Origin of the sequence: Synechococcus sp. WH 7805, from assembly GCF_000153285.1 — a bacterium.
In the GTDB taxonomy this organism is placed as follows: Bacteria; Cyanobacteriota; Cyanobacteriia; order PCC-6307; family Cyanobiaceae; genus Synechococcus_C.
Genome location: NZ_CH724168.1, coordinates 169,823 through 276,709, shown reverse-complemented (window position 1 = coordinate 276,709; position 106,887 = coordinate 169,823). Strand labels below are relative to the sequence as shown.

Genomic DNA, 106,887 nt, shown 5'->3' with positions numbered 1-106,887 from the left:
CTGCAGAGAAGCCTCCGAACACCACTGAATGGGGAGCACCGACTCGGGCGCAGGCCAGCATGGCGATGGCCGCTTCCGGAACCATCGGCATGTAGAGGGCCACCAGATCCCCCTTGCCAATGCCCATGGACTTCAGCGCATTGGCTGCCTTGCACACCTCGGCATGCAGTTCTCTGTAAGTGAAACGGCGGACATCGCCGGGTTCCCCTTCCCAGATCAGAGCCGTCTTGTCGGCCGTTTCACCGTGAAGATGCCGGTCAAGACAATTGTGGGAGAGGTTGGTGGTGCCTCCCTGGAACCAGCGAGCGAAGGGAGGGTTGGTCCAGTCGAGCACCTGCTCAAACGGTGTAAACCAATCAAGTTCCTGGCGAGCCGCATTGCCCCAGAACGTTTCCGGATCGTTCCTGGCTGCATCGGCCATGGCTTGATAGGCATCCATGCCACCAATCCGTGCTGACTGAGTGAGCTCAATGGGCGGAGCAAAAACGCGCTGTTCCTTGAGCACGCTTTCGATCGTGGAACCTTCGCTCATCGCCAGCAGCCGCTTGCAGTGTCACCGCAAGGTTATCCAGCGTGCAGCTCCAGAGACAGCGGGTCGTTGCCAAGCGTTGCCAGGTTCCTCTTTCCGTCACTGAATCCCGGAGGCATGGCCTGCAGAATGCTTTGAGGGGGTAGGTGGCACCATGCCAGAGCCGGGGTCCACTCGCGTTCGAACAGTCAGACCTGAGGCATTTCTCTTCGATCTGGACGGCGTCCTCTTGGACACCGAACCTCTGCATGCCATCGCCTGGCGCCAGGCGGCGACGCACTTCGGAACCGATCTCACTGATGGGCAGCTTGCGCAACTGCAGGGCAAGCGCCGGCTGGAGAATTCCCGGCAGGTCTGTTCATGGATCAGTCAACCCATCACTCCAGAGGAGTTGCTCGCGGTGCGTCAACCGATTGCCGCCGACCTGATGGCCTCAGCCCCGGCGATGCCGGGAGCCGAATCCCTCGTGCGGTACATCCACTCCTTGAATCTGCCGATGGCCCTGGTCACCAGCAGTGAGCGAACTTCGATGCAACACAAAATCGGTCACCATTCCTGGGTGAATCTGTTGCAGGTCCAAGTGTGTGGAGACGACAGCGCCCTGAAGGCTGGAAAACCAGCTCCTGATCCTTACAAGCTGGGAGCCTCAAAACTGAATGTGAACCCTCAGGATTGCTGGGCAATCGAAGATTCCGATGCCGGATGCCAATCAGCGGCAGAAGCCGGTTGCAACGTCTGGCGACTCATGCAACCCGTTGAATTCGCGAGGCCGTACAGCCATCAAGCAGTGATCACTATCAAGGCACTCTCCGAATTGGAAACCCAATTACGACGATCCGTTCAGTAGAGACGACTCAACACGAAATCTGGCAGCTCCAGCAATGCCGAACGGGAAGGTGATTCAGGAAGCCAGCTCAGAGCCTCACGGGACTCCTGAGCGAAGCGTTCAGCAAGCTGACGGGTTCGAGCGATCGCATCGGATTGGCGCACAATCCGAAGGGCTTCATCGAGATCACCTTCGTTGCTGAATTCCCTTTCAATCAGCACACCTAAGGAAGGATTCTCTTCAAGCGCATACAGCGCTGGAGCGGTGAGATAACCGCTGGACAAATCACTGGCAGCAGGCTTGCCGAGCTGTTGATCACTTCCTGTGAAATCAAGAATGTCGTCAACCACCTGGAAGGCCAAGCCCAGTTGCCTGCCGTAGTGATACAAGGATTCCAACTGAGGCTCGGTACACCCACTGAGAACTCCGGCCGCCCTGGCACTGTTGGCAATCAGGGAGGCTGTTTTGCAGTAGCTCTTTTCGAGATAGGTCTCAAAGGTCTGACCCGTGTCGTAGCGGAACAGCCCCTGCTTCACCTCTCCATCAGCCAGATCCATGATCACTCGGCTGAGAAGTTTCACCACATCGAGGTTGTCCAGATTGGCCAAGTGCCAGCTGGCCTGTGCGAACAGAAAGTCGCCAGCAAGGACAGCGACGCGATGGTTGAAACGGCTATGGACCGTTTCCACACCTCGGCGAGTCCCAGCCTCATCCACCACATCATCGTGAACCAAGGATGCGGTGTGGATCATTTCAGTGATCTCTGCCAGACGCCGATGCCTGGGGGAGAGCTCACCTTCTGGAGATAAGCCTCGTGACACAAGCAGAACAATTCCTGGCCTCAGCCGTTTGCCACCGGCACTGAACAGATGCTCGGCAGCTGCCTGCAAAATCGGGTGCCCTGCACCGATCAGGCTGCGAAGATCGCTGAGCAGGATCTCAAGATCCGCCTCGACCGGCTGCAACAACTCGGTGACGGTGGCCATGGGTCCTCTCGGTGCCGGGATCCTAGAAGGCATCGACCGGCGACTGCAGAGCAATTTGTTCGACCCGGGGGCGTTGCCCTAGCCAGGGAGTCGCACGGTCGGCGAATCCCTGCGGATCGGACGTCACATAGATATGGGTAGCCCCCAGAGCTAGCGGCTGATCGAGTCCACCCGGCAGCGGCTGCCCAAGGAGAACGTCAAGCTGGCTGGCAACACCGAGAGCCGGATCGATCAGCCGGATCGACTCCGGCAAGAGGTTTGAGAGGAGAGGAAGAAGCAGCGGGTAATGGGTGCAACCGAGCACGATCGATTGCACGGATGCCTCCAGGAGAGGCTGGAGGTAGCGGATCGCTGCTCTGTACAGCTCGTCGCAGTTCAGGTCCCCTGCCTCAATGAGGGGCACAAAGTCCGGACAAGCCTGCTGCACCACAAGCGTTCCAGGGTGAAGAGCTTCGATGCTGTCTCGATAGGCCCCGGATGCAACGGTCGCTGGAGTGGCCAGCACACCCACCCGCGACTCCCGCACCATGGCGGCAGCGGCTCCGATCAGGCCGACCACTGGAACCCCAGCCTTACCCTCAGCCACATCACGGGCAAGAGCATTGGTGGTATTGCAAGCCATCACCACTGTGGTCACCTTCTGGTGACGAAGCCAAGCGACCACTTCGGAGGCAATGACTCGGATCTCGGATGGAGAACGGCTGCCGTAGGGCACCCGGGCCGTGTCTCCGAGATAAATCGTGGGGACTGCGCCATGACGCTCAAGCACACGCCGCAGCACCGTCAGCCCCCCCAGGCCGCTGTCGAACAAACCGAGACGGATGGTCAACGAACCCCTTGCAGATACTCAAGAATGCCTGCTGCGATGGCAAGCGCCAGCCTGCGGCGATGCGATGCCGTAGCCAGACGGGGTGAGTCGATGTTTCCGGTCACGAATCCCGTTTCCACAAGCGCCGCGGGCATGGTGGTTCGTCGGATCACGAAGAACCGGCCGCGACGGACACCTCGGTTTGGGCTGCCTGGCGACACATTGAGCACCTGCTGCTGGATATGAGCCGCAAGACGCGCCGATCGGGGATCAGAGAAGTAGAAAGTCTCGATGCCATTCACATCCGGGCGCGACATGCTGATGGCGTTGGCATGAATGCTGACGAACGCCGTGGCGCCGATGCGATTCGCGAGTGAGACGCGTGGTGGCAGGTCCACATCCACTTCAGCCGTGCGCGTCAGGGTCACTTGGACACCTTTGGCTTCCAGAAGGCGGGCAACCTGCAAGGAGATATCGAGAACGATCTCAGCCTCACGAATTCCGTTGATACCGACCGCACCGGGATCAGGCCCTCCATGCCCTGGATCCACCACAACCCTGTACCGGCCTCTGGCTACTTCAGGCAGGCCTGCAGCATTGACCGGAGTCTGCGTCGGCCGGATACGTACGCCTCCCCATCGCCCAGTGCTGGCGCGGTTGAGATCTCCCTCACCGATCGCGCGCAGACCTTGGGTGGGAAGTCCCTCGAACATCAGCTTCCATCGGTCCGGCGCCGTCCCCACCAACCGCAGATTTCCCGGGTCGAGCGTCACCCCCTGCTGAAACTCGATCACCAACCTGGTAGCGCCAGGCGTTGGCTTGCCAAGGCGGATTTCACGCACAGGCCCCGAACCAAGAATCCGCCTGGGACGACTGAGCTCACCAGGAAAATCAATCCAAACCCGAGGGCCCTGACGGCGATCACCAGCCTCAAAGAACGCGTCCAGACGCGCCCCGGTGGCCGTGCGCAGCTGCAGGACACCATCTCTGCCAAGGGACCATGCCGCTAGGGCACTGGCCGCCCTTGCGGGTAATCCCATCAACCATCCTGTCGACTGCAAAGCAGCGGCGATCAGCAAGGCACTGAAACGGAGAGGCAGCCGTGGCATGAGCAAGCTCAGAACACCGTGGATCGGCGGTGTTGCAGACAGGGCATCTGACTGCGAATACGGGCGAGGTGATCCAGATCGACAGGAGCGACGGCAGCCCCCTGGGACACCCCGGCATCTGCCAGAACGGTTCCCCAAGGATCGATCACCATGGAATGACCATGACTGAAACGACGTCCGACATCGCTCCCCGTCTGAGCCGGAGCCAACACGTAAGCCGTGTTCTCGATCGCGCGGGCCTGAAGCAGCACCTGCCAGTGATCTTTACCCGTGAAAGCCGTAAAGGCAGCTGGAATCATCAGCAACTCGGCGCCAGCGCCGACGAGATGGCGATACAGCTCAGGGAAGCGCACGTCGTAGCAGATGGACACCCCCACCCGACACAGTCCAGGAACATCCACGACTGGAGGCGGTGAGGAACCCGGCATGAAACTGCTGGATTCCCGGTAGGAACTCCCGTCAGGAAGATCCACATCAAACAGGTGGATTTTGTCGTAACTGGCCAGGACCTGACCATCCCGTCCCACCAGCTGAGCTCTCTGCCAGGTGTGAGCACCATCTCCCACCGGAACAGGAAATCCCCCGCCGAGAATCACCACCTGGTAGCGACGCGCCATGGTGATCAGAAACTGGGACGCCTGATCGGCGAGTGCCGGTGCGATCGCCAGACGCTGTTCGGGTTCACCGATGAAGGCGAAATTCTCAGGAAGTCCGATCAGTTCGGCGCCCCGACGGGCCGCCAGATCAATCTGTTCCTCAGCAGCACTGAAGTTGGTCTCTGGATCGGAAGTGCTGGTGAGTTGCACGGCAGCCGCCAGAAAATCACTCACAGATAGGGATGCGATCGAAGCAAATGGTATGGCTGTTCAGACCCGGATGGCCTTCAAGACCCCAGGTTCGGTCTGGGTTGGCACAACATTCAGCTGATCCAGAGCGGCGCAGCAACTGAAATCGGCGTCGTGATTTCCCAGCCGCGTCAGGCGCTGCCCATGGGACGCGATACGCAGACAGGCCTCAGGGTCGTGCTTCCACTGCAACCAGAGGGCGAGGGCGGCCTGCATTTCATCGTTGGATATCTGGGCACCAGAAGCCGCCAACTGCTCGGCCAGCGCTCCTGCCGCCAGGGAATCCTCAAGGGAATACGTGCCCTCCCAACCACTGCCCACCATCCACACCCGCTCCGACTTGTCCCGAAGGAGTCGCTGAGCCACAGCGTCTCGGTTGGGGAGAGCCACCGTCATCACTACAGAAACCTCGCGCACGCGTTGCAGAGCACGCGTGCCATTGGTGGTGCTCATGAACAGACGTTTTCCCTGCACCACCTCAGGAGTCACGGCCACAGGAGAATTACCGAGATCAAATCCCTCGAGCATGCGACCACCCCGCTCTCCAAGAAGCAAGCGGGATTGCTCCGGCCAGTTTTGTGACTGAAGGCGCAGCTGATCCAGATCAGCGAAGGCCTGAACCGCCTCGGCCCCGTTGTGAAGAGCCCAGGCGATGGTGGTGGTGGCGCGCAGCACATCGATCACCACAGCTGCATCGGGCCCATCCGGTGTGCCGATGGCATCGGGAACATCAGCAGCCACTTGGAAATAGGAAACCTGCATGGCCACGCTCTTGATCCGCGTGCGTCACAGTACCGAGACCACCCACCGATGAGGTGTCGTCTTCATGGCTCTGTTCCGCCCAGGCCCCGGCACCCGGGATCTGCGTTCCTTCATTCAACTCTTGGAGGAGCGTGGACAACTGAAGCGGATCCAGGCCCCCGTTGATCCCGATCTTGAACTGGCCGCCATCGCCGATCGCGTTCTGGCCAGTGGCGGACCAGCACTTCTTTTCGAGAACGTCATCGGCTCCTCCATGCCGGTGGCCGTGAATTTGCTCGGAACGGTGGAACGGGTGGTGTGGAGCATGGGCCTGGAGCGGCCGGAGCAACTGGAAGACCTTGGAGAACGGCTGGCCCTGCTGCAACAGCCGCGTCCCCCCAAAGGTCTCGGGGAAACCAAGAAGTTCGCGAGGGTGTTCTGGGATCTGGTGAAGGCGCGCCCCGATCGGGATCTGCTGCCTCCCTGCCGGCAGGAAATCTTCAAGGGTGATGAGGTGGATCTGGGCCAGATCCCACTGATCAGGCCCTGGCCAGGTGACGCCGGTGGCGTGATCACCCTTGGACTTGTGATCACTAAGGACCCGGAAACCGGGGTTCCGAATGTGGGGGTCTATCGACTGCAAAGACAGTCGGTGAACACCATGACGGTGCACTGGCTGAGCGTGCGCGGTGGTGCGCGCCACCTGCGCAAGGCAGCGGCCATGGGCAAAAAACTCGAGGTAGCCGTGGCCATCGGCGTCCATCCTCTGCTGGTGATGGCAGCAGCCACGCCGATTCCCGTGCAACTGAGCGAGTGGCTGTTTGCGGGGATTTACGCCGGCGAAGGGGTGCGGCTCTCACCCTGCAAGACCCTGGATCTGCAGGTCCCAAGCCACAGCGAAGTGGTGCTGGAGGGAACGATCACCCCCGGAGAGGTGCTGCCCGATGGCCCCTTCGGCGATCACATGGGGTTCTATGGCGGCGTCGAAGACTCACCACTGGTGCGCTTCCACTGCATGACCCAGCGCCGCGATCCGATCTTCCTCACAACGTTCAGTGGCCGTCCACCGAAGGAAGAAGCGATGTTGGCGATCGCTCTGAACAGGATCTACACACCGATCCTGAGACAGCAGATTCCAGAGATCAAGGATTTCTTCCTTCCCATGGAAGCCCTCAGCTACAAGCTGGCGGTGATCTCGATTGACAAGGCGTATCCAGGGCAAGCGAAGCGGGCGGCCATGGCCTTCTGGAGTGCGCTGCCCCAGTTCACCTACACCAAATTCGTTGTGGTGATCGACAGCCATTTGAACGTGCGTGATCCCAGGCAGGTTGTGTGGGCCATCGCTGCTCAGGTGGATCCCCAACGCGATCTGTTCGTGCTCGAGAACACGCCATTCGACACCCTTGACTTCGCCAGCGAGCAACTGGGATTAGGTGGACGGATGGCAATCGATGCCACCACCAAGATCGGCCCTGAGAAAAACCATGAGTGGGGGAAGCCCCTGAGCAGACCCGACGATCTCGAACAACGGGTGACAGAAAGGTTGGAAGAACTCGGTTTGGACGACATCGGTAACGAGGACCCGAATCCTGAGTTATTCGGCTATTTGTTGGATCAACTTATTTCCAACCGGACTGAGTCATAAGCTGTATTGCCAGTGGAATGAAAGCACTCAGTTGAGAAATGCTAACGCTATCGGGCGTAAAGTTAGTCATGCCCTTCAGATAAACCGAAGATCCGATTCCTCGGAGAGGAAATTCATACGTCGGCCCGGCGAATTTGGCACTGCCGTTCGGAGATGTTAGGAATTCAATTAGCTGAATCGCTTCCATTCTATTTTTAGCGAAACGCGAAACTGCAGCCGCGCTGATGTTCACGTGGGCAGGCTTGGGCATCACGATCGACACCTTGCGAGCCAGCTGCTGATCTTTGGATCCATTCACTCCCGATAACATGCGGGCCAGATAATAATGATTGACAACACCCACACCACACTTACCTTGAGCAACAGCACGAATAAGGCCAATATCACCAGTAAAGTAGGGCTGTGTGACGTTCGCTGTCACCCCACTCAACCAAACCTTGGTTGAAACCTCACCCTTCAGGGCAAGTTGGTCGGCAACCAAAGATTGATTGTAAACATTTCTGCGATTCCTGAGGCAAAGCTTACCCTTCAAATCTGGGGATGCCAGCTGCGCATAGGTCTGCACCCTGGCCGGATTGACCAACTGTGGATTAACGAGAATCGCACGAACTCTTCGAGTCAAGCCGAACCAGCGATTAGCTGGATCTCGATAACGGGAAGGAACATTTGATTTGAGTACGGTCGATGATATGGGCTGAAATAAACCAGCTGTTGCAGCATTGTTGATGCGAGCAGCGTCCACAAGGATGATCACGTCTGCATTTGTATTGGACTTTTCACGCTTGAGCCGTTCAACAAGCGAGATCCCCGATGCCTCAATCAAACGAACATTAATACCCGTTTGCTCAGAAAAGTCCTTATAACTCTGCCTGTCTGCATTGTAATGACGCCCAGAATAAACACGAACTTCCCGAGCATGAACCGAGAACTGCGTAAAAGTGATTGATGCAAAAAGAGCGGCAGCAATACACTTCATAGAACAAAAAAAACCTGCACTATCGTGACATCGTCACAACCATACATCGCACACAGAAGATACGCACCAAATGATCATTTGATACCAATCCTTGCTGGACAATGAACCATCTCAAACTTACACTTCTTTCACGGAAGCAATGCGGATCAATCATCAGCCTTCTCAATCAAGCAGAATGGGTCGATGGTCGTACAACGGCGGGGGCTCAAGCAAGCAGGGGAAAGATCAATCAACAAGTTGAGCAAAGATCCCCTCAGCTCATCGAAATACAAAAAATCGTCCAAGCAGCAATGTGGAATCAACCAGCCATTAAAAGCTTCTGCTTGCCTCGAAAACTTCATCGTTTTCAAATCAGCAAAACAAGCAAAGGTGGAGGTTACGAAAGCCATGTCGATAACGCCTACATGAGCAACGGAAGAAGCGATCTCTCCTTCACGGTCTGTCTTTCCGATCCCAAGAGCTTCGAAGGAGGAAGCCTGGAAATTGACAGCATCAGCGATTCAACCGAATGGAAGCTGCTGCAGGGTGAGATCGTGATTTACCCCAGCACGACATTACATCGGGTCAATACGGTCACCAGCGGCGAAAGAATTGTTTGCGTTGGCTGGATCGAAAGTTACATTAAAAGCGAGACTGATCGAGTTACGTTGTTTCAACTCGACAGTGGTGCTCGTGGGCTGCTAGCCAAACACGGACGAAGTGATGAGTTAGATCAAGTTTTTCTCGCATATACCAATTTACTGAGGTCACTAGGAACATAAGAAGTCACCTCCAACCCTAGAATAATTAATTCAAACCAAAGTTGAAACATGAACCGCTCCACAACACTATCCATTTTCCTAGCGAGTACCGCCGTACTCAGCAGTACATTGACAACTCCTACCAGTCTTGCTGACGCCGGGGCCATTGGTGGAGGCCTCACAGAATGGAACACCGATCAGAATCTTGATGCCGAGGCAGTGAAGGATGCTGATGCTCAACGGGCAGCAGACAAAGCAGATGAAGAGGATATTTGCATTCCGATCGGAGAAGGCGAGAATTGCTGGTAATTCGATGAACCACGCTCAATCAAGAGCAATGGAGTTCAACTACTTTTTGCAAACGAGAAACCCCCTTTAAACAAAGGGGGTATGAAAACAAATGCAAGAACCTAGCGATCAGAACTTAAAGGAGGTCTTCACCAGATAGCCAAAGGTTCCAAAAGACTCAACACCAGTGCCACCATAGGTGTCATTGGTACCTGTCAGTTCACCAAAGGGACGTGAAACATAAAAGACAGCCGGAGTCACAGAGATGTTGTCTGTCACCTGGAACTGATAGAACAGTTCCATCGCGTAGTTGCCATCATCGGGAGTGCCGCTGACGCGAGCCGTTTCAAACTGAGGCTGGCCAATAGCAAAGCCGAGCAAGTTGCCTTTTACGAAGGCATCCTTCCAACCGAGACCCACCATCCAATCTTGTGATGTCTCTTTTTTAGGAATTTCAAATTCCGTCAGGTCGTAGTCGTTGCTGTTGAAAGAAGTCAGGCCCCAACCGGCACTGATGCTGGGAATCCAGCCCGATGTCTCAGGTTGCCACCAAGCACGCAAAGCAACTGCACTAGCATCTTTGAAACCGCGGGAGAATGAGGAATCACCACCACCAACAACGGTGGTCGAAGCACCAAGAGGAGTACCGAAGCCAACCGTTGCTCCGTTCTGGATGTATGCGTAGGCTGCCGAAAGAGACCACTGTGGCCCCCCATAACCAACCTGAGCCAAAAACTTTCCTCTAGAATTATCTGTACCAATACCCCCCTCTTGTGGGTCCGAATTATTGCCGCCTTTCGCTGTGTAGTTCAGTGAAATACTGAACTTAGGATCTAGAGGATTAACTTTGCTGTTTGGTTTCCAGACAACACCAGCACCAGGAGCTGTCGAAGCACCATAAACACCGTAATAACCACCGAGCTTGAACTGTTTGAGAATTTGGCGATACACACTCGGAGCAGCACCAAGCATGTAATAGTTCTCAATCAGAGGACCAGCAAAAACCTTCAGATCGTCACCAACCGGGAATTGATACCAGAGCTTGTCGACCGTGAGATTGTTGGCAGTTTCTTTGGCGACATCCAACTGAGTTTGGTTGCCTGTGTATCCCTTGCCGGAGAAGGCACCCCTGCCAAAATTACCTGCGCGTAGACGTGTGTAGAGCAGGTCCTTACCAGTAAAGCTGGTGTTGAGATTTAGGGTTGTTCGGTAGTTGAACGTGAACGAATCCTGCCCCTGATAGGCAGGGCCTTGCCCCAAATCGTAACCCTCGCCGGTATAGCTAACACCTCCAGTTACGAAGTCCACTTTCCCCCTCAGTTTTGTGGTGGTGGAGAACTGAGTTGCTTCCAGTTTGCCCACGCGAGCTTCCAGACCGTCAACACGGCCCTTGAGGATGGCGAGTTCCTTCTCGAACTCCTTCATCAGGCGCTTGAGCTCGTCGGTCACTTCGGTGACGCGGTCGAGACAGGCGTTCAGCAGGGCAGCCGCTTCAAAGCGGGTCATCGCCCGGTTGCCGCGGTAGGTGCCGTTGGGGTAGCCAGCGACGCAGCCGTAGCGCTCGATCAGGTTGCTCAGTGCCTGATATGCCCAGTCGGTGGGGACCACATCAGAGAACTGAGTGATGCTGGTGACCTGCTCACCGGAAGCGGCGTAATCAGACACACCGTCGATGTTGAGCTCAGTGGCGTTGGCCGCCATGGGAGCCAGCAGGCCCATGGCGGCAGGAGCCACCAGAAGCATCTGGAAAAGATTCATGAATTCCTCACAAAAAAGGAGCGATACCCCGACAAAAAATTAACCGCTTTAAAAACAAAAACCTGTATAAAGTCACAACGCGATCCGACAATTGAGCGAATCAAACGAATCAAAAGATTAGACAGAAGCGATCAATTGATACGAAACAAAGAACATGCTTATCCACACTGAACTAATCGTTGCGTGTCAGCCAACACAAACCAATGATCAGACTCTTGCAAATCAGTCTTACAGGTCTTGTCTTCACAGGCTTCGTAGCAGCCAAAGGGGGATTGGAACAAAACGATCAAGGAGAAACCATCCGCGATCCCAGGAGCGCAGCAGCCCTCCCAGGGATCAGTCAAAAGCCTCCAGACACAGACTAACTACTCTCAATAGATTAACGCTAATGAGAATCGTTTACAAAAGGGCCTCGTTGCAGGTATATTAAAAATGATTCTCATTATCTATTGAGTGCTTGGATTTCCGATTTCTCCCCGATGAACCCAACGGATCAATCCGGGTCCCTCCTGGCCAAACTGTGTTGATCAACAGCCGCGACCACTCCGAATGCCTGAAACTGAACGTTCTTGAAGGAATTGCACGCGTGTATTGCCCATGTGAAGAGACCCAAGGAATGACCCTTGCCTTCTTGCAAGACGGTGATCAACTGCGCACCGATTGCCTCTGCAGTGACGGAGTATGCGTTGAAGCACTAACAAGTCTGCGACTCGAAACCAAAGCAGAAGAAACTGCAGAATATGGCTACGACTCAGTCAACGAGTGGACGCTTCAGCTACTCCGCATTCGCCATCTTGGCCAAGCCGAGCAACGACTTCACGCATTACTTAGCCTGCTGGTGAACCGACTTGGAAAGCGTTACGGAGAATGGTGCAACCTGCCTTTCCGACTGACCCATGAACGGATCGGAGAATTAATCGGCTCAACACGAGTTACTTCGACTCGCTTGATGTCGAAATTAAGGAATGGAAAAATGCTCAAGACGGCGTCGGGAGATGCAGAAATGCGACTTTCACCGGAACTTATCAATACTAGTCCTCTAACATTTTATTCTAAATTAAGCTAATGAGCATTTATAGGCTTATTCAAAAGAAACAGAAAATCAACGAAAGACTTTCTCGAAGTATCAGCTCAAAGCTGAGAATAAGCCTCAACAAGAAGCTTCACTTGGTATCAGAAATTATAGAGAATGTTATTTGCACCTCAAAAAATGCTTCAAAGATTGAGGTTTAATTTACTTTAGAAGCCTTATCCAGGACTGTACATCTTAACGGTTTATCTGGCCTGAACGAACCTCGCCATCAATAACAAACAAAGCTGTCGGATCATTGCCTGCAGATTTAGTTCTTCCATACAGATAAGCATACTGGTCCTCAGATGCAATTTGCTGCTCCAAAATTGGATCTAGAAAAACCGTTGTTCTAACATCATTCTCGCGCTCGGAGGTTGAATACAAGTTTTGAATAGAGCTTGTAGTATCTGCCTCTAACCTAAAAGCATTGTATAAAAGGTCGTCCAATTGTTTCCAGGCCTGGCAAGGTGCTTGAAGAGATTGAAGGTCATTACATTGTGCACGCGCGATTAGGTAGTCAGAGAACTGAATGGCATGACCACGCTCCTCGGCAGATTCATCTCTAAAAAACTTATAATATCCAGCGAGTTCTTTTTCAGCACACCAAATCGACATCGACAAATAAGACATCGATGCTTCTAGCTCCAGATTGATGTGTTGTTGTATGGCAACAACAAGCTCCTGAGACATTGACTCAGCAATCACCCGACCTGAGGGACCATGGGTGGCAATCTCAGAAATGGATGCGGAAGGGACACCAGACACTATTTAATATTTTTTATTTCGTTTAGCATGAGTACTGTTTGAGCTATTGTCAAGTATCAAATGATGCGCATGTGCAGAATATGAATAGGCTATATTTCAACTTGATCTAAAAAAACTAATTGGGGTTTTTGACGTGTGCACTGGGCCCTGCTCAAGACCTAACAGGAGCCTATCTATTAAAAAGCAAAATCGCAGTCATGACACAAAAGTCCAGAAAAAAGGGATGCAAAAAATTAAAATGTTCAAAATGGAAGGGTGAAAAATGCAAATGCGGACGAGATTAACATCATCAGAATTACTTAATTACACACTTTTAATATTCTTACTTTCAATTTTTTATCAATGTCACAAGCATATCGACCAAAGCCCCTGGATGGCCTGTAAAAAGTAAACCTTCATTCTTTTGAATTTCTATCGAGAATTTTTTTAAAAGACAAAAAGCCATATATTCACTCTTTTATTTAGCACTTCAGCGCTAGCAAGCGAAAAGATTATCAATTAATTTACAAATAATCGACTGGCGCCCAAGGGAATGGATAATAAAACCATTTAGCACTGGCAACTGCCAGATTAACCTTCCACGATTATCGATTAAGCTAAAGGCCAATACTTCTTGCCTGCAGTTTGCAAATTGATCTTTAAATAGCCAATTAAACAATAAGATGGCTCACTCCTGAGAGTGAAAGGTTGTGCCCAAGTAAAAATTACAACTTTACTGCTGGATAAGTGTCTCTTACCCCAAGTGAGCCAAAATGAATAATCAGTGCATTTTTCTAAACACTTCGCGTAAAACTGCTTTAAAATTAATCACATTTCACTCCATTGATAACTCGATTAACAGTAACAATTTGATCGTCATATCAATCATTCGATAATCATTCAATTAACCAAAAATCTTAAAAATGTGACTGCAACTATATATTCGGCAACTGGGCAAAGCCGACCAATAGGATCGATGGGTCGAGTCCATCTCCCCACCTAGTGACGTCAACGCCAAAGCCCCCTCGTGATCTCAAGGCAGGAGGTGGACTCAGTGGACGTGTACGTGTGCCCGGTGACAAGTCGATTTCGCATCGTGCACTGTTGTTTGGTGCCATCGCTGAGGGCGTTACAACCATCGAGGGCCTTCTCCCTGCAGAGGACCCGATCAGCACCGCCGCCTGCCTGAGAGCGATGGGGGCAGAGATCAGCCCCATCGCCGAAGGATCCCTGATCCATGTTCAGGGCGTCGGGCTTGATGGCCTGCAGGAGCCGGACACCGTGCTCGATTGCGGCAATTCAGGTACCACCATGCGACTGATGCTCGGGCTGCTTGCTGGCCGCCACGACCGTCATTTCGTCCTCACTGGTGATGCCTCGCTGCGTCGACGCCCGATGCAGCGTGTCGGCCATCCCCTGGCGATCCTCGGCGCCGAAGTCCGGGGACGCGGCAATGGCAACTACGCCCCTCTGGCCGTGCAGGGTCGCCGGCTTCGGGGGGCTGTGGTGGGAACTCCTGTGGCCAGTGCCCAGGTGAAATCAGCCTTGTTGCTGGCGGCACTCACCGCCGAAGGAACTACCACGGTGATCGAGCCGGCACCGTCCCGCGACCACAGCGAACGGATGCTCAAAGCTTTTGGAGCCGATCTCACCGTGGGAGGGGAAATGGGGCGTCACATCAGCGTGCAACCAGGGGCACAACTCAAAGGACAGCATGTGGTGGTGCCTGGGGATATCAGTTCAGCAGCCTTCTGGCTGGTGGCCGGTGCTCTGGTACCCGGCGCCGACCTCACCGTGGAAAACGTGGGGTTGAACCCCACCCGGACGGGCGTTCTGGATGTGCTTGAGCAGATGGGCGCAAAGATCGACGTGCTCAACCGCCGTGATGTGGCCGGAGAACCCGTGGGCGATCTGCGGGTGACCTGCGGCCCGCTGCAACCCTTCCGCTTCGGAGAGGAGATCATGCCGAGGCTGGTGGATGAGGTGCCGATCCTCACGGTGGCGGCCTGTTTTTGCGACGGCGAAAGCCACATCAGCGGAGCCGCCGAGCTGCGGGTGAAGGAAACGGATCGCCTGGCCGTGATGGCCCGTCAACTGAAAGCGATGGGCGCTGATCTCGATGAGACACCCGACGGTCTGGTGATCCGCGGAGGCCGTCCGTTGCGAGGAGCGGTGTTGGACAGTGAAACGGACCACCGCGTCGCCATGAGTCTGGCGGTGGCATCGCTGATGGCGAAAGGTGATTCCACGCTGGAGCGAAGCGAAGCAGCAGCGGTGTCTTACCCATCGTTCTGGGATGACCTTGCCCGACTGCGAACCTGACCACTGGGAACCTGAGCTCGGAGCGCTGCACGCCTACCCGACTGCAGACGGGAGTTTCAGCCTGCACAGCGATCACTTCGGGGAGGCCTTTCACAACTCGGCGGGGGCCCTGAATGAGGCCCGGGCCAAGTTCGTCCAACCCGCAGAACTGGAGCGCTTCAGCACCGGCTCTGGCTTGAAGATCCTCGATGTCTGCCTGGGGCTCGGTTACAACACGGCCGCTGTTCTGGAGGCCTTGCCGTCGGCTGGGACGACGGTGCAGTGGTGGGGACTTGAGCTGGACCGCCGCCCCCTGGAACAAGCCTTGGACCAGGCGAGTTTCCAATCCCTCTGGCCAGCCCCTGTGCTGGCGAAGCTTGAAGCGATCCGCGACCACGGCGGATGGCAGGAGCCCAACAGCCAGGGGATCCAGCTCTGGGGGGATGCCCGATCCATGCTTCAGGAGATTCCTGAGCCCGTTCGCTTCGATCTGGTTCTGTTGGACGCCTTCTCACCCCAGCGCTGCCCGGAACTATGGAGTGAGGAATTCCTGGGAGCTCTGGCGCACCGCCTGACATCGCAGGGGAGACTCCTGACCTACAGCCGTTCCGCCGCCGTGAGAGCGACCCTGCAACGGAACGGTCTGAAGCTGCTCTCACTCCTGCCGGCTCCCGGTGAACGACCAGGCTGGAGCAGCGGCACGCTGGCCGTTCGTCCTGAGGCAGTGATCGCCGATGCAGGACCGGGCTGGAGAGCGCTCTCAACCATGGAGGAAGAGCACCTCCAAACCCGCGCCGCCGTGCCTTTCCGTGACCCCCTCAGCACGGACGACAGCGCTGCGATCCTGCAGCGACGGAGTGTGGAGCAGGCGAGCTGCAACCTGGAACCGACCAATGCGTGGCAACGGCGCTGGCGGCAAGACTCCACTGGCTGATCCCGGTAGATTCCCTCGGGTTCGTTCTGCAGACCATGCTCGCCGTTGCCGTTCTGGCCGCAGGGAAAGGCACCCGCATGAAAAGTGCTCTGCCCAAGGTGTTGCAGCCCCTGGCAGGGGCAACACTCGTGGAACGCGTCCTGGCGAGCGCCCGCAACCTTGAGCCAGAGCGTCGGGTCTTGATCGTGGGCCACCAGGCAGAGCGGGTCGAACAGCAGCTGAGCCACGTGGAAGGGCTCGAATTCGTGTTGCAGCAACCGCAAAACGGCACCGGACACGCTGTTCAGCAGTTGATCGCTCCCCTTCAGAGCTTTACCGGGGAATTGCTGGTTCTCAATGGAGACGTTCCCTTGCTTCGGGCCGCAACCATTGAGCAGCTGGTGGAAACGCACCGCAACAGCGGTGCTGATGTGACATTGCTCACCGCCCGCCTTGAGGATCCAACCGGTTACGGCCGCGTCTTCGCCGATGACGACGGTCGCGTGAGCGCCATTGTTGAGCACCGTGATTGCACCGAAGAGCAGCGACGCAATTCCCTCACCAACGCTGGGATCTACTGCTTCAACTGGAGCAAGCTCCTGGCCGTACTGCCCAACCTCAGCACCGACAACGATCAGGGTGAGCTGTATCTCACCGATACCGTCTCCATGCTGGAGCGCGCCATGCATGTGGAGGTGGCCGACGCCGATGAAGTGAACGGAATCAACAACCGTCGTCAGCTGGCCCAGTGCGAAACCCTCCTCCAGCAGCGTCTTCGCGACCATTGGATGGATCAGGGCGTGACCTTCGTGGATCCATCCAGCTGCACCCTGAGTGAGTCATGCCGGTTTGGACGCGACGTTGTGATCGAACCCCAGACCCATCTGCGTGGTGTATGCAGCATTGGCGACAACTGCCGCCTCGGGCCTGGAAGCCTGCTGGAGGATTCCGAGCTGGCCGAGAATGTGAGCGTGCTGCATTCAGTGGTCCGCGGCGCCAAGGTGGCTCGGGATGTGGCCATTGGCCCCTTTGCCCATCTCAGGCCAGCGGCTGACATCGGCGAAGGGTGCCGCATCGGCAACTTCGTTGAAGTGAAGAAGAGCACCCTGGCCGCAGGCAGCAAGGTGAATCACCTGAGTTACATCGGTGATGCTGAGCTTGGAGCGGATGTGAATGTGGGTGCGGGTACCATCACGGCGAATTACGACGGTGTCAACAAGCACCGCACCGTGATTGGAGACCGAAGCAAAACCGGAGCCAACTCCGTCATGGTCGCCCCTATCACCATCGGCAACGATGTGACGATCGGTGCTGGTTCCACCATCACCAAGGATGTCCCTGATGGTTCCCTCGCCCTGGGCCGTGCCAAACAATGGGTGAAAGAGGGCTGGAACTCCTGAAAGAAACAGGATTGTTCTGATGCAGTGGTCAGCGAATCACCATCAAATTGCGTCCTTGAGAAGGAAAGATCAAGGAAGAATTAACCCCCAAGAAACTTATTCAAATCACCAGATTCTCTTCACTTCGCGATGATGGCAAAAGGCCATTCATGCGTGAGGTTGGTGGTATCAATCCTCTGGATTCATGCACGACCAAAAGCGTTACACCGTGCGCTACCGCGATGCCAACAGCAATCGCGTTGAAGGTTGCTACTACGCCGGCGATGCCTTTGAGGCTCGAGTCCTGGCCATGGAGATGATCAAGTACATCAAAGACCATCCCAATGCCATCGATCTGATCCGCTGCGAAGAAGGCCACTCCAGCCTGGTTGCCGCCTGATCAGCCGATCAGTGCGTTCTGCAGGGAAGGAATCAGGCGCTCCAGCGCCACACCACGGCTGGCCTTGAGAAGCACTGTGTCTCCAGGCTTCAGCCATTCCGCCAGAGGAAGGGCCGCCTGTTCAGGGGTCTCAACCCGTTCAAATCGACTGAGGGAGCCTGCAGCGACCTCCATCGCTTCGCCTTCCTCACCGCCCGCGACGACCACCAATCCATCAAGCTGAAGATCGACGGCCTTCTGAGCCACCCTCCGGTGCAGATCAACGCTGCGACTGCCAAGTTCCAGCATGGTTCCTAAAACCGCATAACGACGTCCCGGTTGATGAGCAAGTAATTGCAAAGCGGCAAACACCGCTTCCGGTGATGCGTTGTAGGTCTCATCGAGCAGGGCGATTCCCCCAAGGGACAGTCGCCGGTTCCGACCTCCTGGCACCTGCACATCCAAGGCCTGAATGGTTTGCAGAGAGACCTTGAGTTCTTGGGCGACCGCCAGAGCCAACATGAAGTTGCGGGCATTGTGTCGTCCCTCGAGAGGACAGTGAAAGCGCAGGCCGTTGAATGCCAGCGACTGATCCTCCGGCAGAAAATGACCCACAAGATCGGGGGTAGGAAGGTCTCCTGAGGTCAGCCCACTGACCTCAGGGCCATTCTCAGGCTCATCCCCATCGAGAGCCACACGCAGGATGCGTCCTGTCCAGCACCGCGACAGAGCATCCTCAAGAAGAGCATCACCAGCTGGGATCACCACAATCCCGAGGGGCGATAAAGCCGCAGTGATCTCGCATTTGGCTGAGGCGATGGCCGCCCGACTCCCCAACCGGCCGATATGAGCGGTGCCGATGTTCGTGATCACTGCAATCTGCGGTTCAGCACAGCGCGAGAGACGCTCAATCTCACCGGCTCCACGCATTCCCATCTCCACAACCACGGCCGCATGCTCGCGATGAGCACCCAGAAGGGTGAGGGGAACGCCGATGTCGTTGTTGTTGTTGCTGTCGCTGGCTTGAACATCGCCCAGGGGAGCCAACGCTGAGCGGATCAATTCGCGGGTGGTGGTCTTTCCGGCTGATCCAGTCACCGCCACCACGGCAGCGCTCAGCTGCCGGCGATGGAGGGTGGCGAGCTGCTGATAGGCCAAAAGCGTGTCCTCCACTCGCCAGTGCAGCAAACCGTCGGGCACAGCATGGGCACAATCCCTGGCCACGAAAGCGGCCTGGGCTCCCCTCTCCACAGCATTCGCGAGAAAGCGATGCCCATCAAAACGTTCCCCTCGCAGCGGAATGAAGAAGGACCCAGGCTCCAGGGTCCGGCTATCGGTGCAGACCGGTCCGAGGGCCTCGGAAAGGTCTGGTCGAGGACCACCTGCCCAGAGGGGCTGCCCCCAGAGCTGCACCAGCTGGGAAAGCTGCAGCGTCACGGTGTTGTCTGCGGATCGAACATGATCATGCCGTTTCCGACGCGGGATGGCCGTGCCAGCAGATGGTGGTCGGTATCTTCCAGGGTGAGATCGTCGTAACCCTCCTCCTGAAGCTGTTCCCACCAGGCTTCCGTGCGATTGAGGCGTTGGGACGGCGGCAGTTCCCTCCACTGTTTCGCATCCAGCGTCAGCACAGCCCCATTGCGCTCCGGAAGCGGTTGAGCCGTGAGCAGCAGACCCTCCGGGATAGCGGAATCACGATCCACCTCAGCGAGAAGTTTCAGGAGGGGGGTGACCTGCAACAGCGGGAGCTCCGGCTCGGCGGCCACCGGTTCAGCAGCAATCGGTTCAGCAGCAACAGGCTCAGACGGTACGGGCTCCGGAATCGCTGCCAGAGGTCTGGCCTCGGGCAGCGGAGTGGTGACGATGCGCTCGACGCCTTGTGGCTCTGGTTCCGCCACGGGCGCGAGCGCTCCCCTGAGTTGGATCACACCAAGAAGCAACACTGCGGTGCCAAGGGCAAGAAGCAGCGGCCAGAACAGCGGTGCCAGATCCTGGGGCCAGAACCCCGGGGTGGAGAGATCTCCCTCACGGTTGCGCCGCCAGAGTTCCTGAAACCGAAGACGGAGGTCGGCCAGCGCAGCGGGAACATCACGGCGCAAGGCCTCCCAAGGACTCTGGTAAGGAGCTGGAAGCGAACGTTTGTCCTGGGGTTCCGCCTGAGGATCAGCCATCCACACTCAGCGTCGCTGTTTACCGAGCAGCCTGGCGAGGGGGTTGCGGCTGGAGCGCACCGGCCTTGAAGAACCGGACGACTCGCTGTTCTCGATCGGGCCATCGTCGGAGGAGGAGAGAGCCGGAGGGGCTGCACCGTGACGGGAGGGATCGGCCTCCTGACCCTGGGAGAACTGCTCCACCGCAGCGGCATCAGGACTGGGCTCCTTGAGACCGCAGACGTCGCGGTACATGAGGTCGTACTCCAGTGCTGAACGGGCCCAGCTGTAGTCCTGCTCCATCCCCCGCCGCTGAAGCTCCGTCCAACTCTCCTGATGGCGGAAGGCCTCCCAAGCCCGAACCAAAGCGGTGTAGAAATCCACAGGTTCGAACCGGTCAAAGCAGAAGCCCGTCCCGGTCTTGTGGCGGGGATCGTGGGGCGGAACGGTGTCGACCAAGCCACCCACCTTGCGCACCACAGGCACGCTGCCGTAGCGCATGGCATAGAGCTGGCTGATACCGCAGGGTTCAAAGCGGCTGGGCATCAGGAAGGCATCACTGCCTGCGTAGATCAAACGCGACAGGGCGTCGTCATAGGTGAGGAACACCGCAACGCGACCTGGATGGCGTGAAGCGAGTTGCCAAAGGCCGGACTCCAGCCCACGATCCCCGGTTCCCAAAACGACAATCTGCGTGTCGGTGTAGGCCAGAAGACGGTCGGCCACCTGAAGCAGCAGATCCACACCCTTTTGATCCACCAGACGACTCACCATGCCCAGCAGGAAGGTGTCGGGGTTCACAGCCAGACCCATCCGTTCCTGCAGCAAAAGCTTGCAGGTGGCTTTCCCAGCAAAATTGGAGGGGCTGAAGGTCGCAGGCAAAGCCTTGTCCGTTGCAGGATTCCAGGCCTCGAGATCGATGCCGTTGAGAATGCCGCGCAGCTTGCCGGAGATGTAATTGAGCAGGCCCTCAAGCTTCTCGCCGTATTCAGAGGTGCGGATTTCCTGCGCGTAGGTGGGCGACACAGCGTTCACCCGGTCGGCGTAGAGCAGTGCTGCCGCCATGGTGTGATCTCCCTGCATGTACCAGGGGCACCAGGTGATGCGATCCAGCTTCCAGCGCCAGGGACCCTGGTACTTGAGGTTGTGGATCGTGAACACCGTGCTGATCTCAGGATCCTGATGCATCCACACCGGAATCATGCCGGTGTGCCAGTCGTGGCAGTGAAGAACCTGGGGCTTCCAAACATTCCAGGCAAATTCCGCCGTCGCGCTGGCAAAGAAGGTGAACCGCCAGTCTTCGTCTTCGCCGCCATAGATCCGCTCGGGATCGAAAACGGGGTGACCCACGAGGTAGAGCGGCAAACCATTCGTCGGGTGTCGTGTCTCAAAGACAGCAAATTCCGTGCCCATGGTCTGGGCCCGCCAGATCGGTTCTGCAGGGATATCCAGAGAGCTCCAGAGCTTGCCGTAGCCGGGCAAGATCAGACGCACATCGTGACCAAGCTCCGCCAGGGCGGGCGGAAGTGAGCCGACCACATCGCCCATGCCGCCCACCTTCACCATCGGTGCACATTCAGCGGCAGCAAAGAGCACGCGCATGGTCAGTTCAACCGATTGTGAGGCGCGACTTTAAGCGCAATCAGTTGGGTTGAGTTCAGTCAGGGAAGCACTGTCACTGGAGTACCGATCCTCACCATCTCAAAGATCTCCTGAACGTTCTCCTCATAGAGACGCACACACCCATGGGATACCGCACGTCCCACCGTCCAGCGGTAAGGGGTGCCGTGAAACCCCGCCACTGTGCAGCCATCAATATCGAGGTACTGCTCACCATCCCAGCCTTTACGGCCTTTGCAATCGCGATGAAAACCAATCCATCGCGATCCCAACGGATTGTTAGCCACCTCGGGGCCCAGCAATTCGCCGCTGACAGGGTGCGTCCACACCGGCTCCTTCACCATCTGCATCACCCGGAACCGTCCGGAAGGGGTTTCCCAGCCGACCGTGCCCACGGCCGCAGGGAACCGACGCGTGAGCAAACCATCGTGGAGCACGAGTAGCTGCCGGTGCTGACGATCAAGCACGAGCTGCAGACCCACACGCTGCAGGAGCTCCGCTGGGACACGGGCCATCGAAACGGCATCGCTGACCGGTGCCGCGAGCGGAGGAATCGGATCCGGTTCCCGTTGCGTTGGAGCCTCAGCCGCCTCAGCCTTGGGAACATCCGCCGCATGCACAGGCCGCAGCCAGGGCAGCGGCGGAAGCGCAGCCAGGGCAAGCAATCCGATGGTTGCTGGAAGGATGCGCTGGAGCATCGCGGCGCCGAAACGAAGTGAACGATGCAACTTTTTTAGCTAGGGGAGCCAGGGGGAGGCTGAAAAGTCAGGGTCCCGCTTCTCAAGGAAAGCGTTACGCCCCTCCTGCCCCTCCTCCGTTCGGTAGAAGAGATGGGTGGCCTGACCCGCCAATTCCTGAATGCCCGCCAGGCCATCAGTTTCAGCATTGAAGGACGCCTTGAGGCAGCGGATCGCCGTGGGGCTGTGCTGCAGCACCTCCTGAGCCCAACGCACGCCTTCGGCTTCAAGCTTGTGCAGCGGAACGATGGCATTGACCAGTCCCATCTGCAGGGCCTGCTCCGCTCCGTAGCGACGGCAGAGAAACCAGATTTCCCTGGCCTTGCGCTGACCCACGACCCGGGCCAGATACCCCGCACCGAAACCGCCATCAAAGCTGCCGACGCGCGGGCCGGTCTGACCAAACACGGCATTCTCTGCAGCAAGGCTGAGATCACAAAGCAGATGCAGCACCTGTCCACCACCGATGGCATACCCAGCCACCAGGGCGATCACCACCTTGGGCAGGCTGCGGATGATCCGCTGCAGATCGAGCACATTCAGCCTGGGCAGCCCGTCCTCATCGAGATAGCCGCCATCACCGCGCACACTCTGGTCACCGCCGGCGCAGAAGGCGTAGCCACCGTCGTCCGCGGGACCGACACCGGTGAACAGCACCACACCGATGCTGCTGTCGTCGCGGATGCGCGTGAAGGCATCACAGAGTTCCACCACCGTGCGAGGCCGGAAGGCGTTGCGCTTGTGCGGGCGATTGATGGCCACCCGCGCAATGCCCGACTGGGCTCGATGCAGCAACACATCGCTGTAATCCCCCCAGGGCTGCCACACCACTCCCGGATCACCAGGAAGCACGGATCGGGAGGTCGGATCGGCCATGGAGGCGGTGGGGATCAGTGTTCTTTTGTACTGCCTTGATCACAGCGGAGCACCTGCTCCACCTCTCGCCGCAGCGTCTGCCGCAAGGCTGCATCAGCAATTCGGTCCGTGCAGACCCGCAGCAGCACCGGTCGCCTCTGGTCCAGTCCCCACTCCAGGGCATGGGGAAGATCCTCGAGGCAGGCCAGCTGACGGGAGGGCACGCCATGGGCCCTGGCCAACGCCAGCGGATCCACTGCCTGGGGCATGGCGAAGAGATGGTCGAACTCAGCCGCCGAACCGGCAGGAATCGGCAGCTGCCCGAAGATGCCGCCGCCGCTGTTGTCAATCAACAGCACCAGCAAGGGCGGTGCTGAGGCCGCCGCCAGCAGCCAGCCATTGCTGTCGTGCAGGAGTGCGAGATCGCCCGTGAGCAGAGCCAGGGGGCCGAGCTCCCGTGCAAGTCCAACGGCCAGAGAGAGGGTCCCATCGATGCCAGAGGCTCCGCGGAAACTGAAGCAACGGCGGTGGCCGGTATCAGCAGCTGCAAACGCCTGCCAGTCCCGAACGGGACTGCTGGCGGCCAGCATCACCGGCATCGCTGGAGGCAACAGCTGAGGCAGACACCGCATCAAGGCCGGTTCACTGACGGGGCCGACTTGGGGCAACTGCTGGGCAAGCGCACGCTCCACGGCCGCATCCAGAGCACGCCAGGCCTTGAGCAAGGCGCTGGGACGTTCTTCAGAGCACACCTGCTGGGGAGAGACGCCGTTCCACCAGCTGGAGAGCCCCTGGCTGCACTGGCTGGCCAGGCCCAGAGGGTCGAGGCCACGGCCGTCTCCCTCGCTGATGAGCCATTGGCCGGGCCCCAGCGTGCGCAACCAGGCTTCAAGCCGGCGGCTGGCCGGGAGAGGGCCAAGACGCAGCACCTGAAGCGATGCCTCCGGCTTGGGCAAACCGGCCGGCAGCATCAGGTCCCAGTGGCGGATCATGCCCGGTAGATCCCGGGGTGCGGCGGCCAGAGGATCCACCAGAACAGGCCAGCCGGTGGTGAGGGCCAGCGCCTGCAACGCCCCTTGGTAGGCCGGGAGGTCTGCCGCCAGACCACGCCAGGGTCCCGCCACCACCACGCCCGGATGCGACCAATCCAGAACTGGACCACCCCATGGTGTGGGAAGCGTCTGCAGCCTGAGCGCCTCCTCACCACTGCCAGAGCGGGGTTGCCATGCCGACCAGAACACCTGCTGCTCAGCCCCACTGGGATGGAGTGGTTCCTCGAACGGCACATTCAGGTGCACGGGCCCTGCCGATCCCATCGCCTTCTCCCAGAGCGTCGCTGCCAGGGTCTGCAGCTGAGCATCGTCCTGGAGATGCAGCCCATCGCCGGGGGTGGTCAGAAACGCGCGGCAAACAGAGCTGAGAAAATCCTCCTGATTCACGGTTTGGTTGGCGCCGCAGTCCTTCAGGCGTGACGGCCGATCGGCCGTGAGCAGCAGCAGAGGAATGCAGGAACGATCAGCCTCGACGGCGGCAGGCAACAGATTGGCGACGGCTGTGCCGGAGGTGGTGATCACCGCTGTGGCACGACCGGACGCCAGGGCAAGCCCGAGGGCATGAAAACCAGCTGAGCGCTCATCGATCGCGGTCACGAGCATCAGCCCAGCACGCCTGGCCAAGCCGCCGGCCGCCAGGGCCAGAGGGGCGGAGCGGCTGCCAGGGCAGAGAACAACCTGCTGAAGTCCCTGCTGCTGCAGATGGGCCAAGAGACTGACAGCGGCCCTGAGATTGGCGATGGCGTGGCTCAGACCGATCGGCGGCGCTGATGCGATCCTCGTGCAGCGTCTGCCCCTGGGTTTTTACCCTCGATGCCCAGCCAACCCGATCAGTCCGACTCACGCCGCAGTGGCTGGACCTCCCTACTCCTGTGGGTGGTTCTGGCACTGCTGCTGCGATGGCAAGTGCTGGAACCCCGTTGGATTCCATCGGGGTCGATGCTGCCAACCCTGCAGCTGCAAGATCGAATTCTGGTGGAGAAGCTGAGGCCGCGGTTCGATCGCGCCACGCACCAGGCGCTGCCCCTGAACAGCATCGTGGTCTTCGCCGTTCCCCCCCAGCTCGTGGCGGCGGGCTACGACCCGAATGCGGCGCTGATCAAACGGGTGGTGGGTTTGCCAGGCGATCAGCTCGAGGTCCGCGATGGACAGCTGCTGCGCAACAACAGCGTGGTGAACGAGCCCTGGCTGGATGAAGCGATCGACTACGCCATGCCGAGCGTCACCGTGCCGGATGGAGCGTTGTGGGTGATGGGTGACAACCGCAATGCCAGTCTTGATTCCCACTTGTGGGGCTCCCTGCCGGACAACCTGGTGATCGGAACGGCCGTCTGGCGGTACTGGCCGCTCACACGGTTCGGTCCGATTCGGTTCTCACAACCGGATTCAACTGTGACGCAGCACACAGCTGCGATAAGTTCAGGGTCCTGACGGAGAGCGGCGGGATGTTTAATCCTGAGTTCCTGACCACGGACAGCCAAGACGGACAACCCGTTAACGGACTGATTCAGTACCTGCAGGATCAATCACCCGATGTTCTCCAGCGCGTCGCGAAATCCGCGAGCAACGACATCCAGGATGTGATCCGTCACAACGTGCAGGGGCTTCTGGGAATGCTTCCCAGCGAACAGTTCGAGGTGAAGGTCACCGCCCATCGCGACAACCTGGCGAACATGCTCGCCTCGGCCATGATGACGGGTTACTTCCTGCGTCAGATGGAGCAACGCAAGGAGCTGGAGGACGCGATGTTCGGCGACGATGACATGGCGATCGGTCCTGACGAAGAACTCAATCTGTGAACGGATCGCGCGGCACCAGCCGGTACCGCACCAGTGTTTTGTCGATTTCAGCAAGAAAATCCCAGTTGCCCTGATCTGGAGCCCAGGGCCTCTGCACGAGTTCCTCTTTGAAAGCAGCGACCACCTCGGGTGTGAACGCGAGAGGAGCGCTGTAGTGCGCTGGCACCAGCCAACGCATGGCCTCAAGGCTGGCCAATTCATCCAACCAACGGAGCAAGGCTTGGCGGGCCCGCGGCAGCACCAACCTCTCCAAGACAGGAGCCACCTGCAGACGCGGGGCCGAATCCCCCATCAAAGCCGATGCTGCCTGATGCCAGCCGTCCTTCCAGGAGAAGGGATACAGCCCGAAGTGCCCACGGGGGGAACGCAAACCCGGACGAAAGGACTGGCGCAACACCTGAAGCAACGAAGGAACGTCCAGCGGTTCCGGCCTCAGGTAAGAGGCGAACAGCACAAGCCGGGCCCAACCGCGACGGCGTGCTTCAACTGAATCCAGAAAAGGTTCATCGCCCCGCTCGCGGGCATGGAACAACAGCGGGGTGGGGTCTGCATCGAACACCGCGGGAGGCTCAGCGCTGATCCCCACGAGTGCATCGGTCACCAGAAGGGCCCCGGAAGGACGGTGAAAACAGCTGATCTCCTGGAACCGACCCACACCGAGATCCAGTGGACCGAGCGACAACCAATCGCAGATCTCTGGGTGGGGCACCCCGTCGTCGAGCAGAACCCGGGTGCGGCGTTCCGGTACCCCCAACCAGCTAAGGGGTAATTGCACGGGGAAACTCCACTGGCCCGGACAGACCCAAACCTCCGCCCGAGGGAAAGCCCGCGCCAGAGGGCCTAGGGGAAGCTTGTGCTCCAGGCCGGACGCCGTCGGCAACACAAGCGACAACACCGGACCATGCTGCTGCTCAAGCGCAGCAATCCCCTGGCAGAGCTCCCGGGTGGGAGGAAGCGGGTTCAACAGCATCAGACCACCGGGCACCTTCACCACCGTGAGCCGGATCGGCACCGCCACGTAATACACCCCCTGAAGCTGCTCAAAGCTCCAGACCTCACCGGGAATCAGCTCTTCGGCATGCGTGGCTCGCCGGCCATAGGGGTAGAGCGGCAGCAGCGGCCAGAAACCCCAGCGCTGATCCGCAGGATTCACACCAGCTCCAGCCACCACACTCCCCATCAATGCAGTGATTCTGCAGAGGAATGGATCAGACCAGGGGACACCCTCGAACACCGGCACTCAACAGGGCTATGAGTTCCCCAACTGAATGCCCTAAACACTCGCCGCAATGGAGAAATCAATTCAAAACGAGTGGTCTTCCACCCTTTGCTGTTCACAACTGAATCAGGAAAGCCGTGTTCACGCTCAGATCGAACAATCAAACAACCTGTAAGAGGAAGAGTCCGTTTCAAAGGAAATACCCTCTTCTATATCTACTCAAAGAAAAAGCCCCTGGTTGTTTGACCAATCAGGGGCTCTATTAAAAACCGTCAAAGTCTCAAATCTGTAGAGTTGACTGCTCAGGCCCAGCCGTTGATCGATTGCGATTCAACATAGGCGGCAACATCAGCGATGTCGTCTGGACCAAGCTTCCCGCCAAACGCAGGCATGCCGTTTTTGCCATTGGTCACCTGGTAAGCGATGGCTTCTTCATGGCCTTCGTTGTAGTTAGCCAGGTAAGCCTTGAGATCGTCCTGTTGGAGCGTGCGTTGACCGTTAACAACGTTGCCTCCACCCATATGACATGCAGCGCAGTTGGCAGAGAAGATCTGCTCGCCATGCGCTGAATCAGCAGCGGATACCATGGATGGGGCAATAAGAGCGATCAAAGCCGCCAGCGCGAGAGAAAGAAAGTGACGCATGAATAGGTCTTTTGACTCATGTATTTTGCGACTGAATCTCCGCGACGTACAGAAGAGGACAATATTCTTCAACAACCTCGCATCAGGCCATAGAAGCGGCCGGAGCTAAATGGTGGCCCTGGATTAAACGAGACACGGCATCCCTTTTGCTCCGTTGCTGGAGGCACAACAACCTCTGCGGCGCACTGATGTCATCAACTGCATAGTAAGGGTTGAATCCAATCAACCGATGAAGCGCGCAGCTCTTTTGTTCAGCTCCATCTTGGTGATGTCCGCAGGTTCAGCCTTCGCCAACCCCCACGGTGGTCAGCCGAAACAGGCGATGTTCAAGACCCAGCAGGAGGCAGAGGAAGCAGCTCCAAGGTTCGGATGCAAGGGAGCACATCAAATGGGGTCCATGTGGATGGTCTGCGCCAAACACGAGGAAGCTGAGCAGCACGGACATCACTGATCAACAAGACCTGCGTGGTGGGGAACATTCGCCTCGAAACAGGCTGAAACAACCCCATCCATCGCAGAGACGTGTACATCGAGCCAGCGCTTGAGCGCTGCTCCTGCCCCCGAAGTCACGCGTTGTAGCCGTCCAGGGAGAAAAGCGGGACTGGCTGCTGGAGTTGAGGTGCGCCTTGCAAAAGCGGAAAATACATGGGTTAAGTACTGACACCCTCTCCCTCCGAATGGTCCGAACGGCGCAAGACGAGAAGAACCGGCAGGTCTCTCTGGGAATCGCCTTTGTGGCGGCAGCCTCTGCGGTCATGATCGCTTTGGTCTTGAGGCTGGGTTACTGCTGCGAGTGGTTCGGGATGCACCCGAAGCTGGGCTGATCGGCACCAAGACGGCTCAGGAGACAGCAATTCAAGATTGAACGGATGATTCAGGGCTTGCCTTCACAAAAGGCAGTAGGCAACGGACCCACGAACCAACAGAATCTGCACAGTGAATGATCGCCGCATGAAGGTGCTGCCCCAACTCCAGAACCTTCTGATCACTGCCTGTTTAGGGCTGCTGTTGTTGTGCAGCGCAGGCCGCGTGGACGCTTGCGTTGAAGGGTTGGCTTGGGGAATGCCGTTGGAGCAGGTGACCACCCATATGGGTGAAGGGAAAACCGTGAACGAAGAGCGGTCCGGTCGCTACGTGACTCGCGATGTGTTTCTGGATCGACTGCCCGTCTCTCAGGCCACCTTTGAAGTCGATCCCGATAAAGGGCTGACGAACCTGGCTTACGAGTTCGCCATCGATGACATGACTGAGGTGCTTGCAGGCCTGCGCGCTCGACACGGCCCACCCCTGAGCACAAGCCTTGAGCACGACAGCCACAACGACCAGGTCTGGGTTTGGAACACAGGTGAAGACCTGATCACAGCCGTGAAGACAGAGAGTGACAGCCAACAGGCTTTTCTGATCTCTTACCGGCCAAGCCGATTGAAGCCCGAAACGCTTTAAAGAGGTTTCCTTCTCAGTCCGTGCAAAGGACTCTGCTGCTTCCCGAGATTCACGTTTTCAATCCAGAGACATTTTCAGCTAAGGAGAAGGTTGTAGTTGCCCACAATTCAGCCCACTTGCACAAAAAACGAGGGACAACTCAGGGACAAGCCCCTCAGACCTATTCCTGTAATAAGGAGCTAAGTGGCAGCAGCGGCCACCAAGGCCAGCTTTGGTCCGCAGGATTCATATCAGCGCCAGCCACCACGCGCCCCATCGATGCAGTGACTTTGCATCAACCAGGCCACATCAGGGAAGCACTCGCAACAACGATGCAAGGGGCAGTGGTAGTGGTGCCTGGGGGCTCAACTGGGAGAGGAAAAATCACGTCGGGCTTAGGCTGACCCGCTTAGGCGCAATCAACACGTCAATTCCAGATTGAGGCGATTCAATTAAGCTAGGCAGAACAACAAAAAAATTCTACAAAGAGCCCATTGCAAGCAGAGAGATTAAATGCTGATAAAACCGAATTCAGTATTCACATTCAAACTTCAGTCAAAGGTTGCAATCAAATCTTCACTGAAGACGATTGTGTTGTTACTAACGAATGAATAGCCCCCACTTCACTATTAACTAGCCAGGTTTAAAGCATTGATCAATATTTTGTTTGTTTCATTTTAAAACATTTATTTGCCGATGCTCAAAGCTTCAGCTAGTAGTAAAAGTGCTTGCTTCATGTTCACGTGCCAGGCTTAAATTCAACCAGACGCAACTTTCTTTGGGGTGCTGCCTCGAGTGCGTCGGCGTTTGCCATTGCGTCTAGCAATTTCAAATCATCCGCAAAGAGCGTGAATCATAAAGCTTCTCCAGACGGCAGAGATGTGTCGGTGGATCATGAATGGGGAACGCTGAAGGAAGTAGTTGTTGGATTGACCAACGTTCGAGTTCCCACCAAAGTTCCGAACACAAGTAAAAATTATTTACCAGAATCATCCATAGAATTCATAGAAAAAAATAGAGGTCAGTGGTTGCAAGAATGCGAACCAGACTTAAATCAGCAATCAATCGATCAAATGAACTCAATTATATCAATACTGCGGGATCGAGGCATCATCGTACATCAGGTCGAAAAGCTTTCCGACGCTGAAACAAATTATTTGGCTGCCGATAGTGATGCAGTAATGCAAACTTTTCCGCGCGATCCAATTCTCGTGATTGGAAATAAGGTGATTGAAACTTCAATGCTTGAGCCCTATCGACGAAAAGAGCGATTTGCGATTCGAAGGACAATTGAAAAACGATTGCAAAAAAGTGGGTCTTTTCTGGTATCCATGCCACAACCTGACCCATATCAATCCAGATCAGTTGGCGACTATGGACCTGGACCATACCTTGAAGGAGGGGATGTTATGTTGGTCGGGAAAGATATTTATGTAGGACATACAGGCAATGCAACGAACCTCGCTGGAATACGCTGGCTAAGTGATTACCTGGGCCAGGAATACAGAGTTCATGCAGTACCATTAAGTCGACGTTTTCTCCATCTTGATACTACGCTTGCTTTACCAAGGCCTGGTCTAGCCATTGTATGTCAGGAAGCATTTACTGAAGGTCTTCCTAAATTCCTCAATGGATGGAAACTTATCAATGTTTCAGCAGATGATGCTGAAAAGAAATTGGGATGCAATGGTCTTGTTCTCAGCAAAGACAGCATTATTATCGGCGACAATCTACCTGGCTTGAAAAAAGAACTTGAAGCTGAAGGTCTTGAGGTGATCACGACTCCGATTGACGCCCTGAGCTGGCAAGGTGGAGGTTTTCGTTGTTGGCATCATCCCCTTATTCGATTGGGGTAAAAACTTGGAATGTCAATCGGTCACCAGTCGCCCGGAAAGGTTTGCATCACTACTTCATGACATCGGCCATCCAATGATCAATGAGCAGAGGAATTTCCTCGATCAAGACTGTGCCCATGAGGCCGTGGCAGCCCGAGCACTCTCGGTGTTCTTCCCCACGCAGGTCGTTGCCCTCGTACAGCGGCATATCTCAGCCAAACGGCTGCTGTGCTCCCTGGATGGGACGTATTCTGCGGGGTTACCGGATGCATCGAAACGCAGCTTTGCCGTCCAAGGCGGAGAGCTAAGCCATTCTGAAGCAATGCGGCTGTTGGCCTTAGAGGGGATGGACGATGCCTTGGCACTGCGGAGCTGGGACAACCGGGCCAAGGTTCATGGGGTTGAAGTGCCCGATCAGGATGCCTGCAGGCAGGTGGTCTTGGACCATCACGAGTAGAGCAAGATCCAAGGGAGGTCAGCTCCCTGTGGGAGTTGCACACCATTGATCCCAAATGCACAAAATTCCAGGAACAACTCAGGGACAAGCCCTTCAGACCGCTTCCTGTGACTGAGAGCTAAGTGGCAGCAGCGGCCAGAAACCCCAACGCTGATCCGCAGGATTCGTACCAGCTCCAGCCACCATGTTCCTCGTCAACGCAGTAATTCTGCAGAGGAGTAGATCAGAACAGAGTCAAACCACAGACCCCTGAGCAGAAGAGGGCCACCGAACAGAAACTGCTGCAGGTCAATCCAACCGTTGGGCACTAGCGATTGCTCCAGCAAAGGGAGCACCACATTCGCGACGCCAAACACAAAGGCACCCGTGCGAACGATGTGGGTCATCGATTCAGCTGGAGGGTGGAACACCCAGCGTGATCGCCGTCCAGTCCCTACGAGTGACCGACTTCTAGGACCAACACTTGATCCATTCTCTTTTCCTCGGCAGTAAGGAAATCGGCACACATCCCTATGAGAAAGCTCAGAGTGCTTAAGGCCTGTAGCTGCTCTTTCGAGCCAGGCCGGGTGTATTTGAAGTCCATGAACATGCGATCAGCGACTGACCGCTGTTCACGGCATCGGGCGTCGATAGACATCGTCAGTCTTCGACCTCAGCTATTTCGTTCGACTTGTGATGGGTCTCAACAGAGGTTGCTTCAGCTGACTTGCTGCGAGGGCAGTCACCAGCATTTGCACCGCCAACAAAGACAGCCAAAAACATAACCGCGACGATCACGCCGACACCCCAAAAGGCGAAGTTTGCTGGAACTTTTTTGATTTCACCGACACCCCCATCTTACAAAAATTCGTTACATTCCGTCACAAACTCGCTTCTGGGTCCTCATGTCCATCTCCAGCCAAGACCTGATCGTCTTCTTTTGCAGCTTCGGGGTGGCTCTCGTAGCCCTGAACCTCTACAAGCTGACGCAGCCCGCAAAAGACTGAGGCCAAGGCTTGGACCCTCGGAACGATCTGAGTCACCAGGACAAAGAAACCCCCTGGAGAGTGACGGCTCCAAAAAGTCTGCGTTCCTGAAAGAAAGCCTTGCCGCTCAGTAACAAGGCCATCCCTCAATTACCGGCAGAAGGATGACGACTCCCGCCGATGGGATCAATCAACTCCCGTTAAGTACGTGCCAACACCCCCGCATGGGGACAAAAGAAAAACCCTGAAGCGTCCAGTCCAGGGCTTGATTTCCCTTAGTCACAGCAGAAAAGCCTTGACTGCAGCACCAAGACCCTCGCTCGGCGACCGACAGAAGTAACGGTGGATTCTGCCGATGGGATCCATCAACACCTGTTTGGCGCGTGCCAACACCCCTGCATGGGGACAGTTAGGCAACACGCCAAGAACTAGTCAAGACTGCCGCAGATAAATACTCGCTCAGTTTTGTAAATAGATGCGAGCAAAACCACCAAACACCATGCCCTGACTGCCCTAGCGACTGCCTCCTAATCAGTTGTATTCCCCAGGCGTCTCCTGCTTGGACACCGTCACCCGGCCCACTTTGTTGCCGGAGAACCGCAGTAATTCGTCCCCGCTGAAGGAATAGCCCATTCCTGAGCGATTTTGGCCACATCATCAGCTGTTGAGGCCGCCAGCACCGACTGCTTCACGGCTTCGTCGTCCTGCAGAAGCAACAGAAAAGCTTTTAGTTGATCGAGAGCCATAGATCGCCTCACCTTTTGTGGGTCTTGCTTAGATCTGCATCCTGAAAAACATTGCAAGCTCCGGATTTAGCCACTTCTGGATCTGCAGAGCAAAGACGTCTCATCAGCTCATTCTGATCGTGCTCCGACAATGAGCCGTCAGCCGACCACTTCAAGCAAGTTCTACCGATACACGTTTGCTGATTGACGGACTGAGCCATAAAGCCCTCCTGCCTCGATTGTTGCAATCTCCCATCCGGCACAAGCCTTTTGATACCCCTTCATGGGGACTAAAGAAAACCCTGGAGATCGTCGGCTCCAGGGTTCCCTTCTCGAGAAAAGCCCTGTCGTCTCAGGTCCAGGGCTCTCGCTCGCTGACCAGCAGAAGAAGCCTTGACCTCCGCTGATGAGATCACTCAACTCATATTTCACACATGCCAATACCCCTTCAAGGGGACAAAAGAAAACCCTGAAGTGTGACGGCTCCAGGGTTCCCTTCTCGACGCAGAGGAAAGCCCAGGGTGAATCAGGACCAGGGCATTCACGCGATGGTCGTAAGAGCTAGCCAGCGCTCCTTCGACTTGTTCAATCTCTTCTCCTTTGGTGTGTGCCAATACCCCTAAGTGGGGATAGTTAGGCCGCCACTGGTTCGTGAATCCTGGGGACGATATGAGTCACCAGATCAGCGTTGATCCAACGGACAACACGTGTTTCCACGTCTGCTACCTGGAAAAATCTTGGAAGTTTTGGGTTTCTGACGCTGCCAATGACGAGAATCACGTCAGCCATCCACCAGTCACCGTTGTCTTCAACGATCACTGTCATTCCTGCTTTGACGTGCAGGAACAGTGGGTCGCGGTCAGGCCGTGCTGTGACGACCGAATGATCAACCGACATCCACTTCTCTCGTCGCGCCCCAACAGGTAGGCAATAGTACTAGTGAACTGCAATGAGCAAAACCGACGATTGAAGTGCGGTTGACCCTCGCTAAAGCGAGCAGCTTTACCTGTCGCAACCCGCATCGTTAAGCCACCCAAGGTTTTGTGACGAGCTGAACGTTTTGTCTCTCCTTGCTCAGGCAGGACTCGATTTATCGCCTAGCTCTTAGAGCAACAGGAAAAGATGAAATGGGACCAACCAAACTCACCAACACTCCAAGTGGCCTTGAGTACTATCGGGTCTGCGACGACGAAGGCGTATGCCGCGTAGTCAAAGGCATGTGGGAAGCCCAGCACCTCGTAGAGGACACGCCTGGCCTAACCGCAACCAAGACAAGGCTCTACCCAGCGGAGTGGGACGAATTGATTTAGGGCACGTTTTAGTGCACACCCAATTTCGGGCACCCTTGCAGCCAAAGGCATAGCTGCCAGCACAGGAGCACCACCATTGATTTCGTAGCGCTCAGTGAGCTTCTGTTTTATAGGCCGGAGCTGTGTGATTAGGCCTCAGTTGCACACCATCAAGCCCAGTTGCACAAAATTCCAGTGACAACTCAAGGACAAGCCCTTCGGAGCTCTTCCAAGAGCCAGGAACTAAGTGGCAGCAGCGGCCAGAAACCCCAGCGTTGATCAGCAGGATTCACACCAGCTCCAGCCACCACGCTCCCCATCAGTGCAGTGATTCTGCAGAGGAATTGATCAGACCAGGGGCAATCAGCGAACCCGGCGCAAAACAGAACCACACGCCACGCCGGTTGCTGCATCGGTGACATGCCTCGATCGCATTGCGCGAATGACCCATTCGATGACCACAAAGGCATTGATACATAAACCCTTGGGGTATTGAAGATTTGAATTCGACTCCGGTCTGTTCTGCGCTTCGTTTAGAAGTTGGCCTGATCTGTTGGGAGCCACCACCAAGCGCTCTCCCTCGCAACCTCAGACTTTCAGAAATATTTGTGCTGATCAAACCTGTTCTCATGCCTTAGCTCCCGACGCGGTTGCTAGAGAACTGACAGGAGAAAGCCACTTTTCACCAAAGAGGCGGGGGGGAACGCCGCAACGAAGACGCGACACCCCCCCGCAATGGTGGTGGCCCCTGTCACCGTTTCGCGAACTGAAGCAGACTCACCCAGTACACAGAAAACAAGCGCATGGAAGGAAAACAACGCGCTTCTGCACCTCAAACAAGGCTGATTCCGAAAAGGACAACAAACAGGCTCAACACACCGAGGCTGATCGCAGCCAAACGGCTCATGGCCGGGCCAAAGCGATCTTGAGGGGCAACTTGACGGCTCTGCATCACCCGCCAATTCATCCATGCCAAAACCGGTGTGGTCACAAACGACACCCACATCGCCAAGGTGACCAGAGCCCCCATCGAACCGGACCACCACAGCAGCACAGCGCAGGCCAATGCGAAATGCAGCAGCATCCAAAGACGCTGGTTGTTGGTGTTCAGCACCGCCATACCGCGATGACCTCGCAGCAAACGAACCGAGGCAGACGCCGAGCGCGGGTAGCCATCAAGGCAGGTAAGCACTGTGCTGAACATCGTCATCAGTGCAGCCAGTGCAATCAAGAGATAAGCCCAAGCTCCCAAGCTGGCGGTGTAAAGCTCGATGAGCTGCTGGGAGAAAGCTGCTCCAGCCTGGGAAAACTCCGTCCCGGTGCCATGCATCACCCAAGCTCCCAGCACCAGAAACAACACTGCCATCAATACCGTCGCGGCATAGCCGATGTTGAAATCAGCCTCCACTTCAGTGCGGCTGCTCTTGTGGCCTGAATCCTGTTCTCGGGCATAAATCCAAAGCGATGTCCAGGCGGAGAGATCCAGCGGGCATGGCATCCACCCCAACAAAGCAACCAGAAAAGGCAACGACCCCCAGGTCCAGGGACTGGGGGTGAACATCACGGCAAAACCAGCGGCTGGGCCACGGATCAATGTCGCGACAGCTGCCATGAGGGTGCACAAAACCAGTAGCGCGACGACTGCCTTACTGAGCCGATCCAGGCTGCGGTATTGCCCCAACAGCAACACCACCAGGCTGATCGCCAGTACCAGCAATCCAAGAGCCTGCGGTGATCCGGGAGCCACCGCAGTCGCCAAGCTGCCAGCCAAGGAGCTAACAGCTGCAATGTTGGCCACACCCGTACTGAGGGTGATCAGCAGGTAGAGGGGCAGAAACCATGGACTCTGGTGCTGATAGCCCTCCAGAAGACTGCGACCGGTTACTGCGGTGAAACGGCTTCCGATCAACAAAAAAGGGTATTTGAAAAGGTTGGCGAGAAGCAGCAACCCGAGCAGACCCAACCCGTAAAGAGCTCCCGCCTGGGTTGAGGCGACCAGATGGGAACCACCGATCGATGCCGCCGCCAGCAAAATTCCCGGTCCGAGGGCTTTGAGCATTCCCGAGCGCATCATCGGACTGGTCAGACTTGCCGCATGTTGGTCAAAAGTGTCGTTGCGCGCTCGTTAGCACCTGGGCGCACGACTGATCAGCCGGACTCTTCAGGAGACTTAACGCTATTGAGAATCACTTGCAAAATTACGGCAATCATGCTCTATTGAGATCCAATCTCAAGTGCGAACGCCATGCTTCGGCTATTTGGTGACCGTGACACCCTGATCGAAGCCCTCACGATGGACTGGGCTGACCACCAGCTCCAACTCCCTAGAAGAGCAAGCCAAGACCGATCCGCCCGACGCCGTCGTTTTCGAACCAGCCGTCGCGTTCGTTAATGACCGGCGGAGCACTCAAGCGATCTGCTGATCTCTCAGCTGCGTGTCATGGCTTCAGAACCAGGGCGATGCACGAGTTGAGATTGGTCGTCAACACACCGCTATGACCACAGCCAATGTCAATCCGGCATGGAACGCCGTGAGCAAGCTCACCGCTGCCATCCGGGTTGACTGATGCAGTCTGAGACATTCAACCCTTCACTCAGTTGTTGAAGAACATTGACCTGCGGCCCACACACATCACATTCAGAACTGCACAGTGAGATCAAAAAACCCTGAAACAACAACCTTGGACACCTCACCCGAACAACGTCACAACGGAAGAACACAGCATCAGCCAGCGAAGGCGAAGGATGTAGTTGCACACCATCCGGCCCAGTTGCACAAAATTTCAGGGACAACTCATGGACATGCTCATTAGACAGTTAAAACAACTGAGAACTCGGTGCCAACAGCGGCCAGAAACCCCAGGACTAATCGGCACGTCTATTCATTGGCAAACCTCCAGCGCACCCTGGATTCCACAGCACCAGGTCCAAGAATCAAGGAGCAATCCAGGCTCAAATTTTGTAAAAACGATCAACCTCTACGTCTTCAACCGGTGCTGCGTCTTGCCCTTGCCCTGATTGCAATCTCGGCTCTTCCCCCTCAAGTCGTATTCGCCCAGATGGACCATCACCACGGGCATCATGGGCACGGGATGCATCACGCACAGCCTGAACGCACAAAAGACCCAGCACCCACGCATTCCGGCACGCATCATCACCATGCTCATGGAATGGGGCCCGCAGGCAGCACCTACGACCTGCGCTTCATCGACGGCATGGTCGAGCACCACACCGGGGCGTTGCGGATGAGTGAAGACGTCTTCAACATCGGCGCCCCTGGGGTGGGGGCCCTGGCGAACAGCATTTGGGACGAGCAGGCCCGTGAGATCAAAGCGATGCGCGAATGGCGCAAGGCCTAGTATCCCGATGCTCCCGTGTACCCCGTGGCATTGCGCCCCGATGGCGACCCCAACTCCATGGCAGACCTCGTGCGCATGAGTCCTGAGGTGATTGCCGGAATGCGAATGTCGGGAACGAAGCCGACACGCGAAAACAGGGTGCAGTGGTTCCTAGAGGGAATGATTGAACACCATGGCGGGGCCCTTCAGATGGCCCATGAAGCACGCAAAAACTCAACCAACCCCACCATTCTTCGTCTTGCGCGCGAGATCATCGTCGCCCAGCGCAAAGAAATCATTGATCTCCGCAAAATGTTGCAAAGCGAAGGCATGAATAAGTCTGACTACTACAAATTTGATGGCCTCTTTGCGTTATGAAAGCCACCATGTTCATTCCTTTCACAACAAGGGTGATGGGCTGGGTCTCAATCCCATTCGCAGTCGCCGCTGCGTTCGCTCTCTATCCCATGGCAAGTCTGGGACATAGCAAAGGCATCTACCAATCCAAAGCTGACGCGCAACAACGTGCCGGCGAGATTGGTTGCATGTCGGTGCATCAGAACAACGGGAAGTGGATGCCGTGCGCGGATGAGCAGGAACTCCACCGTCAACTTCGTAAGCAATGAGCCAACGACAGCTGACAAGGCGAGCACGCAAGATTCACCGTTGGCTGGTCCCGATTGCTGCTCTCCCGTTGCTGATCACCGCCGGCACGGGATCTCTTTACAGCTTGCTCTTGGAGCAAGAAATTGATGCCTTCTGGCTGCTCAAGATCCACACCGGGAACTTTGGCGTTCTGAACCTTCAGCCTGTCTATCCAATGCTCTTGGGTGCGCTGACCGTCATCGTCACAGTGTCAGGTGCGGTGATGCTCTTGAGATCATCGCAATGAGAGAGGGTTGCTCGTAAGTCTCTCTTAACTAGTCCGTAGCCTGCTAACACGGATATTGGGCCGCTCCATCAACATCCGCTGGATCGCAGAAGCGGGCACATGCCCTTCAATCACAGATCCCTCCACAACAGCGGTGTGACAAGCAATTTTTCCGCAGGTTAGTATTTTTTCTATGGGTGAGTGCTGAGCATCCGCTTCTGCTTGAGCCCTTAAGGTGTCTGGAATTCCATCAATCGAAAACTGAACATCTGTGAATGTTCGCCGCCGGATCGATTGAACTGAGACATCTCCCGAAGCCTGGTCTCGATCGCATCCCAAAACGCAGTCCGGTCGGCAAGCACCTGCTCCCGCACGGCCTGGACCCGTTGATGCACAGCCGGGTCGGTTCCAGCGAGGGTGAACACCATTGTTTCCGCTAAAGTCCCATGGCTATCTCCGTCGAGGGCAATATGACGTTCGAGGTACCAGCGCAAGGTCGGGCAGGGAAGAGCCAGCCCGGACAAGCGATCGAGCAACGCACGAAACAGATCGGGAACTAAAAGCTCCCGGCCGTAAGCAAACGCCGCTGCCAGTGCATGGACTTCACCGGAGGCGATCAACGCTTGGGTCGTGCAAAGAAATCGCGCAGCGGGCTCAGGGATCCCAACCTGGCGAAGGGCGCGGGGCCAATCGCCGCTGGACGCCTGTTGCAGCATTGCATCAATCACCGTGGTGTCCGCACCGATCTCCTCCATCGCTTTGCGGTAAATCGCGAAATGGGACAGATACAGCGGCCCCCCAAGGCTGTTAGGAAGCAGATCGCATTCCTCCTCCGCCACCAAACTGTTGATCAGACCGGCCAACTGCGGGTGGGATGGGGGCGTCCACGGCACCCCAGAAGGGGCCAGGTGCTGCTGCAGGGCTTTGAGCAATTGCATGAAATCCCACACGGCAAAGACGTGATGTTCCATGAAGAGCCGCAGGCCAGCCATTGAGTCAATCGCCTGCGGCAGCGGGTGGCTCTGCAGCTCCATCACGTCAAAGCCCCAACTCTGTCAAGCCTGGGAAGTCATCGGGCCTCGGTCCACCGCCCCAGGTGAACAAGCGATCGCCGTCTCCAATCGGCACATCGTTGATGCTCGCCTCACGACGGCGCATCAAACCATTCTCAGCAAATTCCCAGTTCTCATTGCCATGGGCGCGAAACCACTGCCCCTCCGCGTCATGCCATTCGTACTGAAAACGAACAGCAATGCGATTGTCGCTGCAAGCCCAAACCTCTTTGATCAGTTTGTAATCCAGCTCCTTGGCCCATTTGCGCTGTAAGAAGGCCAGGATTTCAGCACGACCATGAATGAACTCACTGCGGTTTCTCCACACGCTGTCTTCGGTGTAAGCCAGGGAGACCTTCTCGGGATCCTTGCTGTTCCATGCATTTTCCGCCATGCGCGCTTTCTGGCGAGCGGTCTCGAGGGTGAATGGGGGGAAAGGAGGTTTTCCAGACATTGAAGGCGGCTAAGTAAAGGAGTGATCATTAAGACAGGGGTCCAGTAACACGAACAGTGTCATCGGAGTTGTAACGGGAGATCCACTGGCGCAGCCGGGATGCCTCTTCATCCGTACGCGTGCAGGCAAATCCATAACGTTCGCGAACGCGCTCTGATGCCGCGCGAAGGGCTTCGATGCCACGCAATTCGAGCTCAGAAACCAACAACGATTCGTCAGATTTGAAGTAATCGAGAATCACCGTTGATGGTGAATATAACGTACTGGCTTGCCCATCAGGCCACTCCAGTTGAAGTCGAACTTCAGGCATTGATCGATGCTCAATTCAAAGATCTTGCACGGCAACATCGCCCATGACTGTCTCATCGAACACAGCCAAAACCAGTGAGTGCATCAGTCCCATCCCAGAAGTGATGGATCGCACCTAAATGTTTCAAAACCACGCTGCAATCGCCCAAAGCAAAGTGTCCGATACGGCAGCAAATCAGCGTCGGATCGCGTGATACCTGCTGCGCCAAAGCTGCAGTGCGGGAGGGGTCCACAGCCAGCAGGTAGCCAAAACTCGGGAAGCAGGTCAGCCAGGCCTCCTCGTGGATGTCTTCTGGACGTTCCACGGCGTCGAGGTCAAGGAGCAATTGATGACCACAAGCCTCAGCAAACATCACGGCAGTACCGGTGATTCCTCCCATGCTGATGTCCTTGGCGGCATGCACCAGCTGCTCCGCAGCCAGCGATGGCAGCAAAGCAAGTTGTGCACGAAGGTGCTCGGGAGAAGCAAGTGTCGCGGCATCCCAGAAGGGGTAGTGGCGATAGAAGCCTCCAGCTTTGTTGACCAGCATCCAAAGCTCATCGCCGGGACGTGCTGAACGAGCGGACAGGACGGGACCATCCGCCACGCCCAGAACGGAAACAGAGAGCGCCTGATAAGAGCTCTGCTGGTTGGAGTGGCCACCCACCATGGGGACACCGAAGCGATCACACGCGAATCGCATGCCCTCCATTAAGGCGCTGATTCCCTCTGCATCGGTGCTCCAGACACTGTTCACGAGAGCCAGAGGACGTCCTCCCATTGCGGCGATATCACTGAGGTTGACCAAGACCCCACTCCAGCCGGCAAACCATGGGTCCTCTTCAACAAGACCGGGATGCATCCCCTCACAGGCCAATAACAGTTGACCGGCCTGAGCGGGAAGCACCGCAGCATCATCACCGAGCATTCCTGCCAATCCCAGCTGAGGAAAGGGCTGATGGCCAAAGGTGGCAGCGGCCGAGCGAATATCGCTCTTGGCCAACAGGCCACTGGTCGTGCGCAAGACGTTCACCAGCCCCACGTCATTCACGCCGCAACTGAAAGGTGATGCGAGACGATCGGCCGTTGTTCACGTGAGGGCATGTAGTAATCGAGATCAGCTTCCATCAGGTGGTGACGGATGCCACGGATCTCAAGCTCATCGATCGAGGTCCAGTGCAAGCGGCGAAAAAAACGCACGTTCTGAATCTGCACCGTGGCGCAGAAACGATCACATCCCCAACCATTGGCGGTGGTGACAGCTTTCCAGATCAACCCCTTCCCAATCTGGTTATGACGGCGGAAGTCGGAATGCACTCCGAGGCGACCGCCATACCAATGTCGCGGCTCCGTTTCCACAATCCGAACCACTCCCACCACATTGGTTTCATCGGCATCGTCATGCTCTGAGTCTGAGCTGTGATGCAACGCCGCAATCGGATAGGCAATCGCATCAAGTTCATCTCGATCTGAGTCTTCAAACACATGCTGCTCGCTGCAAAAGATGCTGCGCCGCAACGACCAATACCCCTGGATCAGGAAGGAATCAGCGCGAAGAAGATGAAAGGTGAAACGATCGGAACTCGCTGTCGGAGACAGGCGGAAATCATCAGCATCAATACCAATGCCGCAGCGCACAGATGGCGTGAACAAATGAGGCGCGGAACTTTTGCTGCGACCAATGCCGCGGCTGCTGGGATCAAGACAAGAAACCATGACTACGACACCGATTCAAAAAGGGAGAGCGCGGAACAAGCTCCGCATTTGGCACAGCCGGCGGACATCTGCTCTGAGCGCAGATCCCCCGCGTTCAGCATCTCGGCAACACCCTGATACACGTCGACCATGAAGGAACTATCCGGAGAAGAATGACTCTCAAGCGGAGTTCCAGAGATCGGAACAAAGGGCACCACGAAGGGGTAGACCCCGAGTTCGATCAGACGGCGACTGCAGGCCAGCAAAGCGTCTTTGCTGTCACCGAGGCCAGCCAACAGATACGTCGACACTTCACCACGACCGAACACTTCAACGGCGTCGGCGAAGGCCTCGTAATACCGTTCAAGGGTGAGCTCTGATTTCCCGGGAAGGATCCGACGGCGCACATCCGGCTCCACCACCTCAAGGTGCATGCCAAGGCTGTCGATTCCAGAGTCCTTCATGCGCTGATACCAGCGTGGATCCTCCGGCGGTTCACATTGCCCCTGGATCGGCAGATCCACTCGACGTTTCACCGCTTCAGCGGTTTCAGCCATCAGACGAGCGCCGCGGTCGTCACTGTTCGGCGTACCGGTGGTCATCACCAGTTGCTTGACCCCGTCAAGCCGGACGGCAGCCTCCGCCACCTCCGCCACCTGCTCGGGTGTTTTCCGAATCAAAGCCCCGTCGTCGATCGACTGTTCAATGGCACAGAACTGACAAGACTGGGATCGGTCCCGGAAGCGGATGCAGGTCTGCAGCAACGTGGTGGCCAAAACGTCATTGCTGTGCAGCAAGGCAATCGATCGATAGGAAATACCGTCGGCTGTGCTCAAGCCGTAAAACGTTGGCTCCCGTGGGGTTGTGATCACTGGAGCGCAGGACTGCTCTGGACCATCGATCGAAAGTGACGTGCCAGTGGATGCCAGCTTGTAAGGCGAGGCTGCAGAGGCATCGTTGTAAACGGGCACCATCACGGTGGTGCCATCGAGATCCAAGGCACGGTGGTCAGAAGGCCCAGCACCTCCTCGCCGGCCGGGGTTGCCCTTGACCGGGTCAACCCGAACGCCATGCACCTGGAGTTCTGTAACCAAGCGACCAAGCTCAGACATGGTTCAAAGCCTCCATCGATGACAGGGAGTCGGACACCGCGGCCGGCTCCAAGGAAACCGACGACGTGGACATGTCTTGAACAGGAAGCGCTGGCGAACTGTTGATCTGCAGGGACAACAGCTCAGGACGGCTGTAATGGCCGACGCTGTCCATCATTCGTTTGCGCTTGGTGATCAGTGCGAAATCCAGATCAGCAATCGCCAACCCTTCACCATCGGGGAGAGGTCCAGCCAGATAACGGCCTTCGGGGCTGATCACAGCGGTGTGACATCCACCTTGAAAGGCCTTGTGCAGAGACGTCTCTGGGGTGATCAACGCAAAGTCCTCGGGGTCCAGCCAGCCGGTGGAACAGATCACGAAACAACCGGCCTCAAGAGCGTGATGACGCATTGTCACGGCGGTCTGTTCACTGAAGATCGGTCCCACCAGCGAGCCAGGGAACTGAGCGCAGTGAATCTCCTCCCCCTGAGCCATCAAGGCGTAACGGGCCAGGGGGTTGTAGTGCTCCCAGCAGGCCAGAGCGCCGACGCGAGCCAGAGGCGTCGGCACCACCTTCAGGCCTGAGCCATCTCCTTGGCCCCAAACCATTCGCTCGTGATAAGTCGGCGTGATTTTCCGCCGTTTCAGAACCAGCTCACCGCAGCTGTTGAACAACAACTGCGTGTTGTAAAGCGTTCCCCGATCACGCTCGTTAACGCCTAACAGAACCTGCATGCCGTGCTGACGAGCAGCGGCGCCAACGGCATCGGTGACAGGCCCTGGAACGACAACGGCTTGCTCATAGAGAGCCAGATGGGATCGTCCCATCAAAACCGGAGATTCAACGAAGGAAAAGTAGGGGTAGTAGGGGAGAAATGTTTCGGGGAAAACGATCAGTTGAACCCCTTGGGCAGCTGCTTCGGCCATCGCATCCAGAACTCTCTGGAGGGATCCATCCAGACTGAACAGCACAGGACGGATCTGAGCGGCAGCAACTTTGACAGTGGTCACAGTGGAGAGCCTCCAGGCAGAATCAAAGCGTCCAGGTGTCAAGAATGAAGGCGCCCTCTTTGCGGTGCATCAAGACGATGTCGAGAACATCAAGAGGGTTCACAGGTGTAATTCCAGGCATCAGAGCTTTCTCGCCATGGCCATAAAGCGCCTGCAAAGCAAAACGACAGGCATACACTTTTCCGCCTTGATCCATAAATTTCTGAAGGCGAGCATTGAAGTTCAAATGTCCATCAAATGCCGCATCACCAAGCTTTGGGAAGCCTCGCATCACACCCAGCGTGACCCCAGGACCGTAGAGGAGAACAGAGGTCTCGAAGCCTTTATTGATCAGACGACTGGCTTGGAGGAGGTTGACCAGTCCGATGGAACCTTCAAAGGCAACGGTATGAAATGTGACAAGAGCCTTTTCACCAGGCTCGGCTTTGACGTCAGGAAATACTTTTTCCTCGTAGTCAACAAGGAAGTCACCGGGTTGATTGGCGGGACGATCAACAGCAGGCATGTAAAGTTTCCATAAGCAATTCAATCGTGACTCCTTCACTGCCTTCAGCGATGTGCTGATTGCAACAAAACCAACGACTGAGAGAGACAACTCGATTGCCTATTCAGTGCTTTTCACTACAGCTTTCTTCATTTTTCCAGAAATAGAGTTGTCAGTACATCGACGTTGCAAGTGATTTCTGAATCCAATCCATCACTTCAGCGCCGTTCAGCAGTCGTCATCGGTGCCGGCCAAGCTGGCCTTTCTGCTGCCTATGCGTTGCAGCAACAAGGGATACGACCGCTGGTTCTCGAAAAGCACCGTGTGGCGTACGCCTGGGATCAACAGCGCTGGGATTCGTTCTGCCTGGTGACACCGAACTGGCAATGTCGCCTACCCGATTTCCCTTACAACGGAGACAACCCAGGCGGCTTCATGGGCAAGTCGTCGATTGTTGATTACCTGCAGAGGTTTGCTCAGCATGTCAACGCTGATCTGCGCGAGGGTGTCGCTGTCTCACGGCTGACCCCCATTGTGAATGGGTATCGACTCGACACCAGTGAGGGAGTCATCGAAGCCGAACACGTCATCGTTGCCACTGGGGGCTATCACATTCCCCGACGTCATCCATTCTCCGAACGCCTTCCAGCTGCTGTGCAGCAACTGGATGCACGCTCCTACCGAAACCCAGAGTCACTCCCAGATGGTCCAGTCCTGGTCGTCGGCAATGGCCAATCAGGTAGCCAGATCGCTGAAGACCTCCATCTTGCGGGTCGTTCCGTCCATCTGAGTGTGGGTCGTGCACCTCGATCTCCGCGTCGCTATCGCGGCAAAGACGTTGTGGATTGGCTGGATCGCATGGGGTACTACGCCATGCCGATTAGCGATCATGCTGAGCCACGATCCGTTCGAGCAAAAACGAACCACTACCTCACGGGACGTGACGGCGGGCGTGAGATTGATCTTCGTCAACGCGCCATGGAGGGAATGCACTTGCATGGGCGACTGTCGACGATCACGAGGGAGCAGATCGGCTTCGCCGATGACTTGGCTGCCAATCTCGATCAAGCCGATGCGGTGTATTGCCGCATCCGCACCAGCATTGACAACTGGATTGAGCAAGAAGGGATCGATGCACCGATCGAACCGGCGTATTCCCCCTGTTGGCAACCCTCACCGGTGGATGACCCTGGCATTGATTTGAATACTCAGCCCCTTGCTGCGGTGATCTGGTGTACGGGATATCGCAGCGATTTCAGCTGGATTGATGCGCCCGTTTTTGATGGGAGTGGGTTGCCGGCCCATGATCGCGGCGTCACCAAAAGTGCTGGTCTGTATTTCATCGGTTTGCCATGGCTGCATACGTGGGGTTCCGGACGCTTCTGCGGGGTCAGTGACGATGCGCGCTATCTCGCCCAAGTGATCAGCCTTCGATTGCATCGGCGTGACGCTTGCCAAGAACGTCTTGAATGCACAGCGATCTTGGGGTCATAACCCTTGAGCATCACAGCAAAATATTCGCTACTTCGTATTGATACGGACCAAACAAAAAACCAATGCCGTTATTTAATTTTTTTAATGTCAAGCGTTGGATTGTAGCCCTTTTGGCCTGTTTTCACCATATCGCTAGGTCCGTAATGCCTCATGACAACGTTAAATCGACCCGTTAAATTCCCTTCACGAATAGGCACATTGTTGGGCTGGCCGTCACATCCAAACCGAACGGTATAAGTGCCATCTTGATTTTTGGCAGGGTTCATCTCACTTGAGATGTTCGCGTTATCGTTAAAGAGGTAGCCATCACCATTGTAGACAGTTGCAGACCAAAAATCTCTGGCCTGTGGGTCCAGAAAGGTCATTTCATAACAACCATCAGAGGTTAGATATTGACCAATTTGGTACACATTATCTTGAACCATCGCGCCACCCCACCCTCCTGCGGCACCAACATAATTCATGAAGGCAGTTTGCCCACTTTCCTTGTTACTGTAGGCCTTGGATTGATCATAACCCTTCGAAAAAATATTATTTCCAGCCGCAGCAACCTGTTCAAACGATTCATCATCCCAGTTTTTAACACTGAAAGGCTTAGCTGAATTGACCTCAGAGACGAGGTTACGACGTGCATTGTCATCAAGGCTTCTGACAACAACGAAAGCGTGAGTTGTCTTCGCTGTAAGCCTGTGCCTACCAGGACCGTAAATCATGGGTTGAGTTTCATGATTTTCATCCACCACCTGAATCGAGACATATTGATCAGTTTCAGGAATAGTGATGTAAATACCACCGGTCATGTCAAAAACAGAAGTAGAATAGAATGTATCTCTGTTCATTCGCACGACGAACTGCTTTGCCGGGTCGCTCGAGGCAACTGGCATTTCCAAAAATTTATTGACACCACCTGCCTGCTTGATGATCGCATCAAAGCGCAAATTGCTATACGCCTGAGGGAAATTGTCTTGGGTGACAACAATGGCACTTGACGCGCTGAGTTCGCCATCGCCTTTATTACTAGCAATGACGGCTGTCTGTTGAACTAAATCCGACTGATTGGCATCGTTGCTTGCATCGACAAAATCATGAAAGCGAACTGTTGCCGAAGCCTCAACGCACAAAGCGCTGAGAGGTGCCATCAGAACGAGGGGTAGAGCGCGAACCATCAAACAACACATCACTAGTCTGAGTTTAAGGATAAAGCTGATGATGTGTCACGGTTCATGGTCCCAATCGTGCTGATTCTCTGAAGGCCATTGGTCTCCTTGGCTATGAGAAATCGATGACGAGCAAAGCATGACAAGCTAAGAAAATGTGAATGGTATCCAGTCATTTCAATCGTGACCTCCAAATGGACTGCGAACACTCAAACCAGCAAACCGCTTGTTTCCAGATGCATTGCATTGAACTTGTCTATTGATGGATGGCTTGTTCGAACAACCCACGACAAATCCATGATCGGATCACGTCTTCCTAACCCGGCAATCTGCCTGCGTTGGCAACACAGCGAAGAACACATCAAGGTCTGGATGCACGGCGATCTTTGGGTCCTAAAACGGAGGTCGAGGTCATGAAGGAAGAAGCCAACGCCCATAGCGGGCATACAAAGCGGGAATCACCACCAGCGTGAGCAGCGTGGAGGTGATCAGCCCCCCGAGCACAACGATGGCGAGGGGTTGAAGGATTTCATTACCGGCGCCAAAAGCAAGAGCCAACGGCAACATGCCGAGGGACGAGGTCAGTGCCGTCATCAAGATCGCATTGAGCCTCTCCAGGCTGCCGTTTCGGATCAACTCCATCAGTGGCTCACCGCCTTGATGGCGCCGATTGAAGTTGTCCACCAGCAACAGGCCATTGCGAATGGCGACTCCAAACAAGGTGATGAAACCGATCAATGAAGCCACCGACAGCACCCCACCACTGATCAGAACAGCCACCAGACCACCCACCAGGGCCAGGGGCAGGTTGATCAGGATCGCCACTGTGGCTGGCCACGAGTGCAGTGCCACCAGCATCAAACCGGCGATCACCACAGCGGCCAAGAGGCTGTAGAGAACCAAGGCACGGGTTGCCCGTTGCTCTGATTCGAATTGGCCTCCGTAGCGGATGTTGTAGCCAACAGGCAGCCGGACCAACGTCGCTACCTGGCTGCGAATGTCATTCACCACCGGCCCCAAAGGGCGACCGGAAACATTGGCTGACACCACAATCCGGCGAGCCACATCCTCACGGTTGATCTCGTTCGGGCCACGGGTCGAGGTGAGCAACACAAAGTCCCCTAAGGGTTTGAGCACTCCCGAAGCGGTTCGAATCGGCACGCGACGCAACGCATCGAGATCACTACGTTGTTCCGGTCTCAGAGTCACGATCAAGGGATCACGGCCACTGGCGGGCTCAGCCGGGCTAATGAGTGCACCATGCAGAGCGACGTCGATGGCTTCTGCCAGCGTTCCAACCCCCACCCCGTCCTGAAGCGCCCGGTCACGATCAATCGTCAGTTGGATCTGGGGCACTGGCAGCAAAGGCTCAAGCTGAAGATCCACCGCACCTGGCACCTCACCCACCGCATCACGAACCTGCTCACCAAGACGGCGCAGTTCATTGAGATCAGGGCCGGAAATTTTGATGGCGATGGCACTGCGTACGCCAGAGAGCACTTCATCCATCCGATGGGAGATGAACCCACCGATGTTGGGGGCCACACCCGGTAGGGCGAGGAAGGCCTCACGGAGACGAGCGATGGCAGCGGGGCGATCAGCCATGGCCTGATCACTTAATTCCAGATCGACGTGAGCAATATTCACTCCCGCGCCATCCGCATCTCCTGGGGCACGCCCGGCGCGCACCTGAATCCAGTCGACGTCGTCGCTGGACTGGAGACGTTCGGAGAGAACTGTGCCTGCGCGGCTTGTCATCTCGAGAGACACACCGGGGTAAAGAACCATCGAATTCACCAGCGATTGCTCGCGAAACTCCGGCAAGAACACCCGTCCAAGCCCTGGAAGAATCAACACAGCCGCCACAACCGTTGCCAGGGCAAGCGCCAAGACGCGCCGTGGGGTGATCAAAGCAAGATTCAGAATGGGGCTGTAGAGCCGTACCGCAGTCCGCTCAACCCAGGAGCTTTCAGCCGGCAGTGGCGCCCGACTCAGCAACAGAGCACAGAGGGCCGGTGAAAGGGTGAATGCGACGAGCGTCGATGCCAGGATCGACATCACGTAGGCGATGCCCATCGGCATAAAAATGCGTCCTTCCACGCCCGTGAGCGTGAAGATTGGAGCAAACACCACAACGATGATCAAGGTGGAAAACAGCACCGGCTGACGCACCTCCACCGAGGTGCGAAACACCACCTCCAAGGGGTCTTGGGGCAACGGCAACTGCCGATTACGGCGCAGCCCCCGGTAGCAGTTCTCCATGTCAACGATGGCATCGTCGACCACCGATCCAATGGCCACCACCAAACCACCAAGGGTCATGGTGTTGAGCTGAAGCCCAAGCCCCCGCATCAACAACAGGCCAACCAACAACGACAACGGGATGGCACTGAGGGTGATCACAGCGGTGCGCCAGTTCATCAGAAAAAGCACAAGCACAGCCGCCACAATCACAACGCCCAGCACCAGTGATTCGCTCACATTGCGGATCGCACTATCGATGAACTGGGCCTGACGGAACGTCTGGCTCACCACCACATCCTTCGGCAGGGAGTCATTCAGCTGTTCAACCCGTTGTTCCACAGCTTTCGTCAGCTGCGGGGTGTCCACATCGGGCTGCTTGTTGATCATCAACACCACAGCGGGCTTGGCATTGAAGGAGGCTTCTCCACGCCGCAAGGCAGCACCGGGGCGAATCTCAGCGACACCGCCCAAAGCGATGATCTGATCTGTGGCTGAACGCAACGGTGTCTTTTCCAGATCATCACTGGCCGTGCTGATGGGGGGAGGAAGGATTAAACGTTCTTGCCCGCCAGCAATCTGAACACCACCGCGGCCGTTGAACTGCGATGCGCGAGCTGCCTCAACGACATCAGTGAGAGCAAGATTGCGCTGCTGCAGAGCCTCCAGATTCAGCTGCACTTGTGTCTGCGGCAGGTCACCGCCGTAGATGGTCACCTGGGCAACGCCAGGGATGGCGAGCAACGCATTCTCATACGTGGTTTGAACCAACGAGCGCAATCGCAATTGCTCATCTGCCGTCGCCGAATCAGGCAGCGTGAAGGCGTATTGGAGAACCGTGCCGAGGGGCGAAAGGGGTGGGGAAATGTCAGGCGAACCGGCCGACGCTGGCAACTGGGCGCGGAGCTGCTGCAAACGTTCCGACACCAACTGCCGGGCGTTCTGCAACTGTGATGCGTCACGAAACACCACCTGCACCATCGAAAGACCAGGTTTGGATGCGGAACGCACCACATCCACCCCAGGCAAACCATTCACAGCAGCTTCGATGGGCGCACTGATCTGGAGCTCAATCTGCTCCGGTGCAAGACCAGGAGCAGCCGTTTGAATCTCCACCTGCGGCGGCGCAAAGGGGGGGAATACATCCAGAGGCATCTGAACAACATTCAGAACGCCCCAAACACTGATCAGAATCGAGCAAACAACAACGAGACAACGGCGTGTAATCGAACCACGCAGGATGGAATTGAGCAGCTTGGTCAACATTGATGCATCCGATCAACCTTGCTTGGATCCAGAACCACGACTGCGAACTCCGACCACCACACCGAGAATGAACAACACAGCAACAACGATGCCTCCGGGGAGAATCCATGCAGGGGCAATGTTTTCTACAGGCTCAACTGCAGCCTGGCCCGATTCGGCCATTGCCGTGCTTGTTGGACTCTTTTCAACCGGAACACGATCCTGCTTCTGAGACTCGGCGTAAAGCGAAAGAGCTCCTGAAACAACCACCTGTTCATCGGCAGTCACACCCTCCAGAACAACCGTGCGGTCATTCGTTGCCGCCCCGAGACGTACGAACACCGGGTCGTACGTGCTACCGCTGCGTACAAACACCAGAGGTTTCCCAGCAGCATCAACAACAGCAACGCTCGGCACCGTCAATTGCCCATCAGGCCCGCTCTGGGGAGCATCCGTGACGATCCCAAGGAGCTGATCCTGATCAGGCGATGCCTTCACCTGATCAACCTCACCGTTCTGGACAAACTCATCGCCATGACCGGAGTGGGCCAAAGCAGCTGGGGTGAGAAGCCCCTGAGCACTCACGCAAAGAACAGCACAGCAGAGAAACAGTGCGCGCACGTTGTAAGGGCAATGTCACACCCATTGTCTTGAAAATTTCAGATTCACACGAACTGCTTAAACAAAGAAGCAAATTCAACTTTGAGAGCCGGCGAAGGGGCCTTAACAAACAGCCTCCGTTGCCCACCATTGCTCACTCCTACCCAAAATCCAGGAACAACTGAAGGACGGGCCCCTCTGACCTGTGCATGCCACAAGGAACCAAGTGACCGCAACGGTCAGCAGGGCAATCGACTCAACCCTTAAACCTAGGATTTGCAACCGGGGGAGAGTGTCTGGTCATGCCCTCCCAAGCACCCTTCATCCTTAGAGAAGACTCATCAATGGAGCCGAATTCGGCAAGTTCTAATGAAGTTGGCTGCAAAGACTTGGCCAACTCAAGAAGATCAGCTGCCAGCTGGTAATCCCCCTCAAGATAAAGCACTTTGCAAAGTGAAATCACCTCTCCATAATCAGCAGCGGAAGAGCCATTAATAAGGCCACGTGCAGTGCCTCGGGAGACAACTAATTGCAAATCGATACTCATCACCAAACCATAACCAATGCGGCCAAGCACGAATCAAGAACTACAGGATCAGTTCGGAATCAGAACATCAGACTGGCATCCGATCCAAGACAGTGATTAATGTGTATCAAGCCATATTGACCTTGGGATAATCATCAAAACACAACTTAATATCACTGGCACAGGAATAGAGCCTGCTCTGAACTCAAGTTCAGACAACCACCACCGCCATCACCGCGAATCCCAGTGCCCCTGCCAGACACTCCCGTGGTTGCAGCAGCGCCAGATCAAAGGCGTGGAGGCCCCCGTGAAGGGTTCCGAACAACAGAAAGGTGCCAACAGGCGGTCACGCTCGTGAGGCAGCAGCACTTTCAGTGCGTGGTACCCCAGTACGGTGAGATGGATCCGGGTAAAATACAGATTATTGCTCTGGGTTACCGTTTTGCTAATTATCGACCCTCTTGCACAAAGCAATATCATCAATGGGTCGCGTGGTAGCGATCAAATTTTTGGTCGAGACTTAAACGACACAATTAATGGTTTGCGAGGCGATGATCTTTTACTGGGAGAGGCAGGCGACGATCGCGTTGAAGGAGGCGCCGGGGATGATGTCATCAACGGGGGGCCGGGAAACGATATAGCCAAAGCAGGGAAGGGTAATGACACCATTATTGGAGACAGAGGAGATGACATTATTGATGGAGGGAGTGGATCTGCTGATGTAGCGGACTACAGCAGTCTGGGCGCACCTATTACACTTTTGGAAATGGGGCAAATCTTCAAGCTCGATTTCGGAACCGACATTCTTCTGTCGATCGAAACCGTGATCGGAGATGCAAGTCAATCCAATAGCATTGATGGGGTCTCCGATGGAGCATTCTTCGACAATGACAACAATGCATCATTTAATATTGATCTCAGTGCTGAAAGATTGACCGTCAATATCGCCTCATCTAACATTGGTCCGTTTGACATCCAGGTTGTTAATTTCAACAATGTTATCGGAACCAATTTAGATGATGTCATTCAAGGCAATGCCTTTGCCAACGATCTGAGTGGTGAAAGAGGAGATGATTTCCTTCAAGGAGGCAAGGGACGTGACACTTTGACCGGAGGCATGGGAAGCGATCGCCTGTTTGGGGGAAATGGAAAAGATACCCTTTGGGGGAATCGCGGATCCGACAGTCTGGTTGGAGGTAACGGTGATGATGTTCTTCAGGGTGGGCAGGGTCAAGATATTATTAATGGAACGGGGTCTAAATTAGGTGCTAGTGATTTTGATCAACTCTTTGGAGGCTCTAATGCTGACATATTCATTCTGGGAACAGCTGAAGAAAAATTCTATCAGGGTGATGGGTTTGCAACGATCTTAGATTTCGAGTCTGGAGCTGACAAAATTCAACTCAATGGCTCTGTTGAGGAGTATACATTTGTAAGCAATAAAATTATTTTACTGGGTGGAGATCTAATTGCCACTACGAGCACAGTGTTTGATATTCAGGCAGATTTGGTCTTTACAGACCCACTATCAGACACGTTTCCTGTTTGGTAAGCATTTGGATTGAATATGATCAATTCATTCTAAAAATCTGTGTCGCAATCACAGGCACAGAACCTTCTCTGAACTCAAGTCCAAACAGCCACCACCGCCATTACTGCGAATCCCAGTGCCGCTGCCAAAAACTCGCGCTGATTGCAGCAGCGCCTGATCAAAGGCATAGAGGCCAACCCGTGAAGCGTTCCGAAAAACAGAACGTTGCCAGCAGCCGCGCAGGAGCAGCTTCAACGTGTTTTCTGGTATCGAGCGTGGACAGGCGAGGCCAACGCTGCCAAAGTAAGAATGATTCTCATTTCCAGCCATCGGCGGTGGCTGGCCAACCGACTGACTGCCATGGGGCACATTTGGCTGATCACAGGGCCTCCCGGCTGCGGGAAAACCAACTGGATCCTCAACACTCTTCAAAACCATTCTGGGCCCAAGGCCTATCTGCCGCTGCACGGCCACTCATCAAACGAGCTGGAACAGGCCGATAACGTTGGCATCGACAGGGCTTGGTTGACAGATCAAATTCCTGATTTGCAACAGGCGGAAGTCAATGCTGAGCTTGTTCAAGAGCCACAGAAAGATCAACTCACCCTGATCGAATGGCCGCAGTTCCATCCACCCAAGACCGTTGGGATCGAGGGAGCTGATCCCTCACTGCTGAACACTTTGAGCGGGATGAATCTCAGCCCACAACGCGTGTTGAACTTCGGGTGTGATGCCGAACTTCCCGATCAGGACACCCTCAGATTTACCCGACTTGAATCATGGTCTCTCAACCTTCATGGCCAAGTTTGGGATCCCAACAGCCTCAGCAGTTTCTGGTTTGAGCTGGTCAATGGCGCCTATGGGGACGTCTACCGGGCAAAAGCATTGATGAATCTTCCCGATGGCCGGGCTTTTCTCTGCAACTGGATGGTGAGTCAGCCGTCATCCCAGTTTCTTCCGCTGAAGAATGTTTTACCACCCCTGGGTCGACCACAGCGCACATCGGAGCTGGTGGTGCAAGGCAAAGCCCTCAACAGCCCTGGAATTGAATCAACCATTCACGATTGCCTTCTCAGTGATGAAGCACTGGAACTGCATCAGGCACCTTTGAGGGAGCAATTCAACCAACAACAATCCACCCCTTCGCTTGTGTGATCACCATGAAACAAGCCGTTATTTCCTGCCTCCACGCCAACCTCGCTGCGGTTGAAGCTGTCCTTGCGGATATTGATCAACAGGGCATCAACACCATCACCTGCCTCGGTGATCTTGTCGGTTACGGCCCGCAGCCCAATGAAGTGGTGAATCTCATCCGCCAGCGCAACATTCCAACCTGCCAGGGCTGTTGGGATGAGGACATCATTGACGGCCTCAATGCCTGCGAATGCAGCTACCCCTCGCAACTGGCGGAACGGCGCGGTCACAGAGCGCACCATTGGACAGAGCAACAGCTCACAGAAGACAACAAAGCTTTTCTGGCCACATTGCCGATGACCTTGCGACGAAACTCTCATCTGTTTGTGCATGGCAGTCCCAACAGCCAACATGAATATCTCTTGCCTGATATGAGTGCATTCGCAGCCCTGGAGAGGGTTGATTCAGCTGGGGCCGAGATTCTGTTCTGCGGTCATACCCATCAGCCTTATGTCCGGGAACTGAGCGAGGGTTCGATCCAAGTGAAAGTTCAGGGCAACAAAGAAGCTCCTGTTGAGCACGAACTGAAGCTGCCTGTGCGACGCATTGTGAATGCAGGTTCGGTTGGAGAACCCCGCCATGGGGGAACCAAAGCGACGTATGTGATACATGATGACAACACCCAGGAGATCACGATTCACGAAGTTGAGTATGACGTTGCTGTAACCTGCCAGGCCATTGTGAATGCTGGCCTACCCGAAGTGTTTGCCTGGCGATTAAGCCACGGATTTGAATACGCCGAGCGGGCCGATGATGCCAGCCACGTGTGTGAGCGCTGATGGAACGCTGGGCACTCATCAGTGGTCTGCACGGAGATCTTGATCTCTACGAACAGATTCAACGCGACCTGTCCACCCAACGGGGGATTGAAAGCCTCTTCGTTCTCGGCGATCTGATCAGTTCAGAGCGCAATTGTGATGCCTTGCTCAGTCGATTGCGTAAGCCAAAACGCAACGATCTCAAGCCCGATTGCATCTACGGATGGTGGGAGGAGCAGTTGCTGGCCGAATGCGGCTACCGAGGGGAGCGCAACGCTGAGGCACTTCGACTCGAGCGTGGGGAAGATGCCATCCAGGCACTACTCACTGCAGTGGGTCCAGGACATGCCGAATGGTTGGCGTCCCTTCAGTTCGGCTTCATCGAACTGGATTGTGCCCTGATGCACGGGAGTTCGGCCGATGTGGGTGATCAACTCACCCCAACGCGATCTCCCCTCATTCTCCTCGACCGTCTCACACGCCTGAATGTGAACCGTCTGTTTACGGCCCGCTGCGGCGAGCAATTTCGCATTGAGCTCACGGGAGGATCGATGGCATCACGTGTGCAAGATCTTTCAGGTGAGCACCAACAGGAGCACACCGTCCCCAAACGCAGTGTGATCGGGATCGGCAAAGGTGCCAGCTACACGATCTACACCCCAGCCAACGATCATCTGGAATTCCGAACCATTGGTGAGCGGAACACCGCAACGCACGCCAGAGGACAAGGGTTTGCCTGAAACCGACGCACCAACCGGATTGAATCCAGGCCATTCATCAGTGAATGGGTGAAGCCTGGAAGTTCCAGCGCTCCCCATCTTCAAGCCACAGCTCCCAGGCCAGACGGGATCCATCGCGAAGCTGCAGTTGCCCACCAAAGCCCGCGGGAGATGGCTGATAGAGATCGCTGATCTCCAGCGCAGGCTCTCCATCGCGGGTGAACAGCATCTCCACTCTCTTGCCGATCCGTTGACCAAGATCTCCGCGGAGCTCCTCGATGGTCATGCCTGGGCACTGCTGAAATCCAACACCAGATCGCCGAGATCGTCACGGCTGATGCTGAAGCGGAAGCCATCAAGCGTGCCGCTCCACACCCCCGCGGAGGCATCCGCCTCCAACCCCACCGGTGCTTCAACGCTGTGATCAAAGAGCGTCTGGAAACAATGCGCCGCCACTCGCGCCGCCTGATCGGCATCCATGTCATCGAGTTCGTGGGCCGCCACAGGGCAGCCCTCGAGCAGTTCTGCATCAATCACATTGCCCATCCCCACATCGGCAACCAGCGCTGCCAGCGCGTCGTGCATGTCGGATCCAGCCATCGTCAATGTCACACCAACAGGGCGATCAAAGCACCTCCCCCTGCTCGATAGCGTGTGGCCTCCTCTCTCCCGAGCGCCATGACGGCCAGGTCACTTCCGAGCACGGGGGCCGTGACCGGCCTGAAGGAAACCCTCGACTTTTTCCGCGACCCGCAGTTCGCGCAGAAGCGGTTCACGGCCTATGGCGAAGTGTTTGAAACGCGACTGCTCAACCAGCGCCTGGTATTCATCCGCGGGGAACAGCCGATTGCCGATCTGTTCGCCCAGGGGGACGCCCTCGAGGGTTGGTGGCCGGAGAGCGTGCGCCAGCTTCTCGGCAACCGCTCATTGGCCAATCGCAGCGGAGAAGGTCACAAGGCGCGCCGCCGGGTGGTCGGACAGCTGTTTTCCGCAGCAGCTCTGAGCCGCTACACCCCTTCGATCGCCGCTCTGGTGGAGGAGCTGGCAGAGGAGCTGATCCAGGCCAAGGCCCCAGTTCAGCTCGTGCCCTGCATGCGTCGCTTCGCCTTTGCCGTGATCGCCACCACCGTGCTGGGTCTGGATGCCAGTGACCGGCAGGCCCTGTTCGCCGACTTCGAGATCTGGACCCGGGCCCTGTTCTCGATTCCCGTCGCCATTCCTGGCACTCCCTTCGCCAAGGCCCTGGAGGCCAAGAAGCGCCTGCTGCTCCGCCTGCAACAGGTTCTGGCCCAGACATCAACGAGGCGGGGAGGCCTGGACCTGCTCAGCGGCGGCCTAGATGAGGCTGGGATTCCTCTCACCGATGATGATCTGGTGGAACAACTGCTTCTGCTGCTGTTCGCCGGCTACGAAACCACCGCGTCGTCCTTGAGCTGTCTGATGCGCGCCCTATTGCTCAACCCCGAGGTTGAGCAATGGTTGTTGCCAGAACTGCTGGATCAGTCCTGGCCCAACTTGGATGCCCGAAGCTGCCCTCGTCTCGACGCCACCGTGCTGGAGGTGATGCGCCTGACGCCGCCAGTGGGAGGGTTCTTCCGCAGAACCAAGGACACCGTTCAGCTCGGTGGTGTGGCGATACCACCGAATCGAGTGATTCAGGTGGCACTTTCACCAGACCTTGGCGATGGGTCCTGCGACCTGGCAGACATCAGACCGCAACGCCACCTGGATGGTTCATTCACGGCAACCCTCTTGCCCTTCGGCGGCGGGGAGCGAGTTTGCCTGGGCAAGGCGTTGGCGGAGCTGGAGATCCGTCTGATGGCGGTTGGGCTGCTGCAGCGCGTGCGGCTGGAGTTAACGCCGGATCAAGACCTGACGCTTCAGCAGATCCCCAGTCCCTCACCTCGGGGAGGGTTGCTGGTGAGAGCATCGGCCCGCGACACGTCGCGGTGAACCAAAAGGAGCCCGCTTAGTGATCATCCTGTGACGCCCTGGAGTCGGTAAGGATCTGGTAGAGCCTGAATCCACCCCAGCCCCACAACAGAGACCAAAGAATAAAAGTGATCGCGGTGCCGAGCTGGCCTGTTTCCAGTGAATAAACGCCGAACTCAATCAATCCGGCATCGATCAACGATCCTCCGACACCCCAGCCAAGAACCCAGGTGAAGAGAAACCCAATGGCCTGCAGATTGCCTGTCATGAATCAATCAGGGGTCGTCAACTCTTGAACAGTTCGTCGGTCATCTCCCGAAAAGGCTTGAACGACGCTCCGGGGCGGCGTTTGCGAGCCGGAAGGCTGGTTCCGGGGAGAAGATTCTCGGGTGCATAGGTCACCAGAACCACCTCAGGCTTGCGGCTCTCTTCGGCAGCCAGTTCACGGGCGATGGCCTCAGCGGTGGTCAGTGACTCACCGGAGACCACTGGATCTGCAGCGATGGCCTCCTCAGACGGAACGGCAGGCTCTTCAGAAGTGGAGGGATCGGGCAGCGCCGGCGCAGGAAGTGGCCGCAGAAGCACCAGGCCCACCGCCAGAACAAGCAGTGAAGCAATGGTTCCGATCAGGCCGGGCAGGCGTCCGTAGAAGTTCCAGACTGTGCCGGAAACAGCAAGGCCCAGAACACCAGTGGCGGCGGCGGCAGGTCCGGCCAGGCGACGGACGAGTGCGATCACGGGCTCTGCAACAAAACTCAATCCTGTCGAAAAAGAGAGGCAACTGCGGGGGGCCGCCGGTCAGCCATCCATAAGCCGAAACAAGGCCACCTCGGCGCAAAGGCCGGGGCCGAAGGCCAGGGCCAGGCAGGGGCCAGGGATGGCTGAGCGGCGCAACCGCTGAAGGATGAACAGCACTGTGGCGCTGGACATGTTGCCGTGGTCGTGCAGCACAGCCCGTGATGTTTGCAATTGCTCAGGGCTTAGTTCCAGCACCTCACCGCAAGCCGAAAGAACCCTGGGCCCGCCGGGATGCATTGCCCAGCTGCTGATGGATGCAGGAGTGAGATCCCAACCGCCTAACCAATCGTCCAACCAGGGGCGCAGGGCCTGCGCCACGGTCTGCGGCACCTGAGGCGACAGGCCCATGGAAAACCCGTGATCAGCGATTCTCCAGTGCATCAAGCCAGCGGATCCTGGGATCACGGTGGATCCATTGGTCTCCAGCACAAGAGCCGGAAACGAGATCGGGCGTTGCGCCGACGCCACCACAGCAGCGGCACCATCAGCGAACAAGGCATTGGCCACCACCTGCTCAGGATCCCCGCCGTACTGGAGATGCAGGCTGCAAAGTTCCACGCAGCAGATCAGAACCACGGCGTCGGCATCGGCTTCTGCAAACGCCCGGGCCACCCGCAGGCCATTGAGCGCTGCATGGCAGCCCATGAAGCCCACATGGGTTCGCTGGACATCGGCACGCAACCCAAGCCGTTCGATCAGAGCCAGATCCACCCCCGGAGCCTCGAAGCCGGTGCAGCAGACCGTGATCAGGTGGGTGATCGCCTCAACGGCAACTCCAGACTCAGAAAAGGCTGTAGCGCTGGCTTCGAACGCCAGCTCAGCGGCATGGCGCTGAAATTCAGTCATCCGCTCCCCCGTGGAGGGGTTGGTGCTGCCGTAGAAGGGCACCCGTGCGAGAAATGAACCGTCGTTGGCGTGATCAGTGATCAGCACACTGCCCCGACGACTCACGCCGCTGCGCTGATGGATGCGCTGTAGCAGCGCTGTCTGCCGGCCGTCGCCACCGCTGACATGCTCCGCTAGGGCAACCGCCTCATCTCGGGTGATGGAACCCTGGGGAACGGCCGTGCCGATGCCGTGCAGCGTGAGGGCCATCAACAGATCTCCGCTGGGGGCACCTGCACGCGGTTCACACGGCACACGATCCGCTCCGGGAGTCGCGGCCAGACCCTGCAGAGGCTGAACAGGCCGGAGGTGAGCAGCGGACGCTGCAGCACTGTGGCCAGAGCCCGGCAGACCCTCTGACGCCGCACGACCAGAGACTCCAAGGTTTGCAGCCAGCGACGTTCCAGGCTTGGGCTCCAGTCAGCCAACCCCTCGACCACAAACGGAGCAGCAGCACCTCCCGCAGTCAGCGCCCAGGCCATCCCCTCGCCGGTGAACGGTTCCACGTAACCGGCTGCATCCCCAATCAGCAGACAGCGGCTGCCGGCAACCGCTGGAGGACGGCGCGTCAAGGCTGGAGTCAACTGCCACTGCCCGGCCATGAGATCGGCAGGCAGGTCGAATCCCGCAGACATGAGAACGGATCGTGCTGCTCCCGCAGCACCTCCTGCAGCAGCAACACAGGAACGATCAAACGCCGCCGCCAGGTTCAACGCTCCATCCTCCCGTTGCACCAATCCCACATACCCCCCGTTCCCCAGGGCCATATGGATGACGTTGCTGGCGTAACCGTGGGACATGGGCGGCAACACACAGCCAGCCCCCACCCTGGATGTGACGACGGTTTCAATGCTGGTGTGATCGGGGCTGCAGTGGTTCACCAGACCTGCCGCCACGAGCACAACCCTGGCTTGCACATCCTCCTGTGGCCCGCCGGAAGATGATGTAAGCCGCACGTTCCGCGACTCGGAACATGCCGGACCGAGCTGCCCCCGCGTCTGAAAGCGAACCGTGGCACCAGCGGCAGCGGCAGCCTCCAGCAGGGCCTGATCAAAACGTTCCCGGGAAAGCACCCACCCACCCGGCAGGGAGAGGACCGCGGTCTGGCCTTGGAGGCCGATGCGCAACTGCTGCAGCGGCTGAGCTCCGCAACGGGCCATCAGATCACCCTGGCCCACAGCCTCCAGCACACCTTGGGCCTGCGCGTTGAAACAACACCCGCACACCTTCCAACGGGGAAAGACGCGCTTTTCCACCACAAGCACGGAGAGCCCCCTTCTGGCGCAGTCGAGAGCAGCGAGCCCGCCAGCGACACCACCTCCGATCACCACCACATCCCAGGTCCGGCCCATCACAACGGTGGACTCCAGATCAGCCGCTGGCGCTCAGGCCAGAAGCGCTGAAGCTCTGCTCCAGAGAACCCCGCCCGCTCGGCCAGCTTGAGAAGTTCCTGGGGAGTGAATGCCGCACGAACCGACAGAGGGCCATCGGTATGCACCACCCATGAACGGCTCAGCAGGCGTGTACCTGCCCAGGCCAGGGCGTAGCCGAGCCGACTGCGGATCAGATCGTCGACGATCACCAGATGGTTGGCGCGCTCAGCCATCACCCGAAACAGTGAGACAACCGCGTCATCAGGGAGATGGTGAGCGAACAGCGTGCAATACACAACATCAACTCGATCCTGACCTGGCTCCGCGAGAGCATCAGCCACGCTGAACTCCACCTGTCCTCCCCTGCATTGGGCATTGGCGCGTGCCAGGCGGATCGCCTCGGGATTGAGATCACAGGCGCGGATCTCAAGCGCCAGCCCTGAGCGTCTGGCCATCCGATCAAGATCGATGGCGATGTCACCACCACCGCAGGCCAGCTCCAGAACGCTGATCGGTTTTGAAGCCGTTGAATGAAGCGCTTGCAGCGAACGCAGCAAACCCAAGGAGCTGCGGCTGATCGCATTGATCCGGCGCAGACCGCGAAGGGCACGCGCGTGCTCTGCGGGATCCAGCCCTGGCTGATCCATCACCTCGGGCTGACGATCGCGTTGATTCAGAGCCTGACCCCAGCGCATCCGTTCTTCAGGCATCCGCTCTGACGCTAAGCACGCGAACAGCGTTGAGCATTGTTAAGGTTTGTTTCTTGCGGAGTCAACCATGACCGATTACACCCCGTTCATTATCGGCATGGTGGTGTTTGGAGTGGTCATCACTGCTGCTGTCGTGTATGTGCTCTCTCAGCCAACAGACCTGCCCTCATTAAAGAAAAAGGATTGATCTGATGGCTGGTTCATTGTTTCCTCTTGTCTACGCAGGCTGCCTGGTCTTTCTGCTTCTCCAAGCGTTCAGAATGATGCGTCCGGGGAAGGCTGTTCTGACCCGTGCCATGCAACGCAGTGATCGCACCGGGCTGCTCACAACTCACCCTGAATTGCTCAACGAACAAGGCGAGCTCACCAAAGACGATCTTCTTGTTGTGCGTTTTCCCGATCAGGGTTCATTGGAAAGTTCCACGAATTGATACGTCGTCATGGTCAGCCAGCTCACGGCAATCAATATTGCCAAGATGATCACGATCGCGATTGTGATCGGCTTGATTGCATTAGTCGGCATCGCAGATCAACGACAGATTCTTTACGCATGCATGCACATCAGCTACTGCGTGTGGTGGCTGCTTGAACAACGGATTTATCCAGAACGAAGAACGTTTTTATTTCAGGAAAAGGTTGGGCCTGTTGGCCTGACTAGCGCCATCCTGATCATTGGTGTGTTTTATTCACTCCCAGCTTTTCTCGCTTTCTTCAATCCCGACCCGCTCACAATTGCAGCCACAGCAACAGCACTCCCCCTGTTCTACTTCGGTAGCTTGATCAACACGTCTGCCGACGTGCAGAAAATGACGGCCAAAACATTGGGTCGTGATCTAGTCAGTGATGGAATCTGGAGCCATGTTCGTCATGTGAACTACAGCGGAGATCTGATGCGCTATTTAAGTTTTGCAATCATCGCAGGTTCAGCTTGGGCTTTTCTTGTCCCTCTGGCGATTACCGCCCTTTACCTTCAACGCATTGGCGAGAAAGAGAAATCAATGTCTGATAAATATTCGGATTTCGCGTCTTACCGTCAACACTCCACACGCTTAATCCCTTGGATTTGGTAGCCGCCCATTTCCTTACGACATGACCAACATCACCTGCACCTACACCGGTGATCTCCATTGCGAGGCCATCCATTCGGGATCTGGAGCCACGCTGAGCACCGATGCCCCCCTCGATAACGAAGGCAAGGGAGAGGCGTTTTCCCCCACCGATCTCCTGGCCACCTCACTGGCCACCTGCATGCTCACAATCATGGGAATCACCGCCCGCAGCCGCGGTTGGTCGCTTGAGGGAGCAAGCGCCAGCGTGGACAAAGTGATGAGCACCGACGGGCCAAGACGCATCGACACCCTGCGCGTGACCCTTCAGCTCCCAGAGCAGCTTGATGACGACCAGCGCGCACTCCTTCAGCGGGTGGCGGAACAGTGCCCTGTGAAACGCAGCATCGTTCCCCTGATCAACGCCGAAATCCACTGGGCCTGATCCTGTCTCCCCGCAATCACAACGCCTGCGCCAGAACGGTTGTCAATGCGGTATCCACACTCAGGGTCCGAGCGCCGAGATGCACTCTCTGAGCGCCCATTCGCTCGGCCAGCTCGAGCTCGAAGGGCACGAATCCACCCTCAGGACCGATCATCACCACGGCGGGCTGCGTTGCAACCGCAGACAGGCCAAGACCAGCCTCCTGGTGAGCGATCCAACAAGGGCGGCCCTGGCAGATCCCAGGCAGCCGGTCTTCGACAAAAGGCCGGAACAGCCGGTGGCGGTGCACCTGGGGAATGAGTGTGTCGCGGGAGCGCTCCATTCCCATGCGCAAAGCCTCATCCACCTTGGCTTCCGAAAGCAGAGGGCTTTGCCAGTAACTCCTGTCCACCCTGGCGGAGTGGATCAGATGGAGATGGCCTGCTCCGAACTCCGCCACCGTGCGCAGAATCTTCCGCAGCATTTTCGGCCTGGGTAGAGCCAGCACGAGATCAAACCGGTGACGTGCAGGGGGCGGATCCAGCAACTGCACAGTCATCAAGACAGCGTTGGCATCGATGGCCTCAATCCAACCCGTGCCCAGCTGACCTCCCAGCAATCCAACGCGCAGCGTGTCCCCTTGCTGGGAGCGCAGAACCTGGCGGATGTGCTCGGCACGGCGATCGCTGAGTCGAACACGCTGAGCGTCGATCCACTGGTCGTCGCTGTTGAGCAGGATCAGGTTCATGGGCGTCAATCATGCCCTGGGGCAGCCAGAGGGATCGCAGCAGAGGAATCGCAGCGGCTCAGCTGCAATCGGCGGCAATCCTTCCCCGCAAACGGCAGACCATGTCAAGCGACTGGCCCTGTTCAAGTCCCTCCTGAAGGGCTGAGACCACCCTCTTGGCAATCTGATTGAGTGTGGACTCCGTCTGCGAAGGATCACGCAGACGGGCCTCCAGCGCACCTTCCAACATGCCGATCTCGAGCATCGAGACGCCCTTGCGAGGAGCGCCCAACATGCCTCTGTAGTCGTAGGGATAGGCACCGAATTCCTTGGCCAGCGCTTCATCCATCACCGAGAAGCCGAAGGCCACAGCGGGGATGATTCCTGCGCCGATGCCATGGGGCGCATAAGCGTCGTAATGGATCTCCACCACATAGCCACCCTTGGCGGCATGTTCACCACCCACACTCCAGTTGGTTCGTGGATCCTCTCCATTACGGATCGTTCGCACGCCAGGGTCATAGAAGGTGATGTCCAACCCTTGGCGCTTGCCCTCAGCCACAACCGCCTTGGCCGTCTGCAGGTTCCAGTAGAGCTCATCGGTGATGCCGGCTTGCATCGGAGCCGCACCTCCCACATCAACCGCACGACCAGGCGTCCCTGACCCATACATCCTCTGGGAATCCGCATGGCCGGCAAGCACCAGAATCGGCATGTCCTTCTTGGGCATGCGATCGCCGACCCAGTTCTTGCCTCGCCCAGGCGTGCGAGGCAGCGGCGGCAACTGAGGTTCATTGCGCACGGGAGGAGCCGGCTTCATGCTCTCGAGGATGTCCATCAGACCTGCCTCCGCAGCCAGCGGTAGAGCAAGGACACCCACAAGAGCCAGACCGATGCGACGCATGCGTTTCAGCGTGAGTGTCCCATGGTGCCCGCTTGCTGCTCAGCTGTCATCCCTGGGTTCAGCCTGCCATTGCTAGGTGAGGACAAGATGCGAATGTTCCATGGCGGACCTGATCAACCTGCTGGTGGCCTGGCGCTGGCCTGGCGCTTCAGTCCTGATCGCTCTCGCTGTGAGTCGAGCCCTGATTGGCATCGCCCGCCACGGCATAAGGGTCGAGATCTACACCCGCCAACCCATTCTTGTGGGGACGGGTCGTGCACCTCTGAGAGCGGAAGTCGGAAAAGTACGGATCTGAGAAGAGGGCTACGGTGGTTTGCTGGTTTCAGCGGGGAGCAGCCGCTGATGGAAACGGGGAAAGAACGGTGCGAATCCGTCGCTGTCCCGCAGCTGTGAAGCTTCGCCTCACGCGAAGTCAGTCAGAACGCCCGCCAGACCATCACACGACGAGGATCGACCTTGACTATTGCCACTCCTGGAGCAGCTGTGCGTAGAGCCGGCCTGGTTGCAGCACCCCTACTTCTCAGCGCATCACTCGTGGCACCAGCAAACGCCCACCACCCCTTCGGCATGGGTGACAGCACAGGCCTAACGGCCTGGCAGGGACTGCTGAGCGGGATCGGCCATCCGCTTCTGGGCCCCGATCATCTTCTGTTCCTCCTGGCGATTGCCTTCATCGGCCTGCGCCGCCCGATGGCCTGGGTGATCCCTCTGCTGGCGGTTGGCCTGGGAGGAAGCGTGCTGTCGCAGTTGATCCCCCTGTCCGATGCCATCGCACCCTGGGCCGAAGCTCTGGTGTCCCTGTCTCTGGTTGCTGAAGGACTGATCGCTCTCACGCTGTTGCCGGCGCAGTGGCTGCTGCCGCTGATCGGCCTCCATGGATTCCTGCTGGGAAGCACAATCGTGGGAGCCGAGCCCACACCCTTATCCACCTACTTCCTCGGCCTGCTGATCGGCCAGGGGGCAATGCTGCTTCTGGTCACGGCATGCTCCAAGGGCCTTGTTGCCAGGCTGGGTGAGCAGGGACGCCGCCTCAGCGCTGGTATCTGGATGGGCATCGGCCTGGCGTTCGCCTGGGTGGCCCTGGTTGATTAAAAAACCATTGAATGTTCAACGGGCCGGAACACAAGCAAGACGCCGCCACAGAAATAATTAATATCAGCACTTCAATCCTTGATTTCACTCGCATTACGGCAATCAGTGTCGCAACGCATACCCATGAAAAACTTTTTGATTGCATCGCGCAACACCCTTGGAGTTGCGATTGCGAGTTCATTGTGTTCTGTGCATGCCACTGAGCTGAACATCATTGGTGTGTCTGACTACGCCGCTTCCGGTGAGCAGGTCACCAGCATCACTCAGTTCTCTGATGTGGTCCCCACCGACTGGGCATATCAGGCACTGAGCAACCTGATCGAGCGCTACGGCTGCGTGGCTGGCTACCCCAACGGCACGTACCGTGGCAACCGGGCCATGACCCGCTTTGAAGCGGCTGCCCTGCTGAATGCCTGTCTCGACCGCGTCACTGAAGTGACCGACGAGCTGAAGCGCCTGATGAAGGAGTTCGAAAAGGAACTCGCCATCCTCAAGGGCCGTGTGGACGGTCTTGAAGCCCGCGTGGGCGAACTGAAAGCCACGCAGTTCACAACCACCACCAAATTAGAAGGTCTGACAACCTTTGTGATTGGCGCCAACATCTTTGGAGGTGATGCTGATGCCACTGGCGAACAACCAGCAGCCAATCGGAAAGCGGCCAACAGTGACTTCGGGGCTACAACATTTAACTACGACACACAATTAACTCTGAACACAAGTTTCACTGGAAAAGACAACCTAATCACAATCCTGCGCGTGGGCAACTTCGATGGCGGTGAAAATGTTTTCGGTGGTTCCTTTCTACCTCTGTCCACACTGGAAACAGCATTTCAAGAAGGCGATCTGCCAAACAATGTTGCTTTAGACAGGCTCTATTACACGGTCCCGATTGGCGACAACTTTGTGTTGACGTTTGGTGGATTGGTTGGTCAGGAAGACATGCTGGGACTGTGGCCAAGCGTGTATCCATCGGACACCGTCCTCGACGTCACAACACTAAATGGAGCTCCCGGGGCCTACAACAAAAATCTGGGAGCCGGGGCAGGCATCACTTGGACCGACAATGGATTCAGCGCAGCAGCCAACTATGTAGCGGCATCCGCCAATCAATCCAATCCATCCGAAGGTGGCGTCGGCACAGCAGGAGCAGGGAGCACGGGAACGGTGCAGATCGGCTACCAACAAGAGCAATGGGGCCTTGCAGTCATTTATTCCTCAATCCAAAACACGAATCAAAAGGCGGAACCGAATGGTCTTGTGGCCTTCGGGACGCAATTCGTGCTGAATAGCTACGAGACCCCAGGCACAACCTCAGCCTTTGGCATCAGTGGTTATTGGCAACCGCAAGACAGTGGCTGGATCCCCTCAATCAGTACTGGCTGGGGTTACAACACAACGTCCTACGAATCAAATCGTCTAACGGATAGCGAACAATCCAACCTGGTCACAGCAAGCCAGTCCTGGACAATAGCCCTGGAATGGAATGATGTTGTCCTGAAGGGAAATAATGCGGGTATGGCCGTTGGACAGCCGATTTTTGCGACTGAAATCAAGAATGGCGATACCCCCAGAGATGGAAATTACGTCTGGGAATGGTGGTATCAATTTCAAGTCACAGACAACATCAGTGTCACACCTGCAGTGTTCTATCTGAGTCGTCCATTTGGTCAACAAACACCGATCAACCAATCCTTCAATCAACTGGGAGGCCTGGTGAAAACCAGCTTTCGATTCTGACCCTCATCAGTTGATCGAAGCCCACTGCTTCTGCAGCTGATCAGCGCCCTTCTTGTCGCATTTCCCTCCCTGGGACAGCACGAAATTGCAAACATTGCCGGTGGCTGTCTGAATCAGGCTTTGCCCAGGAGCCTGACCTTCGCCGAACAGCGGTTGCTTGGCCAAAGGCACACCGCTGGAACGACTGATCCGGCGCATCGTTTTCGAAGGGGGCAGCGCTTCAGGGAAGATCACTTTGGTGCCGGAGGCCTTGATGGCCTTGCTGATGGCACGCAGGCTGGAAGGTCGCAACCGACCACCAGTGGCGTATTCGTCAATCAACGGAAGTTCACGGATTCCGTAGCGCTTGGCCAGAAACGAAAAGCCTCGATGGCCAGTCACCAGAACGCGCTGTGCTTCAGGAACAGTGCGGATCTGAGCTCCAGTCCAGGTTCCCAAGGCCTTCAAGACGGAGTCCATCGATGCCCTCCTGCGGTTGATGGCGGCATCCTGCTGCCCCTGAAACAGCGGCTTCAACTTTGATGCTGTGGTGTTAACCATGGACGCAGCATTGGATGGGTCGTGCCACAGGTGCGGATCCTTCACCGGATTCTTCGGTACAGCGATCTCACCGATCGACACCACAGAGCCACCTGCTTTGACGCCATTCAGCGCTGGCGTGAGGTTGTAGCCGTTGAGGAGAACCAGATTGGCCTTGCTGAGATTGGTTCGATCGGCAGGACGCAACGCCAGGGTGTGGGGATCGGCGCCGGCAGGAATCAAACAGACCACCTTGGCCTGATTCGCCACCAGCATTTTGGTGATGTCGCAGAGCACTCCATCCGCAGCAACCACGGTGGGCACCGAAGCGGCAGTGGCAATCAGTAGCCCCGACGCAGACGGAAGAAGAGGAACGAACAAGACGGACGCGAAAGCTCTATTAGAATGATAATCATTCTCAACTCTCTGTCCACGCCACCATCACGGAGCCAGCTTCAGCTTCGGCAGGCACAGAAGCGCCATGCACACCACCCCGATCAGGGGCCCCGGGGGCAGGTTCAGGGGCACCGCCAGCAAAAAACCAATGGCACTGACAGCCAGTCCCACACAGGCGGACTGCACCATGGCCGCTCTCAAGCTGCCCACGCGACGCAGCCCGGGCAACACTGGCGCGCAGAGAAGACCAATCACCAGGATCACCCCCACAGCCGCCATCGCACTCACAATCACCATCGAAGTCACCAGAGCCTGCAGCAATTGCAGACTCCGCACTGGCAAACCAGAGGCTTGCGCACCCTCAGGATCCACCCCTAGAAACACAAGTTGGCGGTAGCGCGTCAGCAACAACAACGCCATCGCCGCGGCCGCCGCCAGCACCCGGATCAGATCCGACCAGTCCACGATCAGGAGATCGCCGAACAGCAAGCCCTCCAGATCCAAGCGCAGGTTGAGGAGGGGAATCAGCAGCACTCCAAGCCCAAGAAACCCAGCGAGCACGGTGTTGATCACGGCCTCCTGGCCTGCCGACTGCCCCCGCTGCAACCGTTCCGCCAGCAGGGAACCCAGCAAACCGCTCAGCACACCACCGATCGCGGGATCCACTCCCAACGCCACGGCCACAGCCACGCCCGGCAGAACGGCATGGGAGATGAGATTCGCCTGCAACACCCGCCTCTGGGTCACCAGCAAGGTGCCGGTCACCGGACAGAGCACGCCGACCAGCAAGGCCATCAACAGCGGCAGAAGCCAGAGATCGATCTCAGTCATGGCAGTGCGCTCCGGGATCAAGCTGATCGCCGAGCCGGTGCCGGATCTGATCAGGCGATCCGTCGGCCAGCACGCGGCCATCGAGCACGATCACCCGGTCGTACTGATCGAGTGCCGAGCCCCAGTCGTGACTGCTCACCAGCAAGGTCTGGCCTGCATCGGCCAGCTGGCGCATCAGCCGAAGCAACTGCGCCCGCGAGGGTGGATCAATGGCGGCACAGGGTTCGTCGAGCAGCAGCACCCGGGACGGCTGCACGATCGCACGCGCCAGCAAGGCACGCTGCTGCTGGCCTCCGGAGAGGGCATCCAGTCGACGGCCGGCCAGCGCTGTCAGACCGACCCGTTGCAGTGCCGCATCTCTGTCACAACAGACATAAGACCTGGATGGCACCGACCCGAGATCCACGAACTCCCGCACCGTGATCGGAAACGACCAGTCAATCCGTCCGCGCTGGGGCATGAGCACCACTTGATCGCGGCACATCTGCACGGGAACGCCATCGCAGAGCACCTGGCCGCCTGTTGGGGACAGCTGCCCCTGCAACAGGTGCAGGAGGGTGGATTTCCCGGCACCATTCGCGCCCACCAGGGCCGTGAGCGTGCCTGGTTGGAGTGTCAGAGACACCTCTTGAAGAACGACGCGATTGTCAAAAGCGGCCGAAACCGAGTCGGCAACCAGGGGAGCACCCCCCATCCATCATGAGAACGATTCCCACTCAACCTATCGAGACCCTCTGGATCTGCCAGCCCAGGCCCCACCGGCAGGGAGCCAACGCGCCAGCACCGCTGGCTGATCAAGAACGGTCAGATCCAACGTGCGTCCGCTGATCAAGGCCACCCGCCCGGCGTCCTCCCCCGGGCGGCGCACCACCGTGAGCAATTGATCGCTCACCGGATCAAAGTCGAGTTCAGCGCCGGAAGTGAGACGCCAGTCATTGAGGGATCGATTCAGAAGGGTGCGGCCTTGAGCATCGAGCAGCAGCATCCTGTCTCGGGCCTGCTGTCCCGCCTCGCGCAGCACAAGCCACAAACGCTCGCCGCCGTTGTCGCAGGCGGCAGCCATCACACCAGCCTCGCCGATCCACACCTGCCGGGGCGGACGCCCGGGAATCACCAGCTCTAACGAGCGGCGGTAATCGGGCCAGTGCCGAACCAGCAGCGCACGGCCGGATCCAGAGCAGAACGCTTTCACTTCACGGCTGCCGGGCAGCGTCTGACGTGGGGCGGCTCCTGGCGTGGACTCCAGAGGCAACAGCTCAAGCCCATCGAACGAGGGAAGCACTAGCCCCGTGCCATCGGGGAGCAAGCGCAAGGCTCCACTGGCCTCAAGAGCAAGGCGGCGGCGGTCGGAGCCTTGGTCAAGAATCCAGATCCGGTCACTCCCGGGTTCAAATCCCCCGAGCTGAATCAACAGATCACCGCGCTGATTGGCGCTGAGGTGCACGAACAGCAGTGAACCCGATTCCAGGGTCTCCAGCGGGCCCAGAGCAGGGTCGTCAAGCCCTGATGACGCGCCGCTGAGAGAGCGCTGATCGATCCGTCGAAACAGCACCTGCTGGGTGGTTTCAGCGTCATCGCCCACCACAGCCACGCCACGTCCGTCACCGAGGGGCTCCACCTGGAGAATGCGCTGCTGCGCCGGCATCAAGGAACGCCAGCGACCATCGCGGAGCCGCATCAGCAGACGCTCGCCCTCGTCCCCTGGTGCCACTGCGAGGAGAAAGGGTCTGGGATCCCACCAAAGCGATTGCGGCGTCATCGGCAGGCGGCGCAGGTCCTGGCCGCGCAGATCCAGCCGCACAGGACCTGAAACAGGATCGCCTGACTCAAGAAGAAGCCGCATCCGGTCCTGCCGGCCGAACCAGCGATGCGGATACCTGGGTTCCAGCGGACTGTCCGCCACCGTGGCGCGATCCATCGGGCGGCTGAACGTCACATCCAGAGCAGCGGCACCGGAGCGGATCGGCTGCACCGCCACCGCCAGCAAACGCGGCGGCCGCCGCGCCAGAAGCTGTTGCTGAAGCAGTGCCACTGCGGCCAACAGCATGAGGCTGGCAGCAAGCCAGCGCTCCTTGGATCCAGCGAATCGGCCTGTCATGGTTCCAGAGGACGCTCCGGCCTGGGAATCACCTTGATGCTCGCGGGTTTCACCACATTCGTCGGCACACCGTTTCGGTCCTGCACCGTCATCGTTCCCTTGATCTCCAGCCATTGATCCGGCACTGGATCTGATCCTTCAGGCCAGTCCACCGGCAGACCAGCGGGCGTGGCATCGGCCAGACAGCAACGCACGGTGAGACGTGCCAACTGCGCAGGCTCCCCAGGCCGCGCCAGCACGAAGCCACTGATCCGCAGCGGATCTCCGGCATGCAGATCAGGATCAGGCTGACTGCGCAGCAAGCGCACCCATTCCGTCAGCGTGCGCTGCTCGGGGGGCAGGAAAAAACTGAGCTGGGGTGCTTCAGGGAGACTGTCCTGTCGGTTGGCTGCCAGATCACTGAAGGAGGGGGCCGGAGGGAAGGCCAGCATCAGCAGCGCCACGCCCAGCGACAACAGCACACCCAGCGGAACAGGTCCACCCCGACGGCGCCGGGCCCCGCGCAGCTGGATCAGCGCCAGCAGCATCAGAACCGCTCCGGCGACAGTGACCACCGCGTGAAACGCCGCATTGAGAAGCAGATCCAGACGTCCGGACAGACGGCTCCACAACAAGAGCCAACCCCACAGCCCCAAGGCCAGAGGTGTCAACCAGGGGGATCGGCGCAGGCGTTGCAGCAGAGACATCACGACATGAACAACTCAGAGCTGAAGAAAATTGACCCACTGGCCGATCAGCAACACCAGCAACGACGCCGCCACCGCAGTGATGCCGATCGCCCTGGGGGTGAGCAACACAGTGAACAGGCCAGCAAGTTTGAGATCAACGACAGGACCGAGAAGCAGAAATGCCAGAAGTGCCCCAGGGGTGACCTGAGCGGCAAACCCCAGGGCAAGAAAGGCATCGACGCTGGAGCACACCGACAGCACCAGGGCCAGCAGCATCAGGGCGATCACCGACAGTGTCGGCGCACTGCCGAGTGCCAGAAGCCAGCTGCGGGGCAACCAGGTTTGAACCACCGCCGCCAGGGCGCTACCCAGCACCAGCAAGGTGAGCAGGTTGAGAAATTCCCGAGTGCTGTGACCGAGCAACTCCCCGGGCCGAAGCCGATCAACGGATGTGGGCCGTTCAGGGATCGGTGCGCTGCCCCCCACCAGACCGCTACCACGCTCAAGCAACCCCACCCGCGACAGCGGTTGGGTGAGGCGCCTCTCCTCCAGCAGAGCCGGCGCCAGCAGCCGGGATTCAGCCAGCAGTCCCAGAAGCATGCTGAGCGCCAAGGCGATCAGGAAAGCACCCAGGGGCCGCGCCCAGAGCAGCCAGGTTTTATCGGGAAACGCAGCCCAGGTGCTGGCCAGCACGATCGGATTGAGAACCGGAGCCGCAAAGAGAAATCCAAACCCCGTTCCCAAGGGTGCTCCGCTGGCCAGAAGGCGACGGGCCACAGGCACATTGCCGCATTCACAGGCCGGCAGAGCGAAGCCGAGCAGTGCCCCCACGATCGGTGCGAGAACGGCATTGCGCGGAAGCCGGCGAACCCAGGCTGACTGGGGAACAAGCCACCGGGCGATCCCGGCAATCGCCACTCCCAGCAGAAGGAAGGGAAGGGCCTCAATCAGCAGACCTTGGAAGATGGCCCAGGCCGTGGAGGCACGTGTCATTCCCAGCCTCTGGTGTTAGCTCCAGCCTTGAGACGACTGCTCCTCCACATAGGCAGCGACGTCGGCGATTTCCGATTCACTGAGCACATCCACAAAGGCGGGCATGGCATTGCGGCCGTAGGTGACCTGAGCCACGATCGCCGATTCATGGGCACCGAGATAGTTGGGAAGATGGGCTTTGAGATCAGCTTCCCGAAGGGTGCGCTCCGCCTTGATGATGTTGCCACCACCGGCGTGGCAGGCGGCGCAATTGGTCGTAAAGATCTGACCACCGCGCACCGCATCGGTGGCATTGGCCGACAACGGCGACATCAAACCAATCAACAAAGCCAGGACGAGCGAAGCAACGAAGCGCATGGCATGCCAGTCGAATGACCTGATTGTTCAAAACCTGCTGCGAGGTTTCACGCAGGCCTCAGATGATCGTCACGCAATGACATGGGGGTCAGATCCCCATGCCGTGACCGTGACTCTCACAGGGCATCCACTTGCTGCCCATGGCGTGGGCCCCTTTGCATCCAAAACCGGGGGCAGCGGCCTCCGCTTCCTTCCGGGTGTCAAACATGGCTTTCTTTCCCCCCGCGGTCTGATCGGATTGCTGAGGTTGACCTGACAGCACCATGCCGCTGTGGTCATCCCCGGGGACGTGATGGGCGCGGGCCGACGCAACACCCACCAGGGTGAGCAGACCCAGGAACGCCATCGCGCTTCTGAGCCTGAAACGGGTGGAATGGAATTGCATCGGATGCAATGAAGGGATCAATCGATCCATTCTCCATCAATGGAGACGAGACCGGTGGTCCCTGTCACCAATTCAGCGCGCATCGAACGGTGCCGAGGAGTGGTGGAGAACGATCCGCAGCGTGCCATTGATCTCGCGCACGAAGGTCCACGTTTTCTCAACAACGCCCACCTGCCCCTTGGCATCCGTCACCCGCACCAAACCCATGGTGTTGGCCGTGTTGCCGAACAGCTGGATCACGTAGTCCTCGATCTCACAGCTTTTCCAATGGCGATAGGTGGCAAAGCCCTGGTTCTTGCCGAACTGGGGAATGGAGGGATCAGGACCCACGAAATAAGCCAGAGCTCCGGCGCGGGTGGAACGGAACGTGTCCTTCCCAATGGTGTAAGTGGGTTTGAACGCGATCGGACCGAAATCGAAGCTGTAGGCCCCATCAATCACCGCAGACGCCTTGGCCTTTGCAGCGGCATAACCACCGGTCTGATAGGCATCGCTGATTGCAACCAAAGCAGCACACCAGCCGCGCTGGGCCTTGATCACCTCCGCTTCGGTGACCATGGTGCTGAACACCTGCACTTCAGGATCCGAGAATGCAGGCAGGGGGGCCAGAGCGCTTGACCCCAGAACCGCAGCGGCAGCCACAGACCAACAACGACTTTTCATTCACAGGAGTCAATTCATTGTTGGCTTAGCGCCAATTCCAGAAACCGACCGTTCCAGGGTTCAGAAACTCTTGGCATGGTGATGGGGTCACCCAAAGGGCATGCGTCGCTACTGGACCGGTCTGCTGGCCGCCGTGCTCTTCGGCTGCAGTGCTCCATTGATCGCGGAGCTGGCCTCTGAAGGTGGCCCCTTGGCCATCACCGCCCTGCTCTACCTCGGTGCCAGTGCCGTCCTGCTGCCCCTGCAGCACCTGCGATCCCGCGCGAAAGAGAGCCCAAGCGTGGAGGAAACGCCGGTTCAGCCCTCCGACTGGCCGAGCCTGGCCCTGCTCACGCTCCTGGGGGGAGTGGTTGGCCCCCTCTGTCTGGTGCTGGGGCTTGAACGACTCTCCCCCGCGACAGGGTCGCTGCTGCTGAATCTGGAATCCCTGTTCACGCTGATCGTGGCGGTGCTGATCGGCCGGGAGCACCTGGGTCGGCGCGGGTTCGGCGCAGCAGCACTCACCCTTGCGGGAGCCTTGATCCTGAGCGGAGGCCACCTGGATGGCGGTTCTCTTGTTGGCGTGGTGTTGATCGCCCTGGCCTGCCTGGCCTGGGGGGTGGACAACAACCTCAGCCAGGCCCTCAGCCTTCGTGATCCTCTGCAGATCGCCTGCATCAAAGCCCTGGGAGCCTCCCTGCCACTGCTGGTGATGTCAGCCGTGTTCCAGCACTCCTTCCCGCCGATGCGGAGCAGCCTTGCGTTGCTGGTGATTGGAGCACTGGGCTACGGCATCTCGATTTGGCTGGATCTGATCGCGCTACGGCAGCTTGGAGCGGCACGGGAAGCTGTGCTGTTCGCCACGGCGCCGTTTGTTGGAGCTGTGTTTGCCGTGGTGGTGCTGGGCAGTGCCCTGAGCAGCACCCTGGTTCTCGCAGCAGGACTGATGGCCGGTGGCGTGATCCTGCTGATCGGTGATCACCACAGCCACCGTCATCACCACGCGGCGATGCATCACAACCACCGCCATCAACACAGTGCGGAGGATCCCGATCCCCATCACCAGCATCAACATGCAGATGGAGCACCGCGATGGCATGCCCATGAACACGAGCATGAAGCGATGGAGCACAGCCATCCACATGTGAGCGATCTCCACCACCGCCATGACCACGACCCGTCAGCCCCCCCTCAGGCCTGAGGGTTTCCACGGCGCAGCACGCCATGACGCGGTGCCAGAAGAAAAGCCAGCAGGAAAAGACCGGTTTGCACAAGAACGATGCATCCCGCCGTGGAGCTGTCGGTCCAGTAGCTCACATACACCCCCAGCAAACTCGAGAGCACGCTGCTGCCGATCGCCAGCCAGGTCATGCGATCAAAGCGATCCGTAAGCAGATAGGCGGTAGCCCCAGGGGTGACGAGCATGGCCACCACGAGAATGATGCCCACCGTCTGCAGTCCGGCCACCGCCGCCAACGACAGCACCGAGAGAAGCAGGTAGTGCAGGACGCCTGTGTTGATCCCGATCGAACGGGCATGGGTGGGATCAAAACAAAAGAGCAGCAGATCCCTACGGAACAGCAGCAGCAGCACGATCACCACGCTGGAGATCAGCACGGTCTGGAGGATGTCAGAGGAGGAGATCCCCAGCACATTGCCGAAGAGGATGTGGGTGAGGTCGATATTGCTCCGCGTCTTCGACACCAGCACCAGTCCCAGGGCGAAGAAGCCCGTGAACACCAATCCGATCACCGTGTCTTCCTTGATCCGCGACTTCTGCTTCACGAAGCCGATGGTGGCCACAGATCCCACACCGAACACAAACGCGCCCAGGGAGAAGGGCAACCCCAAGGCGTAAGCGAGCACCACACCAGGCAGCACCGCATGGGAGACGGCATCACCCATCAAAGCCCAGCCCTTGAGGGTCATGTAGCAGGAGAGCAGACCGCAAACACCTCCCACAAGGCCACTGATCAACAGCGCCTTGAGCATGAAGGCGTGGCTGAGGGGTTCCAGGAGCAGATCCATGGAATCAGTATGGGGAAGTGATGGCCCACCCCATGCTGAGCGCTTATTGGTTCTGTCTCGTGGCTGGAGTCGTGCTGATCAGCTTTTCGTTGCATGACGGGGGCGATGTGGATGGCGATGGCGGGTCGTTGACGATTCTGTTCAGCACACCGTTCTGGTCATTCGGGCTCACAGGCTTCGGGCTGAGCGGCGTGTTGATGACCGTGCTCTCTCCCAGGGGATCCTGGATTCCCTCCAGCCTGGTCGCCCTTGTTCTGGGGTTGGGAATGGGCGTGGCTGCCGCAAAATTGTTGGTGATGCTCAGCCGCAGAACCGCAGACAGCCTTGTGCACAGTGATGATCTGATCGGAGTGCAGGGCCTGATCACCCTGGAAGCCGATACCGAAACCAGAGGGTTCGTGGAAGTCAGTGTGAAAGGGAGCCTTTTGCGCAGGCCTGCCCTCAGTTCCAAAGGGAAGCTGGCAAAGAACACCTCTGTGGTGGTCATCGCCAGTGACGAGCACACTCTTCGCGTCGAAGCACTAGATGGCGACTCTCTTTAGGCGGGATGAGGTCTGCAGCGAAAGTTGGGATCTTTAGCTAGATCGAAGCTGTGCAACTGACTTCGGAATGCATCGACTCTTCGCGCAGGCACAACCAGAACCACCCAATTTCTCAACCAACAGCCGCAATCCTTCTGAGATCGTGATCGGCGGCGCCGCACTCGTGGTCGTCGTCCTGGTGACACTGAATCTGATCAGCCGCTGGATGATCCGAATCTGCCGTCCAAACGAGATGCTGGTGGTCACCGGTTCACACTCGAATCAGGGACAGCAGGGCGTGAAGGGCTACCGCGTTGTGGCCAATGGCGGCTGGACTTTTGTGAAACCGATTCTTGAGACAGCTCGGCGGATCGACGTGACCCTGCTGCCAGTTGTGGTGGAAGTGAACAACGCCTATTCCCATGGCGGAACACCGCTGAACATCCAGGCCATCGCCAATGTGAAGATCAGCAGCGATCCCGAGGTGCGCAACAACGCCATCGAGCGATTCCTAGGCCACGACCAGAGCGAAATCGTGCAGGTAGCCAAAGAGAACCTCGAAGGAAACCTGCGCAGTGTTCTGGCCCAGCTCACCCCTGAACAGGTGAACGAGGACCGGTTGCGCTTTGCCGAACAGATCGCCGAGGACGTCGGCGCAGACATGCGACGGCTTGGGCTCCAATTGGACACCCTCAAGATCCAGAGCGTGTCTGACGACGTTGACTACCTGAGTTCGATCAGCCGCCGCAGGGTCGCCCAGATCGTTCGGGATGCGGAAATCGCCGAATCAGAAGCAATCGGCCAGGCCGAACGGGTGGAAGCAGAGATGGAAGAAGTGGCCGAAGTGGTGCGCACGGAAGCGGAAACCGTTGTTCTTGAAAAAGACAACGCCGTGCGCACCCAGATCGCCGAAATGGAGAAGAAGGCGCGTTCTGAGGAGGAACGCACCACGGCCGCTGAGCTGGAAGCGCGCGCCAGAGCCGAACAAAAGCTGCAAAAGGTGCGAGCCCAACTGGAGCGCCTGAGGCTCCAGGCCGAGGAGGTGCTGCCAGCCCAGGCGAATCAGAAAGCCAAGGAGCTGCGTGCCCGTGGGAAGGCAGCCGCCACGGCAGAAGATGTCAAAGCCAGCGCCCTGGTGAATGATCTGCTCACAACGGTGTGGAACGACGCCGGCAGCACAGCCGAGCTCGTGTTTTTGCTGCAGCAGATCGAGATGGTGCTGGATCAAGCCACGAGGCTTCCCGGCCGAATCACCATCAAACGCATCACCACCTTGGACGGCAATGACGCCAGCAGCCTGGCGAGTCTTGTGGACCTGAACCACCGGGTAGTCCGTCAGTTCTTCACCCAGGTGCACCAGATCCTTGGCATCGACCTGCTCGAAACGCTCACAAGCACCAATTCCAACACCAAAGGAGGACTGTGATGTTCATCGCCATCGGACTGACGGGAGCGGCAGGTGTCTGGGCCTTTGTTGTTCTCCTGCGGCAGCTGTATTACATCTGTCAGCCCAGTGAAGTGCTGATCTTTGCCGGTTTGCGCCAGAGCACTGCCAGCGGCAAGCGCGTGGGGTACCGCACGGTTCGTGGCGGCAGTGCACTGCGGATCCCCCTGCTCGAAGAGGTGATGCGGCTTGATCTCAGCAACATGATCATCGATCTGCGGGTTGAGAACGCGTACTCCAAGGGGGGCATTCCCTTGAATGTTTCAGGGGTGGCCAATATCAAAATCTCGGGAGATGAACCCGGGATCCACAACGCCATTGAACGATTAATTGGTAAAACCCAAGATGAAATCCGCCACATTGCCAAAGAAACCCTGGAAGGCAATCTCCGCGGTGTGATGTCGAGCCTCACGCCTGAGCAATTGAACGAAGACAAAATCACCTTTGCCCGCACCTTGCTGGAGGAAGCGGAAGACGATCTGCAGCGCCTGGGCCTGGTGCTGGACACACTCCAGATCCAGAACATTTCCGATGATGTGCGCTACCTCGACTCGATCGGCCGCAAGCAACTGGTGGAGCTGAAGCGCGATTCACGGATTGCCGAAGCCGAAGCAAACTCGCAATCGGCGGTGAAACAAGCCGAGAACGAACGGATTACGGCCCTGCGTCGCCTGGATAAGGATCTTGCAATCGCGACAGCCAATGCCCAAAAGAGAACCACCGATGCACTGACCCGGCGGGCCGCCGTCGTGGCGGAGGTGGAGGCCAGCGTGGGAGCGGAACTAGCCCGTGCGGAAGCGGAGCTTCCCGTCCAACAGGAACGGATCAAACAGGTCACCGAACAGCTGCAGGCCGACATCGTCGCCCCGGCGGAATCGGAAAGTCAGACGATGATGGCCGAAGCGAAGGGTGAGGCCGCCACGATCATTGAACAGGGGCGATCCCAGGCCGAAGGCCTTCAGGATCTCGTGGACTCCTTGAAACGATCTGGCGATGACGCCAAACGTCTGTTTCTTCTGCAGAAATTGGAACCTCTGCTCACCATGCTGAGCGATACGGTGCAGCCAATTGAAGTGGAGGAAGTGAACCTGGTGGCCCAGAAAGACGGCGGCAATACGCTTTCAATCGCCACGCTGCTGAGACAGCTGCAAAACAGCACTGGACTTCAGCTCCCCATCAATCCCCCAAAGTCAGAGCACACTCCTGACTAGATCGCTGCAGAGCGATCAGAAACCGTTGAAGTCAACCCAAAGAAAACGGTCAAATGGAATCGTCCATAGAGCTGTTTCCGGTGAGCAGATCAGGGGGCAATCCGCCGAAGGTGAGAGACAGATTTTCGGGTGTGAACACTTCGGATGTCTCGCCGTAGGCCAGCACTGTTTTATTGATCAGCACCACGAGATCGCAGAAATCACGCACATGGGTGAGGTCGTGCGTGGAGATCAGAATCGTGCATCCCTCTCGACGGAACTGCAAAAACAGATCAGCCATCAATTTCTCGGTGCGCACATCCACGCCGTTGAACGGTTCGTCGAGAAGCAGCACATCAGCACGCTGAGCAATGGCGCGGGCTAGGAAGGCACGCTTGCGCTGGCCACCGGAGAGCGTGCCGATCGGTCGGCGGCTGAGCTCCAAAAGGTCAACCCGTTCCAGAGCATCGCGAACCGCCACCCGATCGGAACTGCGGGGAATCCGCAGGGCATTCATCGATCCGTAGCGCCCCATCATCACCACATCCCAGACCGATACTGGGAATTGGCAGTCGACCTCTTCGCTCTGGGGCACGTAGGCCACGGACTGCTGGCGCTGAGCCTCAGCGATGCTGCAGCCATTGATCCGGATCCGTCCTCGCGATGGACGAATAAACCCCGTCAAAGCCTTGAGCAGCGTGGACTTACCGGCACCGTTCATGCCCACAAGCCCGCAGATGCATCCGGATGGAAGCTTCAGAGAGGCGTCGTACAACGCCACCGTGCCGTTGTAGTCCACACAGAGCTGCTCAGCAGCGATGCGCATCGTCATGGCGTTGGATTGGCGGACGTCCCCAGCCCTTCTCGGATGAGTTTCACATTGTGGCGCTGCAGATCGAGGAGGGTTGAGGCAGGACCGTTGCGATCGGACAAGGAATCCACGTAAAAACTGCCGCCGAAGCGGCTTCCAGCAGCACGGGCCACCTCCCGTTGGGCTCGATCACTGACCGTGGTCTCACAGAACACGGCCGGGACCTGGTCCCGTTGGACGCGTTCAATCAGCCGGGCCATGCGGCGCGGCGTGATCTGGCTTTCAGCATTGACCGGCCACAGATAGGCCTCATCCAGTCCGTAGTCGCGCGCCAAGTAACTGAATGCCCCCTCACAAGTCACCAACAGGCGCTGTTGCTTCGGAAGTGAAGCCAAGGCCTGGCGGAGTTCGCCATCCAGCTGGCGGAGTTTGAGCTTGTACGCCTCTCCGTTGGCCCGATAGGTCTGCGCACCATCTGGATCAAGGGAGGAGAAGGCCTTCACGAGTTGGTCCACGTAGTGCTCGGTGCGCTGCGGCGACATCCAGGCATGGGGATTGGGCCGGCCGGCATAGGCATCGTCTTGGATCAAGAGAGGCTGTATCCCTTCTGTGAGTGTGACCGAGGGGACATCACCGGCCGCGGCCGTGAAGCGCCGCGCCCAGAGCTCCAAGCCCAGCCCGTTCTCCACAATCAGATCCGCGCGGGACGCCCGTTCGATGTCACTGGGCGTGAATTCATAGCCGTGAATCTCTGCACCAGGCTTGGTGATTGATTCCACCTTCAGTCGATCACCAGCCACGTTTCGGGCCAGATCAGCCAGCACGGTGAAGGTGGCGAGCACTCGGGGACGTTGATCCTGGTCGTCGCGAGAACGCTGCTCGCCCCGTGGCGATGAACAGGCTGCCAGCAGGCAACAAGCGATCAGTCCGGTGAGAACAGTGGATCGGATCACGACGCTGCGCAGGTCGCAAATCGGCAATGGCGGCTGAGAAGCGTTCTTGATTCTAGAAGCGAAGAACTCACGCACGAAACCAAGCATCTGCCAACAGATCATGCATCAGAAGCTGTGTATCCATCCTGCTGTAATGCAAAAGCAGCAGTAAACAAACCCTCTCAAATATGACACCAAACTGTGGTCAATCGTCTTCTGGCTCGATATCAGAGAATCGGGTGATTAATGCGATAACCCACCATCGTGATCGTGATCATCAACAGAATAACTGTCAAAGATCCAGCCCAATTGACATTCGACAAAGCCTGCTCGAAAAACTGTGCAATACCGCTCGACATATGCAGCCACCCGAACCCTGCGGGTCCATTCAACCGCCACCCGCAGAACCGGCACAAGTGCACGGATCGAGCACTTCATATCTCTTCATCAACAACGCAACTGCAAGGGACAGGCCAACAACCGTCCTGAGCCAACTGGCACTGTGACAGTCCTGGCGCAAAAGTGCATTTGTGTGAGGAGCTCAGCAGTTTCACAGAGTCGAAACAAGGAAAGACTTCTTTGAATTGCTGACCCTGAACCCCGCCTTTCGGCGGGGTTTTTTATGGCATCAGGACAGCATCCCCCCTCAAAAATTGCCGAACCACACCACATGCGGTGCACCGAACAAGACAAGCCACCGAAAGTGCTTTTCATCCATTCAGCCAGCCTCTGTCAACACTAGATCTGGGGGTTGCGCAAACACTCACACCAGGCCTATTCATGAGCGCAAGGGTGGCGCTGAAGAAACTTCTCTTTAGCGTTGATCCCAAGGCCGGGTGATGGGGTCTTACGACGCCGGCGAAGAGTCCTCCGACTTCATTGCGGGGGATTTTTTATGCCGTCTGCAGCGCTCCGAGCAGTACTTCACGTCGTCCCACACATCCTTCCACTTGCGTCTCCACTGGAAAGGACGCCCGCAGACAGGGCAGATCTTGCTGGGGCGATCACGGGGGCGAGTCATTGAAACATCAGGAACCATGACAGGTGTCCGCTGTCTGGCTAGCGAAGAAGCGTCTGATTCTTGGTCATGTCCGCCCAGGAAAGTCAGGATGCTCGCCGACATCAAAATGCTGAAACTGATGCACTGATGAAAGAAGAGAGTCCATCCTCATTCCGCACAAAGCGTCTCTCGAACGGCTTCATCCAGAGCATCGCGATCACACCCCTATCGATCAAAACCTGATCGATGAAATCCATCCGCTTGATCGTGATCCTTTTCGAGCCGGTAGGCCTCGTCCTCAGCCGCGGCCACGCTGGGAGTTGCTCTGAAAGAAGCAGGGCATACAGACCGTCCATTAGGGAACGATCCCTTGCCAATCGGCATATGATGTGTGCACGTTGAGCCGCAAGGCTGCAGTTCGCTCCGCACCAAGCAACGGGGGTGTGGACACTGTGGAGTTCAGCTGTGAACACCCTTCAATTAACCAAATCTCGTCAGATCAAGGCTGAGGCCCTCAAGAAAGCTCAGCAGGTGATGGCGAAAGACCAGCGAGACGCTGAATCACTGGATGCCAATCAGCCCGAAAAGGCTGAACGCAAAACCACTGAGCTGCGTTATCGCGGGTATCGCTACAGCATCTGACGCTGTTTCTCGCCCCATGGCGATCACTGGTGGATGAGCGCCGGTGATCGCCATGGTCATTCATCCCAGACGGCTCCTCAGCAGCGAGCTTCGGCGTTGCCTGGTTGAGAGCGGATTGTCCTGCTTGATGACCGTGGCTCGCTTGCGGCCATGGCGCAGGCCGTCAGTGCCTGCGATCCCGATCCCGAATGGAAAGAACGGATTCTGCGGGGGATGACGCTCGTCGCCATGTTCGACGGCAATCCTGACCCCCAGACCCTCTCCTTGTTGGATGCTGCTGCCGAGGCGTTTGGGGTCGATGCACGACCGGGAACCACCTACAGCAACGTGATGCTGGATCGCCAGACGATCGTTCGCTTCGACATCGCCAGACGTGTTTATTTACGGCAGGCAATTGAAGCCACGGTGCGTGATGGTGGTCTTCCAGCCTTTGTGTCAACCCTCAAGGTGCTCAGCGGCCATGGGGACCGCGCCATGGTCGAGCGTTTCCAGACCGTGGGCGATGATCCAGCGCTTCGTGCAACATCGCGGGCTGCTGTAAGCGCCATAGCAGATCGCAAGTGCGCATGTGCTGACAGGCGGTCACAAGCGTGTGATCTGCAACAAATCGTTTGATTCAAGCCCGTACCTTGCAGTCATTCGCAACTGGAAATCGCGATGAACGGCAGCATTCAACTCAGTACGGAACAACGGTTTCAGATTGAACAGTTCAATCGGGCCCTCGATACCACCCAGGATCCTGATCAACTTCGGCAGCTTGCCAAGCAACTGATGCAGGCCTGGCAGACCCAGAAAGCGGCCACCACTTGGATCATGCGCCAGGGACCACCCCCCTTCATCCCCGGGGGCCAGAGCTGAGGAGTCCGCTCGACTCGTCACATTGGCCTGTCGGCATTGACTAGTTTTGATGCCGCAAGGTTTCAACCATGGTTGAGCTGTACTTGAAGGCCAAATTGCATAGCCGCATCACCGTCGATAGCTTCCGCTCGGTCCTGATGCTGCAAGAGCTGGACGATCAGGACCAACGCCTGCGCAGCGATCTGCTCCGTCAGGTGGACAACGGCTCGATCAAACTGATCCACACCTGCGCTTGAAGTGCTTGGTGTTTCAACCCAACGACCCCCGGTTCTGGCGAGCACTGCTGGGCATTCTTTCGCTCATCGTGGGCTGCTCTCTCGCTTGGGTCATCCTGCAGCTCTAATCATCACGACCTGCTTAGCGCTAATCACGTGCGCAAACCCTGCTGCGGCCACGTTGGAGAACGAAGACATGATGCAATTTCAAGAGTCTGAAGCAGTCGATTACGACCCCGATGCACCGGCCATGAAGGCTCCGACCCCGGATGCATCCGAGGGGTGAGCCTCCGTCCGCGGTCTGCGTCACCACACGCGCGGACGTTCAAAGGGTGACGCCGATCACACTTTTTTGTAGCAGATCAAACATTGTCTTAAGGTCCTGACGCCGCTTGACATCAGTTCAGGACCGTCCATAGCAGTGCTAAAGCAACGCCCATGGTGCCAATCCCGAGGGCGATGAGCAGAAGAAGACTGCCACCGGCCAACACCATCAGCCGACGGAACGACTGAGGGAACAGCAGATACACAGCCAGGCCAGCTGACACGGGCCACAACGGCGGAATCAGCAAGAACACCCCCGCCAGAACAATGAGTCGCTTGCGTAGTCGCTGGTCATGCTCGAAAGCGAGGCGCTCCTCCTGCTTCCGTGCAGCCAGATGATCGCGTTCCTCATCGCTGAGCCAACGTCCCATTTCCCGGGCCTGCTCAAGCTCCTCTTCGATCTGCTGACGTGACATCGAGGGATTCATTCCTTCAATGTAACGGCGGGAAAGGCACTGTTTAGTTGCTACCGCGACGGTCGCCCTCGCTCCAGGAGCGCTCCAACGATGCGCGAGCCTGATCGAGATCGGTTGACGTGAGGCGATTCGGCGATGAAAGCCTGGTGCGGAAGGGCCGTGTTATCCGCCAGAACCGCAGAGCAGCTGCCAGAGCCACGACCCCCCAGGCCACAAGAATCCAGCGTGGATCGTGCACTTGGCTTTTGAAAACACCATCATGAATTGCTTTAAAGCCCACTGCGGCTGCCTTGATACCACCATGGACGGACGACTGCTTCTCGGTGCTATCGGACTGATTGTTCTGGCTGCGGCGATCTATGAATACGTGCTGCTTCAGGGTCTGGCCCCGGGAGCCTGATCTCACTCCAAGGCATCGCAGGCGTAGCTGATCACGGTGCCGCGCCGCTCTCGGAAATCGGGATGCAATGGATCTTCAACCTGCCACCACCAACGCCCATCGGTGTAACTCGGTGTCCCTGCATTGTTGGTGCGAGGAAGCTGAAGCGTCACGCCGCGCCAGTGGAGCAAAACGCCATCACCGGGCACGGTGCCAGCCGTGCTGTTCGGAAGCGGAGCCGCCGTCACACCAATCGCTTCCCGTCCAAGGCTGAGGTCTTGCGCCGTCAGCGGATCGCCATCACAGATCCAGGCCGCCGAGACAGGTTTCAGGGGAACAACGATGCAGAGAAAAAGCACGAAGCTCGCGGCAAGCCATCCCAGACATCGAGCCACAGCGGAGGAGTGAACACGTCAGAGTGAAAGGGTCGCACCTTTGCGCACCGCCCGTCGATGCTCCCTCCCTTCTGCCCTTTCTGCCCGATCAGCGCCGCGAAGATCGCTGGCCTTAAAGCCACAGTGATGCTGCTGCTGATGCTGCTGATCAAATCCAAACTGCTGCGCGTGAAAATGTCGCTGCTGGGCTCCTTTCTTGGTTTGATCATGCTGACCGGGTTCCTTCTAAGCACCGGTGTGCTTACCCTCGTCGCCGGAGGGGCTGTGGCCTACGCCGCCAGCCGGAACAAGCAATGACATCACAGGAAACGAAAACAGGTCCCAGCCCGGAGCAGATCCTGGGGGCATCAGCTGGTTGGGTAGCAGTTGTGCTGAACGTGGTTCCCGGCCTGGGTGCGGGGTACCTCTACCAACGCCGCTGGAAGGCCTACTGGATCACGTCGGCGCTGGCTACCGCCTGGTTTGTTGCCGGCGCCGCACTGGGCTTGAACGCCGAGCCGGACGCCGATCCCCAGAATCAGCTGATTGGGCTGGTCGGCCTGGTTCTGCTGTCGGCGATCACAGCCAGCGAAGCCGGCCTGGCGGTGAAGCGGGTTCGTGGTTCTGACTGAACCGGCCAAAGAGGCCGATGGGATTCTTCGCTTCTGGTTCGAAGACTGCCACCCCTGGCAGTGGTTCAGGCACAACCCTCACTTCGACCAAAACATCAGGGAGAGATTCGGCGATCTTTGTTATTCGGCTCAAGCCGGAGACCTGGCGGACTGGACGCAAGACGCTGCTTCTGCGCTTGCGCTGGTCTTGCTGCTCGATCAGTTCAGCCGCCATGTTTGGCGTGGAGAGTCAAGAGCTTTTGCTGGGGATGCTCGAGCAGTCATTCTCAGCCGAGATGCGCTGCGTCAGGGTTGGGTCCAGAGGGAAACGGAACGTGCCCGGCGGCAGTTCTGGTTGATGCCTTTACTGCACAGCGAGGACATCGAAACCGTCGAGAGCGCCATTCCGCTCCTTGAAGAATGGGCTGACGACGAGACGGCGAGGATCGCCCGTCACCACCGAGAGGTTCTGCTGCGACACGGGCACTATCCCTGGCGGAAGTCCGCAACCAGAGCGGAAAGGCGGTGAGAAGGGAATGGGCAAGCCCCTCAGCTCGCCCGCTCGACGCATTGGAAGTGAAACGCTTCCATCCCTACTTTTACCCATTCACAAGAGAGCCGTGTAGCAACACGAACGATTTTCGAGCGAATTAAGCATTAATACTTGACTAAAAAGGTTCTCAAAATTCAAGAACAGGGCTATTTTTCAGGATTTTTTAATTTTGAGCCAATCACCAGTGGGCGATGGTGCGCTCCCATCCCGTCAGACGCATCGTTTCGAAAGCCTTGATGGCATTGACGAGCAACAGCCGTCTCCGATGCTCAGGCGTGGCCTGGCCAGGTGCAACAAGACGACCCGTTTCAACCCAGACCCATTCAGATTGGGACGTTGGCGTGGCTTGTTGAAAGCGCACAACAAGACCCTCTTGCCGGTTCATCAACCAGCCCTGACCTCCACAGACCTGGGGTTTCTGGTATTGATCGGGTTTGGATGTCCACATTCACGAATCCTGTCGGGATTCCCTGGGACTTGAGCGCACTCTTCAGCAATCACGCATGAAGAGGATCAGCCATCAGCAGTTATGTGGCCTTGCTCATGGGTCGATGCATGCTTCTGCAAGGTAGCCATGCCGTTGATGCCACAACCCAACGACACCTCTGAGGTCAGCGAGATCCAACCCAACGACCAGATGATCCCCTGCGCCCTGTGCCAGAGCATTGGAACGGTGCATTACCGCGTGCGCAGCAGCATGATCAAAACATGGACCTTGATCTGCCCTCAGTGCTGGTCGCGGATTGAGACCCAACCCGGTTATCAGTACGGGGGCACACGCAAGGCGAACCGCCGCCAGCGAAAACGCTGAATACTCAGCTCAGCTCCACACCCTTGCCGCGATAAAACGCGAAACGCTCGCGGATCTGTTCCGCCTGGGGCTTCGGTGACTCGTAACTCCACACCGCATTCGTGATCACCTGATCACCGACCACCACATCCCAATAGCGGGCGGTTCCTTTCCAGCCGCACACCGTGGTGTGACTGGAGTCCCGAAAACAGTCGGCGTTCATCGACGCCCGAGGGAAATAGGGATTGCCATCCACCATCACGATGTCGTCGCTCTCGGCAATCACCGTGCCGTTGAACACTGCCTGCATCGATTCATCCTGATCAGGGCTCATGATGGCGCCGGCTCCAGTTGAGAGTCTGTTCAAGAGCGGTGCGCCAGGCTCCCGGAGCAAAGGCATGGCGCCGGCCATGCCCAGGCAGCAGCAAGGCCACATCAAGATCCAGCAGCCGCTCTACAGACTGCAGCTGGGTAGCAAAATCCCACCAGCAATACCGCTCTGAGGCCACCACCGCCGCATGCTCGGGGTTCCACCAGAGGTGATCGCCACTGAACAGCACAGCGCGTTCCCCCCCTAGCAATGCGCAGAGCGATCCTTGGGTATGCCCTGGCGTAGGGATCAGCTGAAGGCCTTCGGCGATCGGCACGGCATCACCGCCATTGATCAGCTGTTCTGCCTGCGGGGCCGCATCAGCATCAGCCGCATGTATCCAACGGTCACAGCAAAAGGTCCGTGCCCAACGCTCATGATCCGCCACATCGTCGCGATGGGTCAGCACGATGGAGCGCAACCCACCCAGGGCCTTGATCCGGCGGGCCAGAGGCGCACTCCATCGCGGAACATCCACCATGACGTTGCCGGAGGGCCGGGTGATCAACCAACTGCAGGCTCCGAAACTGCGCCGCGAGGCCCAGCCGCAGTAATAAATCTTGCCCTGGGGGTGCTCCTTGATCAGAGCAGGGAAACCATCAACCGGAGTGGTCGAACGCAAGCTGCGATTGGTTTCGATCGCTGCCACAGGGCAAGCCTGCAAAGCCAGAAGAGCCTGCTCTGTGGCCTCCTGCCCATCTGGCTGGGCATGCACGCACGCCCTCTCTCCCTCGGGAGCGAAGTGATCCGAATCAAATTGCCAGCAGGTGCCGCAATTGATGCAGCGGTGGTTGATTCGGAACACCGGTGTGTTCAACGCAGTGCTTTCGACCGAGGGTTATCGAGCAGTTTCATCGGCCAGAGCGCCAGCGGCATGCCGACACGGAAGGCGACTTGAAGAAGCCAGCGTTTCATGGTGCGACCTGATGGGTCATCTTCAGCGTGGCTGATCAGCAGAACCACCACAAGACCGGAGACGAAGATCGTTACGCCGTCGCCATCCCATGACATCTCTCCCCATCCATACCTGCTCTGCCCTAGCCGCTGACTTCAAAGCGGTACCGCTGCCAACACAGCGGCAGCGCCATTTGCATGACAATGAGCCCCCCTGGACATCCTCCATGCCGCGCTTGGTGCCCCTGATCGCGTTGATCCTGTTGTTGTTCATGCCAGGCCAGGCCTCGGCCGGTTCGCTGGAGGTGACGGTTCACTCCATCAGTGCTGAGGGGGTTGGGGCTCCCATCGGCAGCGTGCAGGCCCATGACAGCGACCAGGGGCTGGTGATCACGCCAACACTCCAAGGATTAAGCGAGGGTGAACACGGGTTTCACCTGCATGCCGGCGACTCCTGCGACGCCGCCATGAATGGCGAGGGTGAGATGGTGGCGGGTCTTGCCGCCAAGGGTCACTGGGACCCCGACGAAACCAACACCCATCTCGGACCGTTCGGGAACGGTCACCGCGGTGACCTCAGCAAGCTTGTGGTGAATGCCGATGGCAACACCACAACCACGGTGGTAGCCCCCCGACTGAGCACCTCCGATCTGCGTGGACGGGCGCTGGTGGTGCATGCCGGTGGTGACACGTACAGCGACATCCCACCATTGGGAGGCGGTGGCGCCCGCATCGCCTGCGGGGTGGGCTGACGCATGCCAACCACTCGAACCGTTCTGATCACCGGTGCCTCTAGCGGCATCGGCCGGATCACGGCCCTGCAGCTGCTGAAGAGGGGCTGGACCGTTCATGCAGCAGCGCGACGGGTCGATGCCATGGAGGACCTGCGCGGGCGGGGAGCCGTTGTGCATGCTCTCGACATCACGGATTCCGATTCCCGACAAGCGCTCAGTGACGCGGTTGCGGAGCACGGCGGCGGCCTTGATGCCCTTGTGAACAATGCCGGATACGGCGACGTTGGACCGTTGGAAACCATGCCGCTTGATGCGGCACGGGCAATGTTTGAGGTGAATGTGTTCGGGCTCATGGGCCTGACCCAAGCGCTGCTGCCAGCGATGCGCAGCCGCGGTCAAGGCCGGATCGTGAACATCTCATCCATCGCCGGTCGTTTTGTGACACCGGGAGCTGGCTGGTATGGCGCCAGCAAGTTCGCTGTTGAAGCCTTGAGCGATGCGCTGCGCATGGAGCTGCAGAGCTTCGGCGTGAAGGTGGTGGTGATCGAACCCGGCTTGATCCGCACGGGTTTTGAAGCCGTCAGCCAGCCTTCACTTGCGGCTGGTGGCGATGATCCGGTCTGGGGAAGGATGATGCAGAACGTCGCCACGGCCTGGGCCGAAGGCTTCCGACAAGGGTCCGATCCCGACGTGGTGGCCGCCTGCATCGAGCGAGCTCTCACAGAGGCTGATCCAAGCCCGCGCTACCGCTGCGGCAGCTCGTCGGAATCAGCGCTGATTCAGCACTTCATCCCAACCCGTCTGTGGGACGCCATGGTGCGACGGCGCATGATCGGCGACTGAATCAACACGCGATCAGAAGCTCTGCTGGGTCTGGCCGGCAAAACGGCCTGCGTAGTGCTCCTCGCCATCGAGCTCCTGAAAGATGAATTGGCAGATGGCTGTACCAGGAACCACGGCCAGGGGGGCCGGCCCGAAATTGCTCATCTCCAGCACCTGCTGACTGTCGATGCCTGGCCCCATGAACGGAGCACTGATGTGGACCATCAGCCCCAGACGGGCGAATCGACTGCGTCCCTCCAACCAACCGCACAACCCCGGACCAAGCCTGAGACGCTCCCGGGTGATTCCCAGAATCGTTTCACCGGGCATGATCAGGATGTGCTCCCCGTCTGGCACCTCCACCTTGTCGGTGAACTCCCGGTAGTCGGTGTTTTCGCAGACGGCGATCACCTCATGCACCTTGCGGAACACCCGGAAGCTTCCGGCCAGGGTGAGATCCACGGACGCCGGCCCCACCAGCTCAGGATCGAAGGGAGAGATCGTGATCACGCCGGCCTCGATCGCCTGAAGAATGGCCTGCTGTCCCAGAACTGCCATGGGGCTTCTACGAGGGGCACAAAGTATGGCCTGAACACGACATGAGCCCTTGTTTGTGGCAACATGTACGTGTGAAGCAGGTCTGACAGATGTCACCTGCACGCCGAGAGAGCCTGAAACAAACGTTCAGCGCGATCCAGATACCTCAACGGAGAAACCATCATGAAGAGTCCTGCCAGTCAGGGACGACAACACTTTGCATTGTCAAATCATCAGAGTTCCCTTAGTCCATCGACCAGTCAGCCCTCCCACTTCAGTCCCTCCAACGAGGGCCAACGGAACCAGTCATCTCAGCTCATCAGCTGGGATGAGCTGTTCGGCCAGCGTTGATTCCGGATGCGCAGGCAAGGTGCTCTGCTCCTCCTGCTGGCGGGATGGGCCACTGGATCCATTGCCCATCCCGTCACCCCCAGCGAGGAGCTGCGTCCACCGGTTGGAGGTGCTCCAGCAGAAACCCGCCAGATTCGCGTGGAACCACTCGGAGCTCTCGACCTCGAACGGGAATTCAGTGCGCTGCAAGGACGGGAACTACGGACCAGGCGCATCACGATCCTGCCCGGTGGATCGGTGGCCTGGCATGAACACGAGCAGAGGCCCGGGGTTGCTTACATCCTCAGCGGCACACTGGTGGAATACAGGCAAGACGGTGCTGGGGTTCGTGCGATCGAGCGACAGGCTGGGGACGCTGTCTTTGAATCAAGCGGTGTTCTGCACGGCTGGCGCAACACCAGTGGAACGACAGCCACCGCCGTGGTGATCGACCTCGTTCCTCAAGGGAACTGAAGGAATCAACCGAACGTGGATCCGTTCCAGCCCCAGCAGCTTGCTGGCACATCCTCAAAGCCGATGTAAATCCTGTTGGCTGGAACCCCGGTTCGAGCACTGATCAGATCGCAGAAGGCCGCGGTCATGGCTGGGGGGCGTAGGGCGCCGATCGACTTCACCTCCACATAGGCGCAGGGTTCGGGGCTGCCGGCGAAGGTCATCGGCACACCGGTTTCCAGCAACGTCATCACATAGGCCTCGGGCTTGCCTGTCTGCTCCGCCAGCAACGACGACAGCTGCTGAAGCAACCCATCCGCATCGTCAACGGAAGCAAGGGACGTGCGCAGATTGATCAGTGGCATGCGGTGCTCAGAGCTCGACACTGTGATGAACGTCGAGGAGTGTCCTCGTGTGGTTCCGGTCTACACCCGCTGCACTCCTCAGGTCCGCTGGGATTCCCGGAACGCCTTCAGCTTGTCCATATCTTTCTCCTCATCAATCGTGTAATCGGTGAGGATCAAAGCCTTGCCGATGGTGCCGAGGGCATATTCGATCCGGTCGAGGTCGTTCCGCCCCCCGCCATCGTTGCGCGCTGCGCGGATCACAGCGGGTGTGAGCTGCTTGGCGATCTGTTCGATCGCATCTGCGATGGCTTTGGCCTGGTCGAGGGGGTCCGTGGCATCCATGGCACTGCTGCATGCGCCGTTCAACTCTGCCACCACTGGCATCACTGAGGTCCAATCGCGTTGACCACCAGCGGTAGAAGCAGCCACGTAGAACTCATCCAGCAACACAGGTAGGCCACCGTTGGCGCAGAGTATCCCCAGTCCATGCAGACAAAGGCCCGACGCAGGTCAGCAGGATCAATCCCTCCAAGCCTCATATCTCGAAGGCTCCGGCGCACGCTGAAACTTGAGCCAAAGAAGGCCCCGGCAAAGAAGGCCCCGGCGATGTCAACGTCCAGCCGGCCGTGGGGCCAAGCATCCAACAGTGCCGGATCATCAGCACAAGCAACCTTGATGTTGCGGATGTACTGATTCAGGTCGATGTGCTGGTTCGATGCCGCCGTGAACGTGGCAAAGATGCAGTGCTTCCCTAGATCCTCTGAAAAGAGCCGACTGGCCCGTCCGGGTTTTAGATAACCAGCAGGGATCCCATAATTGGCCTGCAGATCAGGATGGAACGGCCCACCAGGGTTAGCCAAAAGGATCGTCAGGGACGGTACACAGGCGGGACCACGCAAAGTTGCAGCAGCACTGTCGATCAACGCCGCATCGAAGTGGTTGCCAACCTCATCGTGGATGGCGCAGATAAACGATCGACCCTGCAGCCTGGCCAAAGCCTTCACCTGTTCACCCAGGCCGGCGCCGGTGTAAGCCAATTCGACCTTGCCATAGGCCATCCCCTTGCCGCCCAGCCTGAAGGTCATGTCGGCCCCGGAGTAGCTCGTTCCCGGAAACACCACCGACAAATACCGCCAGAGCAACCCCTGTAGTTCGGTCAAGCCTTGGAAGGTCGTTCTGGTGATCAGGCAGCTGTATTTGTCCTGGAAATGAGCGGCGTCCCTGGCTACCACCAGAACAATGCCTCAGCTCTTGCCGGTCCCCCTGGCACTGATCACAAAAAGGACATCAGCAAACGAGCATCAAGGCCTGCGTCTGCGTCGGCTCCCGTATCTCTGGCCCGGCTTGAACCGCTGGTGCTGTTGCCTTCTTCGCCATGAACCCAGTCTGGCGAGGGCAAACAAGCTAAATGTCATATTGAAAATCCTCTAAGGAAGCCCACTAGCTAACTCTCTAATCAGCGGCAGTCATCGAAAAGGCCATCAGCCTTGACTCGCCAAGACCTAGCGTCCAGGGACACCTACCACCGACAGGACTTCTTGACATGGAGGAAGACTGGAAAGCGTTCCTCATCAGAAACAAATGGGCGCCCTTCAGGCTTATCAAAGAAAAGTATCCGGGACTCGAGAGATACGATTTAGACAACTGGCTAAAAAAAGACAGAGTTAAAAAGGTTCTTAATAGAGATTATTGGACCCCATCTCTTGAAATGCATCCAAAGCAAGCGTCCGACGTGCTGGGAGCAATGTTCAAATATTCAATAGAAGAAGAACAACAAATCTTGCTAAGCAAACAGGATGCAGCGAAAAAACTTTTACAAATGAAAGCATCAGAGTTCATGCGCAATTACCTAACCAAAAGGCACCTAGAGCTCTTGCCCGGCAACTACAAACAATGGAGCAATAAAGGATACACGGCCATCTCATTCATGTGCCTTCATGTCTTCCCAGGAAAAAAATACTGCGAAGAAAAGGGGCTACTGCCAGGAATGTTTTTTTCAAAGCTCAATCACTGAGATCGACAATTCCGAACTGCTTGCAATACTCGAAGTCATCTACTTGAGGCACTTGAAACAATTGCCCAACGAAAGCGATCAAGCATCGATCGACGAAGCTAAAGAAGAGTTCTACTGCAGATGCGACGACAAAGGATTTATCACCAACGAAGACCTGCGCACCTATGGCTGGACGCTTGCCGCCACAAAAAAACGCGGAGGAATAAGCCAATGGCTTCAAGCATTAGCCGATAAGTTTGCTGTTGATATCGGCCTGAATTCAGATGATGCTCAAGAGAATCGCTGGAACACATGGCGATATCGCCAAGAGAATCCTGGCAGGGAATTGACAAGATGTTTTCTCACAAACTCTATCCCCACCGACCTTCACCACCTACTCCCTCGGAAAGACTATCCAGAGCTCACCTACCACCCCGAAAATGTTGTCGCAATCAGCCCAGCCATACACGCCTTTATCACGCGCAGATCATGGTACAAAGAGACAGAAGATTTATACATCAAAGCCATCAACGACTGGATTAAGGCCAAGGAAGGAGAAAAAATTGAATGCTTTTCAAGCGCATTTTCTTCGATTCAAAAAGAGATGATGCTCTAACAAGATTCACCTACAATGACTTCCAAGGCATCACCTAGATAAGTATTTATCTTTTCAAAAAGAATCACTCATCGGCGGACATCTATTAATGCAGCAAGTGCTTTAACCATCTCCCTTCAGCACGATCAAAGACCAATGAATTATTCCCAACCGGCATCGCCGTGATGGGGGGCACTTGATTCAGAACACGACAACCAGCCAGCGGCTGAAACCACATCAGGAGCGGATGGGGGAATCGTGTGGCCACTGGCCTGGAACTCCCAGGTCCAACCGGGCGGCACGCCATTCCCACACTCAACCAATTCGCCCTGGAGGGCAATGAGCGTTAACTCGGATAGCCATTAACTACTGACGGGTGGAAAGTATGTCCATCGAGATCGGAGGAGCCCATGACGGACAACACTCCACCTGAGCAAACAGCAGAAGCAACCTGACTTTTTGGCCCCTGCTCCAACAGTTTCCACACATCAGTGAGGCTGGTCCTTTGGTAGGCATCAACTGAGCGCCACACCAATCGACACTCCAACTTGCACCGCCACAGGTGCCCCGGAGCTTCATCAGCCACACCCCTGGACTAAATGGCCCCAGGTGCCGCCACGCCAGACGCTTCGACCCTCGCCAGAAATGGCACTACGACTTGACCTCTGCCCTCTACGGGAATCAAAGGACAGGTGGTGTCGGAAGCGAGGAATAAGAGAGACCACCCCATTCCTGTCGTAGGTGGGCGGGCCTCTCAACCCCTGTTCATTCAAGGGTTGAACGATGCATGAACGAGCGACCTAGGCCGTCTTTCCATCGGGAGGGGCGGCCTTCCTCTTTGCGAGTAGAGCGAAACAGGCTCCTTCGCTCTACTCGCAACGGCACTGGCCTGCTCAGCGCGGAAATCCGAAACGACAGGGCGGGCCTCCGCCTTGGACGCCATCCTGAAGCCAGATGCCTCGAACGCAGCGATGCTGCGCAAGGGTGAACTCCATGAGCGATGGGGAAAACGCGCTCTGCTTTCGTGCTGAACTCGGTTCAGCGGGCACGCCATTGATTCCAGACCCTGCGGTGCCAGGGCGTGACATCTCTGGGGAGCGGTGGCTCTCCTCGCTGCTGGCGCTCCAGCTGCTCCATCTCGAGCCTCAGCTTCCTGAGCACGGGGATCAGCAGCAACCCCGCGATCAGGCCGACAAACAGCAGCACGGGAAGCAGGGTGATCAACCAGATCGTGGCCACAACAGCGACGGCCGTTGCAGCCAGTTGTTGGATCCACTTCGGCCGGCGACGGCCCGGCAACTGCTTCATGGTGAGGTGGGCGTCCGTTTCAGCCTGCCACTAATGGTGGCCGCTGGCGCGGAAGCGAGACGACCGACTGGTCATCCCGTGCTTCGTTCGACGTCCGCTCACGCGCTTGCGCCACATCCGGAAAGAGGAGGGTTTGAGCGCATGGCGCATGATGGCGATTACCTCCGGTTCGCTGATGCCGAACTGAGCCTGAATGGCCTCAAAGGTGGTGCGGTCTTCCCAGGCCATTTCAATGATTCGGTCGAGATCGACGGAATCAAAACGGTCAACGGGGCTGCTCACAGCAGATCCAGGGCACGGAGCACATCCACGCGGATGCCACCCAGGCGCGCCCAGGCCTGGAGAGCGTCGGCTTGCGAGCCATAGGGACGCCAATCGTTCTCGGCAAGCCGTCGCTGCATGTGCCTGGCCACCCGATCCACCACGAGGCGATCGCTGGGAACGGAAATCCTGATGGGCTTGCCGTTCAGTTCGTGAATGAGCTCACTTGCAGGCATGGGTATGAACGCTGATTGTGCCTTTTGATACAGGGCACAACACTGAAGGGAAGGTCCTAGGAGCGCAGTATGAACCAGTCCTCAACCAAGACGGCCCGTCTTCGCACGCAACAGGATCAGTTAACGACTGCCCAGCCGACCGCCGAGTGCCGCCTGCGCAATGACCGTCAGAGCTACTTCGCCATCACACGCGAGCTCGTGCAGGCGCAGTTCGTTCTGGCCGACGCCGTGCTGAGCCAGCGCCTCTGGCAGGAGGTCGCCGATCGCGACATGGAGGTAGGTCGCATCCTCAACCTGCTCTACGGAAGCTGCTTTCAGGACGACGAGGCCGAGATGACCGCCCTCGACGATGCCTTCCTGGCCCTGCACGTGAGCTGAGCCGGCTTCAGTAGTAACGCCCGGGGTATTCCCCCGGGTGATCCACGCGGGTTACCCGCACACCATCAACGCTGCGGCCTGAGAGCAGCAGCAGATCACTCCCGGACACTGCATAGCCGAGCTGCTGGGCCAGTAGAGCCACCTCGTCAGCGGTGACGGAGGCCTGAACCTGCGCCTGCAGGCGAGGGTCACGGCTGAGATGGGCCAGAAACGCCTGCACAGGTGAGGGGGCCATGGCTCCGAGCAGGGGCTTGAGACTCCATCGTCCCTGACGGCGCGCCAACCTGAACGTGCTCAGCTCCTCCCCAGCCGCCATGCACGACCAACGGGCAGCGTTGCTGCAGCACAACATCGGCCGTTGGGCGGGGTGCTTCATCCGTCTCAACGGCGATGGCCATGAGCAGGCTCGCTTCCCCACATCACTGTCGGTGAAGGAGTCCGACGGGCTGATTCAGACCTGTCTCTCCTACGAGCACACCGGCCAGCAGCGGTCGATGACCTTTCAAACCCTGCCACCCACCATGCAAGTGAGCCCCAACGGTGGTTGGTCTCTTGGCCCGGCCAGCATCACGCCCTGGAACTGGGTGGCGGAACTCTGCGTGGTGCACCAGCAAGCGCGCAGAAGGATCGTGGTGCGTCATGGAGTGAGCGGATTGGAGCAGGTGGTGTATGTCGTAGAAATCGAAGGCACCAGGAAACCCGAGGCACCAACGGAGCCACTTCAGTGCCCCGCGCACAGCGCGGAGGACCTGCTGATCTGGGAACCCGAAGAGGGCGTTGAACTGCTTCTGGACCAGCGCGATCGCCAGGCGGGCGACGCCACCGCCTGCGGGCTGCGCTGGACCCTTCCTGATGGAACAGTGCGGCAGATGGTGCGTCGCTACGACACCAAGGGAGATCTGCTGCCCTTGAGCCAGGCCTGGCCTTGAGCCAGGAGCGTTGCATTCCTTAACAAAGAGTCGTAACGTTCTGTTAATCGACACTTGACCATGGATTCCACTTCTTCCAACAGAGATGCCTGGTTCCAGGACGCTGCTGCCGCCCAGATCCAAGGTGAGCGCATGGTGCGCGCTGAACTGCTCAACGGCCGCGTGGCCATGCTCGGTTTCGTGATCGGCGTTCTCACCGAAGCCCTCACCGGCCACGGCATCCTCAGTCAGATCACCTTCGGCGTGCTCGGCCTGAGCTGACGTCCTTTCCAGGTCCATCCCCGACCGGTCAGAGTTCGCCAGACCGAGACCGGTCCGATCGCTCCCACCAGCAGCCCACCGGCTCCCATCAACCACCAGAGGGTTGTGGGGATTCTGAACGTTCTGCTGATGTAGAGCCTCAACAGAAATTGCTGAACAATCGCCAGGATCCCCAAAGCGAAACTGCTTTCCCACCAGAGAAACAGCGTTGGGAATCCCAGGAACAGTGCCGGTGATGCCACAAGCAACATCCAGGGGACACTGAACATCAACACCACCACGGCCGCTGCCGCCAGCGCCTTCAGGACGTCACGATCCAGGCCGAGACACCAGTTTTTGGTCCACCCTTCCCAGAGGGAAGCAAGATCTGGATACATGCGTAGATCCACCGCATCAAGTCCCAGCACGTAGCGCAGCCGCATGCCTTGGTTTTTGATGCGCCGGGCCAAAGCCAGATCTTCCACCACTTCGGCGGCAAGGGCGCGATGTCCACCGATGGCTTCATAGGCCGTACGACGAAACATCATGAATGGGCCTGCTGCAAACGCCACCGATGAGGTGGGATCGTTGGCGTCTTCAATGGGAAAGCCCAGGCCGAGAAGGCTGGCCATGATCGGCTGCACCATCCATTCCGCCAGGCAGGCACAGCTCAGGCGCGGAGCAAGGCTGAACAGATCAGCGCCCTCATCGATCGCCTGGGCGAGAGCACGACGCAGGGCATCGGGCTTCAGCCGCACGTCCGCATCGATGAACACCACCCACCCCGACACAACCCCCTCCATTCCCTTGGAGCAGGCCCAGTTCTTGCCGACCCAGCACTCACCCTCCGGCCGAGAGCCTGCCTGCAACACCTCACCGCGGATCTGAGCATGCCCGCGCTCAGCCAGCACGGCGTTCGCCAGCACTTGGGTCGCCAGCTCCGTGGTTGCATCGGTGGAAGCATCATCCACAACCAACACCTGCCAGTCAGCACAGGGAGGCTCACTCTCGAGCACGTGCTGGAGGCAGGGGCCGATGTTGGCGGCCTCGTTGTAGGCCGGGATCACCACCGTCAACGCGGTGTCCTCAGGACTGGCGGACGCGTCCGACCGCAGCACAGGAGCGCGGGCAAAGCCACGCATCAGCCCCAGTTGAAGCAACAGGAGACCGCCGCAGGATGCCGTGGCCGACGCCAGCAGCAGCAGAGCGACGAGCTCCTCCCCATGGGCACTCAAGACAACCAACGATCTGCATTCATGATCGGCTTGATGCACAACACCATGACGCCCTGATCGCGTTCGCAGTCCGCCACATCACGGCAGGCACATCACTGGCACTCTCGTCTTTTTTAACCAGAGCAACAATGCGCCTTAACACGGATTGTCTCAGCGGTTCAGGCCGACGACAGTGTGGTCATTGAGATCGGAGGCGCTGATGACAGCCGACACTCCACCCCAGCCCAAACCTGAAGCAGCCTGACCCAACCGGCCCCTGCTCCAACAGTTTCCACCCATCCGTGAGGCTTCGTCCCTCGGCAGGCAATTATTGGTACGCCACGTCGACCGACACTCCAACGCATCGCTTCGGCTGCATCAAGCAGCCACAGGTGCCCCGGAGCTTCAAAAGCCTTACCTCTGGACTTCAGGCCCCAGGCGCCCTTAAGCCAGACGCTTCCCCATTGTCGCAACCGAGGCCGTCTTTTCTCCCGGGAAAAGGCGGCCTTGCTGTTGGCGACCATTGAAACAGCAGCGCTTTCTTCAGCCGCTGCAGCTCGATGCCAAGGATTCCAACGATTGCAAGATGATCTTGAAATCTTGGGGCGATAAAAAAGGCGGACCTTTTAAGGCCCACCTTTTTACATTTCCCAAATCCAGAATGTATCTTTAAGCACTCCAATGCGCGAGCCAGACACATTTGTTCATGACTTGGACTCTTTCTCCTGCCGCTGCTGATTGAAGGCTTCGATCTTGGAATCAGCCCAGCGCGCAAAGAAATACACACCCACGAACAGAGGTAGGTAGATAGTCCACATCCGATCAGGAGCCAGACCGCTGTTGTTAATCACTGCCAACCCGCCATAGCCAACAACGGCATAGATCACCGCACGCCTGATGGCACCGAGCTGCTTGGGGTTCATGATCGCCATTCATCACAACTCACACTACGAAGCATCTTCAGCCAGGTGCCTTGAAGCGAAAAACCCGGGGACTTGGCCTGGCCAGACACCGCCCTTAGCATCAATACATCAGTACTAAAACCATGGCCGCCCGTCCGGTCTTTCTCGACCTTCAGCCAGGGATGACCGTGATCGTCCGGCACGACCCCCTGCTCGGCGAACCCAACGACCAGGACTGGTGGATGGGACTGGTCCTGCACTGCAACGGCGGAGCAAGGGACCCTCAGGTCTTCACCCTCTTCCAGATCGCTGATATCGACTCCGGCGTGGTGCGCTGGGTGAACGCCGACCTCGTGACCCACATCCTGCCGGCGGCACCGACCAGCACCCATTAAGGGCGAAATTGATACCACGAACAAATGGGAACCGCGAGCATCCGATCAAAATCGCTTAAATCCGAAACATAGTGTTACAGTTTTTGGCATCCTCGATCACTCCGGATGTTCACGCTCGACAAAGCTCGTCAGATTTTCCCGGAGACCATGACTGCCGATGCCGTGCCGGCCATCACCGCGCGGTTCAAGCTGCTCAGCCCTGAAGACCAACTGGCCCTGATCTGGTTTGCCTATCTGGAAATGGGGCAGACCATCACCGTGGCAGCCCCGGGAGCTGCCCGTATGGCCCTGGCGAAGCCCACCCTCGATGAAATCGTGGCAATGAGCTTCGACGAGCAGACCAAGGTGATGTGCGACCTGGCGGCCAAGGTCAACAGCCCGGTCTCCAGCCGTTACGCCTTCTGGTCAGTGAACGTGAAGCTCTGCTTCTGGTATGAGCTGGGTGAATTCATGCGTCAGGGCAAGGTGGCCCCGATCCCCCAGGGCTACAAGCTGTCAGCCAACGCCACCTCCGTGCTGGAAGCCGTGAAGAAGGTGGAGCAGGGGCAGCAGATCACCCTGCTGCGCAATTTCGTGGTGGACATGGGGTATGACCCCGACGTGGACGACAGCAAGGTGGTGGCTGAGCCGATCGTGGCGCCGACCCCGGAGGATCAGCGTGAGGAGATCTTCATTCCGGGTGTGCTGAATCAGACGATCCTCAGCTACATGCAGCTGCTCAATGCCAATGACTTCGACCAGCTCATCGATCTCTTCCTCGATGACGGGGCTCTTCAGCCACCATTTCAGCGTCCGATCGTGGGTCGGGACGCCATCCTCAAGTTCTTCAAGCGCGATTGCCAGAACCTCAAGCTGATCCCCCAGGGAGGATTCGGAGAGCCTGCCGATAGCGGATTCACCCAGATCAAGGTCACCGGAAAGGTGCAGACGCCTTGGTTCGGCCGGGAAGTGGGCATGAACGTGGCCTGGCGCTTCCTGCTCGATGACAACAACAAGATCTACTTTGTGGCGATCGACCTGCTGGCCTCTCCCGCCGAGCTGCTGAAGCTTGGTGGCAAGTGATCCGATTCGCAACGACCACTGGCGAGGGTTGCAACTGGCGGGCTTAATCGGGTCCGCCTGGCTGGTCACCCTCACGGCTGGCCTCAGGCTTCCCATTCAGCAGGCCCACCCTCTGCTGATTGCAGGGCTTGTTCTGCTGAGAAGCTTTCTGCACACAGGGCTGTTCATCGTGGCTCATGACGCCATGCATGGCAGCCTCATTCCTCACCGAAAACTCTTCAATCGGTTCATCGGCCAGGGCTGCCTCTGGGCCTACGCCGGCCTGAGCTTTCAGGAGTGCCTGAACCATCACATTCAGCACCATCATTCGCCAGGATCCAAGACTGATCCCGATTACTGCAACGCGGCGGATCCTTCACCAGTGGCCTGGTATGCCCGCTTTCTCAGTCGCTATCTGAATCCGATGCAGCTGCTCAAGCTGGCGTCCTGGATGGGGGTTTTGCTGTTGATGATTCCCGCCAATCAGGATCAGCCACTGCTCACGCTTGCGTTGATCTATGTGCTTCCTTTAATCATCAGCTCCTGGCAACTATTTGTGGTGGGGACATTTTTACCCCATCGCAAAAGTGCCCCTGAGACTGATGATTTCCATCAACCAATCAGCCTCGATCTTCACCCCATACTGTCGTTCGCGGCGTGTTACCACTTTGGCTATCATCGCGAACATCACAGTTACCCAGCAGTGCCCTGGCATCAGCTTCCAGAAGTGCGCACTGTCTATAACCAATTCTGAACCTGGTTCAGCACCTCTGTCCCGACCCCTCACCTTCTCAAAACCATGTCAGCAGCTGACTGGACACACCAGGAACAATCCGTTGCCAAGCATGCCTTTGAAACAGGCAAGCAACGCTCCATTGAAGCTCTGATTGTGATTCTCAGAGAACAGAGCGCACTACTCGATACACCAGAGTCAATCTGGAAATTTCACGATTTTCTCAGCAGCGAACGCTTTCAATACGAAGGTCGGTCTGAATTCGACACGGCAAACATATTATTCACACTCGCTGACATGATCAAACAAAACTTGATCAATTACGATGATCTCGAGGGGTTAGAAAAAACCAAACTGAGTAAAATTAAAGCGATGGCAATGTTTTAAGCGTCAGGCTGATGCATGTGTTGTTGATCAATCCAAGAATGCAATGCTCCAACTTTGGGTTGGATCCGTATTGAGGCCGGGCTCAAGGCACAGGCCAGAGCATGGAACGGTTGATGCACACCTTCAACAATCAGGGTTCCCATCGGATGGGAATGGGCAAGGTTGAGTTTCATCATCGAGCTATGGATGCAGCGGAATCTGATCAGCGAAGATTCCTTCTCTCAGGCTCGCGGACCCAATGGCTCTTGGCGAGCCAAGTACAGAAAATCTTCCGAGACAAACCCATCAGCGTGGATGGGCAAATGCACAAAAACACATCAGTTTGTTGCCGTTGGCACGGCCAACCTGCGCGGGGCTGCCAACGATGGACCGAACAACGTGTTCAGCCATGACCAGCGAACAAGCCATTGAACTGATCGGCTCCGCTGTTGACTACAGCAAGCAACGCAGCAAGCTGCTCGCCAGCAGAGAGCGCGTTTCAGATGCCGAGGCCATCCGAAGTGAATTTGAGGAATGGATCAATCCAATTGGTGATTGCCTGCCCCTGATGCCATGCCCACGTCCGGAAGCCAATTGATCAGCTCCCAATCGATCACTGTGTATCCGCGTGAACGACACGGCAGTTGACAGCTTCGCTATGAAGGGTCTGTAGCAACCGCTACTAGAACACGTTCACCTCACTCCTGGTGAGGCGCAGTTCGACTCAGGCCATGGAACGGGGACCTGAGCTTGCTTCGAGGAACCATCATGACGCTTACCTATCGCGGCCAGAAGTACGTGCCGAACCACACTGCAGCTACCAGGCAGCAGCCTGTGGTTCTGATGTACCGCGGTCTCAAGTTGGCCAAATGAGTGAATGCCGCCACTAGCGGTGCTTTAGCCCTGCTCAGGCAGGGCTTTTTTATTGCTCTTTCCACAACGCCTGATGACAGCAGGCCAAAGGCAATGGCATTTTGAAATCATGAAACAGCGCTCCCTGCTTCAAAGGCTCGGTTCGTACCTGATGGGCCTGGTTGATGAGTACTGGACCATGCGCGAACCGAAGAGCTACGGAAAGGAGGCCCCAAGCTGCACAGTGCGCTGCGACGACGAGCACTGCGAGCGAGCCGACTGAACGGAATACCTCGGTTGTGGTTGATACCAACCATTCACAAAAGGATGTCGATCTGCTCATTCAGCGCCTCGCGCCGCTGAGACGCTGAAGTGACCATTGGTAACTTCCGCTTAATCCATCAATCGATTGTGAACGCAACGCCTGTGCAATCACTGATTGCCCTTGAAGCTTCTTGCATCCATGGCGCCTGGCAACTGGTGAGCTACTTGGTGGAGGAGAAAAGCAGCGGCAACACCTTCAGGCCGATGGGTGACCACCCAACGGGTTACGCGCTCTTCACCCCGGCTGGACGGGTGTCGTTCACGCTCACCGCTGAAGGTCGCAAACCAACAACAGACATCGAGGGCGACGCGGCTCTGCTGCGCAGCTTGGTGGCCTACTCCGGCACCTACAGGCTGGAGGACGACCGCTGGATCACTGCGGTGGATGTGGCTTGGAAGCCGGAATGGGTGGGCACCGAGCAGATGCGCTTCTTCTCGATTGACGGTGACCAGCTCACGGTGCGCACCCCATGGCGGGTGATGCCCAACTGGCCGAAACAAGGCCCGACCCGCAGCATCGTGATCTTCAAGCGCTGCAGCTGAAGCCTGCTCACTGCAGGGGATCAATCAAGCCATACAGCAGCGCCATCACCGCCATCTGGGTGCGGTCGCGAGCACCGAGCTTGTCCATGGCGTTACCCACATGGCTCTTCACTGTTTCCACTGAAAGGCCGAGCAGGCTGGCGATGGCATTGTTCTTGAGACCGCGCGCCACCCCGGCGGCCACCTCCAGTTCACGCGGGCTCAGTTCCTCCACCAAGGGCGGCAGATCGGGTTGCGGAGTGGAGGCGGCAATGCGACGGATCTGCTCCGGGAAGTAGACACCGCCCTCGGCGAGGGTGCGCAGGGCACTGATCAGATCACCGCGGCCAGTGCCCAGGCTGGATTTGAAGACCACACCGTCTGCAAAGGCTTCCATCGCTTCCTGCACCACCGTCTGGGTTTCGCGCACCAGCACGATCAGCAACTGACAGGTTGGAAGCTCCGCCTTCACCCGACGCAACAGGTTGATGCCATAGCCGGATTCGAGATCCGAGCTGCAGATCAGCAGATCCGGCTGGGTACGCAGCACCAGCTCAAACCCCTCTTCTTCTGTGGTGGCCGCACCCACCAGGCTCGACGTAATCGCATCGACGAGCACAAAGGAAATCAGCGAGAGGCGATCGCCAAACACCACAACAATGCGTCGATCCTTCAACAGCTCAGAGGCTTGGGCAATCGCCTCTTGATTGACACGGGAGTCAAGCCGAAGCTCCATGGATTGCAGACGGACACCCGATTGTTAGCGCGGATGGTCCAGATGCACCTGCTGCGGATCCCGCCACACCACCCCGCGGATGCGAGCGGGATAACGCGCACGGGCCAGCCGCCAGGCCTCCAGGGCATCAGCCACCTCCACGGTGTGGGTGATGAGCCGACCGTTCGACTCCAGGATGAGGTCGTAGGCAGGGGACATGCGTCCGAATCATGCAGTGCCTTCATTGAGGCAAAAGGCAGCGGAATGCACATCCCTCAACTGAGGGAGAGGCCTGCAGCACCCAGCTGTTTCCACTGGCATCAAGCACGCCGCTTTCACTTTTGATCGGCTTCGGCCAAACGGCAATGCGTGAATGCACTGATTGCCTTTGTCGCCTGGAACACCAACACTGTGTACATCGAGATCGGAGGCACCCATGACGGCCGACACTCCACCCGAGCCCAGACAAGAAGCTCGCTGACTTTCTGGCTCCTGCTCCAACAGTTTTCACCCATCAGAGAGGGATCGTCCTTCGGTAGGCAAAGATGTTCGCCACGCCGATCGACACTCCATCTGCACCGTTCCAGGTGCCCCACGGAGTCAATCACCCTCCCACCTAGGAACCTGGCCCCAGGCGCCACAGCCAGTCGCTTCGACCCTTTTCTTTCAGTCCACTTGCTGGAGGTTGAACAACCGTATGGCAACACTGAAATTCGCAAGGTCGTGATGCACAAACGAGCGCGTTAGGCCGCCTGTCCCGCCTAGGGACGACGGCCTCCCCAGATCAGCCCAAGGCTGATCGCTACCCCCCCAGGTCTCTTAACCAACGAGACCTGGGGGGGTTTGACTGTGAACCATTGGCCAGTGAAGGTCTGGGAAAGCCTGCCTCTTCAGTACCGCTCCACCACCTTTGTGGTGCCGTCGTGGGCGATGGCCATCACCACAAAGGGGTCGGGGTCGATCCCTTCCATCTCCATCCCGGGAGAACCGATCGGCATCCCCGGCACCGCCACGCCTTGGATATCAGGGCGTTCGGCGAGCAGTCGCTGAACCGACGCAGCTGGAACATGCCCATCGATCCTGTAGCCCGCAACGCTGGCGGTGTGGCAGACGCCTGGGTGGGATCGAGGCTGTCGCTGATCTGATCGTTGATGCGAAAGCCCGCAGCCGCGAGGTGCTGTTCCCACTGGCGGCAGCACTCACAACTGGCTGAGCGGACACGTGATCTCGGC

The 106,887-nt window shown here is 57.6% G+C and carries 135 protein-coding genes, 3 pseudogenes and 1 riboswitch (1 of these 139 running past the window's edge); of the genes and pseudogenes, 60 read left to right on the top strand and 78 right to left on the bottom strand.

From position 1 onward, the window contains the following. A protein-coding gene (gene acs / locus WH7805_RS01690; RefSeq protein WP_006041202.1) for an acetate--CoA ligase crosses the window boundary here: on the bottom strand, nucleotides 1-532 show its 5' end (the start). The gene continues 1,439 nt to the left of window position 1, outside the view; only the first 532 of its 1,971 coding nucleotides appear in the window; it begins with the start codon at nucleotides 530-532; its stop codon lies beyond the left edge, outside the window. A 151-nt stretch (nucleotides 533-683) separates the two neighbouring features. On the opposite strand from acs, the gene WH7805_RS01685 reads away from it, so the two are divergent. Next, nucleotides 684-1,376, top strand: a complete 693-nt coding sequence (locus WH7805_RS01685) for an HAD family phosphatase (protein ID WP_006041201.1) — start codon at nucleotides 684-686, stop codon at nucleotides 1,374-1,376. Here WH7805_RS01685 and sds read toward each other — a convergent pair. The 5 genes from sds to WH7805_RS01660 are packed head-to-tail and all read right to left on the bottom strand — an operon-like array spanning nucleotide 1,370 to nucleotide 5,865. Continuing rightward, nucleotides 1,370-2,341, bottom strand: coding sequence for a solanesyl diphosphate synthase (gene sds, locus WH7805_RS01680; RefSeq protein ID WP_006041200.1), 972 nt, complete (start codon nucleotides 2,339-2,341; stop codon nucleotides 1,370-1,372). The genes WH7805_RS01685 and sds overlap by 7 nt on opposite strands. 22 nt (nucleotides 2,342-2,363) lie before the next feature. Further along, nucleotides 2,364-3,170 carry a glutamate racemase gene (murI, locus tag WH7805_RS01675; protein ID WP_006041198.1) on the bottom strand — a complete coding sequence of 269 codons (807 nt, stop codon included), beginning with the start codon at nucleotides 3,168-3,170 and terminating at the stop codon, nucleotides 2,364-2,366. Further along, entirely contained in the window at nucleotides 3,167-4,258 is a 1,092-nt protein-coding gene (locus WH7805_RS01670) for an N-acetylmuramoyl-L-alanine amidase (protein WP_006041197.1), read from the bottom strand. The genes murI and WH7805_RS01670 overlap by 4 nt, the downstream gene beginning before the upstream one ends. Nucleotides 4,259-4,266: 8 nt before the next feature. Further along, nucleotides 4,267-5,088, bottom strand: a complete 822-nt coding sequence (locus WH7805_RS01665; RefSeq protein WP_006041196.1) for a carbon-nitrogen hydrolase family protein — start codon at nucleotides 5,086-5,088, stop codon at nucleotides 4,267-4,269. A gap of 36 nt (nucleotides 5,089-5,124) precedes the next feature. Continuing rightward, nucleotides 5,125-5,865 carry a 2-phosphosulfolactate phosphatase family protein gene (locus tag WH7805_RS01660; protein WP_038004243.1) on the bottom strand — a complete coding sequence of 247 codons (741 nt, stop codon included), beginning with the start codon at nucleotides 5,863-5,865 and terminating at the stop codon, nucleotides 5,125-5,127. Nucleotides 5,866-5,929: 64 nt separating this feature from the next. Between WH7805_RS01660 and WH7805_RS01655 the strand changes: the two genes are divergently transcribed. Then, the gene (locus WH7805_RS01655) at nucleotides 5,930-7,489 is read left to right on the top strand and encodes a UbiD family decarboxylase (protein ID WP_006041193.1); all 1,560 of its coding nucleotides are present in this window, start codon (nucleotides 5,930-5,932) and stop codon (nucleotides 7,487-7,489) included. Here the strand turns inward: WH7805_RS01655 and WH7805_RS01650 are convergent. After that, nucleotides 7,464-8,465 (bottom strand): extracellular solute-binding protein, encoded by a 1,002-nt coding sequence (locus tag WH7805_RS01650; RefSeq protein WP_006041192.1) that lies wholly within the window; start codon nucleotides 8,463-8,465, stop codon nucleotides 7,464-7,466. The two genes, WH7805_RS01655 and WH7805_RS01650, sit on opposite strands and share 26 nt — an antisense overlap. A 101-nt stretch (nucleotides 8,466-8,566) precedes the next feature. Here WH7805_RS01650 and WH7805_RS01645 point away from each other — a divergent pair, with 101 nt between their 5' ends. Together WH7805_RS01645 and WH7805_RS01640 are read left to right on the top strand one after the other, a co-directional pair. Then, on the top strand, nucleotides 8,567-9,226 hold the full coding sequence (locus WH7805_RS01645; RefSeq protein ID WP_006041191.1) for a Fe2+-dependent dioxygenase: 660 nt from the start codon (nucleotides 8,567-8,569) through the stop codon (nucleotides 9,224-9,226). 48 nt (nucleotides 9,227-9,274) lie between these two features. Then, the gene (locus WH7805_RS01640; protein WP_038004241.1) at nucleotides 9,275-9,514 is read left to right on the top strand and encodes a hypothetical protein; all 240 of its coding nucleotides are present in this window, start codon (nucleotides 9,275-9,277) and stop codon (nucleotides 9,512-9,514) included. A 108-nt stretch (nucleotides 9,515-9,622) separates the two neighbouring features. Here the strand turns inward: WH7805_RS01640 and WH7805_RS01635 are convergent, their stop codons facing one another. Then, entirely contained in the window at nucleotides 9,623-11,251 is a 1,629-nt protein-coding gene (locus tag WH7805_RS01635) for an iron uptake porin (RefSeq protein WP_006041189.1), read from the bottom strand. 457 nt (nucleotides 11,252-11,708) lie between these two features. Here WH7805_RS01635 and WH7805_RS13690 point away from each other — a divergent pair, with 457 nt between their 5' ends. Continuing rightward, complete coding sequence (locus tag WH7805_RS13690) at nucleotides 11,709-12,317, top strand: Crp/Fnr family transcriptional regulator (protein ID WP_006041187.1); 609 nt, start codon at nucleotides 11,709-11,711, stop codon at nucleotides 12,315-12,317. 201 nt (nucleotides 12,318-12,518) lie between these two features. Here WH7805_RS13690 and WH7805_RS01630 read toward each other — a convergent pair whose 3' ends face one another. Beyond that, entirely contained in the window at nucleotides 12,519-13,013 is a 495-nt protein-coding gene (locus WH7805_RS01630) for a ferritin (protein ID WP_006041186.1), read from the bottom strand. Between the two features lie 1,056 nt (nucleotides 13,014-14,069). Between WH7805_RS01630 and aroA the strand changes: the two genes are divergently transcribed. The 4 genes from aroA (at nucleotide 14,070) to WH7805_RS01610 (ending at nucleotide 18,060) form a co-directional block, all read left to right on the top strand. After that, nucleotides 14,070-15,389 (top strand): 3-phosphoshikimate 1-carboxyvinyltransferase, encoded by a 1,320-nt coding sequence (gene aroA / locus WH7805_RS01625; protein WP_038004237.1) that lies wholly within the window; start codon nucleotides 14,070-14,072, stop codon nucleotides 15,387-15,389. Next, nucleotides 15,364-16,302, top strand: a complete 939-nt coding sequence (locus tag WH7805_RS01620) for a tRNA (5-methylaminomethyl-2-thiouridine)(34)-methyltransferase MnmD (protein WP_006041184.1) — start codon at nucleotides 15,364-15,366, stop codon at nucleotides 16,300-16,302. Before aroA ends, WH7805_RS01620 begins: the two co-directional genes overlap by 26 nt. Before the next feature lie 35 nt (nucleotides 16,303-16,337). Beyond that, nucleotides 16,338-17,681: a bifunctional UDP-N-acetylglucosamine diphosphorylase/glucosamine-1-phosphate N-acetyltransferase GlmU gene (glmU, locus tag WH7805_RS01615; RefSeq protein WP_006041183.1), complete on the top strand. Its 1,344-nt coding sequence runs from the start codon at nucleotides 16,338-16,340 to the stop codon at nucleotides 17,679-17,681. 184 nt (nucleotides 17,682-17,865) lie between these two features. After that, nucleotides 17,866-18,060 (top strand): hypothetical protein, encoded by a 195-nt coding sequence (locus tag WH7805_RS01610; RefSeq protein ID WP_006041182.1) that lies wholly within the window; start codon nucleotides 17,866-17,868, stop codon nucleotides 18,058-18,060. Here WH7805_RS01610 and murF read toward each other — a convergent pair whose 3' ends face one another. From murF to menD, 6 genes are read right to left on the bottom strand one after another with little or no spacing between them, the layout of a single operon-like run. Next, nucleotides 18,061-19,476: a UDP-N-acetylmuramoyl-tripeptide--D-alanyl-D-alanine ligase gene (murF, locus tag WH7805_RS01605; protein WP_006041181.1), complete on the bottom strand. Its 1,416-nt coding sequence runs from the start codon at nucleotides 19,474-19,476 to the stop codon at nucleotides 18,061-18,063. It lies immediately after the preceding gene. Beyond that, nucleotides 19,473-20,210, bottom strand: a complete 738-nt coding sequence (locus WH7805_RS01600; RefSeq protein WP_038004235.1) for a hypothetical protein — start codon at nucleotides 20,208-20,210, stop codon at nucleotides 19,473-19,475. Before WH7805_RS01600 ends, murF begins: the two co-directional genes overlap by 4 nt. A gap of 6 nt (nucleotides 20,211-20,216) precedes the next feature. Next, complete coding sequence (gene glgA / locus WH7805_RS01595) at nucleotides 20,217-21,791, bottom strand: glycogen synthase GlgA (RefSeq protein ID WP_006041179.1); 1,575 nt, start codon at nucleotides 21,789-21,791, stop codon at nucleotides 20,217-20,219. 59 nt (nucleotides 21,792-21,850) lie between these two features. Further along, complete coding sequence (locus tag WH7805_RS01590; RefSeq protein ID WP_006041178.1) at nucleotides 21,851-22,507, bottom strand: L,D-transpeptidase; 657 nt, start codon at nucleotides 22,505-22,507, stop codon at nucleotides 21,851-21,853. A gap of 39 nt (nucleotides 22,508-22,546) precedes the next feature. Then, nucleotides 22,547-23,422, bottom strand: coding sequence for a 1,4-dihydroxy-2-naphthoyl-CoA synthase (gene menB / locus WH7805_RS01585; protein WP_006041177.1), 876 nt, complete (start codon nucleotides 23,420-23,422; stop codon nucleotides 22,547-22,549). A 14-nt stretch (nucleotides 23,423-23,436) separates the two neighbouring features. After that, the gene (menD, locus tag WH7805_RS01580; protein WP_006041176.1) at nucleotides 23,437-25,164 is read right to left on the bottom strand and encodes a 2-succinyl-5-enolpyruvyl-6-hydroxy-3-cyclohexene-1-carboxylic-acid synthase; all 1,728 of its coding nucleotides are present in this window, start codon (nucleotides 25,162-25,164) and stop codon (nucleotides 23,437-23,439) included. A 102-nt stretch (nucleotides 25,165-25,266) separates the two neighbouring features. On the opposite strand from menD, the gene lepB reads away from it, so the two are divergent. Together lepB and WH7805_RS01570 are read left to right on the top strand one after the other, a co-directional pair. Next, on the top strand, nucleotides 25,267-25,884 hold the full coding sequence (gene lepB, locus WH7805_RS01575; RefSeq protein ID WP_006041175.1) for a signal peptidase I: 618 nt from the start codon (nucleotides 25,267-25,269) through the stop codon (nucleotides 25,882-25,884). A gap of 14 nt (nucleotides 25,885-25,898) precedes the next feature. Further along, the gene (locus WH7805_RS01570) at nucleotides 25,899-26,252 is read left to right on the top strand and encodes a DUF760 domain-containing protein (RefSeq protein ID WP_006041174.1); all 354 of its coding nucleotides are present in this window, start codon (nucleotides 25,899-25,901) and stop codon (nucleotides 26,250-26,252) included. Here WH7805_RS01570 and WH7805_RS01565 read toward each other — a convergent pair. Continuing rightward, complete coding sequence (locus WH7805_RS01565) at nucleotides 26,242-27,432, bottom strand: DUF4336 domain-containing protein (RefSeq protein ID WP_006041173.1); 1,191 nt, start codon at nucleotides 27,430-27,432, stop codon at nucleotides 26,242-26,244. The genes WH7805_RS01570 and WH7805_RS01565 overlap by 11 nt on opposite strands. 341 nt (nucleotides 27,433-27,773) lie before the next feature. Then, nucleotides 27,774-28,115, bottom strand: a complete 342-nt coding sequence (locus WH7805_RS01560) for a c-type cytochrome (RefSeq protein WP_038004231.1) — start codon at nucleotides 28,113-28,115, stop codon at nucleotides 27,774-27,776. A 268-nt stretch (nucleotides 28,116-28,383) separates the two neighbouring features. On the opposite strand from WH7805_RS01560, the gene WH7805_RS01555 reads away from it, so the two are divergent. Beyond that, entirely contained in the window at nucleotides 28,384-28,566 is a 183-nt protein-coding gene (locus WH7805_RS01555) for a DUF3721 domain-containing protein (protein WP_232198919.1), read from the top strand. Here the strand turns inward: WH7805_RS01555 and WH7805_RS15065 are convergent. After that, the gene (locus WH7805_RS15065) at nucleotides 28,560-28,685 is read right to left on the bottom strand and encodes a hypothetical protein (RefSeq protein ID WP_255344557.1); all 126 of its coding nucleotides are present in this window, start codon (nucleotides 28,683-28,685) and stop codon (nucleotides 28,560-28,562) included. The two genes, WH7805_RS01555 and WH7805_RS15065, sit on opposite strands and share 7 nt — an antisense overlap. Nucleotides 28,686-29,066: 381 nt before the next feature. Between WH7805_RS15065 and WH7805_RS01545 the strand changes: the two genes are divergently transcribed. The 3 genes from WH7805_RS01545 to WH7805_RS01535 all read left to right on the top strand — a co-directional run bounded on the left by WH7805_RS01545 (nucleotide 29,067) and on the right by WH7805_RS01535 (nucleotide 31,829). Further along, nucleotides 29,067-29,558: a hypothetical protein gene (locus WH7805_RS01545; RefSeq protein WP_006041169.1), complete on the top strand. Its 492-nt coding sequence runs from the start codon at nucleotides 29,067-29,069 to the stop codon at nucleotides 29,556-29,558. Between the two features lie 827 nt (nucleotides 29,559-30,385). After that, a complete protein-coding gene (locus tag WH7805_RS01540) occupies nucleotides 30,386-31,393 on the top strand; it encodes a dimethylarginine dimethylaminohydrolase family protein (protein ID WP_198005722.1) in 1,008 nt (335 codons plus the stop codon). A gap of 73 nt (nucleotides 31,394-31,466) precedes the next feature. Continuing rightward, nucleotides 31,467-31,829 (top strand): hypothetical protein, encoded by a 363-nt coding sequence (locus WH7805_RS01535; protein WP_006041166.1) that lies wholly within the window; start codon nucleotides 31,467-31,469, stop codon nucleotides 31,827-31,829. Nucleotides 31,830-32,023: 194 nt separating this feature from the next. On the opposite strand, the gene WH7805_RS01530 is transcribed toward WH7805_RS01535, so the two are convergent. From WH7805_RS01530 to WH7805_RS01495, 5 genes and pseudogenes are all read right to left on the bottom strand, one after another. Beyond that, nucleotides 32,024-32,215, bottom strand: a complete 192-nt coding sequence (locus WH7805_RS01530) for a hypothetical protein (protein ID WP_006041165.1) — start codon at nucleotides 32,213-32,215, stop codon at nucleotides 32,024-32,026. A 1,110-nt stretch (nucleotides 32,216-33,325) separates the two neighbouring features. Next, nucleotides 33,326-33,540: pseudogene (locus WH7805_RS01515) on the bottom strand (Nif11-like leader peptide family natural product precursor). Nucleotides 33,541-34,152: 612 nt separating this feature from the next. Beyond that, nucleotides 34,153-34,416 carry a DUF3104 domain-containing protein gene (locus tag WH7805_RS01510; RefSeq protein WP_006041161.1) on the bottom strand — a complete coding sequence of 88 codons (264 nt, stop codon included), beginning with the start codon at nucleotides 34,414-34,416 and terminating at the stop codon, nucleotides 34,153-34,155. A gap of 595 nt (nucleotides 34,417-35,011) precedes the next feature. Beyond that, the gene (locus tag WH7805_RS01500) at nucleotides 35,012-35,221 is read right to left on the bottom strand and encodes a hypothetical protein (RefSeq protein ID WP_006041159.1); all 210 of its coding nucleotides are present in this window, start codon (nucleotides 35,219-35,221) and stop codon (nucleotides 35,012-35,014) included. Nucleotides 35,222-35,640: 419 nt separating this feature from the next. Then, a complete protein-coding gene (locus tag WH7805_RS01495) occupies nucleotides 35,641-36,882 on the bottom strand; it encodes an NRAMP family divalent metal transporter (protein WP_038004192.1) in 1,242 nt (413 codons plus the stop codon). Nucleotides 36,883-37,053: 171 nt separating this feature from the next. Between WH7805_RS01495 and WH7805_RS14250 the strand changes: the two genes are divergently transcribed. The 4 genes and pseudogenes from WH7805_RS14250 (at nucleotide 37,054) to WH7805_RS01480 (ending at nucleotide 39,038) form a co-directional block, all read left to right on the top strand. Then, complete coding sequence (locus WH7805_RS14250; RefSeq protein ID WP_156783576.1) at nucleotides 37,054-37,200, top strand: hypothetical protein; 147 nt, start codon at nucleotides 37,054-37,056, stop codon at nucleotides 37,198-37,200. A gap of 667 nt (nucleotides 37,201-37,867) precedes the next feature. Next, nucleotides 37,868-38,524 (top strand): annotated as a pseudogene (locus WH7805_RS01490) (DUF305 domain-containing protein). Next, a complete protein-coding gene (locus WH7805_RS15155; RefSeq protein ID WP_006041152.1) occupies nucleotides 38,521-38,772 on the top strand; it encodes a DUF3721 domain-containing protein in 252 nt (83 codons plus the stop codon). The pseudogene WH7805_RS01490 and the gene WH7805_RS15155 overlap by 4 nt, the downstream one beginning before the upstream one ends. Continuing rightward, nucleotides 38,769-39,038 (top strand): hypothetical protein, encoded by a 270-nt coding sequence (locus WH7805_RS01480; protein ID WP_006041151.1) that lies wholly within the window; start codon nucleotides 38,769-38,771, stop codon nucleotides 39,036-39,038. Before WH7805_RS15155 ends, WH7805_RS01480 begins: the two co-directional genes overlap by 4 nt. A 48-nt stretch (nucleotides 39,039-39,086) precedes the next feature. On the opposite strand, the pseudogene WH7805_RS14870 reads toward WH7805_RS01480, so the two are convergent. The 9 genes and pseudogenes from WH7805_RS14870 to WH7805_RS01440 all read right to left on the bottom strand — a co-directional run. Next, a pseudogene (locus tag WH7805_RS14870) lies at nucleotides 39,087-39,182 on the bottom strand (DUF411 domain-containing protein); the annotation flags it as partial. A 65-nt stretch (nucleotides 39,183-39,247) separates the two neighbouring features. After that, nucleotides 39,248-40,051: a DUF3050 domain-containing protein gene (locus WH7805_RS01475; protein WP_006041150.1), complete on the bottom strand. Its 804-nt coding sequence runs from the start codon at nucleotides 40,049-40,051 to the stop codon at nucleotides 39,248-39,250. A gap of 4 nt (nucleotides 40,052-40,055) precedes the next feature. Continuing rightward, the gene (locus WH7805_RS01470) at nucleotides 40,056-40,523 is read right to left on the bottom strand and encodes a nuclear transport factor 2 family protein (protein WP_006041149.1); all 468 of its coding nucleotides are present in this window, start codon (nucleotides 40,521-40,523) and stop codon (nucleotides 40,056-40,058) included. A gap of 28 nt (nucleotides 40,524-40,551) precedes the next feature. Continuing rightward, nucleotides 40,552-40,833, bottom strand: a complete 282-nt coding sequence (locus tag WH7805_RS01465) for an MSMEG_0570 family nitrogen starvation response protein (RefSeq protein WP_038004189.1) — start codon at nucleotides 40,831-40,833, stop codon at nucleotides 40,552-40,554. Nucleotides 40,834-40,885: 52 nt separating this feature from the next. After that, entirely contained in the window at nucleotides 40,886-41,863 is a 978-nt protein-coding gene (locus WH7805_RS01460) for a sll0787 family AIR synthase-like protein (RefSeq protein WP_006041146.1), read from the bottom strand. Beyond that, nucleotides 41,860-42,528 (bottom strand): MSMEG_0567/Sll0786 family nitrogen starvation N-acetyltransferase, encoded by a 669-nt coding sequence (locus WH7805_RS01455; RefSeq protein ID WP_006041145.1) that lies wholly within the window; start codon nucleotides 42,526-42,528, stop codon nucleotides 41,860-41,862. The genes WH7805_RS01460 and WH7805_RS01455 overlap by 4 nt, the downstream gene beginning before the upstream one ends. 2 nt (nucleotides 42,529-42,530) lie before the next feature. Next, nucleotides 42,531-43,619, bottom strand: a complete 1,089-nt coding sequence (locus tag WH7805_RS01450; RefSeq protein WP_006041144.1) for an MSMEG_0568 family radical SAM protein — start codon at nucleotides 43,617-43,619, stop codon at nucleotides 42,531-42,533. Next, on the bottom strand, nucleotides 43,612-44,610 hold the full coding sequence (locus WH7805_RS01445; RefSeq protein WP_038004887.1) for a Nit6803 family nitrilase: 999 nt from the start codon (nucleotides 44,608-44,610) through the stop codon (nucleotides 43,612-43,614). The genes WH7805_RS01450 and WH7805_RS01445 overlap by 8 nt, the downstream gene beginning before the upstream one ends. A gap of 22 nt (nucleotides 44,611-44,632) precedes the next feature. Next, nucleotides 44,633-45,115: an MSMEG_0572/Sll0783 family nitrogen starvation response protein gene (locus WH7805_RS01440; protein ID WP_006041142.1), complete on the bottom strand. Its 483-nt coding sequence runs from the start codon at nucleotides 45,113-45,115 to the stop codon at nucleotides 44,633-44,635. Nucleotides 45,116-45,280: 165 nt separating this feature from the next. On the opposite strand from WH7805_RS01440, the gene WH7805_RS01435 reads away from it, so the two are divergent. Continuing rightward, the gene (locus WH7805_RS01435; RefSeq protein ID WP_006041141.1) at nucleotides 45,281-46,588 is read left to right on the top strand and encodes an MSMEG_0569 family flavin-dependent oxidoreductase; all 1,308 of its coding nucleotides are present in this window, start codon (nucleotides 45,281-45,283) and stop codon (nucleotides 46,586-46,588) included. Nucleotides 46,589-46,656: 68 nt separating this feature from the next. Here WH7805_RS01435 and WH7805_RS01430 read toward each other — a convergent pair whose 3' ends face one another. From WH7805_RS01430 to WH7805_RS13680, 4 genes are all read right to left on the bottom strand, one after another. After that, nucleotides 46,657-47,727: a DUF1214 domain-containing protein gene (locus WH7805_RS01430; RefSeq protein WP_232198917.1), complete on the bottom strand. Its 1,071-nt coding sequence runs from the start codon at nucleotides 47,725-47,727 to the stop codon at nucleotides 46,657-46,659. A gap of 429 nt (nucleotides 47,728-48,156) precedes the next feature. Beyond that, nucleotides 48,157-51,252, bottom strand: coding sequence for an efflux RND transporter permease subunit (locus tag WH7805_RS01425; RefSeq protein WP_006041139.1), 3,096 nt, complete (start codon nucleotides 51,250-51,252; stop codon nucleotides 48,157-48,159). A 12-nt stretch (nucleotides 51,253-51,264) separates the two neighbouring features. Next, nucleotides 51,265-51,852 carry an efflux RND transporter periplasmic adaptor subunit gene (locus tag WH7805_RS01420; protein WP_006041138.1) on the bottom strand — a complete coding sequence of 196 codons (588 nt, stop codon included), beginning with the start codon at nucleotides 51,850-51,852 and terminating at the stop codon, nucleotides 51,265-51,267. Nucleotides 51,853-52,087: 235 nt separating this feature from the next. Continuing rightward, nucleotides 52,088-52,408, bottom strand: coding sequence for a hypothetical protein (locus tag WH7805_RS13680; protein ID WP_156783575.1), 321 nt, complete (start codon nucleotides 52,406-52,408; stop codon nucleotides 52,088-52,090). A 373-nt stretch (nucleotides 52,409-52,781) separates the two neighbouring features. On the opposite strand from WH7805_RS13680, the gene WH7805_RS01410 reads away from it, so the two are divergent. The 4 genes from WH7805_RS01410 (at nucleotide 52,782) to WH7805_RS01390 (ending at nucleotide 56,580) form a co-directional block, all read left to right on the top strand. Further along, nucleotides 52,782-53,909, top strand: a complete 1,128-nt coding sequence (locus WH7805_RS01410; protein WP_006041135.1) for a calcium-binding protein — start codon at nucleotides 52,782-52,784, stop codon at nucleotides 53,907-53,909. A gap of 339 nt (nucleotides 53,910-54,248) precedes the next feature. Continuing rightward, nucleotides 54,249-55,043: a hypothetical protein gene (locus WH7805_RS01400; RefSeq protein ID WP_006041133.1), complete on the top strand. Its 795-nt coding sequence runs from the start codon at nucleotides 54,249-54,251 to the stop codon at nucleotides 55,041-55,043. A gap of 5 nt (nucleotides 55,044-55,048) precedes the next feature. After that, complete coding sequence (locus WH7805_RS01395; protein WP_038004878.1) at nucleotides 55,049-55,861, top strand: metallophosphoesterase; 813 nt, start codon at nucleotides 55,049-55,051, stop codon at nucleotides 55,859-55,861. Further along, nucleotides 55,861-56,580 (top strand): hypothetical protein, encoded by a 720-nt coding sequence (locus tag WH7805_RS01390; RefSeq protein ID WP_006041131.1) that lies wholly within the window; start codon nucleotides 55,861-55,863, stop codon nucleotides 56,578-56,580. The genes WH7805_RS01395 and WH7805_RS01390 overlap by 1 nt, the downstream gene beginning before the upstream one ends. A gap of 37 nt (nucleotides 56,581-56,617) precedes the next feature. Here the strand turns inward: WH7805_RS01390 and WH7805_RS01385 are convergent, their stop codons facing one another. Both WH7805_RS01385 and WH7805_RS01380 read right to left on the bottom strand, forming a co-directional pair. Then, nucleotides 56,618-56,845: a hypothetical protein gene (locus WH7805_RS01385; protein ID WP_006041130.1), complete on the bottom strand. Its 228-nt coding sequence runs from the start codon at nucleotides 56,843-56,845 to the stop codon at nucleotides 56,618-56,620. Beyond that, a complete protein-coding gene (locus tag WH7805_RS01380) occupies nucleotides 56,842-57,159 on the bottom strand; it encodes a hypothetical protein (protein ID WP_006041129.1) in 318 nt (105 codons plus the stop codon). Before WH7805_RS01380 ends, WH7805_RS01385 begins: the two co-directional genes overlap by 4 nt. Before the next feature lie 78 nt (nucleotides 57,160-57,237). Here WH7805_RS01380 and WH7805_RS01375 point away from each other — a divergent pair, with 78 nt between their 5' ends. Next, nucleotides 57,238-58,512, top strand: coding sequence for a cytochrome P450 (locus tag WH7805_RS01375; protein ID WP_006041128.1), 1,275 nt, complete (start codon nucleotides 57,238-57,240; stop codon nucleotides 58,510-58,512). Between the two features lie 16 nt (nucleotides 58,513-58,528). Here WH7805_RS01375 and WH7805_RS01370 read toward each other — a convergent pair whose 3' ends face one another. From WH7805_RS01370 to WH7805_RS01350, 5 genes are read right to left on the bottom strand one after another with little or no spacing between them, the layout of a single operon-like run. Next, on the bottom strand, nucleotides 58,529-58,759 hold the full coding sequence (locus tag WH7805_RS01370) for a hypothetical protein (RefSeq protein ID WP_006041127.1): 231 nt from the start codon (nucleotides 58,757-58,759) through the stop codon (nucleotides 58,529-58,531). A 17-nt stretch (nucleotides 58,760-58,776) separates the two neighbouring features. Then, entirely contained in the window at nucleotides 58,777-59,229 is a 453-nt protein-coding gene (locus WH7805_RS01365) for a hypothetical protein (RefSeq protein ID WP_156783574.1), read from the bottom strand. Between the two features lie 60 nt (nucleotides 59,230-59,289). After that, on the bottom strand, nucleotides 59,290-60,384 hold the full coding sequence (locus WH7805_RS01360) for a type III polyketide synthase (RefSeq protein WP_006041125.1): 1,095 nt from the start codon (nucleotides 60,382-60,384) through the stop codon (nucleotides 59,290-59,292). After that, nucleotides 60,384-61,526: an NAD(P)/FAD-dependent oxidoreductase gene (locus WH7805_RS01355; RefSeq protein ID WP_006041124.1), complete on the bottom strand. Its 1,143-nt coding sequence runs from the start codon at nucleotides 61,524-61,526 to the stop codon at nucleotides 60,384-60,386. Before WH7805_RS01355 ends, WH7805_RS01360 begins: the two co-directional genes overlap by 1 nt. After that, nucleotides 61,526-62,242 carry a class I SAM-dependent methyltransferase gene (locus WH7805_RS01350; RefSeq protein WP_038004876.1) on the bottom strand — a complete coding sequence of 239 codons (717 nt, stop codon included), beginning with the start codon at nucleotides 62,240-62,242 and terminating at the stop codon, nucleotides 61,526-61,528. Before WH7805_RS01350 ends, WH7805_RS01355 begins: the two co-directional genes overlap by 1 nt. 206 nt (nucleotides 62,243-62,448) lie before the next feature. Between WH7805_RS01350 and WH7805_RS01345 the strand changes: the two genes are divergently transcribed. From WH7805_RS01345 to WH7805_RS01335, 3 genes are read left to right on the top strand one after another with little or no spacing between them, the layout of a single operon-like run. After that, the gene (locus tag WH7805_RS01345) at nucleotides 62,449-62,688 is read left to right on the top strand and encodes a DUF2973 domain-containing protein (protein ID WP_006041121.1); all 240 of its coding nucleotides are present in this window, start codon (nucleotides 62,449-62,451) and stop codon (nucleotides 62,686-62,688) included. Nucleotides 62,689-62,697: 9 nt separating this feature from the next. Further along, nucleotides 62,698-63,327 carry an isoprenylcysteine carboxylmethyltransferase family protein gene (locus WH7805_RS01340; RefSeq protein WP_006041120.1) on the top strand — a complete coding sequence of 210 codons (630 nt, stop codon included), beginning with the start codon at nucleotides 62,698-62,700 and terminating at the stop codon, nucleotides 63,325-63,327. A 19-nt stretch (nucleotides 63,328-63,346) separates the two neighbouring features. After that, nucleotides 63,347-63,748 (top strand): OsmC family protein, encoded by a 402-nt coding sequence (locus tag WH7805_RS01335; RefSeq protein ID WP_006041119.1) that lies wholly within the window; start codon nucleotides 63,347-63,349, stop codon nucleotides 63,746-63,748. Between the two features lie 16 nt (nucleotides 63,749-63,764). Here the strand turns inward: WH7805_RS01335 and WH7805_RS01330 are convergent, their stop codons facing one another. Further along, a complete protein-coding gene (locus tag WH7805_RS01330; protein WP_006041118.1) occupies nucleotides 63,765-64,475 on the bottom strand; it encodes a 16S rRNA (uracil(1498)-N(3))-methyltransferase in 711 nt (236 codons plus the stop codon). 58 nt (nucleotides 64,476-64,533) lie between these two features. Next, nucleotides 64,534-65,358: a hypothetical protein gene (locus WH7805_RS01325; RefSeq protein ID WP_006041117.1), complete on the bottom strand. Its 825-nt coding sequence runs from the start codon at nucleotides 65,356-65,358 to the stop codon at nucleotides 64,534-64,536. 100 nt (nucleotides 65,359-65,458) lie between these two features. On the opposite strand from WH7805_RS01325, the gene WH7805_RS01320 reads away from it, so the two are divergent. The 3 genes from WH7805_RS01320 to WH7805_RS01310 all read left to right on the top strand — a co-directional run bounded on the left by WH7805_RS01320 (nucleotide 65,459) and on the right by WH7805_RS01310 (nucleotide 68,187). Continuing rightward, nucleotides 65,459-65,653, top strand: coding sequence for a hypothetical protein (locus WH7805_RS01320; protein ID WP_006041116.1), 195 nt, complete (start codon nucleotides 65,459-65,461; stop codon nucleotides 65,651-65,653). Between the two features lie 5 nt (nucleotides 65,654-65,658). Further along, a riboswitch (cobalamin riboswitch) is annotated at nucleotides 65,659-65,806 on the top strand. 119 nt (nucleotides 65,807-65,925) lie between these two features. After that, nucleotides 65,926-66,450, top strand: a complete 525-nt coding sequence (locus WH7805_RS01315; RefSeq protein ID WP_006041115.1) for a HupE/UreJ family protein — start codon at nucleotides 65,926-65,928, stop codon at nucleotides 66,448-66,450. Nucleotides 66,451-66,573: 123 nt separating this feature from the next. Next, nucleotides 66,574-68,187 carry an iron uptake porin gene (locus tag WH7805_RS01310; protein WP_006041114.1) on the top strand — a complete coding sequence of 538 codons (1,614 nt, stop codon included), beginning with the start codon at nucleotides 66,574-66,576 and terminating at the stop codon, nucleotides 68,185-68,187. Between the two features lie 6 nt (nucleotides 68,188-68,193). Here WH7805_RS01310 and WH7805_RS01305 read toward each other — a convergent pair whose 3' ends face one another. The 9 genes from WH7805_RS01305 to WH7805_RS01265 form a co-directional block, all read right to left on the bottom strand. Then, nucleotides 68,194-69,087 carry a metal ABC transporter substrate-binding protein gene (locus tag WH7805_RS01305; protein WP_006041113.1) on the bottom strand — a complete coding sequence of 298 codons (894 nt, stop codon included), beginning with the start codon at nucleotides 69,085-69,087 and terminating at the stop codon, nucleotides 68,194-68,196. A gap of 60 nt (nucleotides 69,088-69,147) precedes the next feature. Then, nucleotides 69,148-69,933 (bottom strand): metal ABC transporter permease, encoded by a 786-nt coding sequence (locus tag WH7805_RS01300; RefSeq protein WP_006041112.1) that lies wholly within the window; start codon nucleotides 69,931-69,933, stop codon nucleotides 69,148-69,150. Continuing rightward, nucleotides 69,926-70,627, bottom strand: a complete 702-nt coding sequence (locus tag WH7805_RS01295) for a metal ABC transporter ATP-binding protein (RefSeq protein WP_006041111.1) — start codon at nucleotides 70,625-70,627, stop codon at nucleotides 69,926-69,928. The genes WH7805_RS01300 and WH7805_RS01295 overlap by 8 nt, the downstream gene beginning before the upstream one ends. 27 nt (nucleotides 70,628-70,654) lie before the next feature. Then, nucleotides 70,655-72,031 (bottom strand): hypothetical protein, encoded by a 1,377-nt coding sequence (locus WH7805_RS01290; RefSeq protein WP_006041110.1) that lies wholly within the window; start codon nucleotides 72,029-72,031, stop codon nucleotides 70,655-70,657. Then, the gene (locus tag WH7805_RS01285; protein ID WP_006041109.1) at nucleotides 72,028-72,717 is read right to left on the bottom strand and encodes a TIGR03943 family protein; all 690 of its coding nucleotides are present in this window, start codon (nucleotides 72,715-72,717) and stop codon (nucleotides 72,028-72,030) included. The genes WH7805_RS01290 and WH7805_RS01285 overlap by 4 nt, the downstream gene beginning before the upstream one ends. Before the next feature lie 15 nt (nucleotides 72,718-72,732). Further along, on the bottom strand, nucleotides 72,733-73,692 hold the full coding sequence (locus WH7805_RS01280; protein WP_006041108.1) for a permease: 960 nt from the start codon (nucleotides 73,690-73,692) through the stop codon (nucleotides 72,733-72,735). 15 nt (nucleotides 73,693-73,707) lie between these two features. Then, nucleotides 73,708-74,049, bottom strand: coding sequence for a c-type cytochrome (locus WH7805_RS01275; RefSeq protein WP_006041107.1), 342 nt, complete (start codon nucleotides 74,047-74,049; stop codon nucleotides 73,708-73,710). Between the two features lie 88 nt (nucleotides 74,050-74,137). After that, entirely contained in the window at nucleotides 74,138-74,395 is a 258-nt protein-coding gene (locus WH7805_RS13675) for a DUF3721 domain-containing protein (RefSeq protein WP_038004874.1), read from the bottom strand. A 111-nt stretch (nucleotides 74,396-74,506) separates the two neighbouring features. Continuing rightward, nucleotides 74,507-75,097 carry a hypothetical protein gene (locus WH7805_RS01265; protein ID WP_038004184.1) on the bottom strand — a complete coding sequence of 197 codons (591 nt, stop codon included), beginning with the start codon at nucleotides 75,095-75,097 and terminating at the stop codon, nucleotides 74,507-74,509. 100 nt (nucleotides 75,098-75,197) lie between these two features. On the opposite strand from WH7805_RS01265, the gene WH7805_RS01260 reads away from it, so the two are divergent. After that, nucleotides 75,198-76,277 (top strand): DMT family transporter, encoded by a 1,080-nt coding sequence (locus WH7805_RS01260; protein ID WP_006041104.1) that lies wholly within the window; start codon nucleotides 75,198-75,200, stop codon nucleotides 76,275-76,277. Here WH7805_RS01260 and WH7805_RS01255 read toward each other — a convergent pair. Next, the gene (locus WH7805_RS01255; RefSeq protein WP_006041103.1) at nucleotides 76,268-77,104 is read right to left on the bottom strand and encodes a metal ABC transporter permease; all 837 of its coding nucleotides are present in this window, start codon (nucleotides 77,102-77,104) and stop codon (nucleotides 76,268-76,270) included. The genes WH7805_RS01260 and WH7805_RS01255 overlap by 10 nt on opposite strands. Nucleotides 77,105-77,136: 32 nt before the next feature. Here WH7805_RS01255 and WH7805_RS01250 point away from each other — a divergent pair, with 32 nt between their 5' ends. From WH7805_RS01250 to WH7805_RS01240, 3 genes are all read left to right on the top strand, one after another. Then, nucleotides 77,137-77,646, top strand: a complete 510-nt coding sequence (locus tag WH7805_RS01250) for an NfeD family protein (RefSeq protein ID WP_006041102.1) — start codon at nucleotides 77,137-77,139, stop codon at nucleotides 77,644-77,646. A 67-nt stretch (nucleotides 77,647-77,713) separates the two neighbouring features. Next, a complete protein-coding gene (locus WH7805_RS01245; protein WP_006041101.1) occupies nucleotides 77,714-79,051 on the top strand; it encodes a flotillin family protein in 1,338 nt (445 codons plus the stop codon). After that, nucleotides 79,051-80,280: a flotillin family protein gene (locus WH7805_RS01240; RefSeq protein WP_006041100.1), complete on the top strand. Its 1,230-nt coding sequence runs from the start codon at nucleotides 79,051-79,053 to the stop codon at nucleotides 80,278-80,280. Before WH7805_RS01245 ends, WH7805_RS01240 begins: the two co-directional genes overlap by 1 nt. Before the next feature lie 49 nt (nucleotides 80,281-80,329). Here the strand turns inward: WH7805_RS01240 and WH7805_RS01235 are convergent, their stop codons facing one another. The 3 genes from WH7805_RS01235 to WH7805_RS13670 all read right to left on the bottom strand — a co-directional run bounded on the left by WH7805_RS01235 (nucleotide 80,330) and on the right by WH7805_RS13670 (nucleotide 83,023). Beyond that, nucleotides 80,330-81,085 carry a metal ABC transporter ATP-binding protein gene (locus tag WH7805_RS01235; RefSeq protein WP_038004180.1) on the bottom strand — a complete coding sequence of 252 codons (756 nt, stop codon included), beginning with the start codon at nucleotides 81,083-81,085 and terminating at the stop codon, nucleotides 80,330-80,332. A gap of 2 nt (nucleotides 81,086-81,087) precedes the next feature. Next, nucleotides 81,088-82,125: a metal ABC transporter substrate-binding protein gene (locus tag WH7805_RS01230; RefSeq protein ID WP_006041098.1), complete on the bottom strand. Its 1,038-nt coding sequence runs from the start codon at nucleotides 82,123-82,125 to the stop codon at nucleotides 81,088-81,090. A gap of 724 nt (nucleotides 82,126-82,849) precedes the next feature. Then, on the bottom strand, nucleotides 82,850-83,023 hold the full coding sequence (locus tag WH7805_RS13670) for a DUF2256 domain-containing protein (protein WP_006041096.1): 174 nt from the start codon (nucleotides 83,021-83,023) through the stop codon (nucleotides 82,850-82,852). 420 nt (nucleotides 83,024-83,443) lie between these two features. Between WH7805_RS13670 and WH7805_RS14865 the strand changes: the two genes are divergently transcribed. The 4 genes from WH7805_RS14865 (at nucleotide 83,444) to WH7805_RS14655 (ending at nucleotide 84,738) form a co-directional block, all read left to right on the top strand. Further along, the gene (locus tag WH7805_RS14865; RefSeq protein WP_006041094.1) at nucleotides 83,444-83,644 is read left to right on the top strand and encodes a hypothetical protein; all 201 of its coding nucleotides are present in this window, start codon (nucleotides 83,444-83,446) and stop codon (nucleotides 83,642-83,644) included. 150 nt (nucleotides 83,645-83,794) lie between these two features. Further along, nucleotides 83,795-84,259 (top strand): hypothetical protein, encoded by a 465-nt coding sequence (locus WH7805_RS01215; RefSeq protein ID WP_006041093.1) that lies wholly within the window; start codon nucleotides 83,795-83,797, stop codon nucleotides 84,257-84,259. Nucleotides 84,260-84,301: 42 nt separating this feature from the next. Next, entirely contained in the window at nucleotides 84,302-84,502 is a 201-nt protein-coding gene (locus tag WH7805_RS01210; protein WP_006041092.1) for a hypothetical protein, read from the top strand. Between the two features lie 68 nt (nucleotides 84,503-84,570). Continuing rightward, nucleotides 84,571-84,738 carry a hypothetical protein gene (locus tag WH7805_RS14655; protein WP_006041091.1) on the top strand — a complete coding sequence of 56 codons (168 nt, stop codon included), beginning with the start codon at nucleotides 84,571-84,573 and terminating at the stop codon, nucleotides 84,736-84,738. Nucleotides 84,739-85,115: 377 nt separating this feature from the next. Here the strand turns inward: WH7805_RS14655 and WH7805_RS01205 are convergent, their stop codons facing one another. Further along, a complete protein-coding gene (locus WH7805_RS01205; RefSeq protein WP_156783573.1) occupies nucleotides 85,116-85,457 on the bottom strand; it encodes a hypothetical protein in 342 nt (113 codons plus the stop codon). A 43-nt stretch (nucleotides 85,458-85,500) separates the two neighbouring features. After that, nucleotides 85,501-85,695, bottom strand: a complete 195-nt coding sequence (locus WH7805_RS01200; protein ID WP_006041087.1) for a hypothetical protein — start codon at nucleotides 85,693-85,695, stop codon at nucleotides 85,501-85,503. A gap of 21 nt (nucleotides 85,696-85,716) precedes the next feature. Here WH7805_RS01200 and WH7805_RS14650 point away from each other — a divergent pair, with 21 nt between their 5' ends. Continuing rightward, nucleotides 85,717-85,857, top strand: coding sequence for a hypothetical protein (locus tag WH7805_RS14650; RefSeq protein ID WP_198005782.1), 141 nt, complete (start codon nucleotides 85,717-85,719; stop codon nucleotides 85,855-85,857). Nucleotides 85,858-85,859: 2 nt separating this feature from the next. Here WH7805_RS14650 and WH7805_RS01195 read toward each other — a convergent pair whose 3' ends face one another. Further along, complete coding sequence (locus WH7805_RS01195; RefSeq protein WP_006041085.1) at nucleotides 85,860-86,231, bottom strand: hypothetical protein; 372 nt, start codon at nucleotides 86,229-86,231, stop codon at nucleotides 85,860-85,862. 57 nt (nucleotides 86,232-86,288) lie between these two features. Between WH7805_RS01195 and WH7805_RS01190 the strand changes: the two genes are divergently transcribed. Genes WH7805_RS01190 through WH7805_RS01180 form a run of 3 tightly spaced genes read left to right on the top strand, consistent with a single transcriptional unit; the run spans nucleotide 86,289 to nucleotide 87,350 of the window. Beyond that, nucleotides 86,289-86,528 carry a hypothetical protein gene (locus WH7805_RS01190; RefSeq protein WP_006041084.1) on the top strand — a complete coding sequence of 80 codons (240 nt, stop codon included), beginning with the start codon at nucleotides 86,289-86,291 and terminating at the stop codon, nucleotides 86,526-86,528. Then, a complete protein-coding gene (locus WH7805_RS01185; RefSeq protein WP_006041083.1) occupies nucleotides 86,525-86,842 on the top strand; it encodes a hypothetical protein in 318 nt (105 codons plus the stop codon). The genes WH7805_RS01190 and WH7805_RS01185 overlap by 4 nt, the downstream gene beginning before the upstream one ends. Then, nucleotides 86,829-87,350 (top strand): DUF924 family protein, encoded by a 522-nt coding sequence (locus tag WH7805_RS01180; RefSeq protein ID WP_006041082.1) that lies wholly within the window; start codon nucleotides 86,829-86,831, stop codon nucleotides 87,348-87,350. The genes WH7805_RS01185 and WH7805_RS01180 overlap by 14 nt, the downstream gene beginning before the upstream one ends. A gap of 202 nt (nucleotides 87,351-87,552) precedes the next feature. Here the strand turns inward: WH7805_RS01180 and WH7805_RS01175 are convergent, their stop codons facing one another. Next, complete coding sequence (locus WH7805_RS01175) at nucleotides 87,553-87,822, bottom strand: DUF1651 domain-containing protein (RefSeq protein ID WP_006041081.1); 270 nt, start codon at nucleotides 87,820-87,822, stop codon at nucleotides 87,553-87,555. Nucleotides 87,823-87,948: 126 nt separating this feature from the next. On the opposite strand from WH7805_RS01175, the gene WH7805_RS01170 reads away from it, so the two are divergent. Further along, the gene (locus tag WH7805_RS01170; RefSeq protein ID WP_006041080.1) at nucleotides 87,949-88,185 is read left to right on the top strand and encodes a hypothetical protein; all 237 of its coding nucleotides are present in this window, start codon (nucleotides 87,949-87,951) and stop codon (nucleotides 88,183-88,185) included. 4 nt (nucleotides 88,186-88,189) lie between these two features. Here WH7805_RS01170 and WH7805_RS01165 read toward each other — a convergent pair whose 3' ends face one another. Genes WH7805_RS01165 through WH7805_RS01155 form a run of 3 tightly spaced genes read right to left on the bottom strand, consistent with a single transcriptional unit; the run spans nucleotide 88,190 to nucleotide 89,545 of the window. Continuing rightward, nucleotides 88,190-88,474: a DUF427 domain-containing protein gene (locus tag WH7805_RS01165; RefSeq protein WP_038004869.1), complete on the bottom strand. Its 285-nt coding sequence runs from the start codon at nucleotides 88,472-88,474 to the stop codon at nucleotides 88,190-88,192. Nucleotides 88,475-88,487: 13 nt separating this feature from the next. Beyond that, the gene (locus WH7805_RS01160) at nucleotides 88,488-89,339 is read right to left on the bottom strand and encodes an MBL fold metallo-hydrolase (RefSeq protein ID WP_006041078.1); all 852 of its coding nucleotides are present in this window, start codon (nucleotides 89,337-89,339) and stop codon (nucleotides 88,488-88,490) included. Between the two features lie 8 nt (nucleotides 89,340-89,347). Continuing rightward, complete coding sequence (locus WH7805_RS01155) at nucleotides 89,348-89,545, bottom strand: hypothetical protein (protein ID WP_006041077.1); 198 nt, start codon at nucleotides 89,543-89,545, stop codon at nucleotides 89,348-89,350. A gap of 110 nt (nucleotides 89,546-89,655) precedes the next feature. Here WH7805_RS01155 and sodC point away from each other — a divergent pair, with 110 nt between their 5' ends. Further along, nucleotides 89,656-90,180, top strand: coding sequence for a superoxide dismutase family protein (gene sodC, locus WH7805_RS01150; protein WP_006041076.1), 525 nt, complete (start codon nucleotides 89,656-89,658; stop codon nucleotides 90,178-90,180). Nucleotides 90,181-90,183: 3 nt separating this feature from the next. Further along, the gene (locus tag WH7805_RS01145) at nucleotides 90,184-91,005 is read left to right on the top strand and encodes an SDR family NAD(P)-dependent oxidoreductase (protein WP_006041075.1); all 822 of its coding nucleotides are present in this window, start codon (nucleotides 90,184-90,186) and stop codon (nucleotides 91,003-91,005) included. A 12-nt stretch (nucleotides 91,006-91,017) separates the two neighbouring features. Here WH7805_RS01145 and dcd read toward each other — a convergent pair whose 3' ends face one another. After that, nucleotides 91,018-91,542, bottom strand: coding sequence for a dCTP deaminase (gene dcd / locus WH7805_RS01140; protein ID WP_006041074.1), 525 nt, complete (start codon nucleotides 91,540-91,542; stop codon nucleotides 91,018-91,020). 336 nt (nucleotides 91,543-91,878) lie between these two features. Here dcd and WH7805_RS01135 point away from each other — a divergent pair, with 336 nt between their 5' ends. After that, nucleotides 91,879-92,325 (top strand): cupin domain-containing protein, encoded by a 447-nt coding sequence (locus tag WH7805_RS01135; RefSeq protein WP_006041073.1) that lies wholly within the window; start codon nucleotides 91,879-91,881, stop codon nucleotides 92,323-92,325. 5 nt (nucleotides 92,326-92,330) lie between these two features. Here WH7805_RS01135 and WH7805_RS01130 read toward each other — a convergent pair whose 3' ends face one another. The 3 genes from WH7805_RS01130 to WH7805_RS01120 form a co-directional block, all read right to left on the bottom strand. Continuing rightward, nucleotides 92,331-92,669: a phenylpyruvate tautomerase MIF-related protein gene (locus WH7805_RS01130; protein ID WP_006041072.1), complete on the bottom strand. Its 339-nt coding sequence runs from the start codon at nucleotides 92,667-92,669 to the stop codon at nucleotides 92,331-92,333. Nucleotides 92,670-92,747: 78 nt separating this feature from the next. Next, a complete protein-coding gene (locus WH7805_RS01125) occupies nucleotides 92,748-93,035 on the bottom strand; it encodes a hypothetical protein (protein WP_006041071.1) in 288 nt (95 codons plus the stop codon). Further along, entirely contained in the window at nucleotides 93,035-93,811 is a 777-nt protein-coding gene (locus tag WH7805_RS01120) for a hypothetical protein (RefSeq protein WP_232198915.1), read from the bottom strand. The genes WH7805_RS01125 and WH7805_RS01120 overlap by 1 nt, the downstream gene beginning before the upstream one ends. 383 nt (nucleotides 93,812-94,194) lie before the next feature. Here WH7805_RS01120 and WH7805_RS01115 point away from each other — a divergent pair, with 383 nt between their 5' ends. Then, nucleotides 94,195-94,665 carry a hypothetical protein gene (locus tag WH7805_RS01115; RefSeq protein WP_006041069.1) on the top strand — a complete coding sequence of 157 codons (471 nt, stop codon included), beginning with the start codon at nucleotides 94,195-94,197 and terminating at the stop codon, nucleotides 94,663-94,665. Beyond that, the gene (locus WH7805_RS01110; protein ID WP_198005721.1) at nucleotides 94,589-95,260 is read left to right on the top strand and encodes a hypothetical protein; all 672 of its coding nucleotides are present in this window, start codon (nucleotides 94,589-94,591) and stop codon (nucleotides 95,258-95,260) included. Before WH7805_RS01115 ends, WH7805_RS01110 begins: the two co-directional genes overlap by 77 nt. Nucleotides 95,261-96,277: 1,017 nt before the next feature. Here WH7805_RS01110 and WH7805_RS01105 read toward each other — a convergent pair. The 3 genes from WH7805_RS01105 to WH7805_RS01095 are packed head-to-tail and all read right to left on the bottom strand — an operon-like array spanning nucleotide 96,278 to nucleotide 97,044. Further along, nucleotides 96,278-96,547 carry a hypothetical protein gene (locus tag WH7805_RS01105; protein WP_006041067.1) on the bottom strand — a complete coding sequence of 90 codons (270 nt, stop codon included), beginning with the start codon at nucleotides 96,545-96,547 and terminating at the stop codon, nucleotides 96,278-96,280. Nucleotides 96,548-96,577: 30 nt separating this feature from the next. Next, nucleotides 96,578-96,829, bottom strand: coding sequence for a TIGR03643 family protein (locus WH7805_RS01100; protein ID WP_006041066.1), 252 nt, complete (start codon nucleotides 96,827-96,829; stop codon nucleotides 96,578-96,580). After that, a complete protein-coding gene (locus tag WH7805_RS01095) occupies nucleotides 96,826-97,044 on the bottom strand; it encodes a hypothetical protein (RefSeq protein WP_006041065.1) in 219 nt (72 codons plus the stop codon). Before WH7805_RS01095 ends, WH7805_RS01100 begins: the two co-directional genes overlap by 4 nt. A 69-nt stretch (nucleotides 97,045-97,113) precedes the next feature. Here WH7805_RS01095 and WH7805_RS01090 point away from each other — a divergent pair, with 69 nt between their 5' ends. Next, complete coding sequence (locus tag WH7805_RS01090) at nucleotides 97,114-97,422, top strand: hypothetical protein (RefSeq protein ID WP_006041064.1); 309 nt, start codon at nucleotides 97,114-97,116, stop codon at nucleotides 97,420-97,422. Nucleotides 97,423-97,429: 7 nt separating this feature from the next. Here the strand turns inward: WH7805_RS01090 and WH7805_RS01085 are convergent, their stop codons facing one another. Continuing rightward, complete coding sequence (locus tag WH7805_RS01085) at nucleotides 97,430-97,705, bottom strand: Nif11-like leader peptide family natural product precursor (RefSeq protein WP_369775983.1); 276 nt, start codon at nucleotides 97,703-97,705, stop codon at nucleotides 97,430-97,432. Nucleotides 97,706-97,712: 7 nt separating this feature from the next. On the opposite strand from WH7805_RS01085, the gene WH7805_RS01080 reads away from it, so the two are divergent. Beyond that, complete coding sequence (locus WH7805_RS01080; RefSeq protein ID WP_232198914.1) at nucleotides 97,713-98,351, top strand: DUF3598 family protein; 639 nt, start codon at nucleotides 97,713-97,715, stop codon at nucleotides 98,349-98,351. A 60-nt stretch (nucleotides 98,352-98,411) separates the two neighbouring features. Beyond that, complete coding sequence (locus tag WH7805_RS01075; RefSeq protein ID WP_006041061.1) at nucleotides 98,412-98,612, top strand: chlorophyll a/b-binding protein; 201 nt, start codon at nucleotides 98,412-98,414, stop codon at nucleotides 98,610-98,612. Here the strand turns inward: WH7805_RS01075 and WH7805_RS01070 are convergent. Next, nucleotides 98,579-99,865, bottom strand: coding sequence for a glycosyltransferase family 2 protein (locus tag WH7805_RS01070; protein ID WP_006041060.1), 1,287 nt, complete (start codon nucleotides 99,863-99,865; stop codon nucleotides 98,579-98,581). The two genes, WH7805_RS01075 and WH7805_RS01070, sit on opposite strands and share 34 nt — an antisense overlap. Nucleotides 99,866-100,509: 644 nt before the next feature. Beyond that, on the bottom strand, nucleotides 100,510-100,728 hold the full coding sequence (locus WH7805_RS01060; RefSeq protein WP_156783726.1) for a hypothetical protein: 219 nt from the start codon (nucleotides 100,726-100,728) through the stop codon (nucleotides 100,510-100,512). A 122-nt stretch (nucleotides 100,729-100,850) separates the two neighbouring features. On the opposite strand from WH7805_RS01060, the gene WH7805_RS01055 reads away from it, so the two are divergent. From WH7805_RS01055 to WH7805_RS01020, 8 genes are all read left to right on the top strand, one after another. Beyond that, on the top strand, nucleotides 100,851-101,102 hold the full coding sequence (locus WH7805_RS01055) for a DUF3104 domain-containing protein (RefSeq protein ID WP_006041057.1): 252 nt from the start codon (nucleotides 100,851-100,853) through the stop codon (nucleotides 101,100-101,102). Nucleotides 101,103-101,207: 105 nt separating this feature from the next. Further along, nucleotides 101,208-102,164 carry an orange carotenoid-binding protein gene (locus WH7805_RS01050; protein ID WP_006041056.1) on the top strand — a complete coding sequence of 319 codons (957 nt, stop codon included), beginning with the start codon at nucleotides 101,208-101,210 and terminating at the stop codon, nucleotides 102,162-102,164. Continuing rightward, nucleotides 102,154-102,897 (top strand): fatty acid desaturase, encoded by a 744-nt coding sequence (locus tag WH7805_RS01045; protein WP_006041055.1) that lies wholly within the window; start codon nucleotides 102,154-102,156, stop codon nucleotides 102,895-102,897. The genes WH7805_RS01050 and WH7805_RS01045 overlap by 11 nt, the downstream gene beginning before the upstream one ends. A gap of 45 nt (nucleotides 102,898-102,942) precedes the next feature. Then, nucleotides 102,943-103,263, top strand: coding sequence for a hypothetical protein (locus WH7805_RS01040; protein WP_006041054.1), 321 nt, complete (start codon nucleotides 102,943-102,945; stop codon nucleotides 103,261-103,263). A 388-nt stretch (nucleotides 103,264-103,651) separates the two neighbouring features. Beyond that, on the top strand, nucleotides 103,652-103,840 hold the full coding sequence (locus WH7805_RS01025) for a hypothetical protein (RefSeq protein WP_006041051.1): 189 nt from the start codon (nucleotides 103,652-103,654) through the stop codon (nucleotides 103,838-103,840). A 170-nt stretch (nucleotides 103,841-104,010) separates the two neighbouring features. Beyond that, the gene (locus WH7805_RS15150) at nucleotides 104,011-104,115 is read left to right on the top strand and encodes a DUF4278 domain-containing protein (protein ID WP_071933664.1); all 105 of its coding nucleotides are present in this window, start codon (nucleotides 104,011-104,013) and stop codon (nucleotides 104,113-104,115) included. A 109-nt stretch (nucleotides 104,116-104,224) separates the two neighbouring features. After that, the gene (locus tag WH7805_RS14645; RefSeq protein WP_006041050.1) at nucleotides 104,225-104,377 is read left to right on the top strand and encodes a hypothetical protein; all 153 of its coding nucleotides are present in this window, start codon (nucleotides 104,225-104,227) and stop codon (nucleotides 104,375-104,377) included. A 143-nt stretch (nucleotides 104,378-104,520) separates the two neighbouring features. Then, the gene (locus WH7805_RS01020; RefSeq protein WP_050751999.1) at nucleotides 104,521-104,961 is read left to right on the top strand and encodes a lipocalin-like domain-containing protein; all 441 of its coding nucleotides are present in this window, start codon (nucleotides 104,521-104,523) and stop codon (nucleotides 104,959-104,961) included. Nucleotides 104,962-104,968: 7 nt separating this feature from the next. On the opposite strand, the gene WH7805_RS01015 is transcribed toward WH7805_RS01020, so the two are convergent. The 3 genes from WH7805_RS01015 to WH7805_RS01005 form a co-directional block, all read right to left on the bottom strand. Continuing rightward, nucleotides 104,969-105,676, bottom strand: coding sequence for a response regulator transcription factor (locus tag WH7805_RS01015; RefSeq protein WP_006041048.1), 708 nt, complete (start codon nucleotides 105,674-105,676; stop codon nucleotides 104,969-104,971). A gap of 24 nt (nucleotides 105,677-105,700) precedes the next feature. After that, on the bottom strand, nucleotides 105,701-105,874 hold the full coding sequence (locus WH7805_RS14640; RefSeq protein ID WP_006041047.1) for a hypothetical protein: 174 nt from the start codon (nucleotides 105,872-105,874) through the stop codon (nucleotides 105,701-105,703). Nucleotides 105,875-106,545: 671 nt separating this feature from the next. After that, nucleotides 106,546-106,842, bottom strand: a complete 297-nt coding sequence (locus tag WH7805_RS01005; protein ID WP_006041045.1) for a DUF411 domain-containing protein — start codon at nucleotides 106,840-106,842, stop codon at nucleotides 106,546-106,548. Nucleotides 106,843-106,887: the final 45 nt, after the last annotated feature.

Coding starts and splice junctions, on each gene's coding strand:
- WH7805_RS01170 (WP_006041080.1), top strand. CDS start 87,949: ATGCCGTTGATGCCACAACCCAACGACACCTCTGAGGTCAGCGAGATC.
- WH7805_RS01015 (WP_006041048.1), bottom strand. CDS start 105,676: ATGGAGCTTCGGCTTGACTCCCGTGTCAATCAAGAGGCGATTGCCCAA.
- WH7805_RS01530 (WP_006041165.1), bottom strand. CDS start 32,215: ATGACCCACATCGTTCGCACGGGTGCCTTTGTGTTTGGCGTCGCGAAT.
- WH7805_RS01455 (WP_006041145.1), bottom strand. CDS start 42,528: ATGGTTTCTTGTCTTGATCCCAGCAGCCGCGGCATTGGTCGCAGCAAA.
- WH7805_RS01495 (WP_038004192.1), bottom strand. CDS start 36,882: ATGATGCGCTCGGGAATGCTCAAAGCCCTCGGACCGGGAATTTTGCTG.
- WH7805_RS01135 (WP_006041073.1), top strand. CDS start 91,879: ATGCGCAGGCAAGGTGCTCTGCTCCTCCTGCTGGCGGGATGGGCCACT.
- sodC (WP_006041076.1), top strand. CDS start 89,656: ATGCCGCGCTTGGTGCCCCTGATCGCGTTGATCCTGTTGTTGTTCATG.
- WH7805_RS01400 (WP_006041133.1), top strand. CDS start 54,249: ATGGGGCACATTTGGCTGATCACAGGGCCTCCCGGCTGCGGGAAAACC.
- WH7805_RS01230 (WP_006041098.1), bottom strand. CDS start 82,125: ATGATCTGTTGGCAGATGCTTGGTTTCGTGCGTGAGTTCTTCGCTTCT.
- glgA (WP_006041179.1), bottom strand. CDS start 21,791: ATGCGCGTGCTCTTTGCTGCCGCTGAATGTGCACCGATGGTGAAGGTG.
- WH7805_RS01475 (WP_006041150.1), bottom strand. CDS start 40,051: ATGGAGCTGCAGAGCCACCCGCTGCCGCAGGCGATTGACTCAATGGCT.
- WH7805_RS01635 (WP_006041189.1), bottom strand. CDS start 11,251: ATGAATCTTTTCCAGATGCTTCTGGTGGCTCCTGCCGCCATGGGCCTG.
- WH7805_RS01545 (WP_006041169.1), top strand. CDS start 29,067: ATGAAGGTGCTGCCCCAACTCCAGAACCTTCTGATCACTGCCTGTTTA.
- sds (WP_006041200.1), bottom strand. CDS start 2,341: ATGGCCACCGTCACCGAGTTGTTGCAGCCGGTCGAGGCGGATCTTGAG.
- menB (WP_006041177.1), bottom strand. CDS start 23,422: ATGGCCGATCCGACCTCCCGATCCGTGCTTCCTGGTGATCCGGGAGTG.
- WH7805_RS01620 (WP_006041184.1), top strand. CDS start 15,364: ATGACCTTGCCCGACTGCGAACCTGACCACTGGGAACCTGAGCTCGGA.
- WH7805_RS01155 (WP_006041077.1), bottom strand. CDS start 89,545: ATGTCATGGGATGGCGACGGCGTAACGATCTTCGTCTCCGGTCTTGTG.
- WH7805_RS01380 (WP_006041129.1), bottom strand. CDS start 57,159: ATGGCTGGATCCGACATGCACGACGCGCTGGCAGCGCTGGTTGCCGAT.
- WH7805_RS01655 (WP_006041193.1), top strand. CDS start 5,930: ATGGCTCTGTTCCGCCCAGGCCCCGGCACCCGGGATCTGCGTTCCTTC.
- WH7805_RS01310 (WP_006041114.1), top strand. CDS start 66,574: ATGAAAAACTTTTTGATTGCATCGCGCAACACCCTTGGAGTTGCGATT.
- WH7805_RS01185 (WP_006041083.1), top strand. CDS start 86,525: ATGACATCACAGGAAACGAAAACAGGTCCCAGCCCGGAGCAGATCCTG.
- WH7805_RS01350 (WP_038004876.1), bottom strand. CDS start 62,242: ATGCGCTGGGGTCAGGCTCTGAATCAACGCGATCGTCAGCCCGAGGTG.
- WH7805_RS01440 (WP_006041142.1), bottom strand. CDS start 45,115: ATGCCTGCTGTTGATCGTCCCGCCAATCAACCCGGTGACTTCCTTGTT.
- WH7805_RS01660 (WP_038004243.1), bottom strand. CDS start 5,865: ATGCAGGTTTCCTATTTCCAAGTGGCTGCTGATGTTCCCGATGCCATC.
- WH7805_RS01125 (WP_006041071.1), bottom strand. CDS start 93,035: ATGCCAGTGGTGGCAGAGTTGAACGGCGCATGCAGCAGTGCCATGGAT.
- WH7805_RS01210 (WP_006041092.1), top strand. CDS start 84,302: ATGAACGGCAGCATTCAACTCAGTACGGAACAACGGTTTCAGATTGAA.
- WH7805_RS01060 (WP_156783726.1), bottom strand. CDS start 100,728: ATGAACCCCAAGCAGCTCGGTGCCATCAGGCGTGCGGTGATCTATGCC.
- WH7805_RS01395 (WP_038004878.1), top strand. CDS start 55,049: ATGAAACAAGCCGTTATTTCCTGCCTCCACGCCAACCTCGCTGCGGTT.
- WH7805_RS01105 (WP_006041067.1), bottom strand. CDS start 96,547: ATGAAGCAGTTGCCGGGCCGTCGCCGGCCGAAGTGGATCCAACAACTG.
- WH7805_RS01670 (WP_006041197.1), bottom strand. CDS start 4,258: ATGCCACGGCTGCCTCTCCGTTTCAGTGCCTTGCTGATCGCCGCTGCT.
- WH7805_RS01480 (WP_006041151.1), top strand. CDS start 38,769: ATGAGCCAACGACAGCTGACAAGGCGAGCACGCAAGATTCACCGTTGG.
- WH7805_RS01295 (WP_006041111.1), bottom strand. CDS start 70,627: ATGGGGGGTGCTCCCCTGGTTGCCGACTCGGTTTCGGCCGCTTTTGAC.
- WH7805_RS01555 (WP_232198919.1), top strand. CDS start 28,384: ATGTCCGCAGGTTCAGCCTTCGCCAACCCCCACGGTGGTCAGCCGAAA.
- WH7805_RS01245 (WP_006041101.1), top strand. CDS start 77,714: ATGCATCGACTCTTCGCGCAGGCACAACCAGAACCACCCAATTTCTCA.
- WH7805_RS01175 (WP_006041081.1), bottom strand. CDS start 87,822: ATGTGGACATCCAAACCCGATCAATACCAGAAACCCCAGGTCTGTGGA.
- WH7805_RS01300 (WP_006041112.1), bottom strand. CDS start 69,933: ATGACTGAGATCGATCTCTGGCTTCTGCCGCTGTTGATGGCCTTGCTG.
- WH7805_RS01565 (WP_006041173.1), bottom strand. CDS start 27,432: ATGGGGAGTGTGGTGGCTGGAGCTGGTGTGAATCCTGCGGATCAGCGC.
- WH7805_RS14640 (WP_006041047.1), bottom strand. CDS start 105,874: ATGTCCCCTGCCTACGACCTCATCCTGGAGTCGAACGGTCGGCTCATC.
- WH7805_RS01385 (WP_006041130.1), bottom strand. CDS start 56,845: ATGACCATCGAGGAGCTCCGCGGAGATCTTGGTCAACGGATCGGCAAG.
- WH7805_RS14655 (WP_006041091.1), top strand. CDS start 84,571: ATGGTTGAGCTGTACTTGAAGGCCAAATTGCATAGCCGCATCACCGTC.
- WH7805_RS01345 (WP_006041121.1), top strand. CDS start 62,449: ATGGCTGGTTCATTGTTTCCTCTTGTCTACGCAGGCTGCCTGGTCTTT.
- dcd (WP_006041074.1), bottom strand. CDS start 91,542: ATGGCAGTTCTGGGACAGCAGGCCATTCTTCAGGCGATCGAGGCCGGC.
- WH7805_RS01630 (WP_006041186.1), bottom strand. CDS start 13,013: ATGTCTCAGGAGCTTGTTGTTGCCATACAACAACACATCAATCTGGAG.
- WH7805_RS01570 (WP_006041174.1), top strand. CDS start 25,899: ATGTTTAATCCTGAGTTCCTGACCACGGACAGCCAAGACGGACAACCC.
- WH7805_RS01330 (WP_006041118.1), bottom strand. CDS start 64,475: ATGAACCTGATCCTGCTCAACAGCGACGACCAGTGGATCGACGCTCAG.
- WH7805_RS01335 (WP_006041119.1), top strand. CDS start 63,347: ATGACCAACATCACCTGCACCTACACCGGTGATCTCCATTGCGAGGCC.
- WH7805_RS01430 (WP_232198917.1), bottom strand. CDS start 47,727: ATGGCACCTCTCAGCGCTTTGTGCGTTGAGGCTTCGGCAACAGTTCGC.
- WH7805_RS01465 (WP_038004189.1), bottom strand. CDS start 40,833: ATGCCTGAAGTTCGACTTCAACTGGAGTGGCCTGATGGGCAAGCCAGT.
- WH7805_RS01650 (WP_006041192.1), bottom strand. CDS start 8,465: ATGAAGTGTATTGCTGCCGCTCTTTTTGCATCAATCACTTTTACGCAG.
- WH7805_RS13670 (WP_006041096.1), bottom strand. CDS start 83,023: ATGACTCGCCCCCGTGATCGCCCCAGCAAGATCTGCCCTGTCTGCGGG.
- WH7805_RS15155 (WP_006041152.1), top strand. CDS start 38,521: ATGAAAGCCACCATGTTCATTCCTTTCACAACAAGGGTGATGGGCTGG.
- WH7805_RS01215 (WP_006041093.1), top strand. CDS start 83,795: ATGGCGCAGGCCGTCAGTGCCTGCGATCCCGATCCCGAATGGAAAGAA.
- WH7805_RS01640 (WP_038004241.1), top strand. CDS start 9,275: ATGAACCGCTCCACAACACTATCCATTTTCCTAGCGAGTACCGCCGTA.
- WH7805_RS01050 (WP_006041056.1), top strand. CDS start 101,208: ATGTTCACGCTCGACAAAGCTCGTCAGATTTTCCCGGAGACCATGACT.
- WH7805_RS01370 (WP_006041127.1), bottom strand. CDS start 58,759: ATGACAGGCAATCTGCAGGCCATTGGGTTTCTCTTCACCTGGGTTCTT.
- WH7805_RS15150 (WP_071933664.1), top strand. CDS start 104,011: ATGACGCTTACCTATCGCGGCCAGAAGTACGTGCCGAACCACACTGCA.
- WH7805_RS01205 (WP_156783573.1), bottom strand. CDS start 85,457: ATGTCACGTCAGCAGATCGAAGAGGAGCTTGAGCAGGCCCGGGAAATG.
- WH7805_RS14650 (WP_198005782.1), top strand. CDS start 85,717: ATGAATTGCTTTAAAGCCCACTGCGGCTGCCTTGATACCACCATGGAC.
- WH7805_RS01315 (WP_006041115.1), top strand. CDS start 65,926: ATGGGTGACAGCACAGGCCTAACGGCCTGGCAGGGACTGCTGAGCGGG.
- WH7805_RS01500 (WP_006041159.1), bottom strand. CDS start 35,221: ATGCAGCAACCGGCGTGGCGTGTGGTTCTGTTTTGCGCCGGGTTCGCT.
- WH7805_RS01090 (WP_006041064.1), top strand. CDS start 97,114: ATGAACCAGTCCTCAACCAAGACGGCCCGTCTTCGCACGCAACAGGAT.
- WH7805_RS01040 (WP_006041054.1), top strand. CDS start 102,943: ATGTCAGCAGCTGACTGGACACACCAGGAACAATCCGTTGCCAAGCAT.
- WH7805_RS01510 (WP_006041161.1), bottom strand. CDS start 34,416: ATGTCGGTTGATCATTCGGTCGTCACAGCACGGCCTGACCGCGACCCA.
- WH7805_RS01075 (WP_006041061.1), top strand. CDS start 98,412: ATGGATTCCACTTCTTCCAACAGAGATGCCTGGTTCCAGGACGCTGCT.
- WH7805_RS01130 (WP_006041072.1), bottom strand. CDS start 92,669: ATGCCACTGATCAATCTGCGCACGTCCCTTGCTTCCGTTGACGATGCG.
- WH7805_RS01235 (WP_038004180.1), bottom strand. CDS start 81,085: ATGCGCATCGCTGCTGAGCAGCTCTGTGTGGACTACAACGGCACGGTG.
- WH7805_RS01290 (WP_006041110.1), bottom strand. CDS start 72,031: ATGACAGGCCGATTCGCTGGATCCAAGGAGCGCTGGCTTGCTGCCAGC.
- WH7805_RS01355 (WP_006041124.1), bottom strand. CDS start 61,526: ATGGGCCGGACCTGGGATGTGGTGGTGATCGGAGGTGGTGTCGCTGGC.
- WH7805_RS01470 (WP_006041149.1), bottom strand. CDS start 40,523: ATGTCTGGAAAACCTCCTTTCCCCCCATTCACCCTCGAGACCGCTCGC.
- WH7805_RS01250 (WP_006041102.1), top strand. CDS start 77,137: ATGCTGAGCGCTTATTGGTTCTGTCTCGTGGCTGGAGTCGTGCTGATC.
- WH7805_RS01375 (WP_006041128.1), top strand. CDS start 57,238: ATGACGGCCAGGTCACTTCCGAGCACGGGGGCCGTGACCGGCCTGAAG.
- WH7805_RS01645 (WP_006041191.1), top strand. CDS start 8,567: ATGAACCATCTCAAACTTACACTTCTTTCACGGAAGCAATGCGGATCA.
- WH7805_RS13675 (WP_038004874.1), bottom strand. CDS start 74,395: ATGGCGTTCCTGGGTCTGCTCACCCTGGTGGGTGTTGCGTCGGCCCGC.
- WH7805_RS01095 (WP_006041065.1), bottom strand. CDS start 97,044: ATGCCTGCAAGTGAGCTCATTCACGAACTGAACGGCAAGCCCATCAGG.
- WH7805_RS01265 (WP_038004184.1), bottom strand. CDS start 75,097: ATGAAAAGTCGTTGTTGGTCTGTGGCTGCCGCTGCGGTTCTGGGGTCA.
- WH7805_RS01320 (WP_006041116.1), top strand. CDS start 65,459: ATGGCGGACCTGATCAACCTGCTGGTGGCCTGGCGCTGGCCTGGCGCT.
- WH7805_RS01325 (WP_006041117.1), bottom strand. CDS start 65,358: ATGCGTCGCATCGGTCTGGCTCTTGTGGGTGTCCTTGCTCTACCGCTG.
- WH7805_RS01360 (WP_006041125.1), bottom strand. CDS start 60,384: ATGGCCCTCACGCTGCACGGCATCGGCACGGCCGTTCCCCAGGGTTCC.
- WH7805_RS01285 (WP_006041109.1), bottom strand. CDS start 72,717: ATGTCTCTGCTGCAACGCCTGCGCCGATCCCCCTGGTTGACACCTCTG.
- WH7805_RS01110 (WP_198005721.1), top strand. CDS start 94,589: ATGTCTTCCCAGGAAAAAAATACTGCGAAGAAAAGGGGCTACTGCCAG.
- WH7805_RS01275 (WP_006041107.1), bottom strand. CDS start 74,049: ATGCGCTTCGTTGCTTCGCTCGTCCTGGCTTTGTTGATTGGTTTGATG.
- WH7805_RS01600 (WP_038004235.1), bottom strand. CDS start 20,210: ATGGCTGATCCTCAGGCGGAACCCCAGGACAAACGTTCGCTTCCAGCT.
- WH7805_RS01165 (WP_038004869.1), bottom strand. CDS start 88,474: ATGCAGGCAGTGTTCAACGGCACGGTGATTGCCGAGAGCGACGACATC.
- WH7805_RS01340 (WP_006041120.1), top strand. CDS start 62,698: ATGGTCAGCCAGCTCACGGCAATCAATATTGCCAAGATGATCACGATC.
- WH7805_RS01240 (WP_006041100.1), top strand. CDS start 79,051: ATGTTCATCGCCATCGGACTGACGGGAGCGGCAGGTGTCTGGGCCTTT.
- WH7805_RS01425 (WP_006041139.1), bottom strand. CDS start 51,252: ATGTTGACCAAGCTGCTCAATTCCATCCTGCGTGGTTCGATTACACGC.
- WH7805_RS01255 (WP_006041103.1), bottom strand. CDS start 77,104: ATGGATCTGCTCCTGGAACCCCTCAGCCACGCCTTCATGCTCAAGGCG.
- WH7805_RS01115 (WP_006041069.1), top strand. CDS start 94,195: ATGGAGGAAGACTGGAAAGCGTTCCTCATCAGAAACAAATGGGCGCCC.
- WH7805_RS14645 (WP_006041050.1), top strand. CDS start 104,225: ATGAAACAGCGCTCCCTGCTTCAAAGGCTCGGTTCGTACCTGATGGGC.
- WH7805_RS01145 (WP_006041075.1), top strand. CDS start 90,184: ATGCCAACCACTCGAACCGTTCTGATCACCGGTGCCTCTAGCGGCATC.
- WH7805_RS01560 (WP_038004231.1), bottom strand. CDS start 28,115: ATGCGTCACTTTCTTTCTCTCGCGCTGGCGGCTTTGATCGCTCTTATT.
- WH7805_RS01280 (WP_006041108.1), bottom strand. CDS start 73,692: ATGACACGTGCCTCCACGGCCTGGGCCATCTTCCAAGGTCTGCTGATT.
- WH7805_RS01260 (WP_006041104.1), top strand. CDS start 75,198: ATGCGTCGCTACTGGACCGGTCTGCTGGCCGCCGTGCTCTTCGGCTGC.
- WH7805_RS01610 (WP_006041182.1), top strand. CDS start 17,866: ATGCACGACCAAAAGCGTTACACCGTGCGCTACCGCGATGCCAACAGC.
- WH7805_RS01190 (WP_006041084.1), top strand. CDS start 86,289: ATGCTCCCTCCCTTCTGCCCTTTCTGCCCGATCAGCGCCGCGAAGATC.
- WH7805_RS01685 (WP_006041201.1), top strand. CDS start 684: ATGCCAGAGCCGGGGTCCACTCGCGTTCGAACAGTCAGACCTGAGGCA.
- lepB (WP_006041175.1), top strand. CDS start 25,267: ATGCCCAGCCAACCCGATCAGTCCGACTCACGCCGCAGTGGCTGGACC.
- WH7805_RS01390 (WP_006041131.1), top strand. CDS start 55,861: ATGGAACGCTGGGCACTCATCAGTGGTCTGCACGGAGATCTTGATCTC.
- WH7805_RS01055 (WP_006041057.1), top strand. CDS start 100,851: ATGGCCGCCCGTCCGGTCTTTCTCGACCTTCAGCCAGGGATGACCGTG.
- WH7805_RS01535 (WP_006041166.1), top strand. CDS start 31,467: ATGATCAATGAGCAGAGGAATTTCCTCGATCAAGACTGTGCCCATGAG.
- WH7805_RS01450 (WP_006041144.1), bottom strand. CDS start 43,619: ATGTCTGAGCTTGGTCGCTTGGTTACAGAACTCCAGGTGCATGGCGTT.
- WH7805_RS01590 (WP_006041178.1), bottom strand. CDS start 22,507: ATGCTCCAGCGCATCCTTCCAGCAACCATCGGATTGCTTGCCCTGGCT.
- glmU (WP_006041183.1), top strand. CDS start 16,338: ATGCTCGCCGTTGCCGTTCTGGCCGCAGGGAAAGGCACCCGCATGAAA.
- WH7805_RS01025 (WP_006041051.1), top strand. CDS start 103,652: ATGACCAGCGAACAAGCCATTGAACTGATCGGCTCCGCTGTTGACTAC.
- WH7805_RS14250 (WP_156783576.1), top strand. CDS start 37,054: ATGCTTCGGCTATTTGGTGACCGTGACACCCTGATCGAAGCCCTCACG.